The sequence below is a fragment of the Paraburkholderia sp. MM6662-R1 genome (assembly GCF_050436245.1).
GTDB classification, from domain to species: domain Bacteria; phylum Pseudomonadota; class Gammaproteobacteria; order Burkholderiales; family Burkholderiaceae; genus Paraburkholderia; species Paraburkholderia tuberum.
In genome coordinates, this window is sequence record NZ_JBNDLV010000002.1 from 227,630 (window position 1) to 324,314 (window position 96,685).

General features: G+C 60.2%; 84 protein-coding genes, 5 pseudogenes and 1 other annotated feature. Of the genes and pseudogenes, 20 read left to right on the forward strand and 69 right to left on the reverse strand.

Annotation, left to right across the window (positions count from 1 at the left end):
- Positions 1 to 24: 24 nt before the first annotated feature.
- The 5 genes from OKW39_RS22180 to OKW39_RS22200 all read right to left on the reverse strand — a co-directional run bounded on the left by OKW39_RS22180 (position 25) and on the right by OKW39_RS22200 (position 6,878).
- The gene (locus tag OKW39_RS22180) at positions 25 to 1,398 is read right to left on the reverse strand and encodes an MFS transporter (protein ID WP_133665301.1); all 1,374 of its coding nucleotides are present in this window, start codon (positions 1,396 to 1,398) and stop codon (positions 25 to 27) included.
- Positions 1,399 to 1,515: 117 nt separating this feature from the next.
- On the reverse strand, positions 1,516 to 3,024 hold the full coding sequence (locus OKW39_RS22185; RefSeq protein ID WP_429563673.1) for a class I adenylate-forming enzyme family protein: 1,509 nt from the start codon (positions 3,022 to 3,024) through the stop codon (positions 1,516 to 1,518).
- A 79-nt stretch (positions 3,025 to 3,103) separates the two neighbouring features.
- Positions 3,104 to 4,171 (reverse strand): amidohydrolase family protein, encoded by a 1,068-nt coding sequence (locus OKW39_RS22190; protein WP_429563674.1) that lies wholly within the window; start codon positions 4,169 to 4,171, stop codon positions 3,104 to 3,106.
- A 22-nt stretch (positions 4,172 to 4,193) separates the two neighbouring features.
- Complete coding sequence (locus tag OKW39_RS22195; RefSeq protein ID WP_133665304.1) at positions 4,194 to 5,009, reverse strand: SDR family NAD(P)-dependent oxidoreductase; 816 nt, start codon at positions 5,007 to 5,009, stop codon at positions 4,194 to 4,196.
- Between the two features lie 99 nt (positions 5,010 to 5,108).
- The gene (locus tag OKW39_RS22200) at positions 5,109 to 6,878 is read right to left on the reverse strand and encodes a flavin-containing monooxygenase (RefSeq protein ID WP_429563675.1); all 1,770 of its coding nucleotides are present in this window, start codon (positions 6,876 to 6,878) and stop codon (positions 5,109 to 5,111) included.
- A gap of 410 nt (positions 6,879 to 7,288) precedes the next feature.
- On the opposite strand from OKW39_RS22200, the gene OKW39_RS22205 reads away from it, so the two are divergent.
- Entirely contained in the window at positions 7,289 to 8,017 is a 729-nt protein-coding gene (locus OKW39_RS22205; RefSeq protein WP_429563676.1) for a carboxymuconolactone decarboxylase family protein, read from the forward strand.
- 154 nt (positions 8,018 to 8,171) lie between these two features.
- Here the strand turns inward: OKW39_RS22205 and OKW39_RS22210 are convergent, their stop codons facing one another.
- The 3 genes from OKW39_RS22210 to OKW39_RS22220 are packed head-to-tail and all read right to left on the reverse strand — an operon-like array spanning position 8,172 to position 11,077.
- Positions 8,172 to 8,921: a nitroreductase gene (locus OKW39_RS22210; protein ID WP_429563677.1), complete on the reverse strand. Its 750-nt coding sequence runs from the start codon at positions 8,919 to 8,921 to the stop codon at positions 8,172 to 8,174.
- A gap of 44 nt (positions 8,922 to 8,965) precedes the next feature.
- Entirely contained in the window at positions 8,966 to 10,594 is a 1,629-nt protein-coding gene (locus OKW39_RS22215) for a tripartite tricarboxylate transporter permease (protein WP_429563678.1), read from the reverse strand.
- Positions 10,595 to 10,597: 3 nt separating this feature from the next.
- Positions 10,598 to 11,077, reverse strand: a complete 480-nt coding sequence (locus OKW39_RS22220; RefSeq protein ID WP_429563679.1) for a tripartite tricarboxylate transporter TctB family protein — start codon at positions 11,075 to 11,077, stop codon at positions 10,598 to 10,600.
- 337 nt (positions 11,078 to 11,414) lie between these two features.
- On the opposite strand from OKW39_RS22220, the gene OKW39_RS22225 reads away from it, so the two are divergent.
- Together OKW39_RS22225 and OKW39_RS22230 are read left to right on the forward strand one after the other, a co-directional pair.
- Positions 11,415 to 12,233, forward strand: coding sequence for an SDR family NAD(P)-dependent oxidoreductase (locus OKW39_RS22225; protein ID WP_429563680.1), 819 nt, complete (start codon positions 11,415 to 11,417; stop codon positions 12,231 to 12,233).
- Positions 12,234 to 12,244: 11 nt separating this feature from the next.
- Positions 12,245 to 13,198 carry a zinc-binding dehydrogenase gene (locus OKW39_RS22230; RefSeq protein WP_429563681.1) on the forward strand — a complete coding sequence of 318 codons (954 nt, stop codon included), beginning with the start codon at positions 12,245 to 12,247 and terminating at the stop codon, positions 13,196 to 13,198.
- 103 nt (positions 13,199 to 13,301) lie between these two features.
- On the opposite strand, the gene OKW39_RS22235 is transcribed toward OKW39_RS22230, so the two are convergent.
- From OKW39_RS22235 to OKW39_RS22260, 6 genes and pseudogenes are all read right to left on the reverse strand, one after another.
- Positions 13,302 to 14,276 (reverse strand): Ldh family oxidoreductase, encoded by a 975-nt coding sequence (locus OKW39_RS22235; protein ID WP_165572565.1) that lies wholly within the window; start codon positions 14,274 to 14,276, stop codon positions 13,302 to 13,304.
- A gap of 21 nt (positions 14,277 to 14,297) precedes the next feature.
- Positions 14,298 to 14,969: a Bug family tripartite tricarboxylate transporter substrate binding protein gene (locus OKW39_RS22240; protein ID WP_429563682.1), complete on the reverse strand. Its 672-nt coding sequence runs from the start codon at positions 14,967 to 14,969 to the stop codon at positions 14,298 to 14,300.
- Positions 14,893 to 15,297: pseudogene (locus OKW39_RS22245) on the reverse strand (Bug family tripartite tricarboxylate transporter substrate binding protein); the annotation flags it as partial. The pseudogene OKW39_RS22245 and the gene OKW39_RS22240, both read right to left, overlap by 77 nt.
- Before the next feature lie 90 nt (positions 15,298 to 15,387).
- Positions 15,388 to 15,969, reverse strand: coding sequence for a carboxymuconolactone decarboxylase family protein (locus OKW39_RS22250; RefSeq protein WP_429563683.1), 582 nt, complete (start codon positions 15,967 to 15,969; stop codon positions 15,388 to 15,390).
- A gap of 569 nt (positions 15,970 to 16,538) precedes the next feature.
- Positions 16,539 to 17,723 (reverse strand): CaiB/BaiF CoA transferase family protein, encoded by a 1,185-nt coding sequence (locus tag OKW39_RS22255; protein ID WP_429443164.1) that lies wholly within the window; start codon positions 17,721 to 17,723, stop codon positions 16,539 to 16,541.
- 16 nt (positions 17,724 to 17,739) lie between these two features.
- On the reverse strand, positions 17,740 to 18,585 hold the full coding sequence (locus tag OKW39_RS22260) for an enoyl-CoA hydratase/isomerase family protein (protein WP_133665316.1): 846 nt from the start codon (positions 18,583 to 18,585) through the stop codon (positions 17,740 to 17,742).
- A gap of 335 nt (positions 18,586 to 18,920) precedes the next feature.
- Here OKW39_RS22260 and OKW39_RS22265 point away from each other — a divergent pair, with 335 nt between their 5' ends.
- Entirely contained in the window at positions 18,921 to 20,201 is a 1,281-nt protein-coding gene (locus OKW39_RS22265; RefSeq protein ID WP_429563684.1) for an acetyl-CoA hydrolase/transferase family protein, read from the forward strand.
- Between the two features lie 124 nt (positions 20,202 to 20,325).
- Here the strand turns inward: OKW39_RS22265 and OKW39_RS22270 are convergent, their stop codons facing one another.
- A complete protein-coding gene (locus OKW39_RS22270) occupies positions 20,326 to 21,075 on the reverse strand; it encodes a nitroreductase (protein ID WP_429563685.1) in 750 nt (249 codons plus the stop codon).
- 92 nt (positions 21,076 to 21,167) lie between these two features.
- Positions 21,168 to 22,592, reverse strand: a complete 1,425-nt coding sequence (locus OKW39_RS22275) for an MmgE/PrpD family protein (RefSeq protein WP_429563686.1) — start codon at positions 22,590 to 22,592, stop codon at positions 21,168 to 21,170.
- Between the two features lie 365 nt (positions 22,593 to 22,957).
- Here OKW39_RS22275 and OKW39_RS22280 point away from each other — a divergent pair, with 365 nt between their 5' ends.
- A complete protein-coding gene (locus tag OKW39_RS22280) occupies positions 22,958 to 24,157 on the forward strand; it encodes a multidrug effflux MFS transporter (RefSeq protein WP_133665318.1) in 1,200 nt (399 codons plus the stop codon).
- Between the two features lie 72 nt (positions 24,158 to 24,229).
- On the opposite strand, the gene OKW39_RS22285 is transcribed toward OKW39_RS22280, so the two are convergent.
- From OKW39_RS22285 to OKW39_RS22325, 9 genes are all read right to left on the reverse strand, one after another.
- Entirely contained in the window at positions 24,230 to 24,949 is a 720-nt protein-coding gene (locus OKW39_RS22285; RefSeq protein WP_133665319.1) for an ABC transporter ATP-binding protein, read from the reverse strand.
- A complete protein-coding gene (locus OKW39_RS22290) occupies positions 24,946 to 25,788 on the reverse strand; it encodes an ABC transporter ATP-binding protein (protein WP_133666915.1) in 843 nt (280 codons plus the stop codon). The genes OKW39_RS22285 and OKW39_RS22290 overlap by 4 nt, the downstream gene beginning before the upstream one ends.
- Positions 25,785 to 26,678: a branched-chain amino acid ABC transporter permease gene (locus tag OKW39_RS22295; protein ID WP_133665320.1), complete on the reverse strand. Its 894-nt coding sequence runs from the start codon at positions 26,676 to 26,678 to the stop codon at positions 25,785 to 25,787. Before OKW39_RS22295 ends, OKW39_RS22290 begins: the two co-directional genes overlap by 4 nt.
- Before the next feature lies 1 nt (position 26,679).
- Complete coding sequence (locus OKW39_RS22300; protein ID WP_133665321.1) at positions 26,680 to 27,573, reverse strand: branched-chain amino acid ABC transporter permease; 894 nt, start codon at positions 27,571 to 27,573, stop codon at positions 26,680 to 26,682.
- Between the two features lie 10 nt (positions 27,574 to 27,583).
- Complete coding sequence (locus OKW39_RS22305; RefSeq protein ID WP_166656297.1) at positions 27,584 to 28,729, reverse strand: ABC transporter substrate-binding protein; 1,146 nt, start codon at positions 28,727 to 28,729, stop codon at positions 27,584 to 27,586.
- 147 nt (positions 28,730 to 28,876) lie between these two features.
- The gene (locus OKW39_RS22310) at positions 28,877 to 29,815 is read right to left on the reverse strand and encodes a LysR family transcriptional regulator (protein ID WP_133665323.1); all 939 of its coding nucleotides are present in this window, start codon (positions 29,813 to 29,815) and stop codon (positions 28,877 to 28,879) included.
- 164 nt (positions 29,816 to 29,979) lie between these two features.
- Positions 29,980 to 30,783, reverse strand: coding sequence for an IclR family transcriptional regulator (locus tag OKW39_RS22315; protein WP_429563687.1), 804 nt, complete (start codon positions 30,781 to 30,783; stop codon positions 29,980 to 29,982).
- On the reverse strand, positions 30,776 to 31,528 hold the full coding sequence (locus OKW39_RS22320) for an IclR family transcriptional regulator (RefSeq protein ID WP_429563688.1): 753 nt from the start codon (positions 31,526 to 31,528) through the stop codon (positions 30,776 to 30,778). Before OKW39_RS22320 ends, OKW39_RS22315 begins: the two co-directional genes overlap by 8 nt.
- A 741-nt stretch (positions 31,529 to 32,269) precedes the next feature.
- Entirely contained in the window at positions 32,270 to 33,424 is a 1,155-nt protein-coding gene (locus tag OKW39_RS22325) for an acyl-CoA dehydrogenase family protein (protein ID WP_133665325.1), read from the reverse strand.
- A gap of 301 nt (positions 33,425 to 33,725) precedes the next feature.
- On the opposite strand from OKW39_RS22325, the gene OKW39_RS22330 reads away from it, so the two are divergent.
- Positions 33,726 to 34,646 (forward strand): SDR family NAD(P)-dependent oxidoreductase, encoded by a 921-nt coding sequence (locus tag OKW39_RS22330; protein ID WP_429563732.1) that lies wholly within the window; start codon positions 33,726 to 33,728, stop codon positions 34,644 to 34,646.
- A 54-nt stretch (positions 34,647 to 34,700) separates the two neighbouring features.
- Positions 34,701 to 35,579, forward strand: coding sequence for a MaoC/PaaZ C-terminal domain-containing protein (locus tag OKW39_RS22335; RefSeq protein ID WP_429563689.1), 879 nt, complete (start codon positions 34,701 to 34,703; stop codon positions 35,577 to 35,579).
- A gap of 308 nt (positions 35,580 to 35,887) precedes the next feature.
- On the opposite strand, the gene OKW39_RS22340 is transcribed toward OKW39_RS22335, so the two are convergent.
- The 8 genes from OKW39_RS22340 to OKW39_RS22375 form a co-directional block, all read right to left on the reverse strand.
- Entirely contained in the window at positions 35,888 to 36,556 is a 669-nt protein-coding gene (locus tag OKW39_RS22340) for a glutathione S-transferase family protein (protein ID WP_429563690.1), read from the reverse strand.
- A 164-nt stretch (positions 36,557 to 36,720) separates the two neighbouring features.
- Positions 36,721 to 37,875 (reverse strand): NADH-dependent flavin oxidoreductase, encoded by a 1,155-nt coding sequence (locus OKW39_RS22345; RefSeq protein WP_429563691.1) that lies wholly within the window; start codon positions 37,873 to 37,875, stop codon positions 36,721 to 36,723.
- A 248-nt stretch (positions 37,876 to 38,123) separates the two neighbouring features.
- Positions 38,124 to 39,245: an NADH:flavin oxidoreductase gene (locus tag OKW39_RS22350; RefSeq protein ID WP_133665329.1), complete on the reverse strand. Its 1,122-nt coding sequence runs from the start codon at positions 39,243 to 39,245 to the stop codon at positions 38,124 to 38,126.
- Positions 39,246 to 39,335: 90 nt separating this feature from the next.
- Positions 39,336 to 39,848, reverse strand: a complete 513-nt coding sequence (locus OKW39_RS22355; RefSeq protein ID WP_429563733.1) for an isochorismatase family protein — start codon at positions 39,846 to 39,848, stop codon at positions 39,336 to 39,338.
- A gap of 190 nt (positions 39,849 to 40,038) precedes the next feature.
- Complete coding sequence (locus OKW39_RS22360) at positions 40,039 to 40,953, reverse strand: alpha/beta hydrolase (protein ID WP_429563692.1); 915 nt, start codon at positions 40,951 to 40,953, stop codon at positions 40,039 to 40,041.
- Positions 40,954 to 41,116: 163 nt separating this feature from the next.
- The gene (locus OKW39_RS22365; protein ID WP_184057200.1) at positions 41,117 to 41,944 is read right to left on the reverse strand and encodes an oxidoreductase; all 828 of its coding nucleotides are present in this window, start codon (positions 41,942 to 41,944) and stop codon (positions 41,117 to 41,119) included.
- Positions 41,945 to 41,961: 17 nt separating this feature from the next.
- Positions 41,962 to 42,765: an SDR family oxidoreductase gene (locus OKW39_RS22370; RefSeq protein ID WP_429563693.1), complete on the reverse strand. Its 804-nt coding sequence runs from the start codon at positions 42,763 to 42,765 to the stop codon at positions 41,962 to 41,964.
- Positions 42,766 to 42,781: 16 nt separating this feature from the next.
- The gene (locus OKW39_RS22375; protein WP_429563694.1) at positions 42,782 to 43,810 is read right to left on the reverse strand and encodes an alpha/beta hydrolase; all 1,029 of its coding nucleotides are present in this window, start codon (positions 43,808 to 43,810) and stop codon (positions 42,782 to 42,784) included.
- Between the two features lie 109 nt (positions 43,811 to 43,919).
- Here OKW39_RS22375 and OKW39_RS22380 point away from each other — a divergent pair, with 109 nt between their 5' ends.
- Positions 43,920 to 44,852 (forward strand): LysR family transcriptional regulator, encoded by a 933-nt coding sequence (locus tag OKW39_RS22380; RefSeq protein ID WP_429443206.1) that lies wholly within the window; start codon positions 43,920 to 43,922, stop codon positions 44,850 to 44,852.
- A 275-nt stretch (positions 44,853 to 45,127) separates the two neighbouring features.
- Positions 45,128 to 45,751, forward strand: a complete 624-nt coding sequence (locus tag OKW39_RS22385; RefSeq protein ID WP_429563695.1) for a phage integrase family protein — start codon at positions 45,128 to 45,130, stop codon at positions 45,749 to 45,751.
- A 66-nt stretch (positions 45,752 to 45,817) separates the two neighbouring features.
- On the opposite strand, the gene OKW39_RS22390 is transcribed toward OKW39_RS22385, so the two are convergent.
- The gene (locus OKW39_RS22390; protein WP_429563696.1) at positions 45,818 to 47,758 is read right to left on the reverse strand and encodes an AMP-binding protein; all 1,941 of its coding nucleotides are present in this window, start codon (positions 47,756 to 47,758) and stop codon (positions 45,818 to 45,820) included.
- A gap of 421 nt (positions 47,759 to 48,179) precedes the next feature.
- On the opposite strand from OKW39_RS22390, the gene OKW39_RS22395 reads away from it, so the two are divergent.
- Both OKW39_RS22395 and OKW39_RS22400 read left to right on the forward strand, forming a co-directional pair.
- Positions 48,180 to 49,376, forward strand: a complete 1,197-nt coding sequence (locus OKW39_RS22395; protein WP_429563697.1) for an acetyl-CoA C-acetyltransferase — start codon at positions 48,180 to 48,182, stop codon at positions 49,374 to 49,376.
- 72 nt (positions 49,377 to 49,448) lie between these two features.
- Positions 49,449 to 49,850: a hypothetical protein gene (locus OKW39_RS22400; protein WP_429563698.1), complete on the forward strand. Its 402-nt coding sequence runs from the start codon at positions 49,449 to 49,451 to the stop codon at positions 49,848 to 49,850.
- A gap of 275 nt (positions 49,851 to 50,125) precedes the next feature.
- On the opposite strand, the gene OKW39_RS22405 is transcribed toward OKW39_RS22400, so the two are convergent.
- The 17 genes from OKW39_RS22405 to OKW39_RS22485 all read right to left on the reverse strand — a co-directional run bounded on the left by OKW39_RS22405 (position 50,126) and on the right by OKW39_RS22485 (position 66,298).
- On the reverse strand, positions 50,126 to 51,535 hold the full coding sequence (locus tag OKW39_RS22405) for an MmgE/PrpD family protein (protein WP_429563699.1): 1,410 nt from the start codon (positions 51,533 to 51,535) through the stop codon (positions 50,126 to 50,128).
- A 39-nt stretch (positions 51,536 to 51,574) separates the two neighbouring features.
- The gene (locus OKW39_RS22410; protein ID WP_429563700.1) at positions 51,575 to 52,729 is read right to left on the reverse strand and encodes a CaiB/BaiF CoA transferase family protein; all 1,155 of its coding nucleotides are present in this window, start codon (positions 52,727 to 52,729) and stop codon (positions 51,575 to 51,577) included.
- Positions 52,722 to 53,948: a CaiB/BaiF CoA transferase family protein gene (locus tag OKW39_RS22415; RefSeq protein ID WP_429563701.1), complete on the reverse strand. Its 1,227-nt coding sequence runs from the start codon at positions 53,946 to 53,948 to the stop codon at positions 52,722 to 52,724. Before OKW39_RS22415 ends, OKW39_RS22410 begins: the two co-directional genes overlap by 8 nt.
- Before the next feature lie 52 nt (positions 53,949 to 54,000).
- Positions 54,001 to 54,420 (reverse strand): Zn-ribbon domain-containing OB-fold protein, encoded by a 420-nt coding sequence (locus OKW39_RS22420; protein WP_429563702.1) that lies wholly within the window; start codon positions 54,418 to 54,420, stop codon positions 54,001 to 54,003.
- A 25-nt stretch (positions 54,421 to 54,445) separates the two neighbouring features.
- Positions 54,446 to 55,657, reverse strand: a complete 1,212-nt coding sequence (locus OKW39_RS22425; RefSeq protein WP_165572561.1) for a thiolase family protein — start codon at positions 55,655 to 55,657, stop codon at positions 54,446 to 54,448.
- Between the two features lie 11 nt (positions 55,658 to 55,668).
- The gene (locus OKW39_RS22430) at positions 55,669 to 56,166 is read right to left on the reverse strand and encodes a MaoC/PaaZ C-terminal domain-containing protein (RefSeq protein ID WP_131315396.1); all 498 of its coding nucleotides are present in this window, start codon (positions 56,164 to 56,166) and stop codon (positions 55,669 to 55,671) included.
- 47 nt (positions 56,167 to 56,213) lie between these two features.
- A complete protein-coding gene (locus OKW39_RS22435; protein WP_429563703.1) occupies positions 56,214 to 56,345 on the reverse strand; it encodes a hypothetical protein in 132 nt (43 codons plus the stop codon).
- A 409-nt stretch (positions 56,346 to 56,754) separates the two neighbouring features.
- Positions 56,755 to 59,127, reverse strand: a complete 2,373-nt coding sequence (locus OKW39_RS22440; RefSeq protein ID WP_429563704.1) for a xanthine dehydrogenase family protein molybdopterin-binding subunit — start codon at positions 59,125 to 59,127, stop codon at positions 56,755 to 56,757.
- 58 nt (positions 59,128 to 59,185) lie between these two features.
- Positions 59,186 to 59,698, reverse strand: coding sequence for a (2Fe-2S)-binding protein (locus tag OKW39_RS22445; protein WP_429563705.1), 513 nt, complete (start codon positions 59,696 to 59,698; stop codon positions 59,186 to 59,188).
- A gap of 1 nt (position 59,699) precedes the next feature.
- Positions 59,700 to 60,572 carry an FAD binding domain-containing protein gene (locus OKW39_RS22450; RefSeq protein ID WP_429563706.1) on the reverse strand — a complete coding sequence of 291 codons (873 nt, stop codon included), beginning with the start codon at positions 60,570 to 60,572 and terminating at the stop codon, positions 59,700 to 59,702.
- Between the two features lie 51 nt (positions 60,573 to 60,623).
- Positions 60,624 to 61,199, reverse strand: a complete 576-nt coding sequence (locus OKW39_RS22455; protein WP_429563707.1) for an isochorismatase family protein — start codon at positions 61,197 to 61,199, stop codon at positions 60,624 to 60,626.
- A gap of 53 nt (positions 61,200 to 61,252) precedes the next feature.
- Positions 61,253 to 61,993 (reverse strand): SDR family NAD(P)-dependent oxidoreductase, encoded by a 741-nt coding sequence (locus OKW39_RS22460; RefSeq protein WP_133665345.1) that lies wholly within the window; start codon positions 61,991 to 61,993, stop codon positions 61,253 to 61,255.
- 75 nt (positions 61,994 to 62,068) lie between these two features.
- Positions 62,069 to 63,322 (reverse strand): aromatic ring-hydroxylating oxygenase subunit alpha, encoded by a 1,254-nt coding sequence (locus OKW39_RS22465; RefSeq protein WP_429563708.1) that lies wholly within the window; start codon positions 63,320 to 63,322, stop codon positions 62,069 to 62,071.
- 57 nt (positions 63,323 to 63,379) lie between these two features.
- The gene (locus OKW39_RS22470) at positions 63,380 to 63,742 is read right to left on the reverse strand and encodes a hypothetical protein (protein ID WP_429563709.1); all 363 of its coding nucleotides are present in this window, start codon (positions 63,740 to 63,742) and stop codon (positions 63,380 to 63,382) included.
- Between the two features lie 306 nt (positions 63,743 to 64,048).
- On the reverse strand, positions 64,049 to 64,654 hold the full coding sequence (locus tag OKW39_RS22475) for a CoxG family protein (RefSeq protein WP_429563710.1): 606 nt from the start codon (positions 64,652 to 64,654) through the stop codon (positions 64,049 to 64,051).
- A gap of 337 nt (positions 64,655 to 64,991) precedes the next feature.
- On the reverse strand, positions 64,992 to 65,963 hold the full coding sequence (locus tag OKW39_RS22480) for a PDR/VanB family oxidoreductase (protein WP_429563734.1): 972 nt from the start codon (positions 65,961 to 65,963) through the stop codon (positions 64,992 to 64,994).
- A gap of 209 nt (positions 65,964 to 66,172) precedes the next feature.
- Positions 66,173 to 66,298 (reverse strand): aldehyde dehydrogenase family protein, encoded by a 126-nt coding sequence (locus tag OKW39_RS22485; protein ID WP_429563711.1) that lies wholly within the window; start codon positions 66,296 to 66,298, stop codon positions 66,173 to 66,175.
- A 528-nt stretch (positions 66,299 to 66,826) separates the two neighbouring features.
- On the opposite strand from OKW39_RS22485, the gene OKW39_RS22490 reads away from it, so the two are divergent.
- Entirely contained in the window at positions 66,827 to 67,738 is a 912-nt protein-coding gene (locus OKW39_RS22490; RefSeq protein WP_429563735.1) for an alpha/beta fold hydrolase, read from the forward strand.
- Between the two features lie 342 nt (positions 67,739 to 68,080).
- Here OKW39_RS22490 and OKW39_RS22495 read toward each other — a convergent pair whose 3' ends face one another.
- Positions 68,081 to 69,031 carry a LysR substrate-binding domain-containing protein gene (locus tag OKW39_RS22495; protein WP_429442803.1) on the reverse strand — a complete coding sequence of 317 codons (951 nt, stop codon included), beginning with the start codon at positions 69,029 to 69,031 and terminating at the stop codon, positions 68,081 to 68,083.
- A 145-nt stretch (positions 69,032 to 69,176) separates the two neighbouring features.
- Between OKW39_RS22495 and OKW39_RS22500 the strand changes: the two genes are divergently transcribed.
- From OKW39_RS22500 to OKW39_RS22510, 3 genes and pseudogenes are all read left to right on the forward strand, one after another.
- Positions 69,177 to 70,022, forward strand: coding sequence for an FAS1-like dehydratase domain-containing protein (locus OKW39_RS22500; RefSeq protein ID WP_429563712.1), 846 nt, complete (start codon positions 69,177 to 69,179; stop codon positions 70,020 to 70,022).
- 36 nt (positions 70,023 to 70,058) lie between these two features.
- Positions 70,059 to 71,219: an acyl-CoA dehydrogenase family protein gene (locus OKW39_RS22505; RefSeq protein WP_133665350.1), complete on the forward strand. Its 1,161-nt coding sequence runs from the start codon at positions 70,059 to 70,061 to the stop codon at positions 71,217 to 71,219.
- Positions 71,220 to 71,234: 15 nt separating this feature from the next.
- Positions 71,235 to 72,413: pseudogene (locus OKW39_RS22510) on the forward strand (CaiB/BaiF CoA transferase family protein).
- Positions 72,414 to 72,652: 239 nt separating this feature from the next.
- Here OKW39_RS22510 and OKW39_RS22515 read toward each other — a convergent pair.
- From OKW39_RS22515 to OKW39_RS22555, 9 genes and pseudogenes are all read right to left on the reverse strand, one after another.
- Complete coding sequence (locus OKW39_RS22515) at positions 72,653 to 74,326, reverse strand: electron transfer flavoprotein-ubiquinone oxidoreductase (protein WP_429563713.1); 1,674 nt, start codon at positions 74,324 to 74,326, stop codon at positions 72,653 to 72,655.
- A 150-nt stretch (positions 74,327 to 74,476) separates the two neighbouring features.
- Positions 74,477 to 75,349, reverse strand: coding sequence for an HpcH/HpaI aldolase/citrate lyase family protein (locus OKW39_RS22520; protein WP_429563714.1), 873 nt, complete (start codon positions 75,347 to 75,349; stop codon positions 74,477 to 74,479).
- 6 nt (positions 75,350 to 75,355) lie between these two features.
- Entirely contained in the window at positions 75,356 to 76,291 is a 936-nt protein-coding gene (locus OKW39_RS22525) for an electron transfer flavoprotein subunit alpha/FixB family protein (protein ID WP_131315387.1), read from the reverse strand.
- 20 nt (positions 76,292 to 76,311) lie between these two features.
- Positions 76,312 to 77,061, reverse strand: a complete 750-nt coding sequence (locus OKW39_RS22530; protein WP_133665353.1) for an electron transfer flavoprotein subunit beta/FixA family protein — start codon at positions 77,059 to 77,061, stop codon at positions 76,312 to 76,314.
- Positions 77,062 to 78,331: 1,270 nt separating this feature from the next.
- Positions 78,332 to 78,445 (reverse strand) — a sequence feature (AL1L pseudoknot).
- Between the two features lie 527 nt (positions 78,446 to 78,972).
- Positions 78,973 to 79,269: pseudogene (locus tag OKW39_RS22535) on the reverse strand (helix-turn-helix domain-containing protein); the annotation flags it as partial.
- A gap of 216 nt (positions 79,270 to 79,485) precedes the next feature.
- Complete coding sequence (locus OKW39_RS22540) at positions 79,486 to 80,055, reverse strand: (2Fe-2S)-binding protein (protein ID WP_429563715.1); 570 nt, start codon at positions 80,053 to 80,055, stop codon at positions 79,486 to 79,488.
- Entirely contained in the window at positions 80,052 to 80,945 is an 894-nt protein-coding gene (locus tag OKW39_RS22545; protein WP_131315385.1) for an FAD binding domain-containing protein, read from the reverse strand. The genes OKW39_RS22540 and OKW39_RS22545 overlap by 4 nt, the downstream gene beginning before the upstream one ends.
- A complete protein-coding gene (locus OKW39_RS22550; protein ID WP_429563716.1) occupies positions 80,942 to 83,347 on the reverse strand; it encodes a xanthine dehydrogenase family protein molybdopterin-binding subunit in 2,406 nt (801 codons plus the stop codon). The genes OKW39_RS22545 and OKW39_RS22550 overlap by 4 nt, the downstream gene beginning before the upstream one ends.
- Before the next feature lie 348 nt (positions 83,348 to 83,695).
- Positions 83,696 to 84,394 (reverse strand): NAD(P)H-dependent oxidoreductase, encoded by a 699-nt coding sequence (locus tag OKW39_RS22555; protein ID WP_131315383.1) that lies wholly within the window; start codon positions 84,392 to 84,394, stop codon positions 83,696 to 83,698.
- A 1,050-nt stretch (positions 84,395 to 85,444) separates the two neighbouring features.
- Between OKW39_RS22555 and OKW39_RS22560 the strand changes: the two genes are divergently transcribed.
- The gene (locus OKW39_RS22560) at positions 85,445 to 85,771 is read left to right on the forward strand and encodes a hypothetical protein (RefSeq protein WP_429563717.1); all 327 of its coding nucleotides are present in this window, start codon (positions 85,445 to 85,447) and stop codon (positions 85,769 to 85,771) included.
- Positions 85,772 to 85,949: 178 nt separating this feature from the next.
- On the opposite strand, the gene panD is transcribed toward OKW39_RS22560, so the two are convergent.
- Entirely contained in the window at positions 85,950 to 86,336 is a 387-nt protein-coding gene (gene panD, locus OKW39_RS22565; RefSeq protein WP_131315382.1) for an aspartate 1-decarboxylase, read from the reverse strand.
- Positions 86,337 to 86,526: 190 nt separating this feature from the next.
- Positions 86,527 to 87,543, reverse strand: coding sequence for a zinc-dependent alcohol dehydrogenase family protein (locus OKW39_RS22570; RefSeq protein WP_429563718.1), 1,017 nt, complete (start codon positions 87,541 to 87,543; stop codon positions 86,527 to 86,529).
- A gap of 384 nt (positions 87,544 to 87,927) precedes the next feature.
- Between OKW39_RS22570 and OKW39_RS22575 the strand changes: the two genes are divergently transcribed.
- Entirely contained in the window at positions 87,928 to 88,869 is a 942-nt protein-coding gene (locus OKW39_RS22575) for a LysR family transcriptional regulator (protein ID WP_131315381.1), read from the forward strand.
- Between the two features lie 226 nt (positions 88,870 to 89,095).
- The gene (locus OKW39_RS22580) at positions 89,096 to 89,680 is read left to right on the forward strand and encodes a hypothetical protein (protein ID WP_429563719.1); all 585 of its coding nucleotides are present in this window, start codon (positions 89,096 to 89,098) and stop codon (positions 89,678 to 89,680) included.
- Between the two features lie 125 nt (positions 89,681 to 89,805).
- Here the strand turns inward: OKW39_RS22580 and OKW39_RS22585 are convergent, their stop codons facing one another.
- From OKW39_RS22585 to OKW39_RS22610, 6 genes and pseudogenes are all read right to left on the reverse strand, one after another.
- Positions 89,806 to 91,596 carry a hypothetical protein gene (locus tag OKW39_RS22585; protein WP_429563720.1) on the reverse strand — a complete coding sequence of 597 codons (1,791 nt, stop codon included), beginning with the start codon at positions 91,594 to 91,596 and terminating at the stop codon, positions 89,806 to 89,808.
- A 1-nt stretch (position 91,597) separates the two neighbouring features.
- Positions 91,598 to 92,071, reverse strand: coding sequence for a hypothetical protein (locus tag OKW39_RS22590; RefSeq protein WP_429563721.1), 474 nt, complete (start codon positions 92,069 to 92,071; stop codon positions 91,598 to 91,600).
- Positions 92,068 to 93,231, reverse strand: a complete 1,164-nt coding sequence (locus tag OKW39_RS22595; RefSeq protein ID WP_429563722.1) for a dsDNA nuclease domain-containing protein — start codon at positions 93,229 to 93,231, stop codon at positions 92,068 to 92,070. Before OKW39_RS22595 ends, OKW39_RS22590 begins: the two co-directional genes overlap by 4 nt.
- Positions 93,232 to 93,982: 751 nt before the next feature.
- Positions 93,983 to 94,114: pseudogene (locus tag OKW39_RS22600) on the reverse strand (IS110 family transposase); the annotation flags it as partial.
- Positions 94,115 to 94,306: 192 nt separating this feature from the next.
- A pseudogene (locus OKW39_RS22605) lies at positions 94,307 to 94,591 on the reverse strand (DUF1016 N-terminal domain-containing protein); the annotation flags it as partial.
- Positions 94,588 to 94,866: an HU family DNA-binding protein gene (locus OKW39_RS22610; protein ID WP_429563723.1), complete on the reverse strand. Its 279-nt coding sequence runs from the start codon at positions 94,864 to 94,866 to the stop codon at positions 94,588 to 94,590. The pseudogene OKW39_RS22605 and the gene OKW39_RS22610, both read right to left, overlap by 4 nt.
- A 1,100-nt stretch (positions 94,867 to 95,966) precedes the next feature.
- On the opposite strand from OKW39_RS22610, the gene OKW39_RS22615 reads away from it, so the two are divergent.
- Both OKW39_RS22615 and OKW39_RS22620 read left to right on the forward strand, forming a co-directional pair.
- Positions 95,967 to 96,143 carry a hypothetical protein gene (locus OKW39_RS22615; protein WP_429563724.1) on the forward strand — a complete coding sequence of 59 codons (177 nt, stop codon included), beginning with the start codon at positions 95,967 to 95,969 and terminating at the stop codon, positions 96,141 to 96,143.
- A 3-nt stretch (positions 96,144 to 96,146) separates the two neighbouring features.
- A partial coding sequence (locus OKW39_RS22620; protein ID WP_429563725.1) for a phage integrase family protein occupies positions 96,147 to 96,685 on the forward strand: 539 nt, incomplete at its 3' end.

Genomic DNA, 96,685 nt, shown 5'->3' on the forward strand with positions numbered 1-96,685 from the left:
TCGTGAAGACGCCGGCACGGCCTGCTAGGAGTGCTTCACCGCTGCAGTCGTTGACTCTTCCCCGCCCCTTGCATGCGACAAGCAGATCGAAACCGCGTACACAGCCCCACCAGCCAATAGCGTAGGCACGGCAAGCAGGCCAAACACGTCTGCAGCCCGCCAGCCTAGTGTGAGGAGCTCACCGCCCAGGAACGCGCCCGCGACAGCGCCAGTTCGACCGACGCCAAGGACCCACGCAACGCCCGTCGCGCGCGCCTCGGTCGGATAGACTCTTGCCGGATAAGCAGATGTGGAAGTGGCCGCGCTCGTGAGGATCATCCCGCAAAGGAAAATCAGGATACCAAATAGCACCGGCGCGCTACCGACGCTCCGCCCCACGATGAATACCAGCAAGGCCGCCAGCACGTATGCGAACGTTATCGTGCGGTTCGCGTCGAAACGATCCATTAACCAGCCGGTAACGATGGTACCGATGACCCCGCCAAGCGGGAACAGGGACGTCACCAACGCACTGCGCTGCGCGTCGAACCCCGCATCATGAAAAAGCGTCGGCATCCAGTTGACGAGCAGGTAATAGACGATAAGCGTCAAAAAATATGCAGCCCAGAGCAGCAGCGTGCGGGGTAAATAGCGTGAGGACAATACGAGCGCAAGCGCCGCGCCGCGCGCGGGCTCGCTACGCTGGCTGGCAACGAACCTGTAGTTGTCGAATTGCTGTTGCGGCGCAATGCGCTTGAGGATGCGAGCGATCCGCGCATGCGTGTCCTGGCGCACCGCAAGGAATTGGGCTGATTCCGGCAACGCGACAGCGACCAGCAACGCGATCAGGCAGGGGCCGACGCCACCCGCGATCAACACGCTCTTCCAGCCTGCATGCGGTATGAGCCACGCCGACGCTGCGCCACCAACGACCATTCCGCATGAGAAACCGCAGATCATGCTGTTGACAACGACACCGCGTATGCGCTCCGGAGCGTATTCCGACGTGAGCGTTATTCCAGTCGGCATCGCGGCACCGAGGCCCAACCCCGTCAGGAAGCGGAACACAAGCAGCACGGTAATGGTATGTGCCTGTGCCGCCGCAAGGCTCCAGACACCAATAAATGCAATGGACAAGACGAGCACCGTCTTGCGGCCAACGCGGTCGGCCAATGGACCGGCGGCGAGCGCTCCGATCCCGACGCCGACCAGCGCCGCACTCATGACCGATCCCAGAGCGTCGCGTGCCACACCCCAATCGCGTATCAGCGCCGGCGCGATGTAGCCAATCGCCGCGTTGTCAAATCCGTCGGCCGCGAAGGCGAGAAAACATAGGGCCAGTATCAACCATTGGCAGGGCGAAAATCGCTCACCATCGATAAACGACTGAACATCAAGCGTTCGAACGGGCTGATTCATCTAGTGTCTCCTGTTTCACTTTTCGGTGCCGGGATTCATAGCATTTCCGCATGAACCCGGTCCCAAGCGATGTTTAGGTACGGGGAAGAAAGGTCGCGTTACCGGGTCTCGGAGGCATCATGCGTTGCCTCCCGATATTGCCATCGCCCGCGCTTCCCGACGAACGACTTTCCCCACCGGGCTGCGTGGCAGCGATTTGACGATTCTGATATGCTTCGGCGTCTTCACGGACCCCACGCGCTCCTTGCAGAATGCGATGAGCTCATCCTCGGTGGCGGTCTGGCCGGCGCGGAACTCCAGGGCGGCCTCGACGCGCTCGCCCCAGTGGTCGTCCGGCACCCCGAATACCACTACCTCAGACACAGCCGGATGCTGCGCGATCACAGCTTCCACATCAGACGGATAGACGTTAAACCCGCCGCTGATGACCACGTCGCGTATCCGGTCCTTGATGTACAGAAACCCGTCTTCGTCAATCAGGCCCAGGTCGCCCGTACAGAGCCAGCCGTCACGGAACGCCTTCGCCGATTCTTCCGGCATGTCAAGGTACCCGCTCATCAGGAGATCTCCGCGCGCACAGATCTCTCCCGGTTCATTGGGGCCGAGCCGCTTCCCCTCCTCGTCCAGGATCGCGACATCCACCAGAGGTGCGACTCGACCAACCGACGTGAGCCGCCTTTCGTTCGTGATGTCGCCCGCGCGCGCCGCGGACAGAATAAGGGGCGCTTCCGTCTGGCCATAAGCCGTTTCGATCACGGGACCAAACACCTGTAGCGCTTCGCGCAGACGGGCCGGCGATGCAGCTGCTCCGCCCCAGATGAGGTGGGCCAGGCGGGGCAGCTCGCGCGGCCGTGCCTTCTGCTCGTCGATCAGCTTGTAAAGGAGCGTCGGGGGAATCCAGGTGCTCGTCACGCGCTCGCGCTGCATAAGGTCGAGGAGGTGCCTAGGCGCCGCGTTGGATGTCAGCACCACACAGCCGCCCTTGGATAGCGTCGGCAGGATGAACGCCCCGGCGCCATGAGTCATCGGCGCCGCGCAAAGATAGCGATCGTTCGGCGTCAGCTCGAACGTCATCACGACCGCACTGACTAGCGCGTTGATGCACCTGAAAGACTGCAATACCCCCTTGGGCACGCCGGAGGAGCCTCCTGTAAATTTGATGGCGTTGATATCCGTGAGTCTGGCACTCCATTCGGCGCGTTGCCCCCGATACTTGCGTTCGAGCCGGGTCATGGCGCGCGCGTCGCCCAAGTCTGCATCGACGACCGACACGCGGCGATCACCAGCGGTGAACTTGTCCAGATAGTCTCGATGAACGACGAGCACGTCCGGTTTGGCACGGCCGATCTGTGCATCGAGTTCGGGCTTGGCGTTACGTCCGTTAAGCGGCACGAGAATCGCTCCGCTGGCGTGGACCGCCATCAACGCTACCAGCATCTCGACACTGTTGGGGCCCAGCAGCGCGACAGTCGGCCGTGTTTTGCCCGCCAGGTCCTGTAGCCCTGCCGCGAAAGCATCACTTCGATCAATCAATTCCTTATAGGTCAGACGACTATCATCGTCGACCGCCGCCACGGAATCCGGGCAGGTGAGCGCCGAGTGGCGCAGGAAGTTTATGGGAAACATCAGTTATCCAAATTGAATGTGTCGTGATCCAACAGCACTTGCTGGTCTCGGCAGTCGTCCCGGTTTCCAATACTACGCGCTACGAAGAAGCTATGTCCGATCGAAGACGATAGAACCGCGTCGCACTTCGCCAGAACAAATCAGCCCGCTCCTCGGCGCTCGCACTGGCGGCGATCCGCTTGAGGCCGTTTAGTCCAACGCCGAAGCTGTAGCTTCCCTTATCGACAGGGAAGTTGCTACCGTACATGCAACGGTCCGCACCGAAAGCATCAATACACGTTTCGAACCAGGGACGCCATGCATCGGCGAGGTCTGCTGACGACGGAGCCCGGTCCCGGTCCTCGAAGCGAAAGCCGGATAACCGCATACCGAGGCCACTGAGCTTGACCATCACGTTCGGGCATTTGGCAAGTTCAAGTAGCGAAGCCTTCCATTGAGCAAGAACTTCCTGCTGCTTACCTGTGAAACGCTCGATGCCCAGCACTCCCCCGCAATGGTTCAGTACGATGGGCGTCTCTGGAAAGGCGCGTGCGAGCGACGTCAGTCGCGGTATCTGGGGGAAAAGCAACCAGGCATCGAAGCTCAAGCCAAGTGCACCCAGATGCGCAAAACCTGCGCGAAACGACGCGCAATCCATCATGTCTTCGGTGGTCGCGTAGGCTGCAGCATTGAACAGCGCGGAGTCGCCGTCCCAGGCGAGAGACTGGCGAATGCCACGGAATCTGCCGCCTTCCGACACTGGCCCGCCAGCCGCTGCAATGTGGCGTTCCAGCACGGGACGGACGTCGTCGCCGAGAAGCAGATCCGCGAAACCCACTATGGCCGCGCACATTCGCACATCGCCATAAAGACCGCTAGCGCTCTTCGCTGCCACTCCGTTGGCAAATTCCGTCTCGCCGACCGGGCGCATCGCCGGGGGCATGTCGACCCGATACATCGTCCGCGCCTGCACGAATACGGTAGCGCGCACGTCATGACCGCATCGCAGGTCGGCAAGCATGTCATCGAATAGATATTTGAGACCCGGACGTTGATAAAGGTGGTGGTGCGAGTCGACGACCGGGAGCGCGGGATCGAGTGGCTCTTCGGTGCGCGCGGCGAGCCACTGTGGCCTGATCGGGTTGTGCTGAAAGGCACCATGAGTCATTGGGTCCCCCTTGTCGTCGCGCTTACCTGGCTGCGGTCACGCCGCCATCCACGACGAGTTGCGTCGCGGTGATGTACTTCGCCTCGTCGCTTGCGAGAAACACTACGGCATTCGCAATGTCCCACGCGTCGCCCATATGACCGATAGGAATCATAGCGTTGCGGTTGGCATTCAATTCGTCGGCGGATACGCCCAATTGTTTGGTGATCCGTGTTTTGACGGTTGGTGTGTCCATCATGCCGACCACGACTGTGTTGACTCGTATGCCCTTCTTCACGTAGGCAATGGCTGTCGATCGGCTGAACGCCATAAGTCCAGCCTTTGAAGCCGCATAGGCAACGTGCACGCGTCCGCCGACCTGATGGCTCATGTGCGCGATGCTCGAGACGTTGACGATTGCGCCACCTTTACCTTCAGCCTCAAACTGCCGCACCATGACGGGAAGCACGTGCTTGCAGCCCAGAAATGCCGTCTTGAGGTTCAGGTCCATCTGCGCATCCCATGCGTCGACGCCGAGCGACACGGGATCCCCCGGGACACTCCCTCCGACGACGTTGACCAGGATATCAATCCGCCCAAACTGTTCCACGCACGCGACGATCGCCGCCTTGACGTCATCATTCGACGTCAAGTCGCATCTTTGCCACGCCCAGTTCTTGTGACCTTCCCGCTCCATGATCGCCGCCGTGTCAGCCAACGCTTGCTCATTGATGTCCACGCCGAACACTTTGGCGCCCTGCCGAGCCATCAGCACCGCCGTGGCCCTGCCGTTGCCCCAGCCTTCCCCCAATGAACCCGCGCCTGCGACGAAAGCCACCTTTCCAGTCAGATCCAGCATGTCTCGTATCCTCTTTTTGAGTCTATAAGCGATCAGGGCGGCGATTCCTAAGAGCGCCTCGCCGCTGTGCACGAACTCCTGCGCCAGTGCGACCGCGGCTCAGGCAATGAGCCCGATTTCGCGGGCCTTGATTTGCAAGGCGACGTAATGTGAGTAAATGCGTGCCTGCGATAACCCGCTGCCGAGAAACCATAGCCCCTTTTGCGCTGTGGGCCTGTACATGTTGTTGAGTTCGCCGTCCTTCGCGATTCCCCAAATGGGGCCGATTCTCTCGGCCACCGCGGCACCCAGCAGTTCCCTTACCACGCTCTGCTGGCTCTGATAGCCCGTGGCGGTTACCAACACGTCCGCCTTCTCCACGCGCCCGTCCTTCATCAGCGCACCATCCTCGACAAAGCGTTCGATGTCCTCGAAGTGAAGCAGGCCGACCTGACCATTGACAATCAATTCCGAGCAGCCGCAGTTCAGATAGTAGCCACCGTGCGTACGCCGAACCTTCATCATGTACCCGGTTCCGTCCTCGCAAAAATCCAGCTTGAAGCCCCGAGCGCGCAGCCCGTCCAGCAACGGCTTGTCCAATTCCTGCTGCCGCTTCGTCACGGCTTGCGCGTTTCGCACTGCGATCGGGTACGTAGCGGACAACGCAAGCAGGTCGCAATCCTCGATAGGCAAGCCGTCATCGTAGTACGTGGTATAGGTCACGCATGCCGCATCAAGGCTCGTCACTGCGATCGCACCACGCTGGATCAGCTTGACGTTCGCGCCGTGGCCGTGCAGGTCCTGCGCGATGTCGTGGCCGCTCGTGCCTGCGCCCAGCACCAGCGCATTCCTTCCGCGCCAAGCGGCCCCGTCCTTGTAGTCATGTGTGTGCAGAACCTCACCCTTGAAGTCCTCGAGCCCCGCCAACTTGGGCCGCTTGGGCGCACCAACGATGCCGTTGGCAAACACGATATGCCTGGGCCGAAGCACACGCTCGGACCCGTCGGCACGACGCACCTTCGCACGCCAATGGCCAGCTGCCTCATCGTATTCCCCGCCCACAAACGTCGTGCTTGTCCAAACATTGCATTCCATCGCCCATGCGTAGTTCTCGATCCAATTGGCCAGCATGTCCTTCGCAAGGTACTTCGGCCAGGTTGGAGGAAACGGCATGTATGCCATGTGGTTTAGCGCTACCTGATTGTGCAGCGCTAACGAGTGATACCGTTGGCGCCACACGTCTCCTACTCGAGGCAGCTTCTCCACGCATAGCACGTCCACACCAATCATCCGGAGCCGCGCCGCTGTGGACAGGCCGGTCTGGCCGGCGCCAATGATCAGTACGGCTGGCTCGCGATCTTCGAAAGCTTGCTCTTTTGCACGACGCTCCGCCCAATTCTGGCTGCCGAACTGGCGCGAGTATTCCGCACCCGATGGACGCCGCTCGCCCACCGCCGGCTCATGGCCCTTGAGCTCCTGCAGCGACGTCATGAAAATCCACGCCCTCTCAGGGTCGCATTCCAACAACCGCACGACGCCGCTACCACGGCCGTCGGCTGTCTCGAAAGTAAAAATAGCCTCAGTCACCGGAATCCCGATACGCTTGACGCGGCGGGGCGGCGTACGTTTTTCGGCGATCTCGAACCGATGCGCCTGGATTTGGTGCTGTCTGCTTATCAGCTCATTAACGATGCTCTCGCGCCCCTGATGCGGTGTGATGTTCCAGGTGAACGACAGCAAATCGCGCCAGTGGGATTCGTCGGCAAAAAGTTGACCCAATGCATCCCGGTTCAGCGACTTCAGTGCCTGCTCGAAACGGGACAGCCACCTTTGAACCAGGTCTGCCTCACTATCCACACTTTCGGCAATGCTAGAGATAGCTTCTTCCATAACGTCCGTTCCTTGTTTGTGCTTGGCAAAGCAACCTTTCCAGGTTTGCCCCTGTGAACAAATTGTAGTAGCGGTGGTAGCCGCCCGCCATCTGCGGACGCGGTTAGGACTCTTGCTCAGGCCGCAAAAATCGTTGGCCCGCGCACATCTATCGCGGCACGACGCGACAATGCCAACTCCGATTTTCTGTCTGGCGCAAATGAGCTTCGCTTAAGAAACGCTGGATGCCCCTTCAGTCCCACGCCTATTCTTTTTTATAAGCATGCGTAGTCCGGGGTCCCCGGCATTTTCACGTCCTGCGGCATGGATTGATCGCGATACCTTCAAAGCGGGAGGCGACCTGTGTTGCTACGGACACATTCGTTCTATCAATGGTCAGCTCGCCGGTTCAACCGACGCAAGGAGACGATGTGCATTACGAACTTGATCAACTCGACGGCACCTTCGATGACCCGCGCGTGCCGGAACATCTGCGGCTGACGGCCACAACGTCATTGGAAGCCGCCTCCCAATTTTGGCGCGCCGTTATTGGTGACAAGCATCTTTCACCGAGAATGAAGGAACTCGTGCTGCTTGCGCTGCATGCATCAGCGACGGCGCTGAACGAGAAGGCTATTAGGCGGCACGTCGGGCGGGCTAGGGCGGCAGGCGCATCCGAGCGGGACGTGTTGGACGTCCTGCTGTCTATCGTCGGTTTGAGTAATCATGCGCTGTACTTCGCCGTGCCGATCCTCATCGAGGAACTGCGAGCGACGCGCGGGCAGGATGCCGCCGATCTGCCAGCTGCGCGCTCTGATATCGAAGAAATACGACAGGACTTCGTGAAGACGCGCGGATTCTGGAACGAACAGCGCGATGCTATCGCGCGGCTGCTTCCGGATTACTTCAAGGCGCTGTCGGGACTATCGACCGAGCCGTGGAAGCATGGTTCGCTGACGCCCAAAGAGCGAGAATTGATCTACGTTGCCATCGACTCTTCCGTGACTCATATGTATGGCGCGGGCCTTGCCCTTCATATACGCCATGCGCTGCAACACGGCGCCACGCGGGAAGAGATCCTCGCGATCTTTCAATTGGTCGCGCTAACGGGCCTCGAAACCTTCATCCTCGGTACGGAAGCCTTGTTCTACAAAAGTTGACGAACCGCGCGGCCACCTACGACCAGTCGCTGCGTCGTACGGTGTCCAGCTGCCGCCGCCGTGGCGTCTACGCCAGAATCTGCCTATCAAAGACACTGGCGCAACGCCGCGCGCATCGCGCCGGAACCCGCGCATTTTTGGCGCACCGCGATGGTCATTCCACCCATGCTACGACGTCGTCAATCGGCGCCCTCGACGTGCGGAAACTGTTGGCCGCGTGCTCCGTGTCTTCGAATCCGAAGGAGATGCCGCAGATGATGCGATTCTCGGCGCCAATGTCGAGGTGCTTGCGGAGGATATCAGGCCATGAGGCCAGTGCAGCTTGTGCGATTGCACTGACGCCTACCGCGGTGGCTGCCAACAGGAAGTTGGACACCCAGGCGCCGCAATCCATGACGCCGTGAGTGCCGAGGGAGTCGTCACTGCACACGATCGCCAGATGCGGAGCACCAAATAACCTGAAATTCTCTCTCCCCTGTCGCGCCGCGGCTTCGCGATCGCCTTTCTGCACGCCGGTGGCACGATAAAGGGCCCAGCCGCTTTCGCGCCTGCGCGTCTGATGAACGCCGCGATATTCGCGCGGCCAATCGAGTTCGGGTGATGGGGCGAGGTTCGCTGAGGCGCGGGCCATCAGATCGCTTCGAAGGCTTTCGAGCGGTTCGCCGCTCATCACGTGCACCTGCCAAGGTTGGGCATTACACCAGGATGCAGTGCGCTGTGCCGTCTCCAGAATTCGCCGGATGACGTCTCGCGACACTGGCTGCGGCAGAAAGGCTCGGCAGCTGTGGCGCCGCCGCAGCAATTCGTCCAGGCAAGTGAAATCTGCAGTGACTGTAGCGGTACAAAGAGAAGCCATCTTTTCTCCCTCGCTTTCCATTGCCGCTGCGGCGGCGTTGATGAGCAAATATGAACGATGAATGTAGGGTCGGCAGCAGGCAATGCGTGGCCTCACGTGTCGGAAAGGCGGCGGCTCGCCGTTTGCGCGGCGGGAACGCTGATCGGCTCAGCGCCGCCCTGAGCTACCGGTTCCGACTGATGGGCCTGGCCAGTCCGCGCGGCAGCGCTCACTCGTCTTTGAATCACCGCACGCCGAAGTCCGAAGCAGATCTGAGCCAGCAGCAACAAGGCGCAAAGCGTGATCAGCACGGCGCTGATCGGATGTTCGACAAAGATCATCATGTCACCGCGTGACAGCAGCAGTGCCCGGCGAAAGTTCTCTTCGAATGGTCGCCCGAGCACGAAGCCGAGCAGGATCGGCGCGACGGGAAAGTCAAGTGCGAGAAGGACCGCGCCGACTACGCCGAAGAAGAGTGCCTCGCCAACCTCGAAAAGCGAGTTATTCGTGGAGTACACCCCTATGGCAATAAAGCCCATCGCCAACGGCAAAAGGTAGCGGTAAGGCACCTTCAGCATTCTGACCCAGATGCCGATCATCGGTAGGTTCATGATCATCAGCAACACATTGCCAATCCAGAAGCTTGCGATCAAGCCCCAGAAGATGTCCGGGTGTTCCCTGATCATTTGGGGGCCCGGCTGAACGCCTTGAATCAGTAGCGCGCCAAGAATGAGCGCCATCACCGCGTCGCCCGGAATGCCGAGACTCATCGTCGGGATGAAATCGACCTGCGTCTTGGAATGGGATGCGGCTTCCGGAGCTGCAACGCCCTCAAGTGCGCCATGACCGAAGCGACCGGGCTTGCGAGATACCTTGCGCTCGAATGCATATGCTACGAACGACGCTACCGTCGGACCGGTCCCCGGCATTGCGCCGAAGACCGTACCTACCAACGTTCCGCGGATCGTTGGCCAGAATGCCTGCTTGATGTCAGTCCTGCTCGGCAGCATATCCCTGAAGCCGACGTCCATCTTCTTGTTGCTGGACGTGACCGCGTGCATGCGGTTGATACTGACGAGGAAATCAGCCACACCGAAAAGGCCAAGTGCTAGCGCAACGAGTTCGATCTTGTCGGAGAGCTCCAGAAATCCAAACGTGAACCGTTGCACGCCGCTGGTAACATCCGTGCCGACGATGCCGAGGAGCAATCCCACGGTGGTCATGGCGACGCCCTTGAGCGGTGAGCCGCGAGCCATCGTGGAGCCTGCCAGCAGGCCGAGCAGCATGATCGAGAAGATTTCCGCAGGTCCGAAATTGAAGGCGATTCGTACTAGCAGCGGCGAAGCGATGATCATCACGACGATGCCGAACGATGCAGCGAAGAACGATGCAAACATCGCGACGCCCAGCGCGGTTCCGCCTCTTCCAGCCCTGGCCATCGGGTACCCGTCGAGGCAGGTTACCGCATGCGGCGGGTGCGATGGCAGGTTCAGCAGGATCGCACCTATCGCGCCGCCATACATCGATCCGTAGAAGATCCCGGCCAGCATCAGGACGGCGGGTACCGGATGCATGGAATAGGTGATCGGCAGGAGCATCGAGATGGCCGTCAGTGCGCCGAGTCCCGGTAAAACACCTATCAAGTTGCCTATCAGAACACCGACGAACGACCACCAAAGGTTGTGGGGTTGCAGCGCAATCTCGAAGCCGTACCAGAGGTTTGTGAGCGAATCGGTCAGCATGGCTCAGGCACCTCCCCACGTAAACAGCGGAAAGGACATTCGCAGCACGCCCCATATCACGACAACCGCAAATACCAGCATGATCGCCATGAGCAGCACGCCGTCCTTCGGCTTATTGTCGCGGTCACCCATCGCCGCGATAAAAACGACCGCGGCGCAGGCGGGCAACAAGCCCCCATAACGGCCCAGAATGACGAATGCGATCAACGCACCAACGATGCACGCCCAGCCTCGCCACTCTGGCGGCAACGTCTTCGAATTGACCACAGCTGCAGGCGCATGCTCGAGCCAAGCCGCAACGGCTATGGCCGTGCCGGCAAGCATCAATAAGGCCCCCAACGCGATCGGGAAAAAGCCCGGTCCCATTTGCCGCAGCGTTCCGACGCGGTATGTCGCGCCCATGACAGCTGCGCTCGCACCAATCAGTATCATCAAGCCGCCACCAAGATAGTCCTTCGGTAGCGAAACCAATGGATTCGGCATTCGTCCTTCCTCCAATTGCCAGACAGCTTCCGAACCCGTGATCGCCGATCACCCTCGACCATAAAGGCAGCTCGCGAACAGGACTCAGTCGTGCCTTGTCTCCGATATTTACTATGTGAACTCTGGTAGCCGGATGATCGTGCGAGAGTAGTGTATGACTCACTCGGCGCCCGATCTATGCGCCCCGCCGGCAAGCAGTTTTGCGCGCGGCGGCAAGACATTCGGAGCGCCTGCCGTACCGCTCATCTTTGCGAGCGCGAGCAAGCAGCTTCGCACACTCGTGCGTTGACTTTGCTGATGGCACACCCCTAAGCTCGTCCGAGCCACGGGAGAAATCATGACCAACAAAACTGCTGTTGTCACAGGCGGCGCGTCCGGGATCGGGCGACGCACTGTCGAACGCCTGATTGCCGAAGACTGGACCGTATGGTCCCTGGACGTTTGTGGACATGCACTGGACCAGTATGCGCCATCGCAGACTTCGGGAAACCGACTGCGTCACCTCCAATGCGACGTGGCCGACGTCGAGAGCGTCCGGTCCGCATTCGAGGCCATCCGCCGCCAGACGGCGAAACTCGACGCCCTGATCTGTTCCGCTGGCGTGATCCGCGTCGGAGCGCTCGAAGAGCACACGCCAGAAGATGTGGATCTGCTGCTCGGCGTGAACGTCAAGGGTCCGTGGTTGACAGTGCGCGAAGCGCTTCCGCTTTTGCGCGAGCGGTCAAGTGTTGTCCATCCAGCGCGCGTGGTGATGGTCGGCTCCTGTGCCGGCATCCGGCCCAAGCCTGGTTCGGGCTTCTACGCGGCGACGAAGGCAGCACTCCATTTGCTCACCCGCGTGCTTGCCGTCGAGTTGGGACCCTCCGGCGTTCTCGTCAACGCCGTCGCGCCCGGAACCGTGGCAACGCCGATGCTGGAGGGCGCAGCCAAAACCGATGTCACTTCGTTGTACAAGCCGACCAGTGAATCGCCGCTAGGCCGCATCGCCGAACCGGACGACATCGCCGATGTCATCCTGTTCTTCCTTAGCGATGCGGCTCGGTACGTCAACGGGACAGTGCTCCCTGTCGACGGCGGGACGCGCGCCGCCTTCTATACCGGCAATGCCACCAAGCGGCGGGTGGCAGCTAGATCCCTCGATGAGACTCCACAATGACAGGACCCGTCATGAAAGCGATACTTGCAACGCCCGCCGGTGCACAGCCCGGCGACACCCCGGTGCCGCGCCCTGAGCCCGACCAGATCCTCGTGCGTGTCAGCGCGGCAAGTCTGAACCGGGCCGATCTTTCAGGCGTTGCAGCGAAAGATGGCAAGGTGATTGGCATGGAGTGGGCCGGCGAAATCGCCGGGGTAGGATCTGCCGTGACCGAATGGAGACCTGGCGACCGCGTGATGTGCACCGGGACCGGCGCATACGCGGAATACGCCGTCACGGATCGGGGCCGCGCCATGCGTATCCCGGACGGCATCGCTTTCGAGGAGGCAACGGTCCTCATGCTCGCGTGCCAGACCATGCACAACGCAATCGTTACTGCAGGCCGCATGCAACGCGGCGAGATACTCATGATCCACGGTGCCAGCTCCGGTGTCGGCCTCATGGGCATGCAGATCGGGAAACTTCTCGGAGCAGGCGCTGTGATCGGCACTTCGACGAACAGCGTAAGGCGTAGCCGGCTCCATGAATTCGGCGCGGATTATGCGCTGGATGCGTCCGCGCCCGACTGGGTAGAGCAAATCCTTGACGCAACTGCCGGAAAGGGCGTGGATGTCATCGTGGACCAGGTGAGCGGACCAGCCTTCAACCAGACCATGAAGACCTGCGCCAAGCTTGGTCGCATCGTCAATGTCGGCCGGCTCGGAGGCAGTGAGGGTGTTGTCGATTTCAATTGGCATGCGCTGCGTCGCATCTCATACATGGGAGTCACTTTCCGTACGCGGTCAGTAGATGAGATTCGCGACCTCACGGCACTGATGGCACGTGACTTGTCGGCCGCCATTGCCGATCGCAGATTGCGGCTGCCGATCGATCGCGTGTTCCCCCTCGAGCAGGCCGCCGCGGCCCTTGACCGTATGAGCTCGAACGCCCATTTCGGCAAGATCGTCCTGTCCGTCCCCGCCTGACTCCTGCCTGCATTGCGCAGGCACGAATCCTGAACAAAAAATGCCGCCCAGCGTTTTTGCTGGACGGCATGACAGGCTCCGATGGCCGTCGCGATTCGCGATTTTACTCCTCCGTAAGGCGGCGGTAGATCTCGTCTTCGATCTCGATCCATCCACGCGCGCGCCCTTCGGCCAGGCGCGCATCGGTTGCGCTTCCAGGCACCCTCACGGGACCGCCGCCCTCGATGGGACGGGAGCCTTCGATGGACGAACGCAAGACGCCGATGCGCTGCTTGAATTCGTCGAGCGGCATCAAGAGTTCCGGGTTGATCGTCATGAAAAGATACCCCCACTTACCCGCCTCACCTACGATGGGATCGCTGCCTGCAAGAATGCCGAGTGCCTGCACAATCAGTGAGACGCTAAAACCGCGCGCACCGCCCCAACCGAGAATAGCACCTGCGAGCGCCGCAGCAGGGTCCGTGGTCCGCCGCCCTTGCGGGTCAACAGCGCAGTCAGGCGGAAGCGGCTTGCCGAGTTGCCCGTGATAAATGACGTCGCCCCACATGAGCTGGGAGGTGGCGAAGTCGATCACAAGTGGCGAGGGGTCACCGGGAAATGCAAACGCGATCGGGTTCGTTCCCAGCAAACTGTCGGCGCCGCCATGTGGCGCGACTCGAGCCGTCGAGTTCGCGGCATGGATCGAGATGAAGCCCTCGTTTGCGGGAGGCTCGACGTAATAGCGAAGCAGGCCGGAGAACCAACTGTTGTTCACGCCCACAATGCCGACGCCGCTCGCCTTGGCAAGTGCCATGGCCTTCTTCATCGCCATGACAGATGTGACATAGCCGTTGACATTCGCCCCGTCGATCAGCGCGGATTTATCTGTCTCCTTCACGGTCCGGATTGTGCCGCCGGTTCCGGTCTTGCGCAGCCGTTCGGCCATGGGAATCAGCCTCGGCAGGCCGGCATACGCATGTCCGGCAAGCATTGCGTAGATGAGGTGGTCCGCGACCATTCGTGCGTGTTCCTCGGACATGCCGCGCCGCACGAGGAAGGCGACCGCCACCCCATGGGCTTCGGAGGTATTGATCTTCACTGGGTTCTCCTTCAGAGACAGTTACTGAGGTTTGAAATGGATACTCGCAAGAAAATCGCGCCATTGCTTTGTTTCTGTTTCGATCTCCTGCGCAAAAAGCTGTGGGTTGGACTTGGGTATGAAGCCGGAGAAAGTCGATTCGATGCGATTTTTTATATCCGGTGCCGTTGACGCAGCGTAGATGTCCGCGGCGATGCGGTCGAGCACGCTTGACGGCGTGCCCTTTGGCGCGAACACACCATTCCAGAGGACCGGGTAAAACCCCCTGTACCCGGCTTCACGCACCGTCTGGACACTCGGCAACTCGGGGAAGCGTTCCTCGCCGAACGCCGCGATGGGGTAGATGCTGCCGTCGGCGATATGTCCCTTCAGCGCAGCAGGCGTGTTCTCGAGTACCTGCACCTCGTTGCGAATCAGTGCGAGCATGATGGGCATCGTGCCGTTGTAATTCACCTCGGAATACTTCACGCCGAGCCCCCTGAAAACAAACCCGGCGCTCATATTGAAAGCGGTCCCTGGCCCTGTGCCACCGTAGAAAATTCCGCCTGGTGCAGATTCGCTGAGCGTGGCAAGTTCGTGGAGGTTTATTCGCCTTGGCATATGTAACGGCATTCGTGGCAAGCACCATCTTGAACTTGAGGTACTTGAGCACGGGCGCGAGTTCGACCTGGGGATCGAAGTGCACGTTCGCATTGGTCAGCTTGGCCATGCTGGTGCTGAGGCTTCCGAGCAGTAGCGTGTGACCGTCAGGCTTCGAACGCATGACATAGGCAACGCCGATCATGGTGCTCGCCCCTGGCATGTTCTGCACGATCACCGGCTGCTTCCACAGGGCCGAAAGCTTCGGCGCGATCATCCGTGCCCAAAGATCTGCCGTATTACCAGGCTCATAGGGAACGATCAACGTCACCTGCCTGCCTGGAAACTCGCTCGCCGCCGCGAGACCCGGTGTGAGTCCGCCGGCCAGCAAGCCAGCGAGCGCGAGGCACGCGTCACGGCGGTTCATGCGCGAAAAACTCATGAATGTCTCCGTACGTATTTGGAATGTTCGTCCCGGCTTGGACCGGGATCTGCACGTGGCCCGGATGGGTCCGCGCTACCGCCAGCTGTCTCAACTGCCCGTCTTCGTCTCCAGATAGTCCGGATCCTCCAATTCCGGCGCCACGCTGCTCGGCAGGCCGAGTTCGAATGTGTTGAGCGTGAACGATGCCAGGCAGTAGTAGCCCAGAATTGCGACAAGCTCCGCCATCCCGCGCTCGCCGAGCTGCTCGATGCCGCGTGCGTAAAGCTGCTCAGGCACCCGGCTCGTCGAGAGGAGCGTCGAAGAGACCTCGTAGACCGCTCGCATGCGGTCTTCGCTGATGGCTGGCGCGCGACGCGCCGCGATGGCCTCGACAACCTGCGGGTCGAGTCCCGATTTCAGCCCTATTGCCTTATGCGCGTTCCATTGCACATGCGCAGTCCAATGCCGGGCGCACACGAGAATGGCGAGTTCGCTGAGCCGCGGCTCGAGCGTTGTTTGATAGCGAAGCAGTTCACCCAGCTTCTGCACGCGTCTTGCGAGCTCCGGGTTTCGTAACCAGGCAATCATCGGAGCAGGCACTTTGCCGCGCGGTCCACTTATCACTTCTGCACAAACAGCTGCCTGTTCAGGGGTCATGGCCTCTTCCGCTGGCATTTCCAGTCGTGGCATAAAATTACTCCTTTCGATTGACTACCAAACGGCGCCCATGCGGTCCATCGGAATCGGCCCGTTGCGCTTTGTCACCGGTTCTTCACCACCAGCAGCGCCACGCTGCTTCACCAAGTGGTGCTCCACCAGCGGCGTATGCATCATGCCGACCACTACCGTGTTCGCATCTGATTACCTGCACCGATATGGAGAATTCTAGGAAGTGGCTGAGTGCTTGCATACGGAGTTGGGCGACAAGGATCCTTGCCCGTGAAGCAAAGACCTCCTCGCGTTGAACCGTTGAACGTTCCGCGATGGCACGCGCCAAGGGCCGATCCTTATCGGCAATCGATCTGCGGTGCCCCACAAGGACGGTCGATCCAAGGCGGTCGTCATACGCTTAGCCCGCTCTTTAAACGGGCGCGTAATCCGACAACAAGAGGTGGGAGTAGATGGTGCTTGGTAGTGGACTGAGCCAAGCGCTCAGAGATCGGCGGGAATGCCTTTAGTATGTGGCCACGGGAAGACGGTCATCGGCGCCAAACGCGCGTGCCGCTCCCCATGTCGATGTTCGTGGTGCAATTGCCGCCTCAGGCAACACCAAGTTCGCGAAGCGCGGCAATTTCCGGCATCGTGTAGCCGGCTTCGAGCAAGATTTCTTCGGTGTGCTCGCCAATCATAGGAGGCCGCGATTCGACCGTGGGGGACGTACGCGACAATCTTGCCGGTGAGAGTACGACCGGAGCCGAACGGGAAAGACCGGGATAGTCGATCCAGTCGAACGCACGCGACGCACGAATCACCGGGTCTTCCAGTGCTTCACGCGGGGAATAGACGGGGCCCGACGGAATCTTGGCCTTTTCGAGTTCAGCCAACGCTTGCTCGCGCGAGCGGGACGCACACCATTGCACCATCATCTGGCTCAGCAGTTCCCCGTTCTGCCCGCGCAGCAGGTCATCGCTGAAGCGCGGATCCTCAAGCAGTTCCTGGGCGCCGATCATCTTCGACCATCGCTTGAACAAAGACTGCCCAATAACCTGAACGATGATCCATCCATCCGTGACTCGAAAGATATCCGATGGACCGTATATTGGGCTCCGATTACCGGTCGCTTGCCGGTTGACACCAAGGACCGATTCCTCGATCAGCACACCGCTTGCAAACGTCAGAGCGGTATGCAGTAGAGAGGCCTCGACGACCTGCCCACGCCCGCTATTGCGACGCTCATATAAGGCCATGACCGTGCCCAGCGCACATGACAATGCGGTAGCAAAATCAACGACAGGCACCATCGACTTTACCGGATTGTCCGGCGTACCTGACATGTAGACTGCCCCGCTCATTGCTTGGCCGACACCATCAAAGCCGAGCCGGTGGACAGCGTCGGCATGAGTCCCGAATGCAGAGGAAGCCGTCAGTATGATGTCGGGCTTGAGTGCGCTCAGTGACTCATAGTCGAGGCCCAGATTCGTCATGGTCGCCGGCGGCATATTCGCGATAACGACGTCCGCAGTGCCGACGAGCCGTCGAACCACCTCACGCCCCTCGGGGCGATCGATATCAAGCGTCAGGGATCGCTTATTTCGGTTGCATTGCAAGAATAGCGCGCCCTCGCCTGTTTCCGTCACCGGCATGACGAACCGGTCTTCGCTCCCGCCTACCCGATCAATGCGAATCACGTCGGCGCCGAAGTCGGCGAGCAATGCAGCGCAGAATGGACCCGCGATGTACCGACCAAAATCAAGGACACGGATTCCTTCGAGAACCTTCGGCATATTTCAATATTCCTGTCTATGAATTGGCGGTCGGCGAAACAGGCGTCGCCGTGGGGAACTCGGGTGGCCGCTTCTCGCGAAAGGACAAGACGCCCTCCCGCACCTCCGGACCGCCAAAACCGAACATCTCGAGTGCAAGCGATGCGTCGAAGATCGGCCCCGCCTGGCGAAGCCAGTTGTTAAAGGCATATTTCGTCCAGCGAATCGCCGTGGGCGCGCCGTTTGCGAGGCGCGTGGCGATCGATAGCGCCTCGTCCTGCAGTTCGTCGTCCTCGACGGCAATCGAGACGAGCCCCATCTGCTCTGCCTTTTCCCCGCTCACCGGCTCACAAAGCATTAAGTGATACTTCGCTTTCGCGAGGCCGCAGAGCAACGGCCAGACGATGGCAGCATGATCACCGGCGGCCACGCCCAGCCTCGTGTGTCCGTCAACAAGACGCGCCGAACGAGCGGCGACGGAAATATCGGCAAGCAACGCGGCAACCAGGCCGGCGCCCACTGCCGAACCGTGGATGGCGGACACGATTGGTTTCGAGCAGTTGATCATGTTGTAGACGAGCTCTTTCGCCTCACGCCACACTCGCACGCGGGCGTCGAACGACTCGATCATCTCCTCGACCACGTCGAAATCGCCGCCAGCAGAGAATGCTCGCCCAGCCCCACAAAGCAGGATGGCGCTGACGTCGGGGTCTGCGTCAGCGTCGCGCCATACGCGAGCGAGTTCATCGTGTCCGCGCGCATCCAGCGCATTCAATTTATCTGGGCGATTCAAGGTGATACGCAGCACACCACGTGCCGGGCGATCGAACGCCAGGCTCGAGTACGATGTATAGGCCCCCAGGCTTGTCTGTTGATCCGACATGGTGCTCTCCCTACTTCGATTTAACTGACGGGGTAGCCTGATGCAGGCGTCTACCGTGGCGATCGTGCCGACATTTAACGAGGCCGATCGACCGAGTAGTCCGGAGGACATCAATGCGCCCCGTACGCCGGATGTAAGCGTCATGCAGCATGACGGCTCCGACAGCCATTCTGAGAGCCTCCCCTCCATCGCGTCAACGCGATCGCAGCCACGTTCCGTACGTCGAAAATGTTGCTTCCCGATTGGTGGCCGAATCCGAACTTCGCCGCCGCAGAAGCGTTGGTTCGAAATTGATCATTTGGCGCGGCGTCGCACGCGAACTACATTGGCTGGCAATGGAACCCGCCAAAACCGCCGTGAACCTGCACCGCTCCCTCCCAGACCTGAGCGCAACGATCCGTCCCGGCGACGCCCTGCTGTGGGGGCAAGCGCACGCCGAACCGGTAACACTCATTCGCGCGCTCGTCGAGCAGCGACGAGCGTTGGGGCGGCTGCGTTTGTTTCTCGGCATCGGGGCAGCAGACATTCTGCAGCCAGCGCATGCCGACAGCTTCGACTTCCTTGCGTATTGCGGGACGGGTGCAAACCGCAAGCTTGCACAGGCTGGCGTGCTCGATATCCTTCCCGTCCACTACTCGCAACTGCCGCGGCTGATTCGCAGTGGCGAATTGCGCGCCGATGTCGTATTTGTTCAGGTTTCCCCCCCGGATGGCTTGGGGCGTTACAGCTTGGGACTCGCTCGGGAGTATCTCGTCGAGGCTGTCCGGCATGCGAGGAGCATCATCGGCGAGATACATCCGGATGTCCCGTGGACGTACGGTGGACCCTATCTGCGCGAGCAAGACTTCGCCCAACTCGTAGAGTCGACTTCGCCACTGCCTTCGTCTGCGCGACCGCTGCCGGGCCGCGTCGAAGCGGAGATTGGAAGGCATGTCGCCAGCCTCGTTGAAGACGGCGCCACGCTGCAGACCGGTATTGGGACGATTCCGGACGCCGTGCTCGCAAATCTGAAAAATCATCGTGAACTCGGCGTGCATTCAGGCAGCATCGGCGAAGGGTTTGCTCAGCTATGCGAAGCCGGCGTCGTGACCAATGCTTGCAAAAGCATCGACGCGGGTCTAACCATCGGTGGCGTGCTGATCGGCGGAGCCGCCTTGCACCGCTTCGCCCACCGTAATCCCTCTCTCGAACTGCGGGGAACGGAATATACGCACGATCAGGCAGTGTTGGCCAGCATAGAACGCTTCGTCGCCATCAACTCGGCCATCGAGGTAGATCTCACCGGTCAAATCAATGCGGAAGTCGCGGGGACGACCTACGTGGGTGGGGTCGGCGGCATTGGGGATTTCCTGCGCGCCGCGCAACGCAGCCGCGGCGGCGTGCCTATCGTCGCACTGCCTTCGACCGCCGGGACGCGAAGCCGTGTCGTTGCGTCGCTGTCAGGCCCGGTAACCGTGGCTCGCAGCGACGCCTGCGTGATCGTGACCGAGCATGGAACTGCCGACCTGCGCGGTTTGTCGATCGCCCAGCGCATTCCACGCATGATCGCCATCGCCGATCCTCTACACCGTGACGCGTTAGAGCGTGAGGCTCGCATGCTCATGAACGGCGCGTGAAAAACGGGCAGCGCGGACCCGTAGCCGGGCGATAGACGGTTCGGAGATGCCCGGCAAACCGCAACGACCGTCGCGAACATGGCAAAGATGGCGCAGAGCACAACGCCCCGCCCCTGGTTCGCTCCTAATCCAGCCAGCGCGAAAAGACGCTCGGATCCTCCCGCTGAGGACGGTACTCGTTCACGGCCGCACCGACGTCTGCATAGCCAAGCGAAAGCGCGCAGACCAGCCGCTCGTCGATCGCACCGAGGTGCGGCAGGACAATTGACGAGAATGGATTCCATGCCGCCTGCACGCAAGTGTGCAGCCCCTCCCCACGCGCGGCGATCATCACGCTCTGCACGAACATCGCGGTATCCATAAGTGCGCCTTGGGCCATCACCTTTTCATTGGTGAAGAAGAGGCCGACGGGTGCGTCGAAGAACTTGTAGTTCCGCTGGTGTTGAGCGTGCATTCTGTCCCGGTCGCCCTTCCCGATACCCAGCGCGCCGTAGAGCCCCCAACCTGTCGCGCGCCGCCGCTCGATGTACGGTGACGTCCATTCAGACGGATAGTAGGGGTAGTCTTCCTGGTAAACCGAAGCGAGCGACGGATCGTCGCGTAGCGCGTCGTGGGCGGCGCACACTTTGCTTACGAGTGCATCGCGGCTCGCACCTCGCACGACGTAGGCTTTCCACGGCTGAGTATTGGAACCCGATGGCGACCAACTGCAAGTGCGCAAGATGCGCTCAATAGTCTCCCGCTCCACTGGCTCCGGCAAGAACGCACGGCAGCAAAAGCGCGTTTCGATCGCCGTATAGACGCTTTGTGGGTCCTCCACGACGGCCCTTACATCGGGGACCTTGCCTCGGCCTTGCAGATCGCGGCCCATCATGTGATTCCTGTTCACATTCATGCTTATCCAATCTGGAATGGCAGCCTGCGTGGCCGCGACATATTCGCAGCCGCGAAAGCATGACCGGATTATCAAACCGGCTGGGAGGCGGTGCTCAGCGAACGAACCGCTGCAGAAAATTCGCTAACCTCGATGTTTTCGAGGTTCTGCACCAGTTCCCAGAACCGGCGTACCTCCGCTTCGCCCGGCGGGTGCGCCGATAGCGCGGCACAGTCGATGAACTTGCGCACGAGCAGTTCTTCTGAGATTGGGAAATCGGGGTGGCCAATGGCATGGCGGACAGTATGCCGGTAGCATTCGCCGCTGCGCAGGTACACAGCCACATCGCCGCCTTCGATCGTGCCGTCATGGGAGCGCTCGTCATCTGCCTCCCACGTAATTCGCTCGGCAAGTTCCAGTACGCGCGGATCGCGCATACCCTCCTCCGAGAACGCCCCGAGCCGCACGCTTCCATGATGGAGCGCCACAGCAGAACAGAACGGGAGGCTGCAAAGCGCATCGATCCTGAGCGTGGGCTGGCGCCGCTGCGCGGCAGGTTCGCAGAATCGCAGGTTGGTCGCTCCAACACGCAAGACGACCTTTTCGATCGCTTGTGGATCGACGCCGTGCTGGTCGCGAACTTCGACGAGTGCCTGCAATGTTGCATGCGTCTCGCGAGCTGAGGGCCAAGCCTTGATTGTGATCCCTTCCGTCTTGTAGTCTTGACCTAGCCTGTCGAGCAAGCGTGCGCGGTCGTATTCGCCGCGGAAAAAAGCGCCAAAGAAGCCGAATCGACCGTCAAGCGCGTCCGGGTCTCCGCGTAGACCAGCCTCAGCCATGAATGCCGCGGTGACGCCGTTACGCGCGGAGAAACCATCCCGAAGACCACGTACATCCGACCCCGGGCCGTAAAGGCATTGCAACGTGCTGCCTGTCTGGTGAAGTGTCAAGCCGTAGGCGGATTGCAACTGATCGGCGTTGAATCCCAGCGCCCTCGCCGCGGCCGACGTCGCGCCCCAGATCGCGACGATTGCCGGCCATAGCCAAACGTAGTCATAGAGCGATCCCTTTACTGCCAGGCCGACGCGGCATATGACCTCGTTGCCAAGAAGTACCGAGGAAATCAGTTCTCGCCCACTGGTTCCGGGTCGTTCCTCCGCCACGGCCAGCGCGGCGGCGAGGGTAGTCCCAGTGAGATGCGCCACGGCTTCATCGTGTGCGTCATCGAAATCATATTGATGTGCCATCGATGCGTTGGCGAACGCTGCGTGGGGAGCCGGCAGGCGCATCGGATGCCCGATAACAGTCCCGCTCGGCGTGCCGCCCCATTGCGCGAGCATGTGCACGATATGTTGCGCGTTGGCATGCGGACCGCCGCCCGCGAGCATCACACCTACCGTGTCGAAGATGGATCGCTTGGTGCTCTTCAGTGCGGCAGGCGGCAAATCCTCGAACCGCGTGCTGGCCACATAGTCCGCGAGAATCCGGCTGGCATCAGGCGTCGGGGTGCTTGTCATTTAAATCCTCGGTTACGAATGAATGGATGGGGATTACCTACGATCATTGCCGCATGGATGTCGCAACAAGAGGAAAATTGGCACTCACTTTTTAACGCTGGGCTACGCTTCGGTGCAACAAATGGCACACCCATTAGAGCAATCGTAGGCGCTCGGACATCCGGGGCCAATTTGAGAATGACGAATCCGCAATTCGCTGGCTGCGAACGGCGGGCGCCAAAACATAAAGTAATCCGTCATAGAGCCTATTGCTCCAGAGTACGGAACAGGTCGCACCGCCCGGTTGACTCCGGGACCCCACACCGTAATTCTCAACGGTGGCTTCTTATCGAAGTACAAGCCGGGTGCAACGAAAAAGGACTGCAATGAGTTCGGAGTGCGTCGATTCAATTCCAAGGATAGCGCCGCCCTTCTGGGTGCTGGTACTGATCGCGTTGGGTGGAACCATGGCCATGCACATGTTCGTGCCCGCGCTGCCAGATGCCGCTCAGTCGCTTCACGCGCAAGCGGGCCAGATGCAGATGGCTATCAGCATCTATATCATCGGGCTGGCCGTAGGCCAGCTCATATACGGGCCATTATCGGATTCGTTCGGCCGCCGTCCGCTGCTGATGATCGGGCTCATCGTGTACGTCGTGGGCGGACTGATCATCGCGCTCGCCCCGAATCTCTCGTGCCTCCTTTTTGGACGCCTGGTGCAAGCCCTTGGCAGCTGCGCCGGCGTGGCGCTGGGCCGCGCGATTGTCCGCGATACGTCAGACGGCAGCTCGTCAGTATCGCAACTTGCACTGCTCAATCTAATGGTCGTCATGAGTCCCGGCTTCGCTCCCATGATCGGGGGTTTCGTCGCCGGGGCGTGGGGATGGCGCATCATGTTCGCCCTGCTGTCGCTTACTGGGGCGTTCACGCTTGCGGTTGCGTGGAAACTATTACCCGAAACGCGCCGTGCCGCGCACCGAACCGATGCGGCAAATCTTGTGGCCGATTACAGCGCACTGCTCGGGTCCGCCAGATTTATGGGGTTCGCCGTTGGTAACGGCCTCGCAACGTTTTCGATCTATGCGTTTCTGTCGGCAGCACCGTTCATTCTTGTCAACGAATTACATCTTCCGTTGCATCTGGTCGGGATTTACATGGGGCTCATGATCGCCGGGATGGCGATCGGCAACGTCATCACAGTCAAGCTGGCAAAACGCGTATGCCCCGTGTCCTTGATGCGCGTGGGTTGCACAATCAGTTTTGTCTGTGCCTTCACGCTCCTTTGTATCCTGCTGCTTGGCCGGCTCGATGTGCGGACTGTGGTTTGCGGCATCGTCCTCTTCACCTGCGGCTCTGGCATGGTGAATCCCGTCGCGCTCGCGAATGCGCTGAGCGTCAATGACCGGTTGATTGGCTCAGCAGCAGGATTGTGCGGCTGCATCCAATATGCGGTGGGTGCGGTGTGTACTACTGTCGCAGCACTTGGCCCGAGCCCCGCGTTTTCAGCGCTGTTGGTCCTCGTCATCGCGACGGCGACTGCGCAATTTGCCTTTTTCCTCGCACTCGCAAAACGGCCTGCTCGATAGCAGGAACGACAGTTCGTACCTGAAAGCCCAGAGCGACGGCAATGCCGGTTAGCGATTCACCCCGCGCGCACATCATGTCGCTGCGCCAAGATACGCCTCCTGTATGACGCTGCTGTCCCGCAGTTCCGTGGCGGTGCCGCACAGTGCACAGCGGCCGGATTCGATCACATATCCACGCTGGGCCACTTGCAACGCTATGCTTGCATTCTGCTCGACCAGCAGAATTGTCATGCCGGCAGATCGCAGCTCCTCGATAGTACGGAAGATCGCAGCCACGATGAGCGGGGCTACGCCGAACGACGGCTCATCCAGAATCAGCATGCTAGGGCGGCTCATCAACGCACGTGCAATCACGAGTTGCTTCTGCTCGCCGCCGCTCAGCGTGGTCGCCGTCTGTGAGCGGCGAGCACCAAGCACGGGAAACTGGTCCATCAGTTGCCGCATATGGTCGCGCACATCGGAATCGCGGCGTCTGACATACGCCCCGAGCAGCAGGTTCTCCTCGACCGTCAACGACGGCAGGAGCCCACGCCCCTCGGGCACGAGCGCAATCCCCGCTTCCACGCGCTCATGCGTGGGTGCCTTCGTGATATCGCGATGCGCGAAGACAATGCGCCCGGATCTCGGTCGAACCGCGCCGGCAATCGCCTTCATCAAGGTCGACTTTCCTGCGCCATTCGGTCCGATCAGGCAGACGGTCTCGCCGGCATGAACTTCTAAGCTGATTCCGTGAATGACGTCTGCGCGACCGTAGCCGCAATGGAGGTCATCCACCTCGAGAAGCGTCGTCATCGCGCACCCTCCTTCGGGCTGCCGAGATAGGCTTCGTGAACGAGCGGATCAGCCTGCACCTGCGCCGGGGTGCCGCTCGCAAGGAGCGATCCGAAATTCAGGACCCAGACATGCTCGGCAATGGACATCAGCAAGGTCATATCGTGTTCCACTATGACGAGGTGGCACCCGGTTTCCGCAACGATACGCAGCAGAAGGTCACCGAGACGCGCCTTCTCCACAGCATTCAGACCCGCAGCCGGCTCATCGAGCAGCAATACCGCCGGCTCAGAACTAAGGGCGCGTGCAATTTCGACCATTCGGCTTTCCCAGAGCGTGAGCTGCGAGGGACGACGCCTGCGCATGGCGACCGCGAGGCCTACACGATCAAGCGCTGCGTGTGCTCGCTCGCGGCTTTCGGCTGACTCCCACCATCCCGGCAACAGCTTGCCTCGCGTGCGTTCTTGCTGACCGCGCACGGACCGCGCAGCGAGCAAGACGTTCTGCTCGATATTGAGATGCTCGAAGAGCCGGACGCCCTGAAAAGTGCGCGAGAGCCCACGCCGGTATATATCGTCCTGGCGCAGGCCAGTGATGTCGTTTCCTTGCAGGAGGACGCGTCCATGGTTCGGGCGCACCACGCCTGTCAACGCGTTGAACAGTGTCGTCTTGCCGGCCCCGTTCGGCCCGATGATGGCGTCGATGCCGCGATCGGCAGGAATGTCGATCGAGACGTTAGACAATGCTTTCACGCCGCCGAATGCGACGCTAACCTTATCGATCGACAGCAAGGAGCGGCTAGCCATGCAAGTCACCGACGTATCGAGCGGAATGGATGGCGTCAATGCAGAAGTCGTCATCGGGGTTCCCCTCTCGTGTGAAGCCGCCTGTATATCCCTGATGCAACTCGTTCGACAACAGACGAGAGTGACGCGATCGCGCCGTGCGTCAGCAACCCTCCTGGACGTATGATCAGCAACAACAGCGTCGCGCCGGCTGTGAAAAGCAGTCGGAATTGACCGAGTTCGCGAAGGAGTTCCGGTATCGCGGCGAGCAACAGCGTACCGGCCAGTGCACCCCAGAAACGATCAAGACCGCCAAAGACGATCGGCAACTGAATCGCTATCAGCAACGCAAACCCGAAATCGTCCGGACGCATGAACAGCACGTAGTGCGCGTAAAGGCCGCCCGCGAGCCCGCCCAAGCCGCCACCCAGTGCGAAGACCGTGAGCTTGGTCGCAACGACCGGAATACCAAGCTGAGGCACGATGAATTCGTCATCCGCAATCGCCGTCTTCAGTCTTCCGAGCCGAGTCCGATCGAGCACGCAGAACCCTGCTACGATCAGGACGAGAATGCCGGCGGACTGTGCCAGCGTCGTGTTCGGTGGGATCTGCGCGAAGCCGAGCGTCGCACCGACCGCTTCTGTGTTGTTCAAAATGATGCGCAGTGACTCCGCGAAACTAAGACTGAAGACGGCGTAGGCAAATCCGCTCAGCCGGACGCGCGTCGCCAGCGAGTCGACGACGAGCGCGCCGACGGCGGCCATCCCCGCCCCGCCCGCCAGCGCAAGCTCGAACGTGACGTGGTAATCGCGAGTCAGGAGAGCGCTCGTATACGCACCGATCGACATATACCCGGCGATGCCAAGATCGAGCTGCTTCATCGAGAGCGGCAAGTAGTGGCCAAGCGCGGCAATGCACAGGATGCACTGGAGCGTGACGAAAGCCTCGAAGGCGGAAGCGGCCATATTAAACCCGTTGTGTCAGGCGTCGGCCGAACAACCCTTGTGGCCGCATCATGAGGATGGCGATCATCAAAACGTACGCGAAGAGGTCGCGATAAGACGTATCCAGGTAGCCCGCCGCGAACGCCTCGACGAAACCTAGCAGGTAGCCACCCACCACCGCGCCCGGAATACTGCCCAGCCCAGCAAAGAGTACGATCGCCAATGCCTTGAATTGCAGCGGCTCGGCGAAATGCGCATCGATCGCTCCAATCGACAGCGCCAGCAGGACGCCTGCCGCTCCGGCAAGCATCGAAGCCAGCGCCATCGTCCTGGCAGAGGTGGCGTTCACGCGCACACCAACCAGCGAGGAGACATCTTCAGAATCGGCGACGGCACGCATCGCACGGCCGACCCAAGTACGCTGCACGACAACCCTGAGCGTCAAGACGAGCGCGAATGTCAGGGCAAAAATCAATACCTGGCCGACGGTGAAGTATGGTTCTGCGCCGCCCACGTGCAGGCGAATGACGGTCGATGCAAAGGTGTCTGGGTAGGAAATCGGCTGGCCGGAGAGCACCGTCAGACGCAGCGTTTCTTCGATGATGATTGCGACGGATATGGAAGTCACCATCGGGATCAAGTGATTCTGACCTCGAACCGGGCGGATGGCGATCCGTTCGATCACCACACCCAGGACAGCTCCGGCAAGCGTCGCAACTACAATTGCAGCGACTGCGCTATTCGTGACTTCGATGACGCCATATCCGATATAAGCGCATGCTGCGAGCACAGCTGCATGTGACAGGTAAACTACCCGCAGTACTCCGAATATAAGGGTGAAGCCCACTGCAACTAGCGCATAGCTGCTGCCGATTGTGATGCCGTTGATGAAACTCTGGCCTAACGCGCCCATCATGACACTCCCCTCAGTCCTTGACCAGTTCCCATTTGCCACCGTGCGATACCAGCACTTGAGGCAACTTGAAGACGTAGCCCTCAGGCGTCATCGAAACGGTCCCCGTCAGACCCGTCCAGTCACGAACCGCGGCCAGCGTCTCAATGAACTTCTTTCGATCCGAGGCGCGATTTGCGGCATCGCCCTTCAATTCGGCACGCTCCATCACCGTCTTCGTCATCATCATCAGGTCGTAGGGCAGTGCCGCGACCCATGATGGCGCGCGACCGCCCGATCGGCTCTCGTATTTTTTGATGAACGCCTTCACGCGCGGGTCGGACGAACTAGCCAGATCCGCCTGGGCATACCGGTAGACACCTTCGAGGATATCGGGGGGCAATGAGCCTACAAGCGCGTTGTATGCAGACTGCGTCAACATCACATGTGCGCCTGAGCGGGATTTGCGCAACTCTTTCAGCAGGCCCACGGCCGATCGATCAAGTGTGGCCAGAATCAAGAGGTCGGCGTTGGCGCTCGCCGCGCGGTTGATCTGCGGCCCGAAATCGACGTCCTTACTCGAAACGGACAGCGTGTCGACCGGGATGCTGTCGTGTGCCAATGCCTTGACGATGAGTTGAGCGTAAGAGGTCGCCGCGTTGTCCTCCTTCTCGACAATCAACGCCACCTTTTTTGGCTTGAGCTTTTTCGTGATGAAGTCGATCGCGACCGGGGTGGTCACGTTGACAGGCGTGGCAAACGAGAATGCCCATGGGCGGTTAGATGCCGTAAGACCGATAGCGGGAGCTGCGGGCGCGAACGCGGGACATTGCATGCTGTTGGCGACCGGGAAACCTACCTGTGCCTCATGCGACAAGGCAGGGCCAACCACGATCAGTGCATCATTGCAGGCTTGCCTGATCAACGTGGCAACCTGTCCGGGGTTGCTTTGTGTGTCCATCATCGTCAACTGAACGGGCCGTCCCTCGATCCCCCCGCTATGATTGATGTCTTCTACGGCGATCTCATAACCCAGTTTGAGGTCGAGACTGTACCCCGCGTTGACACCGGTGAGGGGCAACAACGCTGCGAACTTCCAGGGCTGCGGCGACTGGGCCAGGCTTGGCCCTGCGATTGTGCTGGCAAGCAACGCGGCAGCCAGCTTGGCTCGAAGCTTCATCTGATGTCTCCTCGTTCTCTCTTTTAACGCCATACATTGACTCGAAGCCTAAGCGCTTCGGTCAGGGGCGCCAACTTGAGATTTACGAAGTTTCGATTCGCTGCCGGCGAATGCGTGTGCTCGATGCCGCTACGCTTCGTCAGCGAGTTATCTTTGAGCGGCGGCCGGCACCTCTGGGGGCCGATCCAGCAACTGCTTGAGCAACATACCGGTTGCGGGCCCGATCGCGCGGCCCCTCGCCGTCGCGATGTGGATCGAGCGGTTGGCCCACGGCTCCGCAAAGTTCACCGCCGCAACTTCATTAAATAGCTTGAAGTCGAGCAGACATTCAGGCTGCACAGTCACGCCGAGGCCTGCCTGCGCCAGGCTGATCGCGACGCCCGCGCTCTGCACACTGTATTTTGGTTTGAATTCGCGCCCAAGCCGTTTCGCCGCTTCCCGAAAACCGCTCAGCATCGCGCCGGCGACGATGACATTTTCCGGAAGGAGGTCTTCGAATGTGACGCTTTGCCGGTGGGCTAGCGGATGCCCTGCAGGTACGACGACGACCATGCGGTCTTTGCGGTACGGGACGATATCGAGGCCGTCCAGTTCGAGTCCAGGCGCCGCCGCGAACACACCAATGTCGGCTTCACCCTGCGCTACATCCTGCACGATCCGGGCATTCTCGACCTCATGCACGACCAGATCGACGAGCGGAAATTCGCGCACGTACTCACCCAGTTCCCGGGCCAGGAACGGAGCAATAATCGAACGCGCGGAGGCAATGGTTACGGCGCCACGCACCCCTTCACAGAATCCGGCAATTTCCGCTCTCGTATCATCGAGCTTGGAAAAAACTGTCCGGATGTATCGCAGGAGTACTTCGCCCGCCGGGCTCGGTACCACCCCCTTCGGGCTGCGCTCGAGGAGCTTTACGCCCGCGATCTCTTCGAGGTCCTGGATTCGTTTCGTCGCGGCCGAGGCAGCAATGTTCTCCCGGATTGCCGCACGCCCGATCTGCTGCTCTTCGACGGCCGACAAGAAAAGCCGCAGCGTGAAGAGATCAACCTGCCGGATGAAATAAAGTCTGTTAAAAGAGCTCATTGCCGTGGAATCATTAACGCAGAGGGAATCATGATGTTGTCGCCTGGTTTGCCCTGCCTCCGCTAGTTTGTGCCGGGGCCGGCTCGATCGCCATGGGCGTTAATCCCAATGCAGCCGGCGGCCTGATAACTCGTGCGCTAACAGCGCGCGACACACGATAAGTGTCAAGGTTCACAGTCGATGTCAGCAAGCAATTCTGGGACTTTATGCGCGGCCAACTTTAGCGCCGGTATCACCTTTTTACGAATTGCCGCCATATGTGGTTCAAGTTCTACAGCGCCGCAACTCAACGCCATCAACGTGCGCGACCGCCCGACGTGGATTGGCAGTGCTATCCCATAGGCGTTGCGCTGATACTCTCCGACCGACATGCATACACCAGACTCCCGCAGATCATCAAAAGCCACCTCTATACCATTGCGCACAGTTGCCGCGGCGCCGCCGGCTGCATTCAGGATAGCGGTCATGCGAGCGCGGCGCTCGTCCGGTGGGAGCGCATAAAGATAAGCACGACCAACGGAGGTCGATTCCATCGGAAGCACCGTGCCTACGCCGAGCCGAAGCGTGGCGATTCTTGCACTGGTTCGACAAGCGATGTAAAGCATATTCAGCTGGTGGGGCACCGCCAACGCAACGCATACATCAAGTTTGTCCGCTAGTTCCTGCATGAATGGATTGACGCGGTGCGTAACAGGGTTCGCCTCGAGATAGGCGTAGCCGATGCTGAGCGATCCCGGTCCCAGTTCGAACTGACGACCGCCTCCGACTCGCCGTAGATAGCCGATGCGGATCAACGTCGATGTCAACCGTGACACAGTGGCCTTTGAGAGGCCCGTTCGACGGACGAGCTCGGCGTTTGACAGCGGGGCTCGCTCCGCACGGAATGCGCACAGGACTTCCAGGCCGCGCTCGACGGTGAGCGTGACGTTTTGCGAATCGCTCGCGCTTGTCATATTTTCCTCAGTCAACAAATAGCGCCTTTTCCTGCAAGGAACGTGCGGCGGCGACAAGCCTAGGCGCCAATTCGCGCTCCAATCGTGCGCGCCCCATGCGTGCGCTATGACCAATGCATGCGAGCACGAGTGGAGCATGGTCGGGAATGGTCAACGGTGCGGCGACGATCGAGAGCTCAGGCTCCCATTCACCCAGCGACGCGCAATAACCGGTGTTGAGCGCCTGCGAAATTCCCTCGCTGATGCGGTGCCGCAGGTGCGGCCAGTCGCGCCCTGCCTTGCGCTCGATATTGCCAAGCAGATAGAAGCGTTCCAGCTCTGGCAATGCCGAAAGCAACGCCCATCCCATCGGTGACGACGCGATACTCAGACGCGTGCCGACGTAGAGTCCAAGGTCAACTGACGCCGCTTTGCCAGCGCATGTTTCGAGTACGATCACGTCGAGACGGTCGCGCGTCCCAAGCACCACATAGGTTTCGTTTGCATCCGCAAATGACTGCATTCCGAGACGGGCCAGACGCTGGACGTTCGAATGTGCGATTGCCGCGTATCCGAGGGACAAGACGGAAGCCGACAAGCGATATTTGCGCCGCTCCGGCGAATAGCGCAGGTACCCCAGCGTCAGGAGCGAGCGCAGCATCCTGGAGACGGTCGGCGCCGGGATGCCTGTCTCGAGCACGATGTCCTGATTGCCGAGCCATGGCTCCTGCGGCCTGAAGGCCGCCAGAACCGCGATGCTTCGTGCCAGGGGCACGACCATCGCTCCTCCACAGGCACCGTGGGCACCGGCCCCCCGTTCCATCGCTGCAGCATCCAGCCCCGCCTCTTCCCGCGCGGCGACAGATGCGTCGCCATGATGTGTGCGCAATGACATTGATCACCCCGTTTATAGTCAAGTGAATGCCGTAACAAGCATACGGGTCGGAGGGCAGACAACCTGTTCGGTACTCGGTGTTCAACAATGCATCTAACGAATCGATGGCGCAGCTCGTCAATGATCTTGCGTCAACGTTCCGTACATCGGAAGTATCGCGCTATTCGAGGCCTTGGCCATTCGGGGATACCCGTCCCCGCTCCGTCGCAAACGATTGATAGCGCTTGCCGTTCTCTCGCCCGAGTGCGGAACAGATGTTCCGGCGTTTCCTGACGGAGCGTTCCGGCTAGGAAACCCGCATGGCCGGGCGCCGCGGTCCTGGCGGGAACACGCACCAGGAGCCGTCCTCGTGCCGAAAGAAACAGATGGCTACGAGGCCCGTTGCCGCTTTCGCTTCGACGCGCACGTAACGCCCGCACGCCAAGCTCGAAAGTCTGAATAAACGTACTCGGACCGGTATCGCTCTGTTCGGTGAGAGCCAACTTTCAACTACCTCACGTAACGACCTTCTCGCGCTTTCCATTTGCATCTCCACCGCCACGGAAACCATTCGGTTGCTCGGGGCTGCCGCCCCGCCCGCTCCGTTTCCGCCTGGCACGCATCGCCGGCCATGCCGGCTCCAACTGATTAATGTTCCGCTTCCCGGATCATGTTTCGAGCAATCACAAGTTGCTGGATCTGGCTCGTTCCCTCGAAAATGCGAAAGAGCCGCACATCGCGATAAAAGCGTTCAATGCCGTACTCGCTCATATAACCTGCCCCGCCATGAATCTGGACTGCCCGGTCAGCCACACGCCCGCACATTTCCGAAGCGAAGAGCTTCGCGCAGGAGGCCTCGGTGCTGACCTTTTTCCCCTCGTCGCGACGCCGCGCCGCGTCGAGTACCATACAGCGCGCCGCGTAGAGCTCGGCCTGACTATCGGCCAGCATGGCCTGTACGAGCTGGAAGTCAGCGATCGGCTGACCGAACTGCTTACGCTCCATCGCATAGCGCAACGCATCGTCAAGCATCCGCTGCGCGACGGCCACGCATATGGCAGCAATATGAATCCGGCCCTTATCCAGCACCTTCATCGCAGTCTTGAATCCGTTACCTTCAATGCCGCCGATCAGGTTGGCAGCCGGTACGCGGCAGTTTTCAAATATCACGTCGCAGGTGTGTGCGCCTCGCTGCCCCATCTTTTTGTCGCGCTTGCCGAAGCTGATGCCCGACGCGCCTGCCTCGACTATGAATGCCGAAATGCCGCTTGCGCGCTTGTCTTCGGGGTTGGTCCGGGCCATAAGCGTAAAAATGCCAGCCTGCGGCGCGTTGGTAATAAATCGTTTCGTACCATTGACGACGTAATCGTCGCCATCACGAATCGCGGTAGCCCGCAATGAAGCAGCATCGGAACCGGCCTCTGGCTCGGTCAACGCGAACGATGCAATCAACTCGCCTGTAGCCAGCCGCGGCAAATACCGCGCCTTTTGCTCTGGCGTACCATCAAGAAGAATCCCCTGCGAGCCGATGCCCACCGTCGTGCCGATCAGCGAGCGGAACGCGGGCGAAGCGCGACCCAGCTCGAACATCGCAAGAACTTCCTCCTCCATCGTCAACTGCAGGCCGCCGTACTCCTCGGGAATCGTGATGCCAAAGAGACCCATCGCCTTCATGTCTTCGATGATGTCCTGTGGAATCTCGTCGGTCTCGGCCACCCGTTCCTCATTGGGGATCAGGCGCTCTCGTACGAATCGCGCGATATTGTCGCGCAGAGCATTCATCGTTTCGATGTCTCGAATCATGGTGGTGTCGTTGCTCGTGTGGGTCCATTGACGACTTCATGCTCCGATTCAAAGCAGTTAGCGTCAATCACATCTGCAGGCATGTTCCGTACTTTGACATCAACGACGGCAGCGCCAATATCCTTCGGCGCCGGACCGCCTGTTGTTCCGGCCCCGCTCAATGCACTTTTGAAGTACGGAAGGCTTTGCCTCACGCGTTGACAGCGAACGTCGGTGAGCTCCACTGTGATGGATGATCCCGCTGCAGGTAGCAGCACCCGCACATCACACCTGTGGCACTGACAGTTCTATGGAGACATGCATGACAAACAAAGATCTGATGGCTGGCAAAGTGGTGATCGTCACCGGCGCCGGCGGCGGCATCGGCCGCGACATCGCGTTGCTGATGGCACGGTATGGCGCGCGCGTCGTGGTGAACGATATCGGCGCCTCGCTTCAGGGTACCGGGCGCGATACGACGCCAGGCGAAAGCGTCGTTGAAGAGATTCGCGCCTTCGGCGGTGAAGCAGTCGCCAACACGGATAGCGTGGCCGACCAGGGCGCGGGTGCACGGATCATATCGCAGGCACTCGACGCATTCGGCCGAATCGACTGTGTCGTCAACAATGCCGGCATTCTTCGCGATCGATTTTTCCACAAGATGTCGGACGAGGAATGGGATGCCGTGTTGAAGGTGCATCTTTACGGCACGTTCAGTCTCAGCCGGGCCGCCGCTCCTTACTTCAAGGATCAGGCAGGCGGAGCATTCGTGCACATGACTTCCACCTCGGGGCTCATCGGCAACTACGCACAGGCCAACTACAACGCCGCGAAGATGGGCATTGCGGGGCTCTCGAAATCGATCGCGCTCGACCTCGAAAAATTCAATGTTCGCTCGAACTGCATTGCGCCATTCGCTTTCAGCCGCATGATCAGCTCAATACCGACCGACACGCCGGAGCAAGCGGCGCGGGTGGAAAAGATTAAGCAAATGACACCAGCGAAGATAGCTCCGCTTGCCGTCTACCTCGCAAGCGACACCGCTCGTGAAGTGAACGGACAGATTTTCACCGTGCGCAACAACGAAATCTTTTTGATGAGCCAGCCTCGCCCACTGCGTTCCGTGCATCGCAGCGAAGGATGGAGCCCGGAGACAATCGCCGAGCACGGCATGCCGGCGCTCAAATCCTCATTCGTTCCGATGGAGCGTTCAGGCGATGTATTCAGCTGGGACCCGGTATGACACTCGCTATGGCCATACCGCGCAGGCCAACGGCGATCGGCAACGGAGTTTGACATGGCCATCGACTATCACGGGCTGAAAGCCTGGCGATTCGACGATGTCCGACAGGACTACAGCGAACGCGACGCGGTACTTTATGCCCTCAGTGTCGGCTTCGGAGTCGATCCGCTCGATCGCCGAGCGCTTAGCTATACGTACGGCCCATCACTGTCGGTCGCACCGACTCTGGCTGCGGTTCTCGGCTTTCCGGGACAGTGGATGAGAAATCCCGAGAGCGGCATTGACTGGGTCAAGGTCGTGCACGGCGAGCAGCGCGTGCGCCTCTACGCCCCATTACCGCCAGCCGGCACGATTATCGGCCGCACACGCGTCAAAGCGATCGTCGACAAGGGGCGCAGCAAGGGTGCACAGGTACTGATGGAGAGGGATGTCATCGATGCCACCAACGGCAGACTCCTCGCGAAGGTCGAGCAGTTGAATTTCTGTCGTGGCGATGGCGGCTTTGCGGAGAACGGTCCGCCAGGCGACCCCCCTCTGCCGCCCGTGCCGAACGTCCCCGAACGAGAGCCTGATATCGTTTGCGACTTACCGACTAGACCCGAGGCTGCACTGCTTTACCGGCTCAATGGAGATCCTAATCCGTTGCACGTCGATCCCGAAGTGGCGCGGGCCGCCGGCTTCGAGCGGCCAATCCTTCACGGCCTCGCGACGTACGGTATTGCGGGGCATGCAATTCTGCGCGACGTCTGCGGCTATGCCCCCGGACGTCTCAAGATGCTCTATGCACGGTTCTCCGCACCTGTGTTTCCCGGCGAAACCATACGCACCGAGATATGGACACTCGACGAACCCGAAGGCCGCGTCTATTTCCGCTCGCGCGCCGTCGAGCGAAACGTCGTCGTGCTGATGAATGGCGAGGCCGAGATCGACTGACACGTAGACCGCGTTAAATCTGTCACTGTTGCGACAGTAAATGTGTCGCAACGCTCGGCCGGTTGCGAATCGTCGGTCTCGGCCACACTCTGCTGGGCGCCGCGCTACGATGCTCCCCGCCACAGTGCAAAGCGCATGAGCCGTAGTCGGCCATCTACGGCGGACCGCATCGCGTCCAAACGGACACTCAGGCGTCCGCTCCAGTCGCGCCAAACTTTCATGCTCACGACGGCGCATCCGATTTTTCGGTTCGTCCCCGCAATCTACGACTGAATCAACGCTGCGGCGTTTTGGCGAGAGCCACGCACCTATTGCAGGATCAGCGCATGTTGCCTGGAAAGCTGCTCCCGAAAACGGACCGCGTAGTCGGCGCCCACCGCTGCTGCAACGCTGGGTCGGGACCTCAACGTTTGTCGCCACTTCTCAATCTTCGGAGCGTATTCAAAAAATACTGACGTACGATCCGCAGGGAGACAATCGAAAAAACGACTCAGTGGGGCCATGGCAGCATCAACCATGCTGAAAAACTTGCCATTGAAGTACGGTCCAGAGGAAACTTCGCCCTCTATCTGACGGATCTTTGCACGGAATGTGGTTTTTTTGCTTTCAAAAACTTCCATATCGTTCGCGTTGAGCATCAGCCAGACGTCCGCGTACATCGATGAGATGTACTCCGCCCATGCTCGATCGCGCGCGCGGTCAAAGGCATTTGATGGGTGCAACGGCGGACCTTCCTGCGACTCTTCAAGGAACTCGCATATCGCCGTGCTTTCGAAGAGAACAGCTTCACCACCGTCGGGGCGCGACGCGATCAAAAGAGGTACCTTGCCCGTTGGAGATTTCTTCAGAAACCATTCGGGTTTCTCTGACAGATCAACGTTGACCCGATCAAATGCTACCCCTTTCTCCCCAAGCACGATTGCGGCACGTTGGACGAAAGGGCACAGGTGATGGCTAACCAATGACAGCGGTTTCATTTCAGTATTGCTCCTCCAGGAGCTCGGTTTCCCCATCGTGAGGATGTAAAGGGAAGGCGTGCTGGCCGGAGTTTGAGCTCCGGCCTTCTCGCTCCTGGCGCCGGGAGGGCTCGTCACGACTCTCCTGGCGAACGTCATCGAACCTTCCCGGACACCTGGTCAGCTCATTCCGCAACCACCGCTTGCGTATCGAGCGAAAACCAACCCTTCGTCGCCTGAATCACTTCCCACAGATTGTCCGGAATCGTCAGCTCTGGCACTCGCGACGAATCCAGTGTGGTGGCAATCTCCGCCGCCCGGCCATCGCTCGCAAGCTCGACCCAATCCGGATTCATCACCAGCGCCTGTCCGATCGCGACCAGCGAAAGCCCCGATGCCAACGATTTGACGGCTTCATCAGGCGTGCGGATCAAGCCCGCTGCAACTAGAGGTATGCGGCCACCGACATGTTCAACAATCAACTCGGCGGTCGTATGCTCGCCCGTATAGTCCAGCGGCCTGGCATTCGGGATATCAAAGAGCGAGGCGTGGATGTAATCGACACCGCTCCCGATCAGCGCGTCAATCAGGACATAAGTGTCGACCATCCGCAGTGCGCCTTCGCCGGGTTCTTCAGGTGACAGGCGATAACCGAGCAGGAAGGGCCGCCCGGCATGTTCCGCGATGACGCGCTGCACTTCACGCACGACCGCGAGTGGAAAGCGCATGCGGTTTTCCAGAGAGCCACCCCATTCGTCGTGACGCTGGTTGAAAGTTGGCGAAAAGAAGTTCTGGATGAGGAATCCATGCGCGCCATGCAATTCAATACCATCGAAACCTGCCTCGATGGCCCGGCGTGTTGTCTCGCCAAACGCACGAATGATTTCCGCAATTTCGTCGTGAGTGAGGGCCTGACTGGTCACTTCGCCGTCGTTGAACGGACCAGGAGGCGCCTTTAGCGCGCTGGCACTGACCACCCGAGCGTCCGGAACCAGATGCGGCACGGCCTTGTTGCCAGCGTGGAAGATCTGCAGGATCGCCGGCGCACCACCGCTTTTTGCCGCCTGCGCGAGACGGCGCAGGCTCGGAATAAACCGGTCCTCATGAGCAGCGAATTCGCCGGTAAACCCGATGCCGTTTGCCGTCACGTGGGTGCAGCCGGTCACAATCATGCCAACGCCTTCGGCTCGGGCGCGATAGTAGGCCACCTCCTGATCGGACACCGTGCCGTCGGCATTGGCGGACCAGGTCGTCATTGGCGCCATGACGGAGCGATTGCGAAGGGCAACGCCGTTCCCGAATGCAAACGGCTGGAAGAGTGGCGATGTTCGTTGCGTCATAAGAGTCGATTTGATTATGATCAGCGACAACCAGCCGTCGCTACCGCGTAAGGTTCGAATGAACCTATACCGGCGTCGGCGGACCGTGCGAGATCCAGTTGGATTGTTTGCAGAGAGGGGGCTTTCCCGGAGCTTGCGGATGGAGTACACCCGATAGTGCTTTCGGATGTACTCGGACCCGCAGCTTCAGGGCAAGCCAGGCGCCGGAGTCAGAACAGGGTGGTGCGTCGTCCAGTGGTGGTACGGGTTCAGACCAGCTCGGCCAGCGCGGCCGCACTGAAACTGTTCAACTCGTCGTGTGCGCCGCCCAGCACTTTCGCTACCCACCGCGGATCGCCGAGCAGCGCACGACCCACCGCGATCAGGTCGAATTCCTCACGTTCCATACGCTGCACCAGGGCATCCAGGCTCGCCGGCGCCGCTGTTTCGCCGCTGAAGGAGGCCGTGAGATCGCTGCCCAACCCGACTGAGCCAACGCTGATCGTGGCCGCGCCGGTGAGCTTTTTGGCCCAGCCTGCAAAGTTGAGGCCTGCCTCGCCGTCGAATTCCGGAAACTCCGGCTCCCAGAAACGGCGTTGCGAGCAGTGCAGGATGTCTACGCCGGCCTCGACCAGCGGAGTAAGCCACGCACCCATGCGCTCGGGCGTGTCAGCCAGGCGCACCGAGTAGTCCTGCTGCTTCCATTGGCTAAGGCGCAGGATGATCGGAAAGTCTTCGCCCACGGCTGCACGCACGGCTTTCACCACCTCCGATGCGAAGCGCGAGCGCTCCTCGATGGTGCTGCCGCCATATCTGTCGGTGCGCTGATTGCTGCCGGCCCAGAAGAACTGATCAATGAGATAGCCATGCGCGCCATGAATCTCAGCGACATCGAAACCCAGACGTTTGGCATCCGCCGCCGCGCGCCCGTAAGCGGCGATGGTGTCGGCGATGTCCTCATCGCTCATCGCCTTGCCACGGCTGTCGCCCGGGCCGACCAGACCCGACGGGCTTTCCACGGGCACGCCCGGCTCCCATGCAGTCATCGGGCTTTTCAACGAGCCGACGTGCCAGATCTGCGGGCCCATCTTTCCGCCCGCGGCGTGGACCTCGTCGATCACATGCTTCCAGCCGTTCAGTGCCGCCGTCCCGTGGAAAAGAGGGATGTTCGGGTCGTTGCTCGACGCGGGGCGATCGATCACGGTGCCTTCGGAAAGGATCAGGCCCACGTTGTTTTCGGCGCGGCGCCGGTAATAGGCCGCGACGTTCTCGCCAGGGACACCTTCGGGAGCGAATGAGCGCGTCATGGGTGCCATGACGATGCGATTTTTCAACGTCAGGGACTTGAGCTTGAACGGCTGGAACAACGGCGCGACTGAGAGCTTGTTCATGAGGGAAACTCCTGAAAATAATATTGCGTATCTATGTGATGCCATCTATGCGGTCAACGGTCGCAGCGCGCCCGGGCCTGGCGCAAGCGCTCAGCCGAGCAGTGCACCGATAGCCTGGAAAACAGCAGCGCTATCCGGCGAGGAGAAGGTCTCGAGCAGACTCGTCGAGAGCGTGAGCGTCGAGGAGATAACCGCGCCGGCCGCGCGCATCTGTTCGATGGCCGCAGTTTCGGTGCGCTCGGTCCATCCACCGCAAGCGTCGATCATTACGTGCACTTCGTAGCCGGCGTTTCGTGCACCTAAAACAGCATTGAGGACAGCGATTTCGGTCAGGACACCGCCGACCACGAGCACCGGTCTCTTCAGCGCGCTGATATGTTGAACGGACTCCGCGTGGCCAAATAGATGCGGCCCATTGCGGGTGACCATAGTCGCCGAAAGCCCGTCGACCTGAAGTTCGGGGATGAGCTTCGTCTCCGCGCCGGTCGGTATGGTCGAGACAAATGCCGGTGCTCCAACATCCCTGGCTAGCGTCGCCAATGCGCGCACCGATGCCTGAAGGCGCTCCAGCGGCAGGGTTTTCGCTGCAGGGATGACATCGATCTGGAAATCGAGAAATTAGAAAGGCGATGTCTTGTGCTTTAAGCATGAAACTACTCCGTGAATCGCAACTGGGACGAAGCGGACTGCAACTCACCATGCCGGCGCGGGTTGAACAACCGCGCCGGACATAATGACGATTATTAGAGGAGCCTGCGCCACCCTGGAACACCGGTGCGATGGCGCGGTCCGCTTAACCGAGATGCTGCTTGAAGAAGCTAACGAGCTTCACGGAGGCGGGATCGACATACTCGGGCTTGTCGTACAGGTCGACATGTGACGCGCCCTCGATCCAGAACAGCTCCTTCGGCCCCTTTGCCTTCTCTATCGTTTCCACGCTGAAGCGCTGCGTATCAGCTTCGGTTCCCGCGATCATCAGAAGTGGTCGCGGAGCAATGAGATCGACCAGGGCATAGGAATCGTATTGCGCGATTTTGTCGACGCTGCGCGCGACCCACTGATTGGTCGAGCGGGGATGCTGGCCACGCGGTGTGCGATAGTAGTCGTAGGCCTCGCGGAACATGCTCTTCTCGGGGAAGAACTTTGCCTGCTCGTCGGTCGCCGGCACGATCTGCGCCATGCGGACCGGCTCGCCTTTCGCTTCGTTAGTGCGGTCGACAGCCGCCTCGTCGAGCTGCTTCTGCAGCACGTCCGGGCTTTGCTTTCCGTCCATGCCTTCACGCCAGAGGATGCCAACGCACGCGCCGACCACGGTGGCAACGGCCTTGATCCGGTGGTCGGTCTGCGCCGCGAACGGCACATAGCCACCCGAAGCGCAGATGCCGAGCGCGCCGATGCGTTGCGGATTAACTTCCGGCCGGATCGAGAGGTAAGAAACCGCACTCTTGACATCTTCGGCGCGTTGGATCGGATCTTCGAGCCCGCGAGGAGAGCCTTCGCTCTCACCCTGATAGGCCGCATCGAAAGTCAGAACGACGAAGCCCTGCTTGACCAGGCGCTCCGCATAGTTGGACGGGCTCTGTTCCTTCACCGCGCCCATAGGGTGGCTGATGACGACGCCCGGCAGTGGACCGGACGTGTTTTCGGGAACATAGAGATGGCCGGCAATGCTCAGGCCGCTGCTGGGGAATTTGACGTCGTGTCGCATGACAGATTTCCTTCGTGGTTGATCGGATTAAGCGGGTATCGCGGGTGGCCTCGGGAAACGACTGACGACAGTCCCTCCAGAGGTTCCGCTACGCCTCCTCGGCCAGTGCACTTCTTGCTTCCCATCGGGCAACTGGCCGATTTGCACGATTTCGTGTTGCTAATTATTCTGAGAAGTCAGTCGAAACCGACACACTGCGCCACTCGTTGGCCAGTTCGCGGTCCCGACTCGCGCGCGTGATCACGCCTTCGTAAGCATCGGTCCCGATAGCCAGGCGCACCGGCGGCTCTTTCGACTGCACCAGCGCCACCACGACCTCGCCGAGCCTGGCGGGGTCTCCCGGCTGCTTGTAGTTCGCCCCATCGAACGTGGCCTGAAGGGTTTTGCGATAAGCCTCGTAGTCCGGAATCAGGACGTCCCCGTGCAAAACCGAGGTGGCATCAAGGAAATCCGTACGGAAGGCACCGGGCTCGATCAGCGTCGCCTTGATGTCGAACTGCTTGAGTTCCCCGCTCAACCCTTCCGACCAGCCCTCCAGGGCGAACTTGGACGCACAATAGATCGATGCCCCCGGCGTACTGAGAAGACCGCCGATAGACGACACTGTGAGCACATGGCCCGAGCGCTGCTCGCGCATGACCGGCAGGATCGCCCGGGTTACGGCGAACACGCCGAAGACGTTCGTGGCGAACTGCCTGTCGATTGCTGCGGCCGACAGCTGCTCGAATGCTCCCAGCTGACCGTAGCCGGCATTGTTGACGAGTACATCAATGCGCGTGAACTTCTGGACAGCCCTGTCAACCGCAGAGCGGATCGAAAGCTCATCGGTGACGTCGAGCGGTAGCACCAGCAGTCGGTCTCCGGCGAGGACGGATTCGAGCTGTTCTGGTTTGCGCGCGGTGGCAACGACCCGATCTCCCGCCGCCAGGGCAGCACGGGCGATTTCAAGGCCGAATCCACGGCTGGCTCCGGTAATAAACCAGGTCTTCATTGGTGAGCTTCCCAAGGTCAAAGGGTTGAGCGGGTAATGGACTCGTTCTGCTTCCACGCATCAAGATGTTCCTGATAGCGCTTGCGCACGGAGTCGAGACCGTGCCCTACATACAGGCGCACAGGTGCGTCCTTCGAGCCCGCGATGGACACGATGGCTTCACTGGCGCCGTCGAGGTTCCCCGGCGTGTAGTCGAATATCGCGCCACGCAGCTCAGCGGCAGGCGCATAAGCCTCGATCCTCTGTGCCGGGGCCTCGGCCTTGCTGCCAAGCTCCGTTTCGAAGTAGCCAGGCTCGACGATCGTGACCATGACACCAAGGTGCGCAAGGTCGAACGCGAGAGACTCGCTATAGCCCTCGATCGCGAACTTCGAGGCCGCGTATGCGGGTATGAGGGGCATGGCGATCACCCCAGCGGCAGACGAGAAGTTGAGGATGTGGCCCGATCCCCGCGCGCGCATGCCGGGCAGGACCGCCCGGGTCACGGCCAGCGTTCCGAACACGTTCGTCTCGAACTGGTCCCTGACCTGGTCGATCGTGTGTTCCTCGAGGGTGCCTCCAAGCACCTTGGCCGCCGCGTTCACGAGTACATCGAGCGCACCGAAGCGCTGCTCGCTGCTGGCAAGTGCCTCAAGAATGCTGGCTTCATCGCGCACATCCAGTCGCGTCACATGGACGTTGGACAGCTTCGCGAAGCTGAAAGGCGCCTTGTTGATATCCCGCATCGTGGCAGTGACGTTCCAGCCCTTTTCAGCAAACTTGTGGACGAGGTTTTCGCCAAACCCCGAGGCCGCGCCGGTAATGAGAACAGTCCTGGTCATTAAACTCTCCTGTGACTCAGATATTGGTTGCAGACCGTCTGCCGCCTCGTGCGGTCGACGGAAAGCGCCTTCTGGGGATCTGGCTGACATGGCCCTCTCCCCGCGATGCCCGGCTCGCCACTTCCATCACAGGCAGCCTGCTCAAAAAGAACGGTGCGAGCACCGACACAGCTTCTTCAACAAACCTGCACACGTCGTACAGGTCCATATGATTGGCGCCCTCGACAACATGAAAAGATTTGTCTTTGCTTGCAGCACGATCGAACAGTTCTTCACTCATCCACCTGCTGCCCGCTTCACTGCCCGCAATGATCAACAGCGGTTGCGTCAGATAGATGTCGGCCAGGTGATAGGCGTCGTAGGTGACGATCTGGTTCAGGCTGCGTAGTGTGGCGAAACCCGGCGCCGTGGCGCACTCCGCGCGGACCGAGTGGTAGTACTCCCAAGCCTGACGCATCTCCTCGTTCGGGGCGTCCTGCTCCCGCAGGGGCGCAAGCGGCATCGTGGCCAAAGCCGCACCGCGGGCATCCATGGTTCGGGCGTTGGAGCCCGCTTCGATGTTTGGCAATGCGTCGATGGACTTTCCACTGTTGTCCCAGCCATTGCGGAACAGCGTACCGATGTTGACGGCACTCACGGTGCCGACGGCCTTGATCCGACGGTCCTGAATCGCGGCGCAGGCGGCATATCCGGCTCCCGCGCAGATGCCCATCGCCCCGAGGCGATTCATGTCGACGTACGGCAGCGTCGCCAGGTAATCGATCACCGCGCTGATGTCCTCGGTACGGATGTAGGGGTTTTCAAGCTGGCGCGGCTCGCCGGTACTCTCGCCCTGATAGGACGCGTCGTAGGCAATGGTCACGAAACCGTGCGCCGCAAGCTTCTTCGCATAGGTGCCCGCGGTTTGCTCCTTCACGCCGCCGCCCGGATGTGACACCACGATCGCCGGATACACACGGTTCTCGTCGAATCCTTCCGGAAAGTTGACCACCGCCGACATGGCGATCGCCTTGTTACACGAATTGGCGAACGTTACTTTGCCCACAATCAGGCTCCTCTTGATCTAGACCAGCGCTTCGGTTCAGGACCGACGCCATCCAATGTAGACCAGAAGGATTGGTTTGATTAGACGCCCAATATCGATGGGGCCTATCATGCCTGTGATAAATCAATTCGATGCGGGAGAAAACCTTATGCGGCGGGACGAGATCGCGGATCTAACGGTGTTCGTAGTTGTGGCAGAAGAGCGCAGTTTCACGAAGGCGGCCACCCGCCTCGGTATGGCACAGTCTGCGCTTAGCCAGATCGTGCGTCGCACTGAAGAGCGCCTCGGCCTGCGCCTGCTCTCGCGCACGACCCGAAGCGTGGCGCCCACGGAAGCCGGTGAGCGGCTTCTCGCGACCCTCGGCCCCATGCTGCACGACCTGGACGCGGCAATCGCCTCATTGGGTGACCTGCGTGATCGTCCGTCTGGCACCATTCGGCTCACAACCGTGGAACACGCAGCCAAAACAATCCTCATTCCGGCAATGCGGCGGCTGCTTGTTGGAAACCCGGACATCAACGTCGAGGTCACAGTCGATTACGGGCTGGCAGACGTCGTGGCCGACCGCTTCGATGCCGGAGTACGCCTCGGCGGGGAGATCGCCAGGGACATGATCGCGATGCGGATTGGCCCCGACATTCCGATGGCGATCGTCGGTTCGCCGGAATACTTTCGCGACAGCCCAATGCCGACGTCACCGGCTCAACTGATCGACCACCGGGCCATCAATCTACGCCTGCCAACGTCGGGCACGGTAAACGCATGGCGACTGAAACGCGGAGGTCGCGAAGCACGTGTCCGGGTTGATGGTCAGCTTGTGCTGAATACCATCGATCTCATCCTTGATGCGGCGCTCGACGGCCACGGCCTTGCCTATCTGCCGCTCGACCAGGTCCAGCCCTGTCTCGACGCCGAGCGGCTCGTGAGGGTCCTGGGAAGGTTCACGCCCGACCTGCCGGGATACCATCTCTACTATCCCCACCGGCGCCATGCATCGCCTGCTTTCAGGCTTCTCGTGGACGCCTTGAGATATCGGGGATAAAGGGCAACAAGCCGTACGACGGTCGCTGCGTGGACCCGCTGGACATTGCGACAACAATCGACGAACTATCTGGACACAGTTCGACAGCAGACTGACGTTGACACGCGTGCGCTGCCGCCTGCTACCTAGCGCGACTGGCTGATGCCCACGCGCTGCGGTCCACTCGCTATGTGGTATTAGCGATATCGCTGCGTTTTTCGTTCAAGCGCGCAGCCTGGAAAACGCGTCACACCAGGCCTAACGTCATCCCATAAGCCGTTACCTATACTGAGGAGATGCCCAACTCTTCCATACCACCATCGTATCCCGGCACCGCTTCCCTCTCCGCGCTGCGCGCGTGGTACGAGGGCGCTCGCGCGCGCGACGCGATCCTGCGATATTGCCCGCAGGCGCTCGATGGCGGCCCTTCGACGCGCGGTGCGATCGGTCGCATTCGCCGGCAGGTGGTCGGATTCGCCCTCAGCCGCCATCGCGCCGATCTCGCGGAGCCGTTTCAACGCGTGGCCGGCGAGCGTACTCGTCACCGCAGTGATGCGATCCGGGCGCTCGACGTCCTGCCGTTACTTCCGGTCCCGCGACCACTTGTGAGCGATGCGGTCGAATCTTGGCTCCCGCCCCGGGTCATTCCGGTACTGCATCGGCACGGCATCCGGACGCTGGCCGACCTGACTGTCCGAGTTCCCCGCCGCCGGCGATGGTGGGTCGTGATCCCCGGTCTCGGTGAACGTAGTGCCCGGCGGATCGAAGCGTTCTTTGCCACATATCCTGCGCTCCCCGAGCGCGCCCGCGCCTTGATCGTCACGGAAGCGGCCGCCCCCGTTACGCCATGGGAAAACATCCTCGTCCCGAACGAGGTGGACGGTTCATGCGGAATCTTCCGCGCGCCGAAGCAGCTATGACAAGTACGCGCGCTTCCCCCGGCTCGCAGGGGAAGCGCGTTTCCGCTCGCGAAGCGAGCGGGCAGCTTAATCCTGCGCTGCCATCCGGATCTCATCGATTGCGGCCGGATTATCGAGCGACGACAGATCTCCAGGCGGCAGGCCGCAATACACACTGCGTATGACGCGTCGCATGATCTTCGAACTGCGCGTCTTCGGCAATTGCCCGACCACATGGATCGCCGACGGCCGGAATGGACGCCCGAGCCGCTGGTCCACGTGCCGCGCCACCGTTTCTTCGAGTTGCGGGAGAGAGCCGGCCGCCTGGGGCCCACAGACCAGGAACACGACGAGCTTCTGCCCCTTGACCGGGTCGTCGACACCGATTGCTGCTGCCTCAGCAACCTGCGGCAATTCGAGCAAGACCTCCTCGATTTCCGCCGGCCCCACCCGCTTCCCGGCCAGCTTGATGGTATCGTCGGAGCGTCCCAGCATGAACCAATGACCGTCTTCGCGATGCATGGCGAGGTCGCCGTGCAGCCAGATGCCGGGTACGGTCCGCCAATATGCGTCAAGATAGCGCTCGTCGTCCTTCCAGAACGACTGTGTCATGCCGACGAACGGCTTCCGAACAGCTAGTTCGCCGATCTGACCGATCAGCGGTTCTCCGACTGGACCCACGACATCAACCGCAACGGATGGGGACGCCGTATTGAAGCCACTCGGGACGATCGGCTTGACGATGACGCTCGATAACAGCGCGCCAGATACCTCGGTGCCGCCTGTATAGTTGATGACGGGACGCCGCCCCGAGCCGAACGCCTGCTGGAACCACACAAAGTGTTCCGGATCAATGCCCTCTCCAGCCGTAATCAAAAGACGCACGGTGGACAGATCGCCTTGCGTGGCGAGTTCCGCATTGGCAGAAAGGCCGCGGATCAGCGTCGGCGCCGAACCGAAGTGCGTGACGCGATGGCGCTCGATCAGCCGTGACATACGCGACCAATCGGGGAAATCCGGCGCGCCGTCGTAGCAGACCAATGTAGCCCCGCGCAGCAGCGCGCTCGACATCACGAGGCTCCCGGCAATCCAGCCGATATCGGCTGGCCAGCAAAAAACATCGCCTTGTTTGACGTTGAAATGTATCGCTGAGTCGTGCGCAATCTTGAGCGGAAAGCCACCATGCGTATGAACCGCACCTTTAGGCTTGCCCGTCGTACCCGATGTATAGATGACCATGAAAGGGTCTTCGGGCGACATGCGCTCAGGTGCGACCGCTGGTTGTGCGTCCGCGACGGCATGCCAGTCGAGTACGCTGTCGTTGAAAATCAGCGATTCATTCGCGCCCTTCCAGACGACCATTTCCAACGCACTTAGCCGCGAGGTGGCCTCGTTGACGAGCGTGCATGTGTCCACCCATTTGCCGCGGCGCGAAAACCCGGTTGTCGCAATGAGCACACGAGCGGAACATGATGACAGGCGTGACACGATCGCATCGACACCGAAGCCGCTGAACAGTGGCACCACGATCGCACCGAGCCAGGCGACCGAAAGCAACGTGATGGTTGCCTCGACGCCGTTCTCGATCAGCAGCCCGACACGGTCCCCTCGTCGCACGCCCTTTGCCTTCAGGCCCGCTGCGAATGACGCGACCCGCTTTGCGAGGTCGCGGTAGGTCAACTGCTCTATCGAACCCTCCTCGCGCTCGGCGACAACCGCAAGCTGCCCTGCGGTGTCTGGATCGCTTGCCCATTTGAGGACTGAGTTCACCCAATTCAATTGTCCGCCGCGAAACCATTTTGGAAACTCCGGCCCCGCGGATGCGTCCAAAAAGGTGTCGTAGCCAACGTCCCATACGATTCCACAAAACTCGACAACGGCTTTCCAGTACGCATCGGGCTGGTCGTTCGAAAACGCTAGCAGCTCGTCATAGTGATCAAGACCCAATCGTTCGAGCAAAATCTTCACGTTCGAGGAGCCGATGTCATCGGCCGTTGGTTGCCATTCATGTCTCATGAGATCACTCATCGATGTTCCGCGCAGATTGATAGATGTTCTCGGTGCACGGACGAGAGAGAACGCTGGTTGACTGTTGCAACACAAGCTTTGCCTCCGTCCCGCATTTAGTCAACTTCTAACTCATCGTGAATTCCAGGCATAGGCAAGTCAACGCATCGCCTGAGCAGGTTCCGTACAAAGAAACCATTGGAATCGGCCTATCTGGGACGCGGGGGCACAACACTCGGCGACATCGCATAAGGGATCACCCGAGGACCGAAAATGACGCTGTCAGAGTACGGAAATGTTTTGCCCTTCGCGTTGACCGGGAGTTGGTCATTTCGCAATCTTTCAATGCCGTCCACACAGCCGGTCGCGCTGAGCAGCAGATTTTCGCTCACGGTCAACGGATTGAGGCATACGTCGATAAATGAAGAAGCGAGGAGGTTTGATGAGACGAGCAGCGATCGTGGCACCCGTGCGCACGCCAGTCGGAAGTTTTGGAGGCAGCCTGCGCGACGTTCCAGTCGAAGCGCTAACGGATTCCGTCATCAAGGCCGTACTTGCGCGCACCCGGATCGACCCGTCTCGCGTCGACGACCTGGTTTTTGCCCAGTCCTATGCCAACAGCGAGACGCCCTGCATTGGGCGCTGGGCAGCGCTGCATGCCGGGTTGCCGATCAATGTGCCGGGCTTCCAGATCGATAGACGCTGCGGCGGTGGACTGCAGGCCGTGGTGACCGCAGCGATGATGGTACAAAGTGGCGCGGCCGATGTAGTGCTCGCCGGCGGGGTCGAGAGTATGAGCAACATCGAGTATTACACGACGGATATGCGCTGGGGCAAGCGTTCGGGATCGGTGCGGTTACATGACCGTCTCGAGCGCGGCCGCGAGCGATCTCAGCCTGAGGAACGTTTCGGCTATATCTCCGGGATGGTGGAGACGGCTGAAAATCTCGCTCGTGAATACGGCATCACGCGTGCGCAAGCCGATGCCTTCGCCGCGTCTAGTCACCAGCGCGCGGCTGCCGCATGGCAGGCAGGGAAATTCGATGAGGAAATTGTGCCCGTTGCCGTGCCGCAAAGGAAAGGCGAACCCATACCATTCGCGAGAGACGAAGGCATCCGCGCTGATACTACCGCCGACACGCTGGCCAGGCTCAGGCCAATTCTTAAAGACGGCACGGTCACGGCCGGGAATGCCAGTCAGCAGAACGACGCCGCAGCAGCCTGTCTCGTCGTCGCCGAGGACAAGCTCGACGAACTCGAACTGTCACCTCTCGGCTATCTCGTCGGTTGGGCCGCCGCCGGCTGTGAGCCGGCAAAGATGGGAATCGGCCCCGTTCCCGCCGTCGAGCGTCTTCTCAAACGTACCGGCTTTTCATTCGACCGGATCGATCTCGTCGAACTGAATGAGGCATTTGCTGTGCAGGTCCTGGCCGTGCTAAAGGGCTGGAACTGGAACGAGCCGGAGCGTTTGAATGTCAACGGCTCCGGCATTTCCCTAGGCCATCCGATTGGCGCCACTGGCGTGCGAATGCTGGCCACGCTGCTCTACGAGTTGCGTCGGCGCGGCGGGCGCTACGGGCTCGAGACGATGTGTGTCGGTGGTGGTCAGGGGCTGGCGGCGATCTTCGAAGCCGCTTGACTGACGACACCCTCGACATTCAAACGAAAGACAGCCGTCGATGCAGAGCACCCCGCAAATCCCGAGTCGCATATGAGCGTCGCCGAGATGACCGCAATGTGCGCTGCCTCGGCGGCCTCGGCCTTTGGAAACGAACGATCCGCATCAGCGATCCTCGACGATCGAGAACGAATTCCGATCGCATATCGGATCTACTTTGTCGCTGCTATTTTCAGTTGGCGGTTTCACAATGAAAGCTGGTTCGGAGTAGATATGAACGACTCGACACATACCACCACAAACGTCAGGAGCAATCGCGACCAGCCACAATCGAGGCACCGGCGGCCCGAGCGTCCTCTGATCAGCGAGGATGTTTGCTGGTATCTACTCGGGCTTCTGTCGGCGGCCTGTTCTGTCGCGTACCTCGACGTTCGAACACTCGAACTGATCAACGACTGCCTGCCTGTTTCCCTTCTTCGTGAGCGCGATCTCTAACGCCAATCACGTGTAGGAGTCGATGCGGGTGCCGCATCGTTCCCGAGGCACAGGAGTCAGTCGGCGGACGCCGGTAGGTTTCTCGTCGTACGCGCCGGGTCAAACGGTGGCGCATACGTACGCTGAGGCGACGTCAGTCATCGACCGCCACAGTTTGGTTCAATGCGGGTTTACTGTTGGGAGCCCACTGCGGACGATATTACGAAAGCTTGTGCGCCACTCGCAAGCGCGGGCGGCGCACAAGGTTCCTTCAGGGCAACTTCAAGCCACGGCGGTCAGGCGCTTGCAAGCGAGCGGATAGCCGCGGAGAATTCTCCAACTTCAACGTTCTCGAGATTCTGCACGACGTCCCAGAACTTGCGCACCTCGACTTCACTCGGGCGGCGCTGCGCCAGAGCCGCGCAGTCGATGAACTTGCGCAGAAGGAGCTCGTCTGAAATCGGGAAGTCTGGATGCCCGATGCCGTGACGCACCTGGTGACGGAATTTCTGGCCGTTCTTCAGATGCACTTCGACGTCGCCACCCTCGACCGTGCCTTCAGACAGAGATTCGTCGGCCTGCCAGGTCACACGGTCGGCCAGCGCGAGGACGCGTGCGTCGCGCATGCCTTCATCGGAGAACGCGGCCAAAGGCACACTGCCGTGGGCCAATGCAACACCGGCGCAGAAGGGTAGCGCACATAGCGCGTCCATCCGTACGGTCGGGCGTCGCCGTGCCTCGCCCGGTTCGCAGAATCGGAGATTCGTATCGCCCACGTGAAGCACTACCTTTTCGATCGAATCGAGATCGATGTTCTGCCGCTCGCGCACTTCGATCAGTGCCTGCAGCGTCGCATGTGTCTCGCGCGCCGATGGCCACGCCTTGATCGAAATCCGCTCCGCCGTGTAGCGCTGGCCCAGTTCGCCTACGAGGCGCTCGCGGTCATATTCGCCCCGGAAAAAGGCGCCGTAGAAGCCGTACTTGCCCTCGAAAGCGGCGGAGTCGCCGCGCAGGCCAGCCCTGGCCATATAGGAAGCGGTCACGCCGTTGCGCGCACCGAAGCCGTCACGAAACCCCCGCACGTCGGAGCCCGGGCCGTGATGGCACTGCAAGGTCGTGCCGGTCTGGTGCAGCGTCAGGCCGTAGGCCGACTGCAATTGCTCTGCATCAAGGCCCATCACCCGTGCGGATGCCGTCGTCGAACCCCAGATCGCCACCACTGCCGGCCAGATCCAGACATAATCATATAGCGATCCCTTGATGGCGAGCCCAACCCGGCACACAATTTCGTTGCCCAGCAAGACCGCTGAGAGCAGCTCGCGTCCCGTACACCCGGGTACTTCCTCTGCCGCGGCCAGCGCCCCGCCGAACGAATTGCTCGTCGGGTGCGCCACCGCTTCGTCATGCACATCGTCGAAGTCGTACTGGTGGGCCATCGCCGCATTTGCGAACGCGGCGTGAGGCGCCGGCAGGCGTACGTCGTGCCCGATTACAGTGCCGGATGGCGTGCCGCCCCAGCGTGAGAGCATCCGCACGATGCGCTGCGCGTTGGCGTCCGGGCCGCCGCCGGCGAGCATGACGCCCACCGTGTCGAAAATGGAGCGCTTCGTGCTGGCAATCGCCTTGGCCGGCAGATCCTCGAAGCGCGTCGTAGTAACGAACTCGGCGAAAAGGCGGCTCGCGTCGGGAGCTTCGTTGTTGCTCATGTGGAATCCTCGCTTGAAATTGAAGAGGTATGCAGGCCGTTACTTCACCCGCGCCGCTTCCAGCAGTGCATGCATCCGGTCGTTGTCCTGGCCGATATTCGGGGCGGACGCGAGCGGCGGCGGGCGTTGGCCGTCGAACGACAACGGCACGCCCACGCACTCGATCTCGTCGGGCGACGGCTTGCCCAGGATCCCCAGCGCCTTCGTTTGCTCGTGCGCGAACAGTTCGGCCGTGGTCTGGATCGGCGCCGACGCGACGCCATAGGCTTCAAGTTGCTTCTTCCAGTATGCGCGCGTGTCGGTGGCAAGCCGATCGCCGATGAGTCCATCGATCTCCGCCCGGTTTTGCAGGCGCGCCGCATTCGTCGCGAATTTCGGATCCGTTGCCCATTCAGGATGACCGAGTGCCTCGCTCAACTTACCGAACAGGCGATCATTCGCGCAGCTGACGATGAGATAGCCATCCTGCGTGGTGAATGCGCGATGCGGCACGATGAATGCGATACCCGAGCCGTGGCGACTGCCTGGCTCGCCGTCGGTGGCGTAGTTCGCGATGCCGACCGACATCCAGGCAATGGCCGTTTCAAGCAGCGAGGAATTGACGGTAGCGCCCTTGCCGGTGACTTTGCGGCGGTAAAGCGCAGAGAGGATACCGATCACCGCCCACATACCCGTTCCGAAGTCCACGATGGAAACACCGGCACGTGACGGAGCTTGCCCGTTCTCGCCGGTGAGACTCATGATCCCGGAGAAAGCCTGCATTAGCGGATCATAGCCGGGTTCTTTGTTCATCGGGCCGACATGCCCGAACGCACCAACCTCACAGCAGATGAGTTCCGGCTTGCGAGCCCGCAGACTTTCGGGGTCCAGGCCGTATTGACCCGCTGAGCCCGGCCGCAGATTGTGCGTAAATACATCCGCATGCTGGAATATCAGGTCCTTGAGCATTGCCAGTTGCGCGGGATCCTTGATGTCGATGCAGATCGAGCTTTTGCCGCGATTGAGTGCATGGAATGCAGCGCCGCTGCCGTTCCATTTGCTCGGCCCCCAACCGCGGGATGCATCGCCACCGGGCCGCTCCACCTTCCACACCTGCGCGCCGAGGCCGGCGAGCGTCTGGCCACCAAACGGCAGCGATGCGTTGTCGCTCAACTCGACGACAACAACGCCGGACAGGGGCAACTCATCATGCATGATTCAACTCCTGGTTCGAATTTTGGATTTCTGCGCGAGCGCCGCCGTCTCGGAGGGCAGCGTCGACCTCTTGCTGCGTGAGCCCGTATTCCAGCAGTACCTCAACAGTGTGTTCGCCGAGGCGCGGCGCGGGATACCGCACCTCAGGCTTGCTCTCGCTCCATTGCTGCGCGATCCCCAGCGTACGGATCGGCCCTTCGGTGGGGTGCTCCTGCATCTGGAAGAACCCCACTGCCTTCATGTGCTCATCGTCCAGAAGCGTTTCCGGCGTGTTCATCTTCACAATGGGAATGTCGGCTTCTACGAGCAGCTTTACCCACTCGTCGGTCGACCTGGTCTCGAAGGTCTGCGCAAGGAACTCGAACAGCTCGACGACGTGCTGCATCCGCGCGGCCAGCGATGCATAACGGGGATCGGCTGCCATATCAGGCCGGCCGGCCATCTCGAAGAAGCGTTGCCAATGGCGGTCGGTGTACACGCTCACGCCGACATGGCCATCGAGCGTGCGGTACGGCTTGCGCTCAGGGCTCATCATGCGTTCGTAGCCCCAGTCGCCAATGGGCGGTACGAATGTGTGGCCGTACAGATGATCGCCCAGCACGAAATGCGCGAACGTTTCGAACATGGGTACCTCAACGGCCTGCCCGCTGCCTGTCCGCTCCCGGTAGTAGAGCGCCATGGCAATCGCCTGGGTCATCGCCATGCCCACAACGCGATCGGCGAAGGCGGCTGCCACATACTGCGGCGGACCCGATTTGCGTGCCTGCAGCAGGGGCATGCCGACCGCTGCCTGCATCAGGTCGTCATACGCGGGACGATCCGCATATGGCCCGCGCTGGCCAAAGCCGAACGCACCACAGTAGATCAGGCGCGGGTTCGCATCACGCGCTTGCTCATAGGCGAGGTCGAGCTTGGCCATCGTCTTCGGCCGCAGGCTGTACATGAGGACATCCGACGTCGACACCATGCGCTTCAAGGCAGCAAGACCGCTGTTTTTCTTCAGGTCCAGCACGACGCTGCGCTTGTTGCGGTTCGCGTGCAGGAACGTGACGCTCATGCCTTTGTTGCGCCTAGGTCCGACCGAGCGCGTGGAATCACCTTCCGGAGATTCGATCTTGCACACGTCCGCCCCCATGTCGGCCAGCAACAGCGACGCATAGGGACCCATGATGTTGGACGTCAGGTCAAGAACGCGTACGCCCGAGAGTGGTCCGGACATTCTCATTACTCCAGTTTCAACTTGACGGATGGCACCAGCGGCATCGGTCAGCTCACGGCACCAGTGAGAAAACAGGAAGCGTCTGCTCGCCGCGCCTGATGAAGTGCGCCTGCACGCTCTTGCCTACTGCGATTGACTCCGAAGCTCCGTCGATCTGGGTGAACATAAAATAGCCTTCCACCATCTGCACGAAGCCGACGGTGTACGGCACGATCGAGGCCCAGACCGGCGTTGGACCGCGCATGACGGTGCTGAACGAGTAAACCGTTCCGCGGCCGCGCGAATCCTTCCATTCGAGCGAGCCTGATCCGCAATGCGGGCAATACGAATGCGCTGGCCAAACAGGCTGATCGCAGCTCGCGCAGCGCTGGTACTTGAGTTGCTCTTCCTGCAGCGCTTCCCAATAGGGCTGTGCATCGAGCAGGCGGTAGGGCTGGGGCCAGCCGTTGGTGGAATGCATTTCAGTGCTCACGCTGTGCTCCTTGTTCGCGGGCCGATCACGTGTTGGAAGAAAGAATGGTCACGCTCCCGGCGGCCAGCATGCCGCCCGAGCCCTGAACCAGCACGGTGCGCGGGCGCTTGCCAGGTACAAGGCCCAGCGCTTGCCCGCGCAGTTGACGGATGGCCTCGACGTAGCTGTCCATATTGCAGGAGATGCCTGGCTGACCGAAAGACAGCCAGCCTCCATTCGTGTCGGTCGGCAAGTCGCCGTCGACGCCCGTGCGTCCTTCCCGGTAGAGGCTGATGCCCTGCCCCTTCTTCGCGAAACCGAGGTCTTCCATGATGATTGGCCCCATGTGCGCAAAGTTGACCGATATCTGCGCCATCTCGATATCAGTGGGAGCAAGCTTCGACATTGCGTATGCCTGGCGTGCAGCTTCGGCCGTGGCTGTGTAGGTGAGATTCGGAAATGGGCCGAGCGCTTCATATCGACAGCGCGGCATGTTCACGCGATCGCCAAGATACTCATGTGTGGTCGCTGACCCGTAGCCCATCACGTACACTGCATCGCGGGCCTTCTTGGCGTTTTCCACGGAGGTGACCACCAGCGCGCCCCCCGTGCCGCCGCCCCAGGTCGAACACATCCAGCGTCGCAAAGGTGTGGACACATACGGTGAACCCAGGACTTTGGCGCGATCGATCTCGCCAAACCGGGCCTTGACCGCATGCGGGTGATGCACCGCCCACCTCTGGTTTGCAATCGCGACGTCGGCAAGATCCTCCTCCGTCACGCCGAACTCATGGAAGTAGCGGCAAGCGGCCTGCGCATAGAGCGACGGGATCGTCGGACCGTAGGGAATCTCGAACTGCGGATCGGCATCCGCCTCAGCGCCCATTGCTACGGCATCGACGAAAAGCTCGGTGGCGTCGCTTTGCAGGCACAGCACGTACTGGGCACGACCTGCCGCGATCATCTGCGACGCCATTGCAACCGTTGCATTCAGTCCTGCACCATGCATCGTTATCTCGCTGGTGATCGTCACTGGCATGTGCATGTGCGAACAGAAGATGTTGCTCCACTGGGAGCGCTTGTCGGCCCAAGGCGAACGGCCGGTGAACACCGCATCAACCTGGCCTTTCCCGATGCCCGCATCTGCGAGCGCCTTGTGCGTGGCTTCGACGGCAAGTTGCAGGGGATCCTTGCGCTCGCGCACGGATGCGTAAGCATCTCCCATCCCGACGATCGCGGCTTGTGGCTTGGGTGTCATGCGTCGGCCCCTCAGTCCTTAACTTCAGGCAGCGAAAGGCTGACCAGCGCATCGAGGTCCTCGCGGCGCCGAAGCATCAGCAGACTCCACTCACCTTTCTGGACGACGACTCCCTCCTGATTGACCGCCTTCATCAGAAACTTGATCACGCCGTACTTGTCATCCTTCTCCTTCTTGCCGATGACTTCACATACTGCGTAGATGGTGTCCCCGATGAAGACCGGCGCGAGGAAACGCATGTTGTCGATGCCGTAATTCGCCTGGATCCCCAGGCCAAACTGAATGAGGCCGGTGACAATGGAGTACGTGAGCGATCCCTGCACCAGTCGCTTGCCGAACCGAGTCTTCGATGCGTATTGGACGTTGGAATGGATCTCGATCCAGTTGCCGGTAAACGCGCAGAAGTTGACCACATCCGTTTCCGTCACGGTTCGGCCTCCCGAACGAAAGACTTGCCCAACCTCGAGCTCGTCGTAAGTCTGGTCGATGCGGTTGTTGGTCTTGCTCATGTCTTAGGTTCCTTTCGTAGTATTGAAGATGGAGCTCGGGGGAAGCATCATGGATCGGCGATGATGGCGATAGGAGCATGGGACAAGTTCAGCCGCATGTCGTCTCCCTGGGTTTTTACGTCGATCAGGTTTGATCTGTCGTTGATGAACAGGGTAGAAAATTCAAGCTCCAGATCCAAGTTGCGAATTTGGAAGATGCGATTCTCGGCCTGCGAATCCTATATGGGCGGATGCGTGCAATGCGTCTACCGGGTTGTCATGGACGACCAGCGCGGCTGCGCCACAGCAACGTACCGCACGTCGGTTCAGGATGAAACCAACCGTCGCGGCCTCGCGTGCTGCCGCATCATGTCCGCACCGTCCTCGCCGGTCATCATGCGGGCGCGCTCGTGTTCACTGCCGTAATCCGAGGCATGATGGTGGCGCCGATCACCCGAGCCGCTCGACGCCGCGCACGCGTAACCGCGCGTTGACGCGGGCCATCTCGTCCGTTCCGTCTTGCAAGTACCGACCTGATGCCAAAGGGGACATCCCTGCCGACCGGTAATCCGGCGTCAAACCTGTAGCGCATGCCAACAGCAGAACCGATCAGCTTCCTGCAACATTGGCTGTTGGGGAGCCGTTCTCCAGCGCGTGGCCGATCAGCGCCAACACGCGAGGCGGGGTAAGCGGGGTCTCGAGCACTTCCGCCCGGAAGGGGCGAAGCGCATCTTCCACAGCCGAAAGCAACGCTGCGCCAAGGCCGATGTGGCAACCTTCGCCCACACCCTTCGTGCCCAGCGGCGTAAGTGGCGATGGGGTTTCGATATGCAGAACATCGATCTCGGGCACCGTCGCGATGTGAGGGATCTGGTAGTCGCCAAGGGTGCGAGTCAGAAGTCTCGAAGCTTCGTCGTGGACAATCTGTTCCAGCAGCGTGCCGCCCAGCGCCTGAACCGCGCTGCCTCGTAGCTGGTTGTCCACGATGCCGGGATTGATGAGACGCCCGGCGTCATGCGCAACCCAGATCTTCCTCACCTCCACCTGGCCCGTCCCTGCGTCCACTTCGACGAGACAGCCAATGGCCCCGCAAGCGTGCGTCGGATAGAGCCGTAGCCGCCCAAACTCATCAGGGACCCAGTTGACATGCGGACTCGCATAGGTGGCGCTCGCCTCCAATAACGGTTCAGATACGCCCGGCAACATGGCGTAAGGGCCGGGCTCGAAGTACGTTCGCCTCGCCACTTCCGCGATCCGCATTGCCTTGTCGGTATTCCTGACCCACGCTACACCATCACCCAGCTCGATCTGCTGCGGTGCCGCGTCGAGCGCGATGCCGGCCGCCATCGCGAGCTTCTGTCTGACCTCGGTGGCCGCCTTATGGATGGCACCGACACCGAAGGTAGCGCCGCGGCTCGCAAATGCGCCCTGGCCATATGGAACAGACTCGGTATCACCCCAGCGCATGCGAACGTCGCCCGGCTCGAGCCCGAGGCAATCAGCGACCACCTGCGCATAGGTCGTCTCGATACCCTGCCCAATAGACTGCATGCCCGTGAGAGCGGTCGCCGTGCCATCGGGATGGAGCCGCACGGTGGCGCTCTCTATCCCGCTGAAAATTGACATAGGGATAGCGCCACCCGAGGGTTCGAGCGTCGAGACCACGCCAAACCCGAGGTAGCGCCCTTGTGCATGGGCTTGCTGCTGTTGCTCGCGCAGGTCAGGCAACGACATTCGTTTGCACACCAGGTCGAGGCATGCCGCGAAGCTTCCGCTTTCGATGACCGGCCCGGTACAGATCTGATGAGGAAAGCTCACCGGCAAATTGCGGCGGCGAAGCTCGACCGGATCGATGTTCAATGCAGCGGCCGCCTTGTCCATCAACCGTTCGATGACCTGGTTGGCGATGTCCTTGCCCATCCCTCGGTAGGCGCCGTAGGGAGCCTTCGTCGTCAGCAGGCCACGAACGCTCACTTCGTAGGCGTCGACGAGGTACGGCCCGGGTGCGTAAATGGCGCCGATGATTGCTCCTGCCGCACCGTTAGCGCGAGCGACTCCATCACAGCCGAGATCGGTCAGCAGGCGATCGCGCATGCCGAGGATGGTCCCGTCCGAGCGGAGCGCGAGTTCGCCGCGATGCACGTAGCTGCGCGAGCCGACCGGTGCCGCGAGCAGCCATTCTTCTCGCGTCTCTGCCCACTTCACGGGGCGAGCGGCGAGCATCGACAATAGAATCGGGATAACGTCGGCATCGGGCTGCGCCTTCGATCCATACCCGCCGCCGACATCAGTCGCCAGCACACGGACCGATGACTCGGGCAGACGGAACATCCGCGCAAAAAGCGAACGCATCTGGTGCGGGATCTGAGTGGCGAGGCGCACGGTCAGCGAGCGCCTCGAGGGTTCGAATTCCGCGACAACTGCACGAGGCTCGAGTGGCATCGCGCTGTAGCGATGGACGGCGACGCGCGCTTTGACGATCGTATCGGCTCCCGCAAAGGCCCCGTCAACGTCGCCGATGGAGAAGTCGTAACGAAGCTGCACGTTGTCCGGCCAGTTCTCGTAGACCTTCGTCGATACTGGCGACGGACCCCTGCCCCAATCGATGGCCTCTTCCGGATCGAGCGCGACAGGTTCAAGCACCTCATAGACGACCTCGATCGCCTCGAGGGCATCTTCGGCCAGATAGCGGTCGATGGCGGCGACTGCCGCGACCGGCTCCCCTTCGTAGACAACCTTATCGACAGCGAGTCCATAGACCGTGGGGATCACAATGCCAGGCAGCGAGAAGGTGGCGGGCAACGGCGTCCAATGCTCGCGCGCCTCTGCACCGCTGATTGCGATAGCGACACCCGGTATCGCCCGAGCCCGCGATACGTCGACCCCGATGATGCGCGCGTGCGGGTGCGGGCTGCGCAAAATCGCACAATGCAGCGCGCCGGGCGGCTCGACGTCGTCCGCAAAGAGACCTGTGCCAGTCACGAGCCGCTCGTCTTCCTGCCGAGGGATCGCCCGGCCTACCCAACTCCGCTTCACTCGCTCAGCGCTCATCGCACCCGTCCCCAATGTCGCTCGCTCCAGCAGCACGCTGAGAAGCAACGCTGCGCACAGCCTTCACGATGTTGGCATACGAGCCGCAGCGGCAGAGATTCCCGATTAGGCCACGGCACACGGCTTCGTCAGTCAACGGCGTTTCGCGCTCAAGCATGGCCGCCGCCGCGACAACAAAGCCCGGTGTGCAGTATCCGCACTGGACCGCCTGCGCGTCGATGAAGGCTTGTTGAACCGGATGAAGGCGACCAGGCTGGCCGAGCCCCTCGACCGTGGTCACATCGGCACCGTCGATCTGCACCGCGAGCATCAGGCAGCTCTTGATCGGCGCCCCGTCGAAGAGCACCGTACATGCCCCGCACACACCGTCGTCACATCCGACGTGACAACCCGTCAGCCAGAGGTCGCGGCGGAGAAAGTCCACCAGCAACAACCGCGGCTCAATCTGCCAACGCCCCCGCTTGCCGTTGACACAGGCTTCGATCTCGACCTGCGATGGCATGTCATTCCTCCTGAGCTGGCGCTTCGGGACCGCGCCCCGTAGTGCACCGTTCGAGCGCCTGGGCGATAAGAACCGAGGCAATGCGCGCCCGGTACGCCGCATCACCTCGAGGATCCTCGAACCGTAGACGATCCGTCTGGAATTCGTCGATCGCTTCACGAATGCGGTGTTCGGTCGCCCGCCCCGTGCGCGCAAGCTCCTCAATCGTCACTGCACGCCATGGTATGTCGAACAAACCTCCGACCGCGATTCGAGGTTCACGACCCGGCGCGCCAGGCACAACGGCGACATTCACGATCGGGGTTCCGTTGAGTTGGGGCGCGAGCTCGAGATAGACCCCTTGCGCGTGCTCCGGCGTATGCCGGATACGCAATCGAATCAGAAGTTCATCCGCTCGCCGGCTCGACTGGCGAAAGCCCGTGAACATGTCCGCTACCGGACAATCGCGAACACCGCCGGTATGAACCAACACGGCCACGGCGTCCAGTGCAATGAGCGCCGTGGTCAGGTTGGCTCGTGGATCCGCGAAGCAGATGTTCCCGCCGATGGTGCCCCGAGCGCGCACCTGAATGTCGCCGAGATGTCTCGCCGCGCTGGCGAGCAGCGGGACTTTGGACTGAACGAGTGGATGGTCTGCGATGTCCTGGTGGCGGGTCATTGCTCCGATGAACAACTCCTCCGCCTCATTTGTCGTGATGCCCGCGAGTTCGTCAATTCGATTGAGGTCGATAATCCGCGTGGGCCGCACGATGCGCAGCTTGAGTAGCGGGACCAAGCTCTGCCCCCCCGCGAGCACGGTCCCTCCGGCCGTGAGCGCTTCGCATGCCTCTGCGACAGATGCCGGCCGCACGTAGTCGAAGGATGCCGGTCTCATTTAGCGTCGCCATTCCGTGTAGCAGTCGTCGTCAAAAGTCCATCCGAGCGCTCAAGAGCCGATCATTTTATAGATCACTTCGACGGCATCGCGTCCGGGAGGCTCCGTGAAGTCCCCTGCCAATTCTCCAGCCAACGAGACGACAGATGTCATCACTGCGCCAGCGGCTTCAAAGCGACGGAACGCTGCATCTTCGGAACGAACGGAAAGCCCGCCGCAAACATCGACTACGACATAGACCTTGTAGCCATGGGCGATTCCGGACAGGGCAAGCCAGTACAGGCAGATTTCCGTCGCCACGCCACAAACGATCAACGTCTTGCGACCAGTGTCTTCGATCGCTCTACGGAATGCTTCGTTTGCGAATGAATCTGGCGTGGTGCGCAAGAACTTGTAATACTGAGTGCGCGTGCCATCAATTTCTGGAATGATCTCAGGTAGCCCGCCATCGCTCTTCGGGATCGTCATGGCCAGCGTTGGTATATTGAAAATTTCGCCGAGTCGGGCTAATCCCCAGGCAGATCGTTTGAGACTCTCGGTTGAAACCGTCAAAGGTAATTCCGCGATCCCGACCTGAAGATCACCGAATATCAAAACAGCCTCGTCAGGTCGAATTTTTGATTCCATAACCGCTCCGTTCCAATGAATGTTTGAAGCCACCAGTAAGGCCGCGCAGCACGTCAGCAGGCCATACCGCCATCTACTGCAAATTCCCCGCCAGTAATGAAGCTCGCCGAATCCGATGCGAGGAATGCAACCGTGCTGGCGACGTCCTGAGGTTTCCCGATTCGTCCGAGAGGCGTCATGGCCTCAAACTCAGCGCGGGTTTCCGGCGTTGTGACCGCTTCCATCATCGGTGTGTCGATAATGCCAGGAAAGACCGCATTGACCCGGATGCCATATTTGGCCAGATCCAAAGCGGCATGACGGCTCATGCCGCGAATGGCCCATTTCGTAGCGCCGTAGTCGAAAATGCTGGGCATGCCTCGCAAGGCAGCCGTCGAGCTGATGTTGATGATCGATCCGGAACGGGCACCTCGCATTGCGGGCAGTACCGTCTTCATTCCAAGGAACGTGCCAAGCATGTTGATCCGGATCAGCTTCTCGAAGTGCTCGTACTCCGTTTCTTCTATTGGCAAATGATTGTCGTTAAGGGCGGCATTGTTAACGAGCACGTCGATTTTTTCGAAGGCGTTCAACGCACCAGCGACTACTTCTTGCCACTGATGAGCCTGGGATATATCCAGTTTTTTGAAGATGACACCCTTGCCACCAATCGACGCGGCCACTTCAGCGCCCGCAGGATTCACATCCGCAAGAACCACCCGCGCACCTTCAGCGGCGAACATTCGCGCCTCGGCCGCACCCTGCCCCGACGCCGCTCCCGTGATAATCGCGACCTTGCCATCCAGTAATCCCATTTCATCGTCTCCGATTAAGTATTTTTTGCATCCCAGCCGCGCGGCTCACGCGCGAACCCTGCTCAGAAACTGCATCTAGACCGATTGCGCCAGCGCATCGTTGACGCGCGTAGCGGCCGTCCACTTGATGACTTGTTCGAGCCCGTGGCGGCACAAGATCTCGCTCTCGTTAAAAACGATGAACGGTTTGGCACCAGACTCCATGCCCACTTGTGTGCTCTCAATGTTCCCAAGGTCCTCGAGCATGGTATCGGCCATGTGGGAGGTGAAATACTCGAGCTGGAGACGCTCGCGCACGGTCGTCGGCTTCCGCTTGTAGAAACGCGCTTCCCAGACGGTCGTATTCGACGATGTCGGCCAGAACTCGTGCGTCCAGAACAAGTTCGCGGAAATTTGCAGATGCCAGTTGGGGAAGAACCAATTGATGTCACTCGACCAGTTCTCGTTTTTCGTCGGATTCACGCCCTTGTGCTCGACAATCGCATTGATCTGCCCGTCCTCGCGAGTGCCCGTGATGGTCTGATCTGCCGCGAAGAGCCATCGGCTGACTTTCGACTTATCCGACGGTTGATAGGTCGGGTTGAGCCACAGCGAGAGGGAGCGATGCGCGCCGTACAGATTGGCGCTGATCGGCCGGCAGAATGGATTGCCTTTCCCCGTGTAAATCGGCGCCAACGTCCTAGGGTGAATCGAGGCAACATGGTAGGCCTCGCTGAAGTTATCCGCTACGGCTTTCCAGTTCGCCTTGAACTCGCCGCGCATGACGATTGGGTGGTCCGGATTCGGGTAATCGATGTTGGCCATCGCGTCTGCCATTGGCCCCAGGAACTCCACGAGGCTGACTTCCGGCGCTGGCGCCATATTGATGAAAATCCATCCATCCCAGACGTCCAGAGTGACGGGCGTCAACCCGCATTTCTTCTTGTCGAGATTGAAGAATCCCGATTCATCCGGCACGTTCGCCAATTCGCCCGCATTGTTGTATGCCCAGCTGTGGTAACGGCAGACGAAGCGTTTCGCGTTGCCGCACGAACGATGCTCGACCACATTGGCACGGTGAGCGCAGACATTGTGAAACGCCCGAATGTTCCCGTCCTCCGATCGAGCGACGATCACCGATGCCTTGAAGAGGGCGAGCTCCTTGACGAAGAAATCGCCGGGTTTCGGAATTCGCTCCACGCGTCCTATCATTAGCCACGCTCGGCGGAAAATCCGCTCACGCTCGAGTTCAAACTGCGTAGGATCGGTATACAGCGAGGTCGGCATTGGGCCGGTAGATAGACCGACTGACTCGGTCAGGCTGGATTGGAAATCGATGGGGTTATTCATGCCAACTCCTTCAATGCGTGAAAATCGGAAGCAATCGTGGTCGAGCCAGCTGTGTGTTCAGCCATGCGGCTGAAAACCCGTGAGTATCTGAAGAGCGTGCTTCGGCGGTGCGTGCCGGACAGCCGGCGACTGATGGATCTCCACCGAAACACCTGCATGGCACATCGCGAGCAGCAGGCGAAACAGGTTGACCGCTGGCTCGGGCATGTCGTCCAACGGGAAACGCTCGAGGTACACAGTCGCCTCTTCGGCGCGCGCAAACATAACCTCGTAGAATCGCAGGACCTCGGGATAAGGCGTTGTCGAGCGGCAAATCCACCGCTCGTGCGACGTCGGCGTACTCCAGCGATCGAGAAACTGATCGAGATCCTCGAAACCTTCCGGCAAACGGCGGGAATCGGGCGTCGTGTCGTGAGTCATGGTGCTCCTCCAGATTAGGGCAATGTCGACGGTCTGTTTTCGGATAATCAGACGCGCCGCTGAATTTTTTATGCAGTTACTGATCTACTAGATATTGTCGAACTGCGATACGTTTTTGCCGTTTGCAGATTACATAAGTAGCACCAGTCGATGTCAACGCGAGTCTGTCGCGCGTTCCGTACTTCGGGATTCCTAGCTTTTCTACGGCGATTCCGGCGGCGCCATGCCTGCCGGCGACCTTGTGGCCGCGACGAGTCTATGCTCGCGCCAGCAACGGAGCCTCTCGGCTGCTACCTGGTACTGTTTTTAATGCAAATGGATCAGCCCGGCCGCGGCCCCTCCAAACAAGGCCACACCGATCCATGTCCAGAGAGCGGTTGTGCCCCGGGACGAGCCGTCAGCGACACGCTCTCGCGCCCGCCCCTGCGCTTCCAACGGCACTTCAGTGCTGGCGGTTCTGATTTCGGCGTCCTGTCGCTGCATTTGCGCTTCAAAGCGTCGGAAGAAATCATTGACCATGGATCGGGCCACACCGTCAATGAGCCGGCGGCCCGCCTGTGTGATCTTGCCGCCCGCCTGCGCTTGCGCGGCATAGGTCAGCTCGCAACCCGCGCCTTGCGGCGCCAGGCTCACCCGTGCATCGCCCTTGCCGAAGCCAGCCTGTCCGCCCTGCCCCTCGAACCTGATCGTGTAACTACGCGGAGGGCCCATGTCGGTCAGCGTGATACTTCCCTTGAACCTCGCCGCGACGGCGCCGATCCTTACCGTCAACCCGATCTGATATCGGTTCTCGTCGGTCGGCTCTACCTTGTCGCAGCCGGGAATGCAGGCCTCGAGCACGACTGGGTCGTTAAGTGCTCTCCAGGCATGCTCCCGTGTCACGGTGAACGCGCGGTTTCCTTTTATTTCCATGATTTTCGAGGATTTTCAGGCCAGTGCCTGCGCAGCGGCACGCTGGGTCAGGAAGCGGGTCCGGTTGGCCCAGTGAGCGACTGTCGTCCACCGGTCACTGCGTCCCGCACACACCCGGGTAATCGCTTGAACTCTATATGGGCCTCGGAGGCCGTCCGACCTCGGGGGAGCGTTGACCGCCCGCGAGGCCGCCTTCAGTGCGCGTCCTAGGGGCGGCGGGTATTGCCCGCGCTCAAGGCCTCCGGATGAGCGGCGATCCCGAGCAAGTAGCAGACCTCAGTTTCGCGCCTGGTGCGTAGGAAGCATTCGCGGGCAGCGCCGGAATTCACTTCACGTGTCAGAGATCGAGGACCAGTCGCGCTGTCTTCGAACGCGAGCAACAAGGCGTAAACTGATCATTTACCGCTTGCTCGTCGGGCGTGAAGAAAACATCTCTATGGTCAGGCACGCCCTCGAGTACACGTGTCACGCACGTGCCACAGACGCCGTGTTCGCATGAAGTCTGTATTTCAACGCCGACCTCTGCGAGCGCCTGCACCACGCTCTGGTCCTTTTCAACCGGGACGACGCGGCCCGAACTCGCGAGTTGCACTTCGAAACGTCCATCGCTTTCCAACGGTATAAGGTCGGCTGAGAAGAACTCATAGTGCAGATGTGCCTCTGGCCAGCCCGCGCCGCGGGCAGCGCTCAATACGGCGTCCATGAAACCCCTTGGGCCGCATACGTAGAGATGCGTGTCTGCTTCGGGGTGTGCGAGCGCTGCCGCAATGTCGTATCCTTCATCTTCCGCTTCATCGTCGAAATGAAACTGCACGTTGCTCGCGTATCGTGAACCGCGAATGCGATCAAAAAATGCCGTGCGCTCGCGTGAGCGCGTGCAGTAGTGCATCTCGAACGGTGCCCCCGTTAACGAAAGACGCTCCGCCATGCATAGGATAGGTGTGACGCCAATACCACCGGCCAACAATAGGCTGCGCTTTGCCGCGTGCGCGAGCTGGAAGTGGTTCCTCGGCGCACTGATTGTCAGGATATCTCCCAACTGCACACGATCATGCATGCCAGCCGAGCCACCGCGCGTCCTGGGGTCTCGCAGCACGGAGATCAAATAGCGGTGACTCTCCGACGAGTCATTGCATAGCGAATACTGCCGGGTCATTCCTGCTGGCGTGCAGACATCGATATGCGAACCTGCGGAGAATGCCGGTAACGGTTTGCCGTCCAGCGCGACCAACTCGAAACTGCAGATGTCGACGGCCTCCACGGCTTTGGCAGCAACACGAACTTTCATTCCATCCATTACATTCATCATGTCATCCATTACATTCTTTGTGCCAAGGCCGGTCGGTCAAGCAAGCGCTTCTGGCACGGTTGCAGCGCTCGTCCACTTGACGATCTGCTCATCCAACCACCCTCCCGATCAATTCCCGATTGCTTGACACCAACTGCCAGCGAATTTCGCATCACCGAATGTCCGTTGATAACGATCGTCCCAGTGTTAGTGGCTCGCGCTACGCCAAATTAACGGCTCAGATCGGTCGTATGAATTGCACTTGACAAGCCGTACACCCTGTCGTTAGCGATGACAATGACTTCGTTTTCCGCATCGAACGGACTAACGCATAACACGGGGTCAAATACATGCATTCGCTGGACAAAGCGCCCACCGCGGACTTGGCCAGACGTTCGTCTTCCCTAGTCCCGCGTTTCTCGATGTTTTTCTGCTCATGAGAACATGACCTTGAAAGGCGCGGAATTTCGGCATTATCGATATCGCGATATCGGTAGAGAACCGGATGATGAGAGAAGGAGCTGGAACGCTCCTGGCGCGAACGCGTCGCAGTGTCTCCATGTTGGATTTCGCTCTGAGGGCATCCGTAGCGCTTATGTTTGTGCCCTTTCCACTCTTTTAAGCGAGCGCTATTTCGACGGTCAATGCAGTGCGACGAACTGTTCCGTACTTCGGGCCGACGCTTGGGGTTCCACGTCGCCGGCTCGGAGTTTGTTGGTCGAGCGAGCTCGGGCTACAGCTCGCAGTACGGAACACTTGAATATACGTCCTTGACGAAACAATCGTTCGCGACGAACCTAACGAGGCAGATGCAGAATGGCCAAGCAATTTTCAACGAGGCACTGATGAAAGCAGGCAGACGTCTTCCTGGCAGCCCCGATCCCATGCACACATGGACAGGCGCAGACGGTATCCGGCTAGCGGGCGATTCGTGGGGCTCTCCCCAAGGCCCTCTCGTCATTTTGCTGCACGGCGGCGGTCAGACTCGCCACGCATGGGGGGGTACGGGGGAACGACTAGGCGCCGCCGGATATTTCGCTGTGGCCTTTGATGCACGCGGTCACGGCGATTCCGATTGGTCCGCAGAGGGCAATTACAGCCAGGACACGATGGTGCGCGATCTTGGGCACGTCCTGCTCGCACTAGGCGGACGTCGACCGGTGTTGGTGGGTGCTTCGATGGGTGGTGGCACCAGTCTCGTCGCGGTCGGGGAGGATCGTGTCGATGCCACCGCACTTGTCCTGGTGGATATCGTCCCCTACACCGAACCCGCCGGCGTCGCCCGGATTCAGGCGTTCATGTCGCAAAAGCCGGACGGTTTCGATTCGCTCGAAGAAGTCGCGGAAGCCATCAGTCAGTATCGTCCCCAACGCCCTCGCCCGCGGAATCTCGATGGCCTTGCCAAGAACGTGCGGCTAGGCGAAGACGGGCGATACCGATGGCATTGGGATCCCCGTTATCTGGCTAGCCCGCGCGATCTTGAACGACGTCACGAGCGGCTCTCGGCCTGCGCACGCCGTTTGACGCTGCCCACCTTGCTGGTTCGTGGAGGCAGCTCCGACGTCGTCAGTGAAGCGGGTGCCCAAGCGTTCCTCGAGCTTTGTCCGCATGCCCAATACGTCAACGTCGTTGAGGCCGGGCATATGGTGGCAGGCGACAGAAACGACGTCTTCGGACAAGCGACTCTGGATTTTCTCAGGCGCAGCGTCCCTGTGGGAACGGCACCTGTCCATCCGCCGCATACTTCCAAGTCGTCGGGCATGTCCTCGGGTGAGGACATCGCGGACATACCCTGAGCCGCCGAGGTCGTGAGGAATGTCCGATATGCCGCCCTCAGCATGCTGGGGGATTACACCAAGATTTCCGCGGCTCGTCCGCACTTTCGGCCGGCCCCGTACGCAGCATTAAATGCAAGCGTAATGATCCGCTCGCTGGCCAGACGGGAGCAGCTTCGCGCGGCCCCGTCGAGCGGCCCTGAAACCGCACCGCGCACTCGTGCTCGCATTGTCGAACACGCGTCGGATCCTTGGGCCACCAGCGCCGTCTCGTGGACCTTGTACTCGAGATGATGCTCACATTCGAGCGCGGCAACTGACCGAGCACACGCGGGACTCGACCGGTCCGCCACGCGGTGTGCGTCACGATGGCGACGCTTCGGACGTCCGCAATGTAATTCCGGCCCATGCACCGCTCGCGGAAAGTTCACCAATAAGCTCGACAATCGTGCGCCGAACGGCCAGCGCCGCCGAATTTACGGGCAACGTATTCGACCAGCACAGGCTCGCCGGACGCCAGAGTTCTGGATCAACAATACGGCGCATCTTGGGGCGGTTCGATAACTCGCGCAGTGCCACCGACGACGCAGGCAGGATCGTGCATGCCGCACCCGACTGCGCGAGCGAAAGCAAGGTCGGCAACGAATCGATATCCGCGATGATGTTAAGCGGTACCTGCTCTCGCGCGAATGCGCGCTCGAGCAGTAAGCGCAGCCCGTTTGACGCACTTGGCGCCACCAGCGGTACACCGGCGAGTGCTGCGAGGCTGCATGTGCGTGCGCGCGACGATACTGCGCCTCCCGGCTCGCCGAGCAGATGCAGCCCTTCGTCGAAAAGGGGCCATGCCGTTATTCCAGTCGTGTTCGACTCCCGAAATAGGATAGCTAGATCGAGACGTCCGTTCGCGAGCAACTCGTTGATAAAGCCACTCATGCTCTCGAAGTATTGCAGCCGGATGCCAGGATAGCTCGCGCGCACCCGTTCGAACACGGGAACGGCGAGAATCGAGGTCATCGTCGTCGGAAATCCGATAGCTACCGTCCCGGACTCGACTCCGGCGCCCTCACGTACGTCCTGCCGCAGTTGCTCCATTTGTCGAAGCACGAGCCTCGCATGACGGTAGAGCGCCTGACCAGCAGCAGTCGGTTTTACCCCTTGCGGGCTACGGAGCAGAAGCGACACGCCGAGGTCCCCTTCAAGCTTCGCGATCTGCTGACTCAACGATGGCTGTGCAACATAGAGTTTTTCCGCTGCCTTACCCAGGCTCCCGTATTCGACGATGCTGACGAAGTAGCGAAGCTGGCGAACGTCCATGGCAATTTGAATGGGTGTGGAAGCCATAAGATACCCCTATGGCGGGCACATTCAAACAGTATTTCCGCTGCGCGGCCGTTTCACATAAAGTCGCCTCATTCTTGGTCCAAACAGCTAACTCGCCGGCTCTGCCATGGAAACGACAATGAACCATCCGCAGCCCAGCGACGGACACCGCACAGAGCAGGTGGCCACCGACGTGATCTCGGTCGACCGAGCCGCTGCATTCGCCGCCACGATCGATCACGGCGACACTCCCACAGTCGGCGATGCGCTGCCGCCGCTCTGGCACTGGTTGTACTTCTGGTCGGTCAGTCGGCAATCGGCACTCGGGAACGACGGTCACCCCCGCACAGGCGGCTTTCTCCCGGATCTCGGCCTGCCGCGCAGAATGTGGGCCGGCGGCCGCCTCTTCTTCAATGCCCCCCTGACGATCGGCGAAATCGCCACACGCAGTTCCCGGGTGCTGTCGGCCAAACACAAAGAAGGACGAAGCGGCCAACTCGGATTGGTCACGCTCGAGCACGTGGTCGAATCTAATGGGGTCTTGGCGATCCGCGAGGAACAAGACATCGTCTATCGCGGCCTTGCGGAGCCCGGCGTAGCCGCCCCCGCTCCGAATGCGGCGCCCGGCGACGCCAGATGGCAGCGCGAAATCACGCCAAGCGAAGTGCTGCTGTTCCGGTACTCTGCGCTGACGTTCAACGGTCACCGGATTCACTACGACCGGGCCTACGCGCAGCAGGCAGAAGGCTATCCGGATCTGGTCGTCCACGGTCCGCTGATCGCTACTCTGCTGCTCGACCTCGTGACGCATGCACTGCCCGGCGCGTCCGTCCGCGAATACACGTATAAGGCCATACGGCCAACCTTTCTTGGCAACGCGTTCTTCGTTTGCGGCCGCCTCGCCAACGACGGCCGTTCAATCGATCTCTGGGCAAAAGACCACGAAGGCTGGCTGACGATGTCCGGCTGTGCGACCCTCGCCTGATTAACTAAATCCGCCACGATCCAAGGGACATATTCCATGAACCACGCATCCGACCAGTACCGGGATATTCGCGAAGCCGTCCGCGACCTCTGCAACGAGTTTCCTGCGGAATATTTCCGTAAGGTCGATGAGGAACGCGGCTATCCCGAGACCTTTGTCGACGCGCTGACGAAGGCCGGCTGGCTGGCTGCACTTATTCCGCAGGAATACGGCGGCTCGGGACTCGGCTTGACGGAAGCGTCAGTGGTCATGGAGGAAATCAATCGGGCCGGCGGCAACTCGGGGGCGTGTCACGGCCAGATGTACAACATGGGCACGCTGTTGCGTCACGGCTCGGCCGAGCAAAAGCAGACGTATCTGCCGAAAATCGCGAGCGGTGATCTGCGTCTGCAGTCGATGGGCGTAACCGAGCCGACGACCGGCACCGATACGACCAAGATCAAGACCACCGCCGTGCGCAAAGGCGACCGCTACGTCATCAACGGGCAGAAGGTGTGGATCTCGCGCATTCAGCACTCCGATCTGATGATCCTGCTCGCACGCACGACGCCGCTTGCGGATGTGACGAAGAAAAGCGAAGGGATGTCGATTTTCATCGTTGATCTCCGTCAGGCGATCGGCAATGGCATGACGGTTCGGCCGATTCCGAACATGGTCAATCACGAGACAAATGAGCTGTTCTTCGACAACCTCGAAATCCCTGCCGAGAACCTGATCGGCGAGGAAGGCAAGGGATTCAAATACATCCTCGACGGCCTGAATGCGGAGCGCACGCTAATCGCAGCCGAGTGCATCGGCGACGGCTACTGGTTCGTCGACAAAGTGTCGCAATACGTGAAGGATCGCGTCGTGTTCGGCCGCCCGATCGGCCAGAACCAGGGCGTGCAGTTCCCAATCGCGCGCGCGTTAATCAACGTCGAAGCAGCGAACTTGATGCGCTTCGAGGCCGCACGCCGGTTCGACGCGCACGAGCCGTGCGGCCCGCAGGCGAACATGGCGAAGCTGCTCGCGGCGGACGCGTCGTGGGAAGCCGCGAACGCGTGCCTGCAGTTCCACGGCGGCTTCGGTTTCGCATGTGAATACGATGTCGAGCGCAAGTTCCGCGAGACGCGCCTCTATCAGGTTGCGCCAATCTCCACGAACCTGATCCTCTCGTATGTCGCCGAGCACATTCTTGGTCTGCCCCGCTCGTTCTGACGAGGAGCGTCGAACGTGCGCCCGCTCCAAGACATCAAGGTCATCACATTCAAGCACGCGATCGCTGCGCCGTTCTGCACACGGCAGCTTGCGGATCTCGGCGCCCGCGTCATCAAGGTGGAACGGCCCGGCACCGGCGACTTCGCGCGCAGTTAAGACGAACGGGTCTTGGGACTCGCGTCGCATTTCGTATCGACTAACCGGTCGAAGGAAAGCATCACGCTAGACGTGAAACAGCCGTCCGCGATTGCGGTGGTACACAAGCTGCTCGCAGACGCCGACGTGTTCGTACAGAATCTTGCGCCCGGCGCGACGCAGCGCCTGGGACTCGACTACGAAACCCTTCGCCGACGCCACCCGCGGCTGATCGTCTGCGACATCTCGGGCTACGGTCTGGACGGTCCGTTCCGCGATAAAAAGGCGTATGACCTGCTGATCCAGAGGGAGTCCGGCTTTCTGAGCATTACCGGATCGGAAGGCGAGCCGACCAAGGCAGGCTGCTCGATCGCGGATATAGCTGCGGGGATGTACGGCTACACGAATATCCTGGCGGCGCTGATCGAGCGCGGGCGTACCGGGCAAGGGCGGCACGTCGAGGTGTCCATGCTCGAAGGCATGGTGGAATGGATGAGCTACCCGCTTTATTACGCGATCGACGGTCAGACACCGCCCCGCCAGACCGGGGCGTCTCACTCGACAATCTTTCCTTACGGGCAATTCCAGTCCCGCGATGGCAAGACCGTCATGTTGGGCGTGCAAAACGAACGCGAATGGAAAAACGCTTGCGCGATCGTGACCCGCAAGCCGGAAGTGGCAACGGAAGACCGATTCAGCTCGAACAGCCGCCGGGTCGCGAATCGCGGGGAACTGGCGCAAATTATCGTGGAAGCGTTTTCGACGCTGTCGGCGCCCCAGGTCATCGAGCGGCTCGAGAAAGCCGGCATCGCGAACGCACGCATGAACGACATGCACTCAGTCTGGACGCGCAAACAGCTCGCCGCCCGCAACCGGTGGACCAAGGTCGGAACCCCCGCGGGTGACATCCCTGCCGTTTGGCCGCCGGGCATCAATCCCGCGGACGACGCGCGCATGGACCCGGTACCCGCCCTTGGTCAACATACCGACACGGTCCTGCGGGAGCTCGGCTATAGCGATGACCAGATCGACACTTTCCACGAAATTGACGCCGTCTGACGAGACGTCAGTGCGCCCGTCGACGCCATTTCAGTCTCTACGTGGCTGAAGCGGCAGGAATCGCACGCGCGCAATTTCGCGACATGTGTGAACTTTCGCTTTACGGGCACGCCTTGCAAATTGTGCGGTGGAAAGTGAACGTGGTCCGCGCGGATTGACTTAATCGTCCGCCTTGCGCCGCAGCTACGACAAAACGGCCGATTCCGCACTGTGTGAAAGCGGCTGGCTCTTAAGTCGGCTCACATGTTCGGATAGTTCGGACCGCCACCGCCTTCAGGCGTGACCCACACGATGTTCTGCGTCGGGTCCTTGATGTCGCATGTCTTGCAGTGCACGCAGTTCTGCGCGTTGATCACGAGCCGCTCGCTGCCGTCGTCGTTCTTGACGAACTCATACACCGCCGCCGGGCAATAGCGCGCCTCCGGACCGGCATAGGTCTGCCAGTTCACGTTCACCGGCACCGACGGATCTTTCAGCGTCAGATGCGCCGGCTGGTTCTCCTCGTGATTCGTGTTCGAGATGAACACCGAAGAGAGCCGGTCGAACGTCAGCTTGCCGTCCGGCTTCGGATAGGTGATCGGCTTGCACTGCGAAGCCGGCTTGAGCATCTCGTGATCGGAATGCTGATGATGCAGCGTCCACGGCACGTTGCCACCCAGCAGCTTCTGCTCGATGCCGACCATCAGCGTGCCGAGGTACAGGCCCTTGCTCATCCACTGCTTGAAGTTGCGCGCGCGGTACAACTCGGTATGCAGCCACGACGTCCTGAAGCTCTCCGGATAGGCCGTGAGTTCGTCGCTGGTGCGCCCCGCCTGCACGGCTTCAAAAGCGGCGTCGGCGGCCAGCATGCCGGTCTTGATCGCCGCATGCGAGCCCTTGATCCGAGATGCGTTCAGGAAGCCCGCGTCGTCACCGACCAGCGCGCCACCGGGGAACACCAGCTTCGGCAGCGACATCAGACCACCGGCGGTAATCGCACGCGCGCCATACGACACGCGCTTGCCGCCTTCGAGAAAGTTGCGGATTGCCGGATGCGTCTTGTAGCGCTGGAATTCCTCGAACGGCGACAGGTACGGATTCGTATAGCCAAGGCCCACCACGAAGCCGACCACCACCTGGTTGTTGTCCATGTGATAGAGGAACGAGCCGCCGTAGGTGTCGCTCTGCAACGGCCAGCCGGCCGTGTGCATCACGAGCCCCGGCTTGTGCTTGCCCGGATCGATCTCCCACAGTTCCTTGATGCCGATGCCGTAGACCTGCGGATCGGCGCCGCCGCGCAGCCTGAACTTCTCGTTCAGCTGACGGCCGAGGTGGCCGCGCGCGCCCTCGCAGAACAGCGTGTACTTCGCGTGCAGTTCCATGCCGAGCTGGAAGTTCCCGGTCGGCGCACCGTCCTTGCCGATGCCGAGATTGCCGGTCGCGACGCCTTTCACGGAGCCATCGTCGTTGTACAGGACTTCGGCAGCCGGAAAGCCGGGGAAAATCTCGACGCCTGCCGCTTCGGCCTGTTGACCGAGCCAGCGCGTGACATTCGCGAGACTGATCACGTAGTTGCCGTGGTTCCTGAAGTTATCCGGCAGCGCCCAGTTCGGCACGCTCTTCGAGCCGGTTTCGGACAAAAACAGGAAGCGGTCTTCGGTCACTTCAACGTCCAAAGGCGCGCCTTTTGCCTTCCAGTCCGGAATCAGTTCATTCAACGCGCGGGGGTCCATCACCGCGCCCGAGAGAATATGCGCCCCGACCTCCGAGCCTTTTTCCAGTACGCACACGCCAAGCTCGACGCCCTTGTCCGCCGCCAGCTGCTTCAGGCGGATCGCCGCGGACAGGCCAGCCGGTCCGCCGCCAACGATCACGACGTCGTATTCCATTGACTCGCGCCGACCATGGCGAGCAACGAGGTCCGTCTGAGACATTTACAAATTCCTGTTTACGTCGTAGAAAAATGATATTCACAGCAAGGACACGTGCCGATGTATGCCGTCGCTCTACGGATCGGTCATCCGCCCCGCGGACTTTCAGCAGCGCAGCGTAATCGTCCAGTTCACTGTCGATCAAACAGGAATTCAATCGCGCACGGCCCCCCCGCGACGAGTGGCAGACGCGAGCAATCGCTGCGCGCGCAGCTGGACCGGACGATCGACCATCTTGCCGTCGACAACAATCGCGCCAGCGTCGGCGCGCGACACGGCAGCAACGACCCGCTCGGCCCACGCAATTTCTCCCGCGCTCGGACCGTAGCATTCATGCACGACCGCAATTTGCTTCGGATGAATGCAAAGCTTCCCTCCGAATCCGTGCTGCTTACCGTTGCGCGCATCCGCCGCAAGCCGTTCGACGTCATGCACGTCAGGCGTGACGCCGTCGATGGGCGACTCGATCCCGACGATCCGCGACAAAAGTGCTAGTTGAGCGCGATACGGATTGAGTGCGTCGCGGTCGTCGTCGGTCCCCATGTCCGCGACGAAGTCGAGCGTGCCGAACATCAACCGTCTCACGCCCGGCGCCTTCGCTATATCGGCCGCGGACCACATGCCGAGCGCGGTCTCGATCAGCGGAAATACCGGGATCTTGCGCTTTGCGAGCGACAGCACCGCGATGACGTCGTCCGGCCGCTCGGTCTTCGGCAACACAATGCCGGCGACGCCGTCGAGGCGTGCCAGCATCACGTCCCGTTCGAACCACGGCGTGCCGCGACCATTGATCCGCACGAGCACCGGACGGCTGCGCGACACCCACGCCGTGACGGCGTCTCGCGCGGCGTCCTTCGCGCCCGGCTCGACGGCGTCCTCGAGGTCGATAATCATTGCGTCGGTGCCGCTCGTCCACGCGCGTTCAAACCGCTCGTCGCGGCTGCCCGGCACGAACAGATACGACTGTGGCTCGGCCGATGCATGGCCCGCAGTGCCGCGGTCGCGCTTTATATCCGTTTCGCTCATGATCGCTTACTCGAGGGCGGCGGCCAGTTCGGGCACGAGCGTGAACAGGTCACCGACGAGACCATAGTCGGCCACGCTGAAGATCGGCGCTTCCGGATCCTTGTTGATCGCAACAATTACCTTGGAATCCTTCATGCCGGCCAAATGCTGAATCGCGCCCGAGATGCCGACCGCGATGTACAGTTGCGGCGCAACGATCTTACCGGTCTGGCCGACCTGATAGTCATTCGGCACAAATCCCGCATCGACCGCAGCGCGCGATGCGCCCAGCGCGGCTTGCAGCTTGTCGGCCAGCGGCTCGAGGACCAATGCGAAGTTCTCGCCGCTGCCGAGACCGCGGCCGCCTGACACGATGATGCTTGCGCTCGTCAGTTCGGGACGGTCCAGCTTCGTCACTTCGCGGCTTACGAACTGAGAGATGCCTGTGTCAGGCGCCGCCACGATCTTCTCGATGGCAGCGTTGCCGCCTTCTGCTGCCACTGCATCGAAGCCGGTCGTGCGCACCGTGATCACCTTGATCGGATCGCTCGATTGCACGGTCGCTATCGCGTTGCCCGCGTAGATCGGACGCTCGAACGTATCAGCACTGTCCACTGCGATGACATCGCTGATCTGCGCCACGTCGAGCTTCGCAGCGATGCGCGGCATCACGTTTTTGCCGAAGGCCGTGGCCGGCGCAAGGATGTGCGAGTAGTCTTTCGCGATATTCAGTACCGTCGCCTCAAGGTTTTCCGCCAGGCCAACTTCGAGCTGCGGCGCGTCGGCAAGCAGTACCATCGCCACGCCGACAATCTTCGCCGCTGTATCGGCCACCCCCTGCGCGTTGTGGCCGGCCACCAGCACGTGAATCTGGCCACCGATCTTCTGGGCAGCCGCCACCGCGCTCAAGGTCGCGGGCTTGATGCTCGCGTTGTCGTGTTCCGCAATTACCAGAATCGTCATTTCTCTCGTCTCCGCGTCTCTTACAGCACCTTGGCTTCGGTCTTCAGCTTTTGGACCAGCGTCTTCACGTCAGGCACCATCACGCCGGCGCTGCGCTTCGGAGGCTCAACGACCTTTAGCGTCTTCAGACGCGGCGCGACGTCCACGCCAAGGTCTTCAGGCTTCAACGCTTCGAGCGGCTTCTTCTTCGCCTTCATGATATTGGGCAGCGTCACATAGCGCGGCTCGTTCAAGCGCAGATCAGTGGTCACCACCGCCGGCAACGTCAGCGACAGCGTTTCCGCACCGCCGTCCACCTCTCGCGTAACGGTGACGTGGCCATCGGCGATTACCACCTTCGAGGCGAAGGTCGCTTGCGGCAGGCCCGCTAGGGCGGCGAGCATCTGGCCCGTCTGGTTCGAGTCGTCGTCGATTGCCTGTTTGCCGAGGATCACCAGTTGCGGCTGTTCCTTGTCAATCACGGCCTTCAACAGCTTCGCGACCGCCAGCGGCTGCAGGTCCTCATCCGATTCGATCAGGATCGCGCGGTCCGCGCCAATCGCCAGCGCCGTGCGCAGCGTTTCCTGACATTGCGCGACGCCCGCCGACACGGCAATCACCTCGGTCGCTGCCCCGGCTTCTTTCAGGCGCACCGCCTCTTCCACGGCAATTTCGTCGAACGGGTTCATCGACATCTTTACATTCGCGATGTCAACGCCTGTGTTGTCCGACTTCACCCGGACTTTCACGTTGTAGTCGATCACTCTCTTTACTGGGACTAGAACCTTCACTATTTTCTCCTCCACGAGTCCATGCGCACCCTGCGACATGACAACCCATTACAAGTGCAAATGCTGTGCGGTACAACTATCGATTAGTTCTGACCGGCATAGGGTATGCCTATTGCAGCTCCAAACGATCAAGGCCATCGTGACCAGGAACACGCTGCGGCGCGAAGCGCGAGCGAAAGATCGGCGCTTGGTACCAGGCACCTCTGGGACACCGCTTTCGGGCGCAACAAACGCATAAGACACCGGACAATGCATCCTATCCGGTAAAGAAGGCTGTGATCCCGAGCGGTGCATCGCCAGCAATGACAAAATCACTTGCAGTTAACTCACGGGATCAGACGAACGTTGCCAGCGGGGTACGAGACGAGGATCGTACAGCCACCCGTGTAATAAACGCAGGGTGCTCTGGATATCTGTTCATCGGCCTCGCCCCAAGCGCGGCAGGCGACAGCCACGACCATCGCAACGCCTATGCCGCCCACCATACCAAGCATTCGCACACGCCGTCTCTTCATAGTCCCCTCCGATATCGGTCTTCTTGATCCCCGCCGCTATCCGTACGGTCTGGCAAAAAACAAGAAGCGCCTGTAATTTAGCAATTCTGGATCACCTGAAAGACGAAATCGCTGATTGCAAAAGGACGTGCGCCTTATGGGCTTATCGCACGCCGCAAGACAGCTCAGAGACCGTCTTCTTAGGGTATGAGTCTGCCGACTCAGTTGGTGGGCGAGCGCCCCTGTCTCCGCTAATTTGAAATATGGCTTCATTAAATAAGCCGTGACTGACGAGATCAAGGACAGATGCTGATGCGTTCCGTACACCGGAAGTGCCGGGTGTTAGACATGCTCCGCGCCCCTCAGCGAAAACAGTGGATGCCGCAAGGCAAAAAGTAGCGCTGATACGAAACTCGCGTAGGAGGTGAACCGCATCTAAGCGAAGACAACGCGACAGGCTCGCGTTGCTAAGTGCGCAATCAGCTTATTGAACCTTTGGACCGGGGCAGTTAATCTGGAGCACTTCAAGGCGAAAGGTATTATGGTTATGTCCGACCGCTCGGCGCTGTCCCGCGATGGCGACTACCATGAAAGAGATCGCCGGAAACGAAAGGCCACTCTCTCTACTGTGGCGCTGTGGCCGAGCAGATTGCCCACCCGTAGACCCGCACGTTGGCCCGCCAGATGCACTCGGTTTGCGGCCATAGAGCGTCGCACGGGCACAGGGCTGCGACGGATTGAGAAGGCGCGTGCGGCATGACGCGGGTAGCCCAATGGGGCACAGCCAGAACTTTGCATATCGGCTCGATTCTCAAGGTATCGCGATGCTGATCAATGAGGGCTTTCAGGACTGCGTGCGGCAGTCGAGTTCCGCCTGGAAGAAAAGCGCGTTCGCCAGCTTCAGGATCTCATTGGGGGCACAACTCCTTGAACTCGTGCCTGTGTGCCTGAAGGCGTTCGCGTTCCGGCATGCTCCCTTGGCGCTCGCCGCTATCGACTACATCTCGTTTGACCTACCGCAGCAATGTTTGGCAAGTGGATGCCTCCGGCGACGATAAGTCGACAGGACGCAGCAAATCGTTGCTCATTAGGGAAGAATGCGCCGCTGATGCTTGCCCGACCGCGGCATCGGCGCCAGCGTCGTCTCGCACAACATTGGATTGATGCAGCCCATCTTAAGGCGGAACTTCTCGCCGCCACAAAACACTTTGCTCCAACCACACGTCTCGTCGCGACCGAGCCAGCAAAGCTCTCAGCGGCTCAGAGCAAGCCTCGTGAGGCCAGATTGCGATAGAGCGCGCGTACGCCGAAGGTTCACGGCGCGACTTCCGTGCTCAATTGCACCGTATTTGGCAGTGCGCCAAGTTGTGGTGTCGAGATACTTACCTTGTCGCCGAGGTGGTGCGTAAATCTTGTGAATCAGTTGGGGCAGCCGCTCGTCGTCAATGCTGCGCGGCTTGCTGGGACGTACTTCGTCATACAGCCCGTTGATGCGATGCTCCAGAAGCCGGACACGCCACTTACCCACCGTGGCACGCGTGAGTTCCAGGCGCTGGGCAATTGCGCTGTTGTGCTCCCCGGCAACAGATACCAGCACGATGCGCGCAAGTGTCAACAGCGCCGCCGAAATCGAGCGCGAACTCGCTATCGAAGTCAGTTGCGAACGCTCCTCTTTACTCAATACCAGTTGCGCCTTCGATCGTCCCATCGACATGACGGCATCGCCGGTTCCGGTGATGCCATCATGCTACGCGCACGTAGCCGAGTTAACGATGGGACGGAACACTAGCTCGGGTGCACGCCGCGCTTCTCCGCGATCTCCGCGATCGTCTTGTCACCCTTGACTGACTCAAAGCGCCGCCTCGGCCTTGATGCCGCTGATTGGCTGCGGCGGCGTTGTCTGCCTATCTCTGTTCCTGTCGTACCGGGCTCAATCCTCGCCCTTCGGAGCAGCCTTTCCATTTTGGGCCGTGCTAAGTTCTACCCGGTCGCCTCTTCGACTCCTAATCCGCTCCGCGGCGAGCTGGATGCCGGCAACTATGCTTCGATACCCGGTACAGCGGCACAGATTTCCCGAGAGAGACTCGCGAATTTCCTCTTCGCTCGGATCGAGGTTTGAAGACAACAGTTCTACTGCTGTTAGGACCATACCTGGAGCACAGAAACCGCATTGAAAAGCACTGGCATCGCGAAATGCGGTCTGTATCTCACTAAGAGTACCGTCCTGGTGAGCAAGTCCTTCGATAGTTGTGATCGAGGTACGAAGCGCGGTCGCGGCCAATGTGATGCAGGACTTGGCGACCTTGCCGTCGATCAATACCGTACACGCGCCACAGTGACCTGTCATACATCCCATATGTGTGCCCTTCAACCCCTGCATCTCGCGCACGAAGGTTAGAAGGGACGTTTCAGGGGGTATCAGCTCCTCGCAAAGCTTCCCATTGAGCCGGCAACTCAAAGAAACCGAATCCTCGAACATTTCCTCAACGTTATCTGTCATCGCGTGGCGCTCCGTATCAATCCGCCTCCTAGGCGGGCCCTTTCAATGGCTTGCGAGACAGCTCGCCGTGCACACACGCCGCTCATTGCACGACGATAGTCAGCATCGCCCCTCTGGTCAGAAATCGGATTGCTCACGATCTCTGTGGCGATTCGCTCGATCGCATTCAACAGGTCACCGTCGGCAGGCAGGCCTCTGAGGTCGGCCATGTCCTTGCGCAGGTCACGGGGAAGGGGCTCGACCGATCCTACAACGAGGCTGATTTCCATCAAACTATCGCCATCCAGTTCGACCAGCGCTGCGGCTGTTGCCGAGGCATAAGCTCCATGCGTGTTCTTCAACTTGTAATAGCCCCAACCTGCCACGGGAGACAGCCTCGGCACGAGCACGCGCGTCAAAATGGCATCGCTGCCAAGGCCGTGATTGCTGTCGCTAATCACGGCTGACAATGGCATTGTCCGAACATCGCCATCGCGTGCGACTACAACCGATGCTCCAAGGGCGAGCAGCGGCGGGAGGGTGTCATAGAGCGGATGCATAGAGACGATATTGCCACCCAACGTCCCGCGATTGCGCACCTGCCAACCGCCACCGATTTGAGAAAGTGCATACGCTAATAGGGGTGCATGCTCCGAAACGAGCGGATCGTGCGCCAGTTCTCGATGGACGCAAAGCGCGCCTAAGGACAGCGATTCTCCCTCGAATTCGACACCCTTGAGTTCCCTGAGACCATTTATGTCTACAAGGACTGACGGTGCGAAGACCCGATAATTGAGTGTCGGCATGAGTTCCTGGCCGCCGGCGATCACGGAGGCGCCAGCGCCCAAGCTTGCCAGCAGCTTCGTTGCGTCCTCCAACTTCCTGGGCCTGGCGTATTGAACGCCGATCATGATTCACCTCCACCTTTATGCGCCTGCTTCCCTTTTTGGATCGCCTTCCAAACATTCGGCGCGGAAACTGGAAACTCGGTCAATTCTGCACCCAAGGGCGCGAGAGCGTCGTTGACCGCATTGACCAGCGCGATCGAGAAACCGCCTGCCCCCGATTCACCGGCACCTTTCGCACCATGCGGCGTATGCGGACTGGGCGAGTCATGACTGATCAGGGTTAAGGGTGGCACGTCCAAGGCCCGCAGCATCACGTAGTCCGCGAAACCGCGTGTCGTCATGCCCCCTGTCTCGGAGTAACATTGCTCTTCGCTCAACATGGCGCCCAAGGCCATGGCGAGCGAACCATTTAGTTGGCCTTCGACGAGCAATGGATTGATAGTCTTTCCGCAATCGTGTGCGGCGGTAGAACTTAATGGAGTGACGCTGCCAGTTTCCGGATCAACCTCAACAATGACGATATAGGCACCGTTAGCGAACGTGTTGAAATTGCTGATTCTCCCTTTCTCATCCGGGTTGTGGTTAAGCGCGTCGGCGCGGCAGGTGGCCGTCACCTCCAGCGGTGGAGTGACCATCGAGCCGATCGCGTCATTGTTATGCGTATAGGCGGCCCAACTGGCCTCCCGCAGCGTTACGCTGTTGTCCGTGGACTCGGCTACGAACCGGCCATCCGCGAACCTCACTTCCTCATCGGAAACCTCTAGTAGCTTCGCTGCGACTTTGCCCAGCGTGTCTCGTATTTGACGGGCAGCAGTCACGGCTGCAGCCCCGCCGAGGCAAAGGCTTCTGCTGGAGAAGTTGCCTCCGCCAAATGGACACCGCTCGGTATCGCCCTGCACGACACGCACGTCTTCTATCGCTACGCCGAGTTCGTCGGCAACCATCTGCGCAATCCCCGTCGCGTTGCCCGTACCCGGATCGGTCACCCCGGTGCTGACTGTCACCTGTCCGCTCGCATCGACTTTGACCGTCGAGGCGTCGTAGCCGATAGTCAGAGTAGCTGGAAAGCCGCCGCCCTCGGGACAAACCTCGTAAGCGATTCCGATTCCGAGATAGCGCCCCTCACGTCGCAGTTGATTTTGTTTGGCGCGCATGCCCGCATAGTCGATTGCTTCGACAGCCTTACTGAGCGCACCCGAGTAGTCGCCGGAGTCGAAGACCTGACCAGTAGGGCGCTTGTTGGGAAACTGGTCGCTATCGATGAAGTTGCGCATGCGCAGTTCGACCGGATCTATGTCGAGCTGCCGAGCTGCTCTATCCATGGCAAATTCCAATGCGATGGCAGCGCCCTCCTTGCCGTATCCCCGTAGGGGGTTCCACGGACCTTTGTTGGTCACGACTACCTCGAGTCCGAGATCGACGTTCGAGACATCGTATGGACCGGGAAGAGTCATCATCGTGACGACCGCCATTGGCCAGCCGAGATTGGGAGCCGGCGCGCCAACGTTGGCGCGAATGCGATCGCGCACGGCAAGCATGCGACCATCCTCGGAAAACGCGATTTCAATGCTGTGCTGCTGTTCGCGGCTGCCGGTCATCAGGCATTCTTCGCGCGTCTCTACCCACTTAACCGGTCGCCGTGTCTTCATCGCCAGCAAGCACAGCAACGGCTCCTCGGTGTGGGAGTACATCTTGTATCCGAACGCTCCGCCATTGAGCGGTGCAATAACCCGGACCCGGTTTTCCGGAAGGCGCAACGACTCGGCAAGAAGATAACGCAGAGGGTGTGGCGCTTGTGTCGCGGCGTAGAGTGTCACCATTTTGTCCTCCCCGTCCCACACGGCGTTGTAAGCGCGTGTTTCCATGGGCTGAGCAGAATGGCGGTGGACAGCGATGTTCGCCTTCACAACATGGGCGGCCGATCCGAAGGCTCCGTCAGAGTCCCCGTCCGCCAGCGCCAGGGAGACCATGACGTTAGAATCCCATTCCGGAATCACGTGCGGCGCATCGGGTGCGAGTGCTTCTTCAAGAGTGATGGCGGGCCTGCGGACTTCATATTCGACCTTGACCCGGGCTGCCGCTTGCGCGGCGGTATCCTTGTCCTCTGCGACGATTACAGCGACAGCCTGCCCCTCGAACGTCACGTAGTCGCGCGCAAGGCTATAAATGGAGACATCCTTGCCGCCGATGCCTGAAGGCAAAAAGGGATTCCCCACCGGCCCGATCAAACCGGAGACCTCCTCTCCATCCATTGCAATGACAACACCATGCACGCGCCGCGCCCCCGACAGATCGATCGACTTGATCGTTGCCGAGGCATACGGACTGCGTACGAAATGCGCGTACAACTGGCGGGGAAAGACGTAGTCATCCGTATATTGGACCTGTCCCGAAACTTGCGCTGCGCCTCGCTGGTTGGGCGCCGGACTGCCGACGTAAGTAACCCCGGTGACTTCCCTTGTCATCGACCCCTCCCAATAGCCTGAATTGTTTGTGAACTGAGCGAGTAACCCGTCTCCTGATCGCCACCTAACAGGGGCAAAGAAACCGAAAAGGCCGACGACGGATCAAAACTCAGGTTACGTCCTACCTGCAGGAGCACTCAACTGATAGTTTGCGAAATGCAGCTTCGATTCTGGCGAAGCACGGCGAACAGCGGCGAAACACGGAACGGCAGCGGACTTCAAGCGGTGGCTGACGGTGCCGACGACGACCCGTGGGAGTCGTTCGACGTCACGCCTATGCCAGACCCGAAGGGCAGTGTAAGCGGCGTTCGATGTTCGGCACGTGCGGTCGTCCTCGTCAGCCGCTCTTCAAACCTTTACGAGCAACTTGTTCTCCCGCCGCTCCCGAAACGTCATGGGCTCCTCTGTCCACATCCGACTCAGCCGGGCTTCATATTGATCCAACATCTCTTGTCGTTCTTCAAATGATTTCTGGCTCGGCCCCCAACTCACGAACGGCCGAAGGACGTCAAAACCAGTAAATCGGAACATTCCGAAATTTACGTGATACAGAATATCCTCGATGTGTCCGAGGCCGCTCTTGTCGCTGGTGTACAGTGATTCAACAGCACCGGTGGTTACCGAAACCATCGCTCTACGTCCGCGCAAGCAGCCTGTCTCCAGCATGTTTTGGTAGCCGTAGACCTTTCCGAAAGCAAATACCCTGTCAGCCCATCCCTTCAGTATCGCCGGGACCGAGAACCACCAGAGAGGAAACTGGAAAATCAAAGCGTCGCACGCAAATAGCTTGTCGATCTCCTGCTGAACATCGAGCGCAAAGCCACCGTTGTTCGAAGCATAGTCCTCTTCAATTTGCTGCTTGAAGAAGTCGGCGTTGGCTGTTGTCAGGAAGTTCTCTCGCGAAGAGCGCGGTTGCCATGTCATCCGATAGAGGTCGGAAACGACGACCTCGTGCCCAGTCGATTCCAGGCATTGTATTGCCCTCTCAGTGAGAGCTCCATTAAAGCTTTTCGGCTCCGGATGCGCGTGAACAATCAATACTTTCATCAGACTCTCCCATCCATTGGTGACAATGTCGCCTTCGACTTCGGCGATCCATTCTGAACGACGACCGAGGCTTTCATCCCGCCGGGGTCCTCGCGTTGCGCACCCTCGAACACGCGACGACACCCGTCGCCCAATCCGCCGCATTCCGTGCTCGTAAAGATTGACTTTCTCCTCTCCGGCGCTCGGCAACTTCGGCTGTCTCACTTCAGATAGCGCGCGATACCGAGTTCAATTCAGGGTGCGGCGTACCATCCCTCCCAGCTGGATGACCGCGGCGCGAGGTGCTTCAACAGCCTGCTAGCGATTAGACAGAGGGGAGCTACGAGGGTCAACGCTTCGCCACAGGCCGTTCCGTACTTCGGATGCGCGGCAGGTATCATATGCAGCACAAGTGCGCGGGGCCCCGATAATCAGAGAGCGGTGCTTACTTCCGTATATTTGACTGATGCGTCCCGGCACACGGTGCGATGGGTCAGGCAAACCCGCAAACTTTCACATGGTCTCGAGATGACCCGCAGCCTGCGAGAGGTTCATCCAGCCTTCGGACGACTGTTGCTGGGTGCAATAGCACGCAATGCCATGCTTGTGGCTGCGTGACGCAATGATCGCGCAGGTCCAGGCATTGCCTGAACGGTCGGCATACCATTCCGGTCGCAACGCCAGCTATGATGCTTTTATCGCAAATTGTTGCGAGGGGACACGAACAGCGTCAACAGTTTCTCTGCTGTTGCAGCGGCATTACGAAACGCAGTACCTTCGCAAAGATATAGAACTTTGGCAAAGAGCCGATCTCGAATTTGAGAGAAGTGATAGGCGGGCGTATATTTCGATCGCCGCGCCACTCCTTGCCACGCCATGGCTTATCGCGTACACAATTGATAGTCGCTCGCATAGTGCCATCATCATGGGTCGCTGAAGCAGAGGGAATGTGTAGGCTCAGAGCTTCGACCGCACAAAGTGAAGTTTCATGCCGATGTTAAGCCAATCGATAAGCCTCGGTGCGACGCAGGGCGCCACTGACGTTACTAGCGATCGCATCGAGGACCATCTGTGACCACATCAATGATCGCAGAGCGAACCCAACCACACTGGTCGAGTGCCGCAGCGAAACGGCACGGGTGTCCGGCGTGGGCGCTGGAGTACGCACGCGAATCGTCGCGCCGTTATCCCATCAGATTCGACGCGACCCGCGATAACTTCAAACTTGGGCACATCTTCCTGCGGGACCGCGGTTATCACACTGCCGTCTATTGCGAGACGCAGGTGCTGCGCACGGTCGAGAAGTTGAGTTTCCGTGAACCATCCGACACGGAACTAGTCATTTACAATGTGCTCACCGCAGTTGATAGCCTCACTGCAATCAGTCGCGTAGGCTAAGGTGCGTAGTCCGGCGAGATCAGCGACGTTGCGCGTAGCAGCGCGGCAGGAAACAGCGGCGCCTTGGAGGCTCGCATAAGTGGCCGGCGCCCTACCGGTCGCTTTGCCGTATCGTCTCCTCGAAGAGGCTGCTTACACGGTGCCGTCGAGGAACTCGATTTCGCGCTTCACCTACCAACTAAGACCAGTTCTGCGTCGGCACGTAATCGCGGCTGCCCTTGATCTTGTTGTCCCCGTCGACGAAAACCAAATCTGGCTTCCAGCGGGCCTTCAGTTCGGCTTCGTCGACCGTTGCGAATGCTGCAATGATCACGAGATCGCCGAGATGCGCACGACGCGCAGCTGAACCGTTCAGCGAAACCATGCCGCTACCGCGTTCCCCCTTGATCGCATACGTCGAGAAGCGCTCGCCGTTGTTAATGTTCCAGATATCGATCCGCTCGTTTTCGACGATATTCGCGGCTTCGAGCAGATCCTCATCGATGGCGCACGAGCCCTCGTAATGCAGTTCGCAGTGTGTGACAACCGCGCGGTGAATTTTCGATTTCAGCATGTGGCGATGCATTGTGTGTCCTTACCAGCAAGCGGTTGATGGCGGGATGGTGGATACAATACGCGCGTTGCGGCCGCACGTGGTCAACTGCGAAGAGCTCCCGTTCCATACGAACACCTAGTCGGGTGCCGCGTCTGTACGCGTTAGCGAAAAGCTCCGAAGGCGACAATTCTTCCGCGTCGCCAGGCACACACGGGTGCCCCTACATCTCGATCACAATCTTGCCGAAGTGCCCGCCGCGCTCCATCAGTGCGAATGCTTCGGCGGCCCGCTCCATTGGGAACACGGCTCCCACAACCGGCTTAATACCGCATGCGTCGATGGCTGTATTCATAGCCTCGAACTGATCGCGCGGCCCACATGCGATACCTCGGACGCTGACCGTTTTTTCAAGGAATGGCACGATGTTAAGGCTTGTCTCTGTGCTACCAAGGAATCCAACGATGGCGGCGCGTCCGCCCGAGGCCATGGCCGAGAGTGCCCTCGGTATGGTCGACCCGACGGTCTCTACCACTACGTTCACGCCCCGGCCGGCTGTCGCCTCCAGCACGGCGTTGTCCCAGTCCGCTCTCGTGCGGTAATTGATTGCATGATCGGCACCCAGCGCGAGCGCACGCTCCGCTTTCTCGTCGCTTGAAGTAATGATTGCGACCCGCGCTCCCATTGCCTTTGCCAACTGTAAGCCAAAGAGCGCTACGCCGCCCGTACCCTCTACGAGCACCCACTCGCCTGCCTTGGCGCCAGTTTCGATCAATGCCATCCAAGCCGTTACTGCAGCGATGGGAAGCGTTGCCGCCTCCGCGTCCGACAGGCTGAGCGGGGCGGCCACTGCATCCTCGGCCGGGACCACAACGTAGTCTTGCAACACACCCGGAAGCGGCCATCCGAGCATTCGACGTTTGCCGACGAAAGTTCCGCTGAGCCAACCTTGAATCAGCGTCGGTATGACCCGCTCTCCAAGCTCAAATCGCGTAACACCTGCCCCAACCTCCACTATCTCGCCGCAGCAATCAGATAGTGGTACCAAAGGGTACTTGATTCCCGAGCTATAGGTCCCTTTGACGATCACCAAGTCTCGATAATTGAGACTCGCGGCCCGAACGCGGATCAAGACTTCCCCTCGGCCGGGGCGAGGAATCGGTTGTTCAATGATCTTCAAATCGTGAATACTATTGGAGCGCACCTCGATCACGCGCATGGTTTCACTCTCTATGCTCACGCTTGCCTCCTGTTTCATTGTCGGGCGGCGTTCTCCGCGCCCTCGTCAAACTTCGCCGGTGGCGGCAAATGTGTCAACGTAGGCGATCGCACTGTTCCGTACTTTGACGGATCGAGGGCGGTCGTTGATCGGGCATTGCGCAGGGGTCCGGCAGATGGCAGTCGCGGGCCGCGCGGCACGAGCCGTTCGCTGGACACGACCGGAGCGCTCGGGTAGTGTCCTGCGCACTTCATATCGTCCTGTTGGAGGCGGCACCCAGGAGATCGAAACAGCGTTCGACACCGAGACCGCGGTGCTGCAACACCACACCAGTCTCGGTCGGGACCGTTAGACATCTTGCACGTGACCGCGCGCGGGGCGAACTCATCGCAGGGAAAATGGTCAATGGACACGCTACACATGATGCGGATATTTGTTCGTATTGCAGAAGAGGGCAGTTTCACGGAGGCAGCTCAACGCCTGAATATCACGAACGCCAATGCGTCGCGGTCGATCGCGCAACTGGAGGCGCATCTGCGCGCACGCTTGCTCAACCGCAGCACGCGCCGCGTCGCGCTTACCGAGGCCGGGCAGCGCTATCTTGAACGATGCGAGCGGATTCTCGCCTATGTCGAGGAGGCCGAGGCCGAAGCCGCTGATGCGCACGCCCGGCCGTCCGGAAAGTTGCGGGTGCATGCGACATCGAGCTTCGGCCAGACATACGTCTTACCGGAAGTCTTGCGCTATCGGGAACAGAATCCTGCAGTATCTGTCGAGCTGACGTTATCGCAGCACGTTCCGGACCTCCTCGACGAAGGCTATGACGTCTCGCTTCAACTGACTATGACGGATCTGCCCGATTCGGGCCTCGTATCGCATCGGCTCGGCGAAGTGCCCAGTGTGCTCTGCGCGGCGCCAGCCTATCTGAGAGAACATGGCACGCCGCGCTCCGTGCAAGAGCTTCGGGGGCACGCTTGTCTACAGATCGTCGCGTCCGTGTTTCCGCGCGATCGCTGGCATCTGGAAGGACCACATGGCAGTGAAACGTTTGAATTTCCGCCAGCGGACCTTCAGGTGAACGCTATCGAAGCGCTGAGCGTTGCGCTGCGGGAGGGCGTTGGCATCGGCTCGCTCCCCATGGCGACGGCGTTGCCGGCGCTGCGCAGCGGCGCGCTAATCCACGTGCTGCCCGACTATCAGTTGCAGAAGCTGACCGCTTATGTGTTATACGCGTCACGCCAGTATCTCGATGCGAAGATCAAGACGTTCGTGGATTTCCTTCGGGAAGTCGTTCCGCAGGCTCTGGCGGCCGACCATGCGGCATTGTGCATGTCCGGCCAGCCGTGATCCAGCGCATCGCAGGCCACTCATTCCGGGGCGCGGCTGTCGCCTTACTTTAAGAGCAATCACGGGCGCACGTAAGCAAAGGAGCAGTCAGTAGATTGCTTACGCCGACGATATAGTCTTGCAGTCGTTCGATAGCGTGCGCCGTAAATGTTCGATTCGTTATCGGAGTTGCTCCCACGGCATAGTTGCCCCCGTCCGCCTCAAGCGCTATTTTATTCGAACGCGCTTGAGCAATTCCAGACACGCGGATCGAAGCAAGCGCAACGAATACAACCATCCGTCGAACAACATAGCCCGGCCTGATCGCGCCGTCGGGCGGAGCAAGACTGGTTCCGACGCCATGTCTATGCAGACACGCCCCGTCCCTCACAACGAGTGCCCGCACACCAATCCGGACGACCTGTTTTCGAAAAAAAGCATCGCGAAACCCGGCTATTTGGATAAGTTTTCTTATCGTGATGCCACGATTCAGTTGTCAAACACGTCTCGTCCAAAACACGCCCGGTCCGGAGGAGCGCCCTATTTTTCCTCGATCGAGTCAGTTGCTGCGGTTCTGATGAGCCGGCTTTGCTGCGCAGCTACATCGGAAGGTTGCTCGCCTACGAATAAATTGGACGCAGCCCTCGCCTCTAGATTGCCAGTGGTCGGCGCGCGAGCTAGTCAGTGGCATCAGGCTCAAACCATCCGCATCCCCGCGTGTGAACAAGTGAACAACTACCCATCCACGCCCGCCGCGCAGACCGGCGAACCGATCACGGCCTTCGGCCTCTTGCGTGAGATCCGTGGGATTCAAGCTGCACGGTCGGCCTAATGCGTGCCCCGATTCTCGCCGCTGCCATGGTCAAATGACCATGATCCGAGGCAATCGGCAGCTTGCCACGTTCACGAGCAGCGACCGGATGAGCCGCCAAACCGCGCGACCTGCTTCGGCGCACGTCACTGCGTAGGTAAAGTCGGGAAAAAGTGAGTACCGGGTTTGCCAAGGTACATAGGCTGTTTGGCCCCGGGATACGAAGGCAGCCACTCCGCATCGAGCGGCCCAATAGCATGGCGATATTCCGTGGACGAAACTATAAGCTGGCCGCCGTATTTGTTGCAAACAGTATGCAATTCGGTCAGATAGTTCGTAAGGTCTGCTCCGTCCAGCTCGTGTTGCTTCGGGGTATCAAGGATCAGGAATCGGAAAGGCCGGTTTTGGTCTTGGAGGTAGGCCTCAAACAGTGCGGCGTGGATTGCGAGCACAAGACGGCTACGTGTACTGCCCGTGAAGATGCTCAAAGGCTCAGTGCCGAACGTAAATCGAAAAGCGAAGTCGATCTCGATCTCGCGTGAGACGTTAAGCGTCTGCAGGATATCCATCCAACGTACAAGCGATGATCGTAGGCCTGCACGTAAGCGTTGGAACTCAATCTCGCCGCGGACGTTGTTGTTGAGAAGCTCAATTTTATCCTGCAGCTTTCCACGATCGCTATCGAGTTGGACGTACTTGCGGCGTTCACCCGCTAAAACTTCCGCCGCTGCGCGCTTCTGCTCGATATCTAGAAGCTCTTTGGTCAGCTCCTGTACGGCAACGATTAGATTGTCCGTCGAAGTTACTTTGGGTATCGCCTCCATTTTTGAAACGATAAGTTGGCGCTCTGCTTCGTCCTCTTGGATACGATGCTCCAGAACCTCCAACTGTACCTCCGCGCGAGCCGTGTTAGCCTCAAGGTCCTTGATCTGATCCTTCAGGTACATCAGATTCTTCCCGTACGAATCTGAGCTGGACAAGAAGAGCCCACAGTCTGGACGACTGCAGATTTCCCCAAACGCCTCGAAGGCGCGACGCGATTGCTCGTTGAACGACAAGGTTTGAATTTCGCCTTCTATCTCCGCGCGGATCGAGTCGATACTCGCGATGCGGGTGCTTAACTCATAGAATTCGCGTCTCGCCACCCGCAGCTTTTGCTCCTTGGCGATGACTAGGTCGCGGAGGGCGTTGCTGGCAACGTCCTCGGAGTTCATAGACTCTCGGAGTTCGGCGAGCTGTGAACCGATGAGTTGCGATCGCGAATTAAGAAGGTCAATGACGACAGGGGAGTCATCGACGCGCTCTGACAAATCAGCTACGGCTTTCTGCTGGTTTACAATCCGTCGCTGCAGCGCAATGAGTTCGTCTTTTGCGTCGAGTAGGTCCTTCTGTGCCGAGTACGACCGCTTGGGCGCCAGGCCGAAGACAAAACGAATCATCTCCACGAACTGATCTTGTATGAACGACGATGGTGCGCTGTAGGGGTCAAGATAACCACCGTCTTGCTTGACGTAGAAGATCGGTAGAACGGTAGAAATATATGGCCGGGTTGCTACGCGCTGTGTGCTGACCAGTAGAGGCGGAGACATCCCTAAAGTCTGAAATAAGGCTGTCGAGAACTCACCTTCGCTGAAGAATTCGCGCGCAACGTCCCCAGCCCGCGTAGTGATGTGACATTCGCTGCTTGTGAGTTCCCGGCGCGCCTCGATCAGGCTATCGCCGTGGGAAAATGTGAGCACGATAGAGGAACAGTGCTCGCGGATGTCCTCACGGAATGTCGTCGAAAATCCCAGACAGAAACCGATAGCTTGGATAAGCGGTGTCTTACCGCTGCCATTGCGTGCGAACAATGAAGTTGTGCGCTCACCAAACCTCAGCGGGCGGCTTTCCCAGCCATTGACGCCCCGTGACACAAACTGAAGAGACACAAGCTGCATTTCAAACTTCCTCTCTGATTCGACGCTCTGCTCGAATATTCTCGTAGCTTCGTTCTATGTTCATCAACGCTTCGGCGAGCGGCGTTCCACTGTCAAGTACAGCCACGACAATCTTTCGACCGGCGGGAGTGGCGCTGACAGCATTGTGCACATCGACAATTGCAAATCCGGCTCGCTCTAAAAACGTTAATGCCTTTACCGTTCGAATTCGAAGGTTCGCCGACCAGCCGATCCCTTGCGACGATCCTTTGAAGCCGCTTACCGTTCGCTCAAGACACTCGCCGACCAATTGCCCTAGTTCTGAGGTCCGGGGCTTGGCTCGGCCCTTGGACAACCCTAGGATCACCATGGCGAGCAACGGCAGCTGAAAAAGCGCCTCGTTGTCCAGCGTCGAGGCATAGTCTGCCCGCGCAGGCGGAGGCGGAAGTCGCATCTGCCTCTCCGACGCCTTCCGAAAAAATTCTTGGTAGTTCATCTCGAGTATTTCCGGACCAGAACAGCGTTCATAGCACCGAATACCAGCCCTTCGTCAAGGCCCGCGAACGTCTTCAACGAGGGTTCGGCGACGAAATGTTTGATGAGATCGTGCATTACAGTGAAATCCCCGCCACGCGTCTGCCACAATTCAAACAAGGTATCAATACGTTGTAGCAAGGTGGCGAGCTCAAACGGCGTGTAAATGTGACGTGCGTTTCGTAGCCACATATCCCAGCTAACCTTCTGCTGTGCTGCGTAGTCGATCATGGGCTCATCTGCTTCAGCTCGTCGATACCATCGCTGAATGACAGAGGCCGTTTTCAGTGCACGTTCGTCTTCGCCCGCACACAACGCATCGTAGACCGACCGTGAAATACTGAGCACGCTGAGCAGATCATCCAACTGTACACCGATCAGCGCAGCGATGCCGTCAGGCGGGACGCCCTCCAATTTTGTTCGCGCCTTGCGATAAACGAGGTCAACGAGACCGTCCGCTAGTTGTTTGGTCTCGTGGTAGGTGAGATCGATCTCGCTATATCTGTGGACCGCAGATCTTGCAGCGTCACTGAATGACTCACGGTCCTTTCCGATGTATCGAACCGCCGGCTTCAGTGAAAGTTTGCTCAGAACAATCTCTGGCACGATGTCGCTGTCCGATTCGATCAGAAAGATCGCAGAGAAATTATTGGCGAGAAAGGTCGCGGCTTTCGACTTGGGCGCCTTGCCGCGAAGTTCATCTACGGTCTTGACGACCGAATCGTCGAAGTGAACGTTCGATAACAGCGTGACGTCGCTACAGGTTTCCCCGAACACAATACCGTGAAGAATAAGTTTTGCCGCGAAGCTCGAACGAACCTTTTTAAGGCGTTCATCATCGACTTTGACTCCAGATTTAGACAAGCCGAAAATTTCGCTTAGGCTGTACTGATCGTTCTCTTTTTTCTTTGTTTTAACTTGAAAAAAATGATAAGAGATGTGATCACCAATCTTCTTGCGAACGACGAAATCATCGTGATAGTCGCAATAGACACAATCGACGCCATTGCCCTCCAGAATTTCAAGTGCCGCGTATGCAGCCGCTTGAAATTGCATATCAAATCGCGAAATGGTGTCGCGACCGACATCTTCCCCGGGTGCGAGGGCTTCAATGGTCCTCATGTTTCACCTAATATAATTTATCGCGAGAAATTTATCACAGTTCGCACCTTACAGCGGTGATCCTCGCGCTTTGACGCGGTAGAAGTAAAGACTATGCTGCCAACGGCAGCAGCCGTTCCGGCGTCGCGCCGCCAAGGCTGAAGCTGGGCCGCGCGTCAATGATTTGCCACATCCATTGCGTGACAGACTACTAGACTAGGCAAGCGGTGCTGCGGATACCGCCGAATCGACGTGTATCAATGGCGTCATATCGGACGACTTCGCATAACCGCTTTCGGACGCGGCCAATGTCTGTTAGGGATCGGCAGCGTCCGACGCTAGGCGATCTCTCGCGAGATTCATTCAAACAGAATCGGACCGCGATCGGCCGATTCTGTTTGCAAGGACTTCCCCCGAAAGTCAAGATCGGAGTGAGATTGGTTGGCGCCGGTAAATGTACGACGCCAAAGTGCTGGTGGTCCAGTTGGTCGGGCAGCCATATCACTTCTCCTTGTCAGCTCAGGCTTGCGCTCCGAAGCAATACCAGGAACAGACTGCGTCTTTGCAAACGGCCTTGTTGCCCGAGATGTAGCGGGCGGGCGATGATATGAGCCGCACAGGAGAACCCTATTTGAAAACCGGCGAACAGGCACGAGGCACCAGGCCCCATGCGGTAATGACTCGCCAACAGAATCGTCGGGTTCTTCTCCGGTTCGGTCCGACCTCGTCTCGCTATCGCGTCGAGCAGTAGTTGAATCTCAGGCTAACCGGGTCATGCTGTAGCGGATGGTAACGGCGGATGCATGGGATGGCGTTGCCATGCATCGGCGTCGTAGTGGTCGTTCTTTGCGAGCATCGCCCACAACATCCGGGCATGCTTGTTGGCAATCGCAATCAGCGTCTTGTGATAGCTCTTGCGTTCGTGGACCTGTCTGATCCGCCCGTTGTAGCCGGCGTGCGTGCGCGGGGTCCGCACGCAACGCCGACTGCAACGTACTTCGGGCGTCCTGAACAAGCAGCGCGCGCAGATAGACGGCAGCAATTTTCCAGACGGCGTCTGGAAATTTTCGGGAGCTGCGGATTTTCCAGTCACTGTCTGGAAAATCTCCGCTGCCGGCCAGGCGACGTAGAACGCGCGCATGCTCGCCAGATTGGCCTTGCCGAACCCACGGCCGAAGCGGCGTGTCAGGTCGTCGGCGAGTCGCGCGATCAGCGCCTGCCCGCCCTGCTCCGTGGCGACAATCTGCCGCCCGATCTCCCAGTAGGCGGCGGTCATTACGGCATTGACGTTGCGTGCCGCCGTGCGTCGTGCCGACTCGACGACATTGACCACTTCCTTGTGCAGCCCGGCGTAATCGCCAGGCATCGCGTCCTCCGTCATGACGCGTTGACGGCATCCTTGAACGCCTTGCCCGCCGTGAACTTGACCGTCTTCGCCGCAGGGATCTGGATTTCCGCGCCAGTCGACGGATTGCGGCCGACACGCGCCACCCGCGCCCCGGTCGAAAACGCGCCGAACCCGATCAGCTGCACGGTGTCGCCCTTCGTGACGGTCGCTGTGATGGTGCCGGGCAGCGCGTCGAGCGTTTCGGCGGCCAGCGCCTTGCTGGTGCCGGTTTGGGCGGCGATGGCGTCGACGAGGTCCTGCTTGTTCATGGTGATGTCCTTCAGGTTGGGTTGAATGCCGCCACCCTACCCGATCCGCTGACCGGTGCGCAACCGGCTTCAGAGCGGCGCCACCGAGCTGGCCTTGATGCAGCCAACGTTGCCCACCGGTGGCACGGCCCTCAAAGGTCACCTTTTGTGGGGCGGCCCGCTTTCCTGACGGGCCGGCGGCGCCGTCCGTCACCTCGATCGCGGCCTGCGCACTGGATACCGCGCCCCATGCCGCAGCGCAACCATTCCGCGTTCCGCGCCGGGATCGGTTGGCACGGCAGTCAACGTCGTCCGACGAAGCGGCAAATATCGAGCGCCATCCTTGCCGGCTTGTGCGCCGCCCGTCGCGCTCGCCTCGCCTTCAGGCGCTGCCGCGCGCACCTGGCGAACTCACATCAGGCTGTTCCCAGGGGCGCCCGGCTACGAAAAGCGGAGAACGGCCGGCCGATTCGCGTCGCCTCCTCAGTTTTGATAACTGCTATTACCAAGACCAAGTCGCCGCGCGATGCTGAGCGTTGCGTCCCGCCGCTCAACCGGGTGTCGGCGGTCAGGGGCACGCCCTCTCACGGCGCTTAATGGTGATACGTCATATTGCACTACGAGTTCATGCCGCCGCGCCTTTTCGCCGCCTGTGTCCCGATCCAGCAAGCGACCTCCCGAAAACGCTCACCTATCGTCACGGCAACGCCACGTCCCGGAGCTCTGGCGTATGGGCTCTGACGCAATCGTCATAGTCCTTGCTCCGCATCCAACAGGAAGCGTGGCGAGCCAGTAAACCGCGTCTCGGCGAACCGGGCCTCGGCGGGACGTCATTGACCGCGCTGCATGGCCGGTTTGTCCCGAAATGAAGGGGTACATAGCCACAACTATCTACCCCTTCGCATTCGCGATGGCGCCCCAGGCAACCGGCGCCACTGAGAGCATCGCTTGCGTCCGGGGACCCGTTTCAACTGTTCAGGAACGCGCCTGTCGCCGCGTTCAATCCTGATAAGTCGTATTATCAGGATTACGTTTAATGGTCTAAAATCGGGGGAAGGCGCTTTACACCACGCCGCGCACGGCCCTTCGGGGCCTCCCCCGTCTACGAAATAGGAGCCTGGATGGCCCAGCTTGCTGTTGATGTCCGCCAATTACTAAGCGCTACGGCAATGGCCCCACAGGACGTCGACTACGCCGATGCCTTCTGTGGGTGGGGCGGTCCGCTGCTGGGCGGCATGCTCGACTTCCGCGGGCCGCCCGATCCTGAATTTCCGGCCGCCCCTCTCGCCGAGGACTGAAACGTGGCCAACCAGCCTCAGAAGGTCCTGCGGGAACGCGGCTACACCCGCACTGATTTCACCGCGTTGCGCGCTTACGTACAGCGCGTGCCGGCGGCAACGATCGCGCGACTATATTTCACCGAAGATGAGGACGGGAACGCGCCGACGGCAGCCTGGGCTGACGGGTATCTGCGCCGCATGCAGGCCGATCTCGTCAGCCTTGCGGTCGAGCATGGCTCGCCAGTTCTCGCCGACCATCTGAAGGCCTCCGCTAAAGCGCATGGCAGCGCGCGCCTCACGGCGGTCACCCTCAAGATGGTGGAGCAGGCGGCGACGCTGGCCGTCGCGCAGCCACAGCCTGATCACGGCGTCGGCATGTGGTTCCGCCCGCTGGTCGCACAGCGTCTGAAGGCAGAAGGCATCGCGACGCTTGGCGATCTGATCGACTTCTGCAACGGACGCGGCGGGAGCTGGTGGCGAGCGGTGCCGCGGATCGGCGCGGGTCGCGCCCGGCTCGTCGTGGCGTGGCTGCGCCGGCACGAGGTCGCCCTCGGCCGACG

Coding starts and splice junctions, on each gene's coding strand:
- OKW39_RS22310 (WP_133665323.1), bottom strand. CDS start 29,815: ATGAGCTCTTTTAACAGACTTTATTTCATCCGGCAGGTTGATCTCTTC.
- OKW39_RS22545 (WP_131315385.1), bottom strand. CDS start 80,945: ATGATCGGCGTTCAATACGCCAGGCCCAGGAAGTTGGAGGACGCAACG.
- OKW39_RS22505 (WP_133665350.1), top strand. CDS start 70,059: ATGAACCACGCATCCGACCAGTACCGGGATATTCGCGAAGCCGTCCGC.
- OKW39_RS22275 (WP_429563686.1), bottom strand. CDS start 22,592: ATGACAAGCACCCCGACGCCTGATGCCAGCCGGATTCTCGCGGACTAT.
- OKW39_RS22485 (WP_429563711.1), bottom strand. CDS start 66,298: ATGCATGTATTTGACCCCGTGTTATGCGTTAGTCCGTTCGATGCGGAA.
- OKW39_RS22250 (WP_429563683.1), bottom strand. CDS start 15,969: ATGCCACGACTGGAAATGCCAGCGGAAGAGGCCATGACCCCTGAACAG.
- OKW39_RS22360 (WP_429563692.1), bottom strand. CDS start 40,953: ATGCGACACGACGTCAAATTCCCCAGCAGCGGCCTGAGCATTGCCGGC.
- OKW39_RS22425 (WP_165572561.1), bottom strand. CDS start 55,657: ATGACACCCAAGCCACAAGCCGCGATCGTCGGGATGGGAGATGCTTAC.
- OKW39_RS22615 (WP_429563724.1), top strand. CDS start 95,967: ATGGCCCAGCTTGCTGTTGATGTCCGCCAATTACTAAGCGCTACGGCA.
- OKW39_RS22255 (WP_429443164.1), bottom strand. CDS start 17,723: ATGCCGAAGGTTCTCGAAGGAATCCGTGTCCTTGATTTTGGTCGGTAC.
- OKW39_RS22455 (WP_429563707.1), bottom strand. CDS start 61,199: ATGGAATCAAAAATTCGACCTGACGAGGCTGTTTTGATATTCGGTGAT.
- OKW39_RS22265 (WP_429563684.1), top strand. CDS start 18,921: ATGGAACCCGCCAAAACCGCCGTGAACCTGCACCGCTCCCTCCCAGAC.
- OKW39_RS22200 (WP_429563675.1), bottom strand. CDS start 6,878: ATGGAAGAAGCTATCTCTAGCATTGCCGAAAGTGTGGATAGTGAGGCA.
- OKW39_RS22430 (WP_131315396.1), bottom strand. CDS start 56,166: ATGAGCAAGACCAACAACCGCATCGACCAGACTTACGACGAGCTCGAG.
- OKW39_RS22585 (WP_429563720.1), bottom strand. CDS start 91,596: ATGCAGCTTGTGTCTCTTCAGTTTGTGTCACGGGGCGTCAATGGCTGG.
- OKW39_RS22305 (WP_166656297.1), bottom strand. CDS start 28,729: ATGAAGCTTCGAGCCAAGCTGGCTGCCGCGTTGCTTGCCAGCACAATC.
- OKW39_RS22415 (WP_429563701.1), bottom strand. CDS start 53,948: ATGTCCGGACCACTCTCGGGCGTACGCGTTCTTGACCTGACGTCCAAC.
- OKW39_RS22325 (WP_133665325.1), bottom strand. CDS start 33,424: ATGATTCGAGACATCGAAACGATGAATGCTCTGCGCGACAATATCGCG.
- OKW39_RS22450 (WP_429563706.1), bottom strand. CDS start 60,572: ATGAGACCGGCATCCTTCGACTACGTGCGGCCGGCATCTGTCGCAGAG.
- OKW39_RS22445 (WP_429563705.1), bottom strand. CDS start 59,698: ATGCCATCGCAGGTCGAGATCGAAGCCTGTGTCAACGGCAAGCGGGGG.
- OKW39_RS22335 (WP_429563689.1), top strand. CDS start 34,701: ATGGCCATCGACTATCACGGGCTGAAAGCCTGGCGATTCGACGATGTC.
- OKW39_RS22285 (WP_133665319.1), bottom strand. CDS start 24,949: ATGACGACGCTTCTCGAGGTGGATGACCTCCATTGCGGCTACGGTCGC.
- OKW39_RS22495 (WP_429442803.1), bottom strand. CDS start 69,031: ATGGACGTTCGCCAGCTTCGCTACTTCGTCAGCATCGTCGAATACGGG.
- OKW39_RS22590 (WP_429563721.1), bottom strand. CDS start 92,071: ATGAACTACCAAGAATTTTTTCGGAAGGCGTCGGAGAGGCAGATGCGA.
- OKW39_RS22390 (WP_429563696.1), bottom strand. CDS start 47,758: ATGAGTGATCTCATGAGACATGAATGGCAACCAACGGCCGATGACATC.
- OKW39_RS22180 (WP_133665301.1), bottom strand. CDS start 1,398: ATGAATCAGCCCGTTCGAACGCTTGATGTTCAGTCGTTTATCGATGGT.
- OKW39_RS22515 (WP_429563713.1), bottom strand. CDS start 74,326: ATGTCTCAGACGGACCTCGTTGCTCGCCATGGTCGGCGCGAGTCAATG.
- OKW39_RS22480 (WP_429563734.1), bottom strand. CDS start 65,963: ATGATGAATGTAATGGATGGAATGAAAGTTCGTGTTGCTGCCAAAGCC.
- OKW39_RS22270 (WP_429563685.1), bottom strand. CDS start 21,075: ATGATGGGCCGCGATCTGCAAGGCCGAGGCAAGGTCCCCGATGTAAGG.
- OKW39_RS22490 (WP_429563735.1), top strand. CDS start 66,827: ATGCACACATGGACAGGCGCAGACGGTATCCGGCTAGCGGGCGATTCG.
- OKW39_RS22330 (WP_429563732.1), top strand. CDS start 33,726: ATGACAAACAAAGATCTGATGGCTGGCAAAGTGGTGATCGTCACCGGC.
- OKW39_RS22540 (WP_429563715.1), bottom strand. CDS start 80,055: ATGACAGATAACGTTGAGGAAATGTTCGAGGATTCGGTTTCTTTGAGT.
- OKW39_RS22185 (WP_429563673.1), bottom strand. CDS start 3,024: ATGTTTCCCATAAACTTCCTGCGCCACTCGGCGCTCACCTGCCCGGAT.
- OKW39_RS22320 (WP_429563688.1), bottom strand. CDS start 31,528: ATGGTCGTGCCCCTGGCACGAAGCATCGCGGTTCTGGCGGCCTTCAGG.
- OKW39_RS22575 (WP_131315381.1), top strand. CDS start 87,928: ATGGACACGCTACACATGATGCGGATATTTGTTCGTATTGCAGAAGAG.
- OKW39_RS22400 (WP_429563698.1), top strand. CDS start 49,449: ATGAGCGTCGCCGAGATGACCGCAATGTGCGCTGCCTCGGCGGCCTCG.
- OKW39_RS22290 (WP_133666915.1), bottom strand. CDS start 25,788: ATGACGACTTCTGCATTGACGCCATCCATTCCGCTCGATACGTCGGTG.
- OKW39_RS22225 (WP_429563680.1), top strand. CDS start 11,415: ATGACCAACAAAACTGCTGTTGTCACAGGCGGCGCGTCCGGGATCGGG.
- OKW39_RS22610 (WP_429563723.1), bottom strand. CDS start 94,866: ATGAACAAGCAGGACCTCGTCGACGCCATCGCCGCCCAAACCGGCACC.
- OKW39_RS22380 (WP_429443206.1), top strand. CDS start 43,920: ATGCCTGTGATAAATCAATTCGATGCGGGAGAAAACCTTATGCGGCGG.
- OKW39_RS22385 (WP_429563695.1), top strand. CDS start 45,128: ATGCCCAACTCTTCCATACCACCATCGTATCCCGGCACCGCTTCCCTC.
- OKW39_RS22405 (WP_429563699.1), bottom strand. CDS start 51,535: ATGAGCAACAACGAAGCTCCCGACGCGAGCCGCCTTTTCGCCGAGTTC.
- OKW39_RS22550 (WP_429563716.1), bottom strand. CDS start 83,347: ATGACAAGGGAAGTCACCGGGGTTACTTACGTCGGCAGTCCGGCGCCC.
- OKW39_RS22195 (WP_133665304.1), bottom strand. CDS start 5,009: ATGCTGGATCTGACTGGAAAGGTGGCTTTCGTCGCAGGCGCGGGTTCA.
- panD (WP_131315382.1), bottom strand. CDS start 86,336: ATGCATCGCCACATGCTGAAATCGAAAATTCACCGCGCGGTTGTCACA.
- OKW39_RS22475 (WP_429563710.1), bottom strand. CDS start 64,654: ATGGAAATAAAAGGAAACCGCGCGTTCACCGTGACACGGGAGCATGCC.
- OKW39_RS22525 (WP_131315387.1), bottom strand. CDS start 76,291: ATGACGATTCTGGTAATTGCGGAACACGACAACGCGAGCATCAAGCCC.
- OKW39_RS22460 (WP_133665345.1), bottom strand. CDS start 61,993: ATGGGATTACTGGATGGCAAGGTCGCGATTATCACGGGAGCGGCGTCG.
- OKW39_RS22465 (WP_429563708.1), bottom strand. CDS start 63,322: ATGAATAACCCCATCGATTTCCAATCCAGCCTGACCGAGTCAGTCGGT.
- OKW39_RS22215 (WP_429563678.1), bottom strand. CDS start 10,594: ATGCTGACCGATTCGCTCACAAACCTCTGGTACGGCTTCGAGATTGCG.
- OKW39_RS22350 (WP_133665329.1), bottom strand. CDS start 39,245: ATGAACAAGCTCTCAGTCGCGCCGTTGTTCCAGCCGTTCAAGCTCAAG.
- OKW39_RS22220 (WP_429563679.1), bottom strand. CDS start 11,077: ATGCCGAATCCATTGGTTTCGCTACCGAAGGACTATCTTGGTGGCGGC.
- OKW39_RS22365 (WP_184057200.1), bottom strand. CDS start 41,944: ATGAAGACCTGGTTTATTACCGGAGCCAGCCGTGGATTCGGCCTTGAA.
- OKW39_RS22395 (WP_429563697.1), top strand. CDS start 48,180: ATGAGACGAGCAGCGATCGTGGCACCCGTGCGCACGCCAGTCGGAAGT.
- OKW39_RS22240 (WP_429563682.1), bottom strand. CDS start 14,969: ATGCGAACGTGCACTTCGATCCCCAGGTCGAACTCGCGCCCGTGCTCA.
- OKW39_RS22230 (WP_429563681.1), top strand. CDS start 12,245: ATGAAAGCGATACTTGCAACGCCCGCCGGTGCACAGCCCGGCGACACC.
- OKW39_RS22370 (WP_429563693.1), bottom strand. CDS start 42,765: ATGACCAGGACTGTTCTCATTACCGGCGCGGCCTCGGGGTTTGGCGAA.
- OKW39_RS22470 (WP_429563709.1), bottom strand. CDS start 63,742: ATGACTCACGACACGACGCCCGATTCCCGCCGTTTGCCGGAAGGTTTC.
- OKW39_RS22520 (WP_429563714.1), bottom strand. CDS start 75,349: ATGAGCGAAACGGATATAAAGCGCGACCGCGGCACTGCGGGCCATGCA.
- OKW39_RS22280 (WP_133665318.1), top strand. CDS start 22,958: ATGAGTTCGGAGTGCGTCGATTCAATTCCAAGGATAGCGCCGCCCTTC.
- OKW39_RS22500 (WP_429563712.1), top strand. CDS start 69,177: ATGAACCATCCGCAGCCCAGCGACGGACACCGCACAGAGCAGGTGGCC.
- OKW39_RS22410 (WP_429563700.1), bottom strand. CDS start 52,729: ATGCATGATGAGTTGCCCCTGTCCGGCGTTGTTGTCGTCGAGTTGAGC.
- OKW39_RS22595 (WP_429563722.1), bottom strand. CDS start 93,231: ATGAGGACCATTGAAGCCCTCGCACCCGGGGAAGATGTCGGTCGCGAC.
- OKW39_RS22295 (WP_133665320.1), bottom strand. CDS start 26,678: ATGGCCGCTTCCGCCTTCGAGGCTTTCGTCACGCTCCAGTGCATCCTG.
- OKW39_RS22190 (WP_429563674.1), bottom strand. CDS start 4,171: ATGACTCATGGTGCCTTTCAGCACAACCCGATCAGGCCACAGTGGCTC.
- OKW39_RS22345 (WP_429563691.1), bottom strand. CDS start 37,875: ATGACGCAACGAACATCGCCACTCTTCCAGCCGTTTGCATTCGGGAAC.
- OKW39_RS22260 (WP_133665316.1), bottom strand. CDS start 18,585: ATGTCGGATCAACAGACAAGCCTGGGGGCCTATACATCGTACTCGAGC.
- OKW39_RS22300 (WP_133665321.1), bottom strand. CDS start 27,573: ATGATGGGCGCGTTAGGCCAGAGTTTCATCAACGGCATCACAATCGGC.
- OKW39_RS22555 (WP_131315383.1), bottom strand. CDS start 84,394: ATGAAAGTATTGATTGTTCACGCGCATCCGGAGCCGAAAAGCTTTAAT.
- OKW39_RS22340 (WP_429563690.1), bottom strand. CDS start 36,556: ATGAAACCGCTGTCATTGGTTAGCCATCACCTGTGCCCTTTCGTCCAA.